The sequence below is a fragment of the Geobacillus sp. CX412 genome, assembly GCF_027942335.1.
GTDB lineage: Bacteria > Bacillota > Bacilli > Bacillales > Anoxybacillaceae > Parageobacillus_B > Parageobacillus_B toebii.
Genome location: NZ_CP103461.1, coordinates 1,787,069 through 1,902,411, shown reverse-complemented (window position 1 = coordinate 1,902,411; position 115,343 = coordinate 1,787,069). Strand labels below are relative to the sequence as shown.

The 115,343-nt window shown below is 43.2% G+C and carries 103 protein-coding genes, 1 tRNA gene, 11 pseudogenes and 1 riboswitch (2 of these 116 running past the window's edge); of the genes and pseudogenes, 94 read left to right on the top strand and 21 right to left on the bottom strand.

The window, feature by feature from the left end; genetic code table 11:
- Positions 1-221 carry the final stretch of an enoyl-CoA hydratase gene (locus NXM86_RS10110; protein WP_498957955.1) on the top strand. It extends 544 nt beyond the left edge of the window, so 221 of the gene's 765 nt are visible here — the last part of the coding sequence; the start codon falls outside the window, past its left edge; it ends in the stop codon at positions 219-221.
- A gap of 128 nt (positions 222-349) precedes the next feature.
- On the opposite strand, the gene NXM86_RS10105 is transcribed toward NXM86_RS10110, so the two are convergent.
- Entirely contained in the window at positions 350-1,504 is a 1,155-nt protein-coding gene (locus NXM86_RS10105; protein WP_081189556.1) for an amidohydrolase, read from the bottom strand.
- 191 nt (positions 1,505-1,695) lie between these two features.
- Here NXM86_RS10105 and NXM86_RS10100 point away from each other — a divergent pair, with 191 nt between their 5' ends.
- From NXM86_RS10100 to pcp, 9 genes are all read left to right on the top strand, one after another.
- Positions 1,696-2,142, top strand: coding sequence for an Lrp/AsnC family transcriptional regulator (locus tag NXM86_RS10100; protein ID WP_081189712.1), 447 nt, complete (start codon positions 1,696-1,698; stop codon positions 2,140-2,142).
- Between the two features lie 139 nt (positions 2,143-2,281).
- On the top strand, positions 2,282-3,130 hold the full coding sequence (locus tag NXM86_RS10095) for a M55 family metallopeptidase (protein ID WP_042409415.1): 849 nt from the start codon (positions 2,282-2,284) through the stop codon (positions 3,128-3,130).
- 40 nt (positions 3,131-3,170) lie between these two features.
- Positions 3,171-4,097: an ABC transporter permease gene (locus NXM86_RS10090; RefSeq protein ID WP_498957954.1), complete on the top strand. Its 927-nt coding sequence runs from the start codon at positions 3,171-3,173 to the stop codon at positions 4,095-4,097.
- A 2-nt stretch (positions 4,098-4,099) separates the two neighbouring features.
- Complete coding sequence (locus NXM86_RS10085; RefSeq protein WP_498957952.1) at positions 4,100-5,041, top strand: ABC transporter permease; 942 nt, start codon at positions 4,100-4,102, stop codon at positions 5,039-5,041.
- A 15-nt stretch (positions 5,042-5,056) separates the two neighbouring features.
- Positions 5,057-6,064, top strand: a complete 1,008-nt coding sequence (locus NXM86_RS10080) for an ABC transporter ATP-binding protein (RefSeq protein WP_498957951.1) — start codon at positions 5,057-5,059, stop codon at positions 6,062-6,064.
- 3 nt (positions 6,065-6,067) lie between these two features.
- A complete protein-coding gene (locus NXM86_RS10075) occupies positions 6,068-7,027 on the top strand; it encodes an ABC transporter ATP-binding protein (protein ID WP_498957950.1) in 960 nt (319 codons plus the stop codon).
- Positions 7,028-7,050: 23 nt separating this feature from the next.
- Positions 7,051-8,670, top strand: coding sequence for a peptide ABC transporter substrate-binding protein (locus NXM86_RS10070; protein ID WP_498957949.1), 1,620 nt, complete (start codon positions 7,051-7,053; stop codon positions 8,668-8,670).
- A gap of 74 nt (positions 8,671-8,744) precedes the next feature.
- Positions 8,745-9,116, top strand: a complete 372-nt coding sequence (locus NXM86_RS10065) for a DUF3899 domain-containing protein (protein WP_061579722.1) — start codon at positions 8,745-8,747, stop codon at positions 9,114-9,116.
- Positions 9,117-9,142: 26 nt separating this feature from the next.
- Positions 9,143-9,745, top strand: a complete 603-nt coding sequence (gene pcp, locus NXM86_RS10060) for a pyroglutamyl-peptidase I (RefSeq protein ID WP_061579723.1) — start codon at positions 9,143-9,145, stop codon at positions 9,743-9,745.
- A 200-nt stretch (positions 9,746-9,945) separates the two neighbouring features.
- Here the strand turns inward: pcp and NXM86_RS10055 are convergent, their stop codons facing one another.
- Complete coding sequence (locus NXM86_RS10055; RefSeq protein WP_375217003.1) at positions 9,946-10,509, bottom strand: Uma2 family endonuclease; 564 nt, start codon at positions 10,507-10,509, stop codon at positions 9,946-9,948.
- A gap of 409 nt (positions 10,510-10,918) precedes the next feature.
- On the opposite strand from NXM86_RS10055, the pseudogene NXM86_RS10050 reads away from it, so the two are divergent.
- A pseudogene (locus tag NXM86_RS10050) lies at positions 10,919-11,969 on the top strand (nitronate monooxygenase).
- A gap of 275 nt (positions 11,970-12,244) precedes the next feature.
- Here the strand turns inward: NXM86_RS10050 and NXM86_RS10045 are convergent.
- Positions 12,245-13,576: an IS4 family transposase gene (locus NXM86_RS10045; protein ID WP_044899035.1), complete on the bottom strand. Its 1,332-nt coding sequence runs from the start codon at positions 13,574-13,576 to the stop codon at positions 12,245-12,247.
- A 190-nt stretch (positions 13,577-13,766) separates the two neighbouring features.
- On the opposite strand from NXM86_RS10045, the gene NXM86_RS10040 reads away from it, so the two are divergent.
- The 7 genes from NXM86_RS10040 (at position 13,767) to xylB (ending at position 23,091) form a co-directional block, all read left to right on the top strand.
- Positions 13,767-14,762: a Gfo/Idh/MocA family protein gene (locus NXM86_RS10040; RefSeq protein ID WP_375217005.1), complete on the top strand. Its 996-nt coding sequence runs from the start codon at positions 13,767-13,769 to the stop codon at positions 14,760-14,762.
- Positions 14,763-14,817: 55 nt separating this feature from the next.
- Positions 14,818-15,870 (top strand): aldose epimerase family protein, encoded by a 1,053-nt coding sequence (locus NXM86_RS10035; protein WP_498957948.1) that lies wholly within the window; start codon positions 14,818-14,820, stop codon positions 15,868-15,870.
- A 356-nt stretch (positions 15,871-16,226) separates the two neighbouring features.
- The gene (xylF, locus tag NXM86_RS10030) at positions 16,227-17,267 is read left to right on the top strand and encodes a D-xylose ABC transporter substrate-binding protein (protein WP_498959026.1); all 1,041 of its coding nucleotides are present in this window, start codon (positions 16,227-16,229) and stop codon (positions 17,265-17,267) included.
- Positions 17,268-17,427: 160 nt separating this feature from the next.
- A complete protein-coding gene (locus NXM86_RS10025; protein ID WP_375217007.1) occupies positions 17,428-18,948 on the top strand; it encodes a xylose ABC transporter ATP-binding protein in 1,521 nt (506 codons plus the stop codon).
- Positions 18,945-20,123, top strand: coding sequence for a sugar ABC transporter permease (locus tag NXM86_RS10020; RefSeq protein WP_375217008.1), 1,179 nt, complete (start codon positions 18,945-18,947; stop codon positions 20,121-20,123). Before NXM86_RS10025 ends, NXM86_RS10020 begins: the two co-directional genes overlap by 4 nt.
- Before the next feature lie 125 nt (positions 20,124-20,248).
- Positions 20,249-21,574, top strand: a complete 1,326-nt coding sequence (xylA, locus tag NXM86_RS10015) for a xylose isomerase (protein ID WP_498957947.1) — start codon at positions 20,249-20,251, stop codon at positions 21,572-21,574.
- A 17-nt stretch (positions 21,575-21,591) separates the two neighbouring features.
- Positions 21,592-23,091 carry a xylulokinase gene (gene xylB, locus NXM86_RS10010; protein ID WP_061579256.1) on the top strand — a complete coding sequence of 500 codons (1,500 nt, stop codon included), beginning with the start codon at positions 21,592-21,594 and terminating at the stop codon, positions 23,089-23,091.
- 22 nt (positions 23,092-23,113) lie between these two features.
- Here xylB and NXM86_RS10005 read toward each other — a convergent pair whose 3' ends face one another.
- Positions 23,114-24,823 carry a sigma-54 interaction domain-containing protein gene (locus tag NXM86_RS10005; RefSeq protein ID WP_498957946.1) on the bottom strand — a complete coding sequence of 570 codons (1,710 nt, stop codon included), beginning with the start codon at positions 24,821-24,823 and terminating at the stop codon, positions 23,114-23,116.
- Between the two features lie 231 nt (positions 24,824-25,054).
- On the opposite strand from NXM86_RS10005, the gene NXM86_RS10000 reads away from it, so the two are divergent.
- Genes NXM86_RS10000 through NXM86_RS09990 form a run of 3 tightly spaced genes read left to right on the top strand, consistent with a single transcriptional unit; the run spans position 25,055 to position 28,558 of the window.
- The gene (locus NXM86_RS10000; RefSeq protein WP_498957945.1) at positions 25,055-26,488 is read left to right on the top strand and encodes an aldehyde dehydrogenase family protein; all 1,434 of its coding nucleotides are present in this window, start codon (positions 25,055-25,057) and stop codon (positions 26,486-26,488) included.
- Positions 26,489-26,512: 24 nt separating this feature from the next.
- Positions 26,513-27,361, top strand: a complete 849-nt coding sequence (ahlS, locus tag NXM86_RS09995) for an AhlS family quorum-quenching N-acyl homoserine lactonase (protein WP_498957944.1) — start codon at positions 26,513-26,515, stop codon at positions 27,359-27,361.
- A gap of 15 nt (positions 27,362-27,376) precedes the next feature.
- Positions 27,377-28,558 (top strand): iron-containing alcohol dehydrogenase, encoded by a 1,182-nt coding sequence (locus NXM86_RS09990; RefSeq protein ID WP_498957943.1) that lies wholly within the window; start codon positions 27,377-27,379, stop codon positions 28,556-28,558.
- A 165-nt stretch (positions 28,559-28,723) separates the two neighbouring features.
- Here NXM86_RS09990 and ykzB read toward each other — a convergent pair whose 3' ends face one another.
- From ykzB to NXM86_RS09975, 3 genes are all read right to left on the bottom strand, one after another.
- The gene (gene ykzB, locus NXM86_RS09985) at positions 28,724-28,861 is read right to left on the bottom strand and encodes a protein YkzB (RefSeq protein WP_498957942.1); all 138 of its coding nucleotides are present in this window, start codon (positions 28,859-28,861) and stop codon (positions 28,724-28,726) included.
- A 2-nt stretch (positions 28,862-28,863) separates the two neighbouring features.
- Positions 28,864-29,022 carry a Fur-regulated basic protein FbpA gene (locus tag NXM86_RS09980; RefSeq protein WP_498957941.1) on the bottom strand — a complete coding sequence of 53 codons (159 nt, stop codon included), beginning with the start codon at positions 29,020-29,022 and terminating at the stop codon, positions 28,864-28,866.
- A gap of 212 nt (positions 29,023-29,234) precedes the next feature.
- On the bottom strand, positions 29,235-29,450 hold the full coding sequence (locus NXM86_RS09975; protein WP_498957940.1) for a hypothetical protein: 216 nt from the start codon (positions 29,448-29,450) through the stop codon (positions 29,235-29,237).
- A gap of 67 nt (positions 29,451-29,517) precedes the next feature.
- On the opposite strand from NXM86_RS09975, the gene NXM86_RS09970 reads away from it, so the two are divergent.
- Positions 29,518-30,018: a YkoP family protein gene (locus NXM86_RS09970; protein WP_233131692.1), complete on the top strand. Its 501-nt coding sequence runs from the start codon at positions 29,518-29,520 to the stop codon at positions 30,016-30,018.
- Positions 30,014-30,106: pseudogene (locus NXM86_RS09965) on the top strand (metallophosphoesterase); the annotation flags it as partial. The gene NXM86_RS09970 and the pseudogene NXM86_RS09965, both read left to right, overlap by 5 nt.
- On the opposite strand, the pseudogene NXM86_RS09960 reads toward NXM86_RS09965, so the two are convergent.
- A pseudogene (locus tag NXM86_RS09960) lies at positions 30,100-30,255 on the bottom strand (hotdog family protein); the annotation flags it as partial. The pseudogenes NXM86_RS09965 and NXM86_RS09960 overlap by 7 nt on opposite strands.
- 330 nt (positions 30,256-30,585) lie before the next feature.
- Between NXM86_RS09960 and NXM86_RS09955 the strand changes: the two are divergent.
- Positions 30,586-31,521 (top strand): endonuclease I family protein, encoded by a 936-nt coding sequence (locus NXM86_RS09955; protein WP_062754254.1) that lies wholly within the window; start codon positions 30,586-30,588, stop codon positions 31,519-31,521.
- Positions 31,522-31,549: 28 nt separating this feature from the next.
- On the opposite strand, the gene NXM86_RS09950 is transcribed toward NXM86_RS09955, so the two are convergent.
- The gene (locus tag NXM86_RS09950; RefSeq protein ID WP_498957939.1) at positions 31,550-32,509 is read right to left on the bottom strand and encodes a bile acid:sodium symporter family protein; all 960 of its coding nucleotides are present in this window, start codon (positions 32,507-32,509) and stop codon (positions 31,550-31,552) included.
- A 300-nt stretch (positions 32,510-32,809) separates the two neighbouring features.
- Here NXM86_RS09950 and NXM86_RS09945 point away from each other — a divergent pair, with 300 nt between their 5' ends.
- The 8 genes from NXM86_RS09945 (at position 32,810) to NXM86_RS09910 (ending at position 41,842) form a co-directional block, all read left to right on the top strand.
- Positions 32,810-33,031 (top strand): FeoA family protein, encoded by a 222-nt coding sequence (locus NXM86_RS09945; protein ID WP_309218025.1) that lies wholly within the window; start codon positions 32,810-32,812, stop codon positions 33,029-33,031.
- A gap of 3 nt (positions 33,032-33,034) precedes the next feature.
- Positions 33,035-35,032 (top strand): ferrous iron transport protein B, encoded by a 1,998-nt coding sequence (gene feoB / locus NXM86_RS09940; RefSeq protein WP_328267785.1) that lies wholly within the window; start codon positions 33,035-33,037, stop codon positions 35,030-35,032.
- Positions 35,033-35,083: 51 nt separating this feature from the next.
- Entirely contained in the window at positions 35,084-35,245 is a 162-nt protein-coding gene (locus NXM86_RS09935) for a FeoB-associated Cys-rich membrane protein (protein WP_073967954.1), read from the top strand.
- 249 nt (positions 35,246-35,494) lie between these two features.
- Complete coding sequence (locus NXM86_RS09930) at positions 35,495-36,070, top strand: DUF5317 domain-containing protein (RefSeq protein WP_498957937.1); 576 nt, start codon at positions 35,495-35,497, stop codon at positions 36,068-36,070.
- Positions 36,071-36,279: 209 nt separating this feature from the next.
- Positions 36,280-38,121, top strand: coding sequence for a bifunctional diguanylate cyclase/phosphohydrolase (locus NXM86_RS09925; protein WP_498957936.1), 1,842 nt, complete (start codon positions 36,280-36,282; stop codon positions 38,119-38,121).
- A 160-nt stretch (positions 38,122-38,281) separates the two neighbouring features.
- On the top strand, positions 38,282-39,034 hold the full coding sequence (locus NXM86_RS09920; protein ID WP_062754246.1) for a DeoR/GlpR family DNA-binding transcription regulator: 753 nt from the start codon (positions 38,282-38,284) through the stop codon (positions 39,032-39,034).
- Positions 39,031-39,942, top strand: a complete 912-nt coding sequence (gene pfkB / locus NXM86_RS09915) for a 1-phosphofructokinase (RefSeq protein ID WP_062754244.1) — start codon at positions 39,031-39,033, stop codon at positions 39,940-39,942. Before NXM86_RS09920 ends, pfkB begins: the two co-directional genes overlap by 4 nt.
- A gap of 28 nt (positions 39,943-39,970) precedes the next feature.
- Positions 39,971-41,842, top strand: coding sequence for a PTS fructose transporter subunit IIABC (locus NXM86_RS09910; protein ID WP_205423795.1), 1,872 nt, complete (start codon positions 39,971-39,973; stop codon positions 41,840-41,842).
- 400 nt (positions 41,843-42,242) lie between these two features.
- Here NXM86_RS09910 and NXM86_RS09905 read toward each other — a convergent pair whose 3' ends face one another.
- Entirely contained in the window at positions 42,243-43,169 is a 927-nt protein-coding gene (locus NXM86_RS09905; RefSeq protein WP_015863782.1) for an MBL fold metallo-hydrolase, read from the bottom strand.
- 91 nt (positions 43,170-43,260) lie between these two features.
- Here NXM86_RS09905 and NXM86_RS09900 point away from each other — a divergent pair, with 91 nt between their 5' ends.
- A complete protein-coding gene (locus NXM86_RS09900) occupies positions 43,261-43,662 on the top strand; it encodes a secondary thiamine-phosphate synthase enzyme YjbQ (protein ID WP_015863783.1) in 402 nt (133 codons plus the stop codon).
- A 203-nt stretch (positions 43,663-43,865) separates the two neighbouring features.
- On the opposite strand, the gene map is transcribed toward NXM86_RS09900, so the two are convergent.
- On the bottom strand, positions 43,866-44,615 hold the full coding sequence (map, locus tag NXM86_RS09895) for a type I methionyl aminopeptidase (protein ID WP_015863784.1): 750 nt from the start codon (positions 44,613-44,615) through the stop codon (positions 43,866-43,868).
- Between the two features lie 253 nt (positions 44,616-44,868).
- A complete protein-coding gene (locus NXM86_RS09890) occupies positions 44,869-46,182 on the bottom strand; it encodes a sensor histidine kinase (protein ID WP_015863785.1) in 1,314 nt (437 codons plus the stop codon).
- Positions 46,183-46,381: 199 nt separating this feature from the next.
- On the opposite strand from NXM86_RS09890, the gene NXM86_RS09885 reads away from it, so the two are divergent.
- From NXM86_RS09885 to NXM86_RS09860, 6 genes and pseudogenes are all read left to right on the top strand, one after another.
- Positions 46,382-46,657 carry a hypothetical protein gene (locus tag NXM86_RS09885; protein WP_062754235.1) on the top strand — a complete coding sequence of 92 codons (276 nt, stop codon included), beginning with the start codon at positions 46,382-46,384 and terminating at the stop codon, positions 46,655-46,657.
- Between the two features lie 195 nt (positions 46,658-46,852).
- Positions 46,853-47,098: a hypothetical protein gene (locus NXM86_RS09880; RefSeq protein ID WP_062754233.1), complete on the top strand. Its 246-nt coding sequence runs from the start codon at positions 46,853-46,855 to the stop codon at positions 47,096-47,098.
- Between the two features lie 117 nt (positions 47,099-47,215).
- Positions 47,216-48,009, top strand: a pseudogene (locus NXM86_RS09875) (uroporphyrinogen-III synthase).
- Positions 48,010-48,264: 255 nt separating this feature from the next.
- Positions 48,265-49,269 (top strand): annotated as a pseudogene (locus NXM86_RS09870) (2-oxoacid:acceptor oxidoreductase family protein); the annotation flags it as partial.
- Between the two features lie 9 nt (positions 49,270-49,278).
- Positions 49,279-51,573, top strand: coding sequence for a thiamine pyrophosphate-dependent enzyme (locus NXM86_RS09865; RefSeq protein ID WP_498959024.1), 2,295 nt, complete (start codon positions 49,279-49,281; stop codon positions 51,571-51,573).
- Positions 51,574-51,705: 132 nt separating this feature from the next.
- On the top strand, positions 51,706-52,239 hold the full coding sequence (locus NXM86_RS09860) for a hemerythrin domain-containing protein (protein ID WP_015863789.1): 534 nt from the start codon (positions 51,706-51,708) through the stop codon (positions 52,237-52,239).
- Positions 52,240-52,312: 73 nt separating this feature from the next.
- On the opposite strand, the gene narI is transcribed toward NXM86_RS09860, so the two are convergent.
- The 4 genes and pseudogenes from narI to NXM86_RS09840 all read right to left on the bottom strand — a co-directional run bounded on the left by narI (position 52,313) and on the right by NXM86_RS09840 (position 58,728).
- Complete coding sequence (narI, locus tag NXM86_RS09855) at positions 52,313-53,017, bottom strand: respiratory nitrate reductase subunit gamma (protein ID WP_015863790.1); 705 nt, start codon at positions 53,015-53,017, stop codon at positions 52,313-52,315.
- 1 nt (position 53,018) lies between these two features.
- Positions 53,019-53,567, bottom strand: coding sequence for a nitrate reductase molybdenum cofactor assembly chaperone (gene narJ, locus NXM86_RS09850; protein WP_041269648.1), 549 nt, complete (start codon positions 53,565-53,567; stop codon positions 53,019-53,021).
- 16 nt (positions 53,568-53,583) lie between these two features.
- Positions 53,584-55,056, bottom strand: coding sequence for a nitrate reductase subunit beta (gene narH / locus NXM86_RS09845; protein ID WP_089097555.1), 1,473 nt, complete (start codon positions 55,054-55,056; stop codon positions 53,584-53,586).
- Positions 55,046-58,728, bottom strand: a pseudogene (locus NXM86_RS09840) (nitrate reductase subunit alpha). Before NXM86_RS09840 ends, narH begins: the two are co-directional and overlap by 11 nt.
- Before the next feature lie 182 nt (positions 58,729-58,910).
- On the opposite strand from NXM86_RS09840, the gene NXM86_RS09835 reads away from it, so the two are divergent.
- The 10 genes and pseudogenes from NXM86_RS09835 to NXM86_RS09790 all read left to right on the top strand — a co-directional run bounded on the left by NXM86_RS09835 (position 58,911) and on the right by NXM86_RS09790 (position 71,589).
- On the top strand, positions 58,911-59,417 hold the full coding sequence (locus tag NXM86_RS09835) for a metal-dependent hydrolase (protein WP_081188719.1): 507 nt from the start codon (positions 58,911-58,913) through the stop codon (positions 59,415-59,417).
- Positions 59,418-59,687: 270 nt separating this feature from the next.
- Positions 59,688-63,869 (top strand): tetratricopeptide repeat protein, encoded by a 4,182-nt coding sequence (locus tag NXM86_RS09830; RefSeq protein ID WP_498957933.1) that lies wholly within the window; start codon positions 59,688-59,690, stop codon positions 63,867-63,869.
- 120 nt (positions 63,870-63,989) lie between these two features.
- On the top strand, positions 63,990-64,268 hold the full coding sequence (locus tag NXM86_RS09825) for a hypothetical protein (RefSeq protein WP_062678042.1): 279 nt from the start codon (positions 63,990-63,992) through the stop codon (positions 64,266-64,268).
- Between the two features lie 22 nt (positions 64,269-64,290).
- Positions 64,291-65,049 (top strand): membrane protein insertase YidC, encoded by a 759-nt coding sequence (gene yidC, locus NXM86_RS09820; RefSeq protein ID WP_498957932.1) that lies wholly within the window; start codon positions 64,291-64,293, stop codon positions 65,047-65,049.
- Between the two features lie 381 nt (positions 65,050-65,430).
- Positions 65,431-65,691 (top strand): annotated as a pseudogene (locus NXM86_RS09815) (pre-toxin TG domain-containing protein); the annotation flags it as partial.
- 114 nt (positions 65,692-65,805) lie between these two features.
- Positions 65,806-66,189 (top strand): hypothetical protein, encoded by a 384-nt coding sequence (locus tag NXM86_RS09810; RefSeq protein ID WP_089097558.1) that lies wholly within the window; start codon positions 65,806-65,808, stop codon positions 66,187-66,189.
- Positions 66,190-66,690: 501 nt separating this feature from the next.
- On the top strand, positions 66,691-67,242 hold the full coding sequence (locus tag NXM86_RS09805; protein WP_015863796.1) for a cysteine hydrolase family protein: 552 nt from the start codon (positions 66,691-66,693) through the stop codon (positions 67,240-67,242).
- 58 nt (positions 67,243-67,300) lie between these two features.
- The gene (locus NXM86_RS09800; protein WP_015863797.1) at positions 67,301-68,776 is read left to right on the top strand and encodes a nicotinate phosphoribosyltransferase; all 1,476 of its coding nucleotides are present in this window, start codon (positions 67,301-67,303) and stop codon (positions 68,774-68,776) included.
- Positions 68,777-69,002: 226 nt separating this feature from the next.
- Positions 69,003-70,676, top strand: coding sequence for an IS200/IS605 family accessory protein TnpB-related protein (locus tag NXM86_RS09795; RefSeq protein WP_498957930.1), 1,674 nt, complete (start codon positions 69,003-69,005; stop codon positions 70,674-70,676).
- A 472-nt stretch (positions 70,677-71,148) separates the two neighbouring features.
- Positions 71,149-71,589, top strand: coding sequence for a hypothetical protein (locus tag NXM86_RS09790; RefSeq protein ID WP_081188715.1), 441 nt, complete (start codon positions 71,149-71,151; stop codon positions 71,587-71,589).
- A gap of 81 nt (positions 71,590-71,670) precedes the next feature.
- On the opposite strand, the gene pepF is transcribed toward NXM86_RS09790, so the two are convergent.
- On the bottom strand, positions 71,671-73,542 hold the full coding sequence (gene pepF, locus NXM86_RS09785; protein WP_498957928.1) for an oligoendopeptidase F: 1,872 nt from the start codon (positions 73,540-73,542) through the stop codon (positions 71,671-71,673).
- Between the two features lie 135 nt (positions 73,543-73,677).
- Here pepF and NXM86_RS09780 point away from each other — a divergent pair.
- The 5 genes and pseudogenes from NXM86_RS09780 to NXM86_RS09760 all read left to right on the top strand — a co-directional run.
- Positions 73,678-73,830 (top strand): annotated as a pseudogene (locus NXM86_RS09780) (aldo/keto reductase); the annotation flags it as partial.
- A 112-nt stretch (positions 73,831-73,942) separates the two neighbouring features.
- Positions 73,943-76,099, top strand: coding sequence for a DNA topoisomerase III (locus NXM86_RS09775; RefSeq protein ID WP_498957926.1), 2,157 nt, complete (start codon positions 73,943-73,945; stop codon positions 76,097-76,099).
- Positions 76,100-76,257: 158 nt separating this feature from the next.
- Positions 76,258-76,719 carry a helix-turn-helix transcriptional regulator gene (locus NXM86_RS09770; protein WP_081188711.1) on the top strand — a complete coding sequence of 154 codons (462 nt, stop codon included), beginning with the start codon at positions 76,258-76,260 and terminating at the stop codon, positions 76,717-76,719.
- Between the two features lie 43 nt (positions 76,720-76,762).
- Positions 76,763-77,041 (top strand): annotated as a pseudogene (locus tag NXM86_RS09765) (hypothetical protein); the annotation flags it as partial.
- A 104-nt stretch (positions 77,042-77,145) separates the two neighbouring features.
- Positions 77,146-77,325: a hypothetical protein gene (locus NXM86_RS09760; protein ID WP_498959064.1), complete on the top strand. Its 180-nt coding sequence runs from the start codon at positions 77,146-77,148 to the stop codon at positions 77,323-77,325.
- Between the two features lie 300 nt (positions 77,326-77,625).
- Here the strand turns inward: NXM86_RS09760 and NXM86_RS09755 are convergent, their stop codons facing one another.
- Complete coding sequence (locus NXM86_RS09755; RefSeq protein ID WP_081188709.1) at positions 77,626-79,830, bottom strand: glycerophosphodiester phosphodiesterase family protein; 2,205 nt, start codon at positions 79,828-79,830, stop codon at positions 77,626-77,628.
- A 435-nt stretch (positions 79,831-80,265) separates the two neighbouring features.
- Here NXM86_RS09755 and NXM86_RS09750 point away from each other — a divergent pair.
- From NXM86_RS09750 to cobO, 21 genes and pseudogenes are all read left to right on the top strand, one after another.
- Positions 80,266-80,337: transfer RNA gene (locus NXM86_RS09750), tRNA-Gln, on the top strand.
- 102 nt (positions 80,338-80,439) lie between these two features.
- On the top strand, positions 80,440-80,925 hold the full coding sequence (rraA, locus tag NXM86_RS09745; RefSeq protein WP_015863800.1) for a ribonuclease E activity regulator RraA: 486 nt from the start codon (positions 80,440-80,442) through the stop codon (positions 80,923-80,925).
- Positions 80,926-80,984: 59 nt separating this feature from the next.
- A riboswitch (cobalamin riboswitch) is annotated at positions 80,985-81,176 on the top strand.
- Positions 81,177-81,301: 125 nt separating this feature from the next.
- A complete protein-coding gene (locus NXM86_RS09740; RefSeq protein WP_015863801.1) occupies positions 81,302-81,700 on the top strand; it encodes a (2Fe-2S) ferredoxin domain-containing protein in 399 nt (132 codons plus the stop codon).
- Positions 81,697-82,437, top strand: coding sequence for an energy-coupling factor ABC transporter permease (locus NXM86_RS09735; RefSeq protein ID WP_498957924.1), 741 nt, complete (start codon positions 81,697-81,699; stop codon positions 82,435-82,437). The genes NXM86_RS09740 and NXM86_RS09735 overlap by 4 nt, the downstream gene beginning before the upstream one ends.
- 1 nt (position 82,438) lies before the next feature.
- Entirely contained in the window at positions 82,439-82,723 is a 285-nt protein-coding gene (locus NXM86_RS09730; protein ID WP_097354463.1) for an energy-coupling factor ABC transporter substrate-binding protein, read from the top strand.
- Positions 82,720-83,436: a cobalt ECF transporter T component CbiQ gene (cbiQ, locus tag NXM86_RS09725; RefSeq protein ID WP_498957922.1), complete on the top strand. Its 717-nt coding sequence runs from the start codon at positions 82,720-82,722 to the stop codon at positions 83,434-83,436. Before NXM86_RS09730 ends, cbiQ begins: the two co-directional genes overlap by 4 nt.
- A gap of 17 nt (positions 83,437-83,453) precedes the next feature.
- Positions 83,454-84,295: pseudogene (locus NXM86_RS09720) on the top strand (energy-coupling factor ABC transporter ATP-binding protein).
- 68 nt (positions 84,296-84,363) lie between these two features.
- Complete coding sequence (cobJ, locus tag NXM86_RS09715; RefSeq protein ID WP_498957921.1) at positions 84,364-85,926, top strand: precorrin-3B C(17)-methyltransferase; 1,563 nt, start codon at positions 84,364-84,366, stop codon at positions 85,924-85,926.
- A gap of 15 nt (positions 85,927-85,941) precedes the next feature.
- Positions 85,942-86,775, top strand: a complete 834-nt coding sequence (locus NXM86_RS09710) for a sirohydrochlorin chelatase (RefSeq protein WP_062678675.1) — start codon at positions 85,942-85,944, stop codon at positions 86,773-86,775.
- A gap of 12 nt (positions 86,776-86,787) precedes the next feature.
- Complete coding sequence (gene cobK, locus NXM86_RS09705) at positions 86,788-87,567, top strand: precorrin-6A reductase (protein ID WP_015863808.1); 780 nt, start codon at positions 86,788-86,790, stop codon at positions 87,565-87,567.
- 17 nt (positions 87,568-87,584) lie between these two features.
- A complete protein-coding gene (locus tag NXM86_RS09700) occupies positions 87,585-88,232 on the top strand; it encodes a precorrin-8X methylmutase (RefSeq protein ID WP_015863809.1) in 648 nt (215 codons plus the stop codon).
- Between the two features lie 4 nt (positions 88,233-88,236).
- Positions 88,237-89,334, top strand: a complete 1,098-nt coding sequence (locus NXM86_RS09695; protein WP_062678672.1) for a cobalt-precorrin-5B (C(1))-methyltransferase — start codon at positions 88,237-88,239, stop codon at positions 89,332-89,334.
- The gene (gene cbiE / locus NXM86_RS09690; protein WP_498957920.1) at positions 89,321-90,526 is read left to right on the top strand and encodes a precorrin-6y C5,15-methyltransferase (decarboxylating) subunit CbiE; all 1,206 of its coding nucleotides are present in this window, start codon (positions 89,321-89,323) and stop codon (positions 90,524-90,526) included. Before NXM86_RS09695 ends, cbiE begins: the two co-directional genes overlap by 14 nt.
- Entirely contained in the window at positions 90,523-91,224 is a 702-nt protein-coding gene (cobI, locus tag NXM86_RS09685) for a precorrin-2 C(20)-methyltransferase (protein ID WP_015863812.1), read from the top strand. Before cbiE ends, cobI begins: the two co-directional genes overlap by 4 nt.
- Positions 91,221-91,991, top strand: a complete 771-nt coding sequence (gene cobM, locus NXM86_RS09680) for a precorrin-4 C(11)-methyltransferase (protein WP_015863813.1) — start codon at positions 91,221-91,223, stop codon at positions 91,989-91,991. Before cobI ends, cobM begins: the two co-directional genes overlap by 4 nt.
- 4 nt (positions 91,992-91,995) lie before the next feature.
- A complete protein-coding gene (locus NXM86_RS09675; RefSeq protein ID WP_498957919.1) occupies positions 91,996-93,069 on the top strand; it encodes a cobalt-precorrin 5A hydrolase in 1,074 nt (357 codons plus the stop codon).
- A gap of 13 nt (positions 93,070-93,082) precedes the next feature.
- Positions 93,083-94,447, top strand: a complete 1,365-nt coding sequence (locus NXM86_RS09670) for a cobyrinic acid a,c-diamide synthase CobB (RefSeq protein ID WP_089097576.1) — start codon at positions 93,083-93,085, stop codon at positions 94,445-94,447.
- Positions 94,440-95,952: pseudogene (locus tag NXM86_RS09665) on the top strand (cobyric acid synthase). Before NXM86_RS09670 ends, NXM86_RS09665 begins: the two are co-directional and overlap by 8 nt.
- Positions 95,952-97,007 (top strand): nicotinate-nucleotide--dimethylbenzimidazole phosphoribosyltransferase, encoded by a 1,056-nt coding sequence (gene cobT, locus NXM86_RS09660; RefSeq protein ID WP_062754152.1) that lies wholly within the window; start codon positions 95,952-95,954, stop codon positions 97,005-97,007. The pseudogene NXM86_RS09665 and the gene cobT overlap by 1 nt, the downstream one beginning before the upstream one ends.
- Positions 97,004-97,783, top strand: coding sequence for a uroporphyrinogen-III C-methyltransferase (gene cobA, locus NXM86_RS09655; protein ID WP_015863818.1), 780 nt, complete (start codon positions 97,004-97,006; stop codon positions 97,781-97,783). Before cobT ends, cobA begins: the two co-directional genes overlap by 4 nt.
- Complete coding sequence (gene cobO, locus NXM86_RS09650) at positions 97,770-98,315, top strand: cob(I)yrinic acid a,c-diamide adenosyltransferase (protein ID WP_041269653.1); 546 nt, start codon at positions 97,770-97,772, stop codon at positions 98,313-98,315. Before cobA ends, cobO begins: the two co-directional genes overlap by 14 nt.
- A gap of 17 nt (positions 98,316-98,332) precedes the next feature.
- On the opposite strand, the gene NXM86_RS09645 is transcribed toward cobO, so the two are convergent.
- Entirely contained in the window at positions 98,333-98,482 is a 150-nt protein-coding gene (locus tag NXM86_RS09645) for a hypothetical protein (protein ID WP_171699186.1), read from the bottom strand.
- 30 nt (positions 98,483-98,512) lie between these two features.
- Positions 98,513-98,746 carry a DUF3892 domain-containing protein gene (locus NXM86_RS09640; protein ID WP_062754150.1) on the bottom strand — a complete coding sequence of 78 codons (234 nt, stop codon included), beginning with the start codon at positions 98,744-98,746 and terminating at the stop codon, positions 98,513-98,515.
- 72 nt (positions 98,747-98,818) lie between these two features.
- Between NXM86_RS09640 and NXM86_RS09635 the strand changes: the two genes are divergently transcribed.
- Entirely contained in the window at positions 98,819-99,499 is a 681-nt protein-coding gene (locus NXM86_RS09635) for a class I SAM-dependent methyltransferase (protein WP_089097579.1), read from the top strand.
- 750 nt (positions 99,500-100,249) lie between these two features.
- Here NXM86_RS09635 and metA read toward each other — a convergent pair.
- Positions 100,250-101,158, bottom strand: a complete 909-nt coding sequence (metA, locus tag NXM86_RS09630) for a homoserine O-acetyltransferase MetA (protein WP_171699185.1) — start codon at positions 101,156-101,158, stop codon at positions 100,250-100,252.
- Positions 101,159-101,318: 160 nt separating this feature from the next.
- Here metA and NXM86_RS09625 point away from each other — a divergent pair, with 160 nt between their 5' ends.
- From NXM86_RS09625 to NXM86_RS09540, 18 genes are all read left to right on the top strand, one after another.
- Complete coding sequence (locus NXM86_RS09625; RefSeq protein WP_141103864.1) at positions 101,319-101,447, top strand: hypothetical protein; 129 nt, start codon at positions 101,319-101,321, stop codon at positions 101,445-101,447.
- Positions 101,417-101,938, top strand: coding sequence for a hypothetical protein (locus NXM86_RS09620; protein ID WP_171699184.1), 522 nt, complete (start codon positions 101,417-101,419; stop codon positions 101,936-101,938). Before NXM86_RS09625 ends, NXM86_RS09620 begins: the two co-directional genes overlap by 31 nt.
- Before the next feature lie 51 nt (positions 101,939-101,989).
- Entirely contained in the window at positions 101,990-102,466 is a 477-nt protein-coding gene (locus tag NXM86_RS09615; RefSeq protein WP_062754378.1) for a glutathione peroxidase, read from the top strand.
- Positions 102,467-102,708: 242 nt separating this feature from the next.
- Positions 102,709-104,595 (top strand): ABC-F family ATP-binding cassette domain-containing protein, encoded by a 1,887-nt coding sequence (locus tag NXM86_RS09610; protein WP_375217043.1) that lies wholly within the window; start codon positions 102,709-102,711, stop codon positions 104,593-104,595.
- 22 nt (positions 104,596-104,617) lie between these two features.
- Positions 104,618-105,748 (top strand): conserved virulence factor C family protein, encoded by a 1,131-nt coding sequence (locus tag NXM86_RS09605; RefSeq protein WP_498957918.1) that lies wholly within the window; start codon positions 104,618-104,620, stop codon positions 105,746-105,748.
- Between the two features lie 183 nt (positions 105,749-105,931).
- Positions 105,932-106,369 (top strand): BrxA/BrxB family bacilliredoxin, encoded by a 438-nt coding sequence (locus NXM86_RS09600; RefSeq protein ID WP_081188696.1) that lies wholly within the window; start codon positions 105,932-105,934, stop codon positions 106,367-106,369.
- Positions 106,370-106,516: 147 nt separating this feature from the next.
- Complete coding sequence (locus NXM86_RS09595; protein ID WP_073967943.1) at positions 106,517-106,648, top strand: YuzL family protein; 132 nt, start codon at positions 106,517-106,519, stop codon at positions 106,646-106,648.
- Between the two features lie 265 nt (positions 106,649-106,913).
- On the top strand, positions 106,914-108,083 hold the full coding sequence (locus NXM86_RS09590) for an LL-diaminopimelate aminotransferase (RefSeq protein WP_498957917.1): 1,170 nt from the start codon (positions 106,914-106,916) through the stop codon (positions 108,081-108,083).
- Between the two features lie 11 nt (positions 108,084-108,094).
- Positions 108,095-108,706: a YpjP family protein gene (locus NXM86_RS09585; protein ID WP_498957916.1), complete on the top strand. Its 612-nt coding sequence runs from the start codon at positions 108,095-108,097 to the stop codon at positions 108,704-108,706.
- A 147-nt stretch (positions 108,707-108,853) separates the two neighbouring features.
- Positions 108,854-109,561: an anthrax toxin lethal factor-related metalloendopeptidase gene (locus NXM86_RS09580; RefSeq protein WP_498957915.1), complete on the top strand. Its 708-nt coding sequence runs from the start codon at positions 108,854-108,856 to the stop codon at positions 109,559-109,561.
- A gap of 61 nt (positions 109,562-109,622) precedes the next feature.
- On the top strand, positions 109,623-110,417 hold the full coding sequence (thyA, locus tag NXM86_RS09575; RefSeq protein WP_062678654.1) for a thymidylate synthase: 795 nt from the start codon (positions 109,623-109,625) through the stop codon (positions 110,415-110,417).
- A gap of 12 nt (positions 110,418-110,429) precedes the next feature.
- Positions 110,430-110,918 carry a dihydrofolate reductase gene (locus NXM86_RS09570; RefSeq protein WP_015863834.1) on the top strand — a complete coding sequence of 163 codons (489 nt, stop codon included), beginning with the start codon at positions 110,430-110,432 and terminating at the stop codon, positions 110,916-110,918.
- A gap of 103 nt (positions 110,919-111,021) precedes the next feature.
- Entirely contained in the window at positions 111,022-111,462 is a 441-nt protein-coding gene (locus NXM86_RS09565) for a YndM family protein (RefSeq protein ID WP_081188692.1), read from the top strand.
- Positions 111,463-111,660: 198 nt separating this feature from the next.
- Positions 111,661-112,932: a threonine ammonia-lyase IlvA gene (gene ilvA, locus NXM86_RS09560; protein WP_062678652.1), complete on the top strand. Its 1,272-nt coding sequence runs from the start codon at positions 111,661-111,663 to the stop codon at positions 112,930-112,932.
- 106 nt (positions 112,933-113,038) lie between these two features.
- Positions 113,039-113,290, top strand: a complete 252-nt coding sequence (locus NXM86_RS09555) for a YpmP family protein (RefSeq protein WP_062754133.1) — start codon at positions 113,039-113,041, stop codon at positions 113,288-113,290.
- Between the two features lie 309 nt (positions 113,291-113,599).
- Positions 113,600-114,442, top strand: coding sequence for a DegV family protein (locus NXM86_RS09550; protein ID WP_081188691.1), 843 nt, complete (start codon positions 113,600-113,602; stop codon positions 114,440-114,442).
- 34 nt (positions 114,443-114,476) lie between these two features.
- Complete coding sequence (locus NXM86_RS09545; RefSeq protein WP_062754376.1) at positions 114,477-115,043, top strand: SCO family protein; 567 nt, start codon at positions 114,477-114,479, stop codon at positions 115,041-115,043.
- 78 nt (positions 115,044-115,121) lie between these two features.
- Positions 115,122-115,343, top strand: partial view of an SGNH/GDSL hydrolase family protein gene (locus tag NXM86_RS09540; RefSeq protein ID WP_062754128.1) — the beginning only. 573 nt of this gene lie beyond the right edge of the window; the window shows 222 of its 795 coding nt (coding positions 1-222); it begins with the start codon at positions 115,122-115,124; the stop codon falls past the right edge of the window.

Here is a 115,343-nt window from a genome sequence, read left to right as displayed (position 1 = left end):
ATGAAAAACAAATCGAACAAAAAATCGCTGAATGGCAAGCAAAACCGCTTCAGGCAATGATCGCCACGAAAACGTTGTACGCCAAGTTGACAAAAGATGAATTGTTAAAAGTGCTTCAGCTTGAAACAGAAGCACAGCAAAAAATGCGGCAAACCGAAGACCATCGCGAAGGCGTCCGCGCGTTTTTAGAAAAGAGGAAGCCGAAGTTTCAAGGGAAATAATAGGGCTTGCCCTTGTCTAAAATCTTTGGAAAGATTTTAGACAAGGGCTGTTTTCATGAAACGCAGGCTATCTCTTTTGTGAGATGCTAATGATGCAGAGGCTCAATATTACTTTTACATTCGTATGATTAGTCTTTTTGAAATACGACGTGACCATTAATCATGGTCATTTCTACGTTTTGCCGCAAATCGAATGGATCGCCGCTCCAAATGACAATGTCCGCATCTTTCCCGACTTCCACCGAGCCGACACGATCTTCTATACCTAGATGCTTTGCGGCATTTAATGTAATCGCCTGAAGGGCAAGAGACTCTTCTAATCCATGTTTGACCGCGAGAATCGCGCTCGTCATTAAATGTTCAATCCCGACAACAGGGTGATCAGTGGTAATCGAAAAAGACACTCCGGCGTCACGTAAAGCAAGCAGTGTATGCCAACCTTTATCGGCAAGCTCGACTTTTGAACGGGTAGACATGGTTGGACCGACAGATACCCGTATTTTGCTTTCGGCAATATACTTGGCAATATGATGTCCTTCTGTGCAATGCTCAATCGTATAATCAAATCCAAATTCCTTCGCCAGACGAATCACGGTCATAATGTCATCCGCACGGTGTGCATGAACGCGCATCGGTATTTCCTTTTTTAATACTTTTGCTAGATTTTCCAGTTTTAAATCCCGCTCTACTTCTTTTCCGCTCTCTATTTTTTGCAGATACGTTTGCGCTTGAATAAACTGCTCGCGAAACAGCGCGGCAATCCCCATTCTTGTCGTTGGGAGTTTTCCTTTGTCTCCATAGACCCGTTTTGGATTTTCCCCAAAAGCCGCTTTCATTCCTGATGGATTTCTTACGACCATTTCATCGACGGTTTGCCCCACTGTTTTGATAACTACCATTTCTCCGCCAATGACGTTAGCGCTTCCCGGCATCACTTGCACAGTGGTTACTCCTGCTCTTCTCGCATCATCAAATCCTTTATCTCTTGGACTAATTCCATCAATCGCTCTAACGTGGGGAGTAGCTGGAGAGCTGATTTCATTAAAGTCATGTCCTTCTTTTCCAATGCCTTCTTCATGGATGCCAAGATGGGTATGAACGTCAATCAATCCAGGTGTAATAAATTTTCCGGATGCATCAATAATCTCGGGATGATCAAACAGAGACGGATTTTGTAGTTGTGTCGTGACTTCCTTAATCTTCCCTTCTTCTACTACAATGCAAGCATTTTCGATTTTTTGCCCGTTCCCTACTAACAGGGTTCCGCCATGAATGACAATCATCGTCAATAATCTCTCCTTTTATAAAAAATTTTTTTAATAAGTATAAAAAAATATTATTGAATTTTTAAATAATTGTAATTATAATAAAAAATTAAAAAAATTTTTTTTGTATTGTAAATCGGTAGTTAAATTCAATTTTAATAACTTTTTAAAACACAAAAACAAAAAAATAGTATAGAAAAGGGGTAATTATGAAGTACGATATCGACGAGCTAGATAGACAGATTATTAAGTTACTCTCTAATGATGGAAGAATGTCGTTTACGGAAATTGCTAACAAATTGAATGTCACAGAAAAAACAGTCCGCACAAGATATAAAAATCTTATTGATCATGGCATTCTCGAAGTAGTCGGAGTAGTTAACCCGATTGCGTTAGGAATTCGAGCCGGAGCCATCATTCAATTAAAAGTGGAGTCACAAAAATTATTCGATGTCATTGATCGGTTAAAAGAAATGAAAGAGGTCCGCTATATTACGTTAACCTCTGGATGTTATCAGCTTTTAATCCAAATCGCTGTTCCGAGCCAAGATGAAATTACAGGTGTGGTGAAGACATTAAATAATATTCGCGGAATTATTGAAATGAATACCATTATACAACTAGAGGTGTATAAAAATACGTTTGATTACATTTAATATCGTGTTAGACATGGTCATTCTCTCACGAAAGTCATTGATTGAAGAGATTGGAAAACAACGATAGTAAACGTTTGTTCTAACGTTTAATGGGCATCCAACTTTTTAATTAAATATTAAGTAAAGAGGTGTGAATACTATGAAAATTTTTATCTCAGCGGATATGGAAGGAATTTCAGGAGTTGCGACTAACCAGCAGCTAAAAACAAATAGCGAGTACCAGCGGTTTCGTAAGCTTATGACGCAAGATGTGAATGCAGCCATTGAGGGAGCGTTTCTTGGAGGAGCAACGGAAGTGGTGGTTGCCGATGGGCATGGAAACATGTCTAACATTCTCATTGAAGAGTTGGATCCACGAGCCCGGCTTATTTCCGGGAGCAATCGAGTCATGTGCCAGCTTGAAGGTCTTGACGACAGTTTTGACGGCATTATGTTTGTCGGCCACCATGGGCGTGAGAATGGTTCGGAAAGAACGGTCATCAGCCACAGTTTAGCGGGAATTTGTGTGAACGAAATGAAGATCAACGGCCGTGTTGTGGGCGAAACGGAGATGAATGCGTTCGTAGCTGGTTATTACGACGTTCCTGCCATTTTTATTTCAGGAGACGATGCGTATGTCCATGAAGTCCGCAAAACGTTGCCGCATGTCGAAGCGGCGGTAGTAAAACGCGGGATTGATCGTTTTGCGGCAGAATTGCTCCATCCTGTCAAAGCTCATGAGCTGATTAAGGAAAAAGCAAAAAAGGCCGTACAAAAAGCAAAGCAATGCCCGCCATTGAAAATCGAGGGACCGGTCACATTCGAAATTGAATTTAAAGGGCCAAACCAAGCAACGATGACCACAACGCTTCCAACGGTTAAATTAATAGGGCCTCGGACTATCACTTTTACGTGTGATGATATTGTCACCGCTTATAAGCATATGTGGGGATGTGTCATCATTGCGATGACGGCGACGAATGGAGTATTAGGCCACGTAAACGCTTAGTGACCCATGATATGAATACTCATTAGAAGGAGGGATGGGCGTGTACATTGTCAAGCGCTTGTTGACGATGATTGTTACGATTTGGCTCATTGCTACGTTGACATTTATTATTATGAAATCTATTCCTGGCGATCCATTTGCTTCGGATGCCAACGTATTACCAGAAGAAGTATTACAAAATATTAGAGCGAAATATAACTTGGATAAACCGTTACCTGTTCAGTATGCATTATATATGAAAAATCTATTAACGTTTGATTTAGGCCCATCGATTCAATCGGAAACAAGAGATGTAAATACGTTGATTGCCGATGGATTCCCTGTTTCCGCTCTCCTCGGATTGCAATCGTTAGTTATTGCGCTTGTGCTCGGATTGCTGCTCGGCATTGTCGCTGCGTTAAATCATAATAAAGTGTTGGACTACATTGCCATGTTTATTGCCATTATTGGCATCTCGATTCCGAGCTTTATTTTAGCGCCGTTATTGATTAAATATTTTGCGGTGGGATGGAAACTACTACCTGTAGCATCTTGGGGAACATGGGCTCATTCGATCTTGCCATCCATCGCTTTAGCCACTACTCCAATGGCAGTCATCGCCCGTTTTATGCGCTCTAGTCTGCTAGAAGTAATGCAGCAAAATTATATCAAAACAGCGGAAGCAAAAGGCTTATCTCCTGTCGCCATTGTTATCAAACACGGTATACGAAATGCGATTTTGCCAGTCATTACATTTATTGGGCCATTGTTTGCCGTTTTGATTACAGGTACTTTCGTTATCGAGAAAATTTTCGCCATACCAGGACTTGGTAAATATTTTGTCGATAGCATTTTTAACCGTGACTATCCCGTTATTTTAGGAACGACGGTTTTCTTTAGTACGATTCTTGTAATTACCTTGTTCCTTGTCGATATTTCTTATCGTCTGATTGATCCGAGAATTAAGTTAACAAGTAAGGGGGAATAAGCATGATTCCGCAAAAAGAAGAGGATGCCTTATTTCGTCCCATTGATCGTAGTAGGCTCCAGCCTGATGTTATTCAAAGACCGAGTATTAGTTTCTGGAAAGAGGCCTTTATAAAGATTGTTAAAAATAAAATGGCGATGCTAGGAGCATTTCTCTTATTTGCGATTATCATCATGGCTATTATAGGACCTCATTTAGTTCCATACAGCTATGCAGATCAGGATTTAATGAATGGAAACCAGCCCCCTTCTAGCAAACATTGGTTTGGAACGGATGATTTAGGAAGAGATATGTGGTCACGTACTTGGTACGGTGCACGTATATCATTAACAGTCGGACTGGTTGCTGCTCTCATTGATTTAGTAATGGGGATTCTCGTTGGTGGAGTATCAGGATATATGGCTGGTCGAGGAAAACTAGGGGATCGCATTGACAACATTTTAATGAGGGTTGTGGAAATACTGTACGGCATTCCATATCTATTAGTCGTGATTTTACTCATGGTCATTATGGAACCAGGGTTATGGACGATTATTGTCGCGCTTTCGATTACAGGATGGGTAGGGATGGCCCGGATTATTAGAGGTCAAATTCTCCAATTAAAGCAACAAGAGTATGTAATGGCAGCACAAAAATTAGGAACGTCACATGCGAAAATTATTTTCCGTCATTTGTTACCTAATACATTAGGAATTATTATTGTCAATTTAACTTTTACGATTCCACAAGCCATCTTTGCTGAATCATTTTTAAGCTTTTTAGGATTAGGTGTACAAGCCCCGTTTGCGAGTTGGGGAACAATGGCGAACGATGCTTTAGGTGTTATTTTAAACGGTCAATGGTGGAGGCTGTTTTTCCCTGGTCTTATGATTTCCTTAACGATGTTTGCTTTTAATGTATTTGGAGACGGCTTACAAGATGCATTAGATCCAAGAAGAAAATAGGAGGTGATGGTCTCCATGAGCTATCTATTAGAAGTAGAGCATCTAAAAGTGACATTCCCTACGTATGGCGGCGAAGTTCAGGCGGTTCGGGATGTTTCGTTTTACATCGATCAAGGAGAGGTTGTCGCTATTGTTGGGGAAAGCGGAAGTGGTAAGACGGTAACCGTTCAAACGATTATGGGATTAATTCCTACGAAAAACATTAAAGATGGAAAAATTCACTTTAATGGAAAAGATATTATTCATTTGTCGAAAAAAGAAATGCGAAAATTAAAAGGTTCAGAAATAGGAATGGTTTTCCAAGATCCAATGACATCATTAAATCCAACAATGAAAGTCGGCAAACAGATTGCAGAAGGGATACGGAAGCATCAAAAACTATCAAAAGCCGAAGCGAAACAAAAAGCGATTGAATTGTTGCGTCTAGTAGGAATCCCTAACGCGGAAGAAAGGTATCATCAATATCCCCATGAATTTAGCGGGGGGATGAGACAGAGAGTGGTAATTGCCATTGCTTTAGCATGTAATCCAAAACTGCTCATTGCAGATGAGCCGACAACTGCGTTGGATGTTACGATTCAAGCGCAAATTCTTGATTTGATGAAAGAGTTGCAAAGAAAGATGGGGATGTCGATTATCTTAATTACGCATGACCTAGGTGTAGTAGCTGAAATGGCACAACGGGTCATTGTCATGTATGGTGGAACGGTTGTTGAAACGGGCACGGTTTTTGATATATTTGAAAATCCTAAGCATCCATATACGTGGGGGCTATTGCAGTCCATTCCAAATTTGCATGACAAGGAAAAGAAACGTCTAGTACCGATAGAGGGATCCCCTCCAGATCTTTTTTCACCACCAAAAGGATGTCCATTTGCACCGCGTTGTCGATATGCGATGGAAATTTGTGTAGAAAAAAGCCCGAAAGAATTCGATATTTCTAAAGGGCATACAGCAAGATGCTGGCTAAATGATCCGAGGGCTCCCAAAGTGGAAGAGTTCATTGCAGCAGGGAGGGAGTAATTGATGTCCGAGGAGATTCTTCAAGTAGAAAATATAAAGAAATATTTTAAAATCGGCCCTAATCAAACTGTCAAATCGGTAGACGGGATTTCCTTCTCTATTCGTAAAGGGGAAACGTTTGGATTAGTCGGTGAAAGCGGAAGCGGAAAATCGACATTAGGAAAGATGATTGTAGGTCTTTATCCTGCCACTTCGGGAAAGATCCGTTTTGACGGTCATGAATTAGGAAATTTAGATAGACAGACGCAAAGAAAATTAAATCGAGAAATGCAAATGATTTTCCAAGACCCGCATGCATCATTAAATCCTCGAATGAGAGTAGGTGACATCATTGCGGAAGGGATTGATGCCTATCATTTAGCAAAAGGAAAAGAAAGACAAGAATTAGTTTATCACCTTCTTGAAAGGGTAGGATTGCGGCCTGAACATGCGCAGCGATTCCCTCACGAATTTAGTGGAGGTCAAAGACAACGGATTGGTATTGCGCGCGCATTAGCGGTAAAACCGAAATTTATTGTTGCGGATGAGCCGATTTCCGCTTTAGACGTTTCCATTCAAGCGCAAGTAGTTAACTTGCTTGATGATTTAAAACGAGAAGAAGACTTAACCTATTTGTTTATTGCGCATGACCTTGGAATGGTAAAACATATAAGCGATCGGATTGGGGTAATGTATCTTGGAAAAATGATGGAAATCGCGGAAAGTTCTGATTTATTTGAAGAACCGTTGCATCCTTATACGCAAGCGCTTTTGTCGGCGATTCCGATTCCAAATCCAAGGCTAGCTAGGAAAAGGGAAAGAATCGTTCTTTCAGGAGATCCACCTAGTCCTGTTCATCCTCCAAGCGGCTGTAGATTTCGAACGAGATGCCCATATGCAATGGATATTTGCTCCAAAATGGAGCCAGCTTGGAGAGAAGTAAAGAAAGACCATTGGACAGCTTGCCATTTGTATAATCAATAAACATTTAAAGGGGGATAAAAAGCATGAAAAAAGTTTTCGCAAGTATATTTGCATTACTATTATTGGTTTCCACCGTGTTAGCTGGCTGCGGCAGCGAGGGAACTTCGGGAGATGGAGCAGCCAAAAATATTAAGCAAGAAATTACGTTAAATGCGATGAGCGAACCTCCAAGCTTAGACCCTGCTCTTGCATCGGATACAACATCAGGTTGGATTATCGATCACCTATTTGAAGGACTGTATACGAAAAATCAAAAAGGTGAACCTGTATTAGGGGCTGCAAGTGATGTAAAAGTATCAGACGATGGAAAAACTTATACGTTTACGATTCGCGATAATGCAAAATGGTCTGATGGCGATCCGGTGACCGCCCAAGATTTTGAATATGCTTGGAAACGTGTGATCGATCCGAAGACAGGAAGCCCATTTGCTTTTTACATGTACTATATTAAAGGTGCGGAAGAATATAACAAAGGAAAAGGAAGTGCCGATCAGGTAGGAGTTAAAGCCTTGGATGATAAAACGCTGCAAGTGGAACTAAAGGCACCATTAGGCTATTTTGACAAGCTATTAACGATGTGGACGTTTTATCCGGTAAAAAAATCGCTCGTCGAATCGAATCCAAAATGGGCTGCCGAAGCAAAAGGATATGTAAGCAACGGAGCTTACCGATTGACTGAATGGAAACATAACAGCGAAGTAGTGATTGAAAAGAACCAACACTACTGGAACAAAGACGCGATCAATATGGAAAAAGTAACATGGAAGATGGTCAATGATGCGACAACATATTATCAAATGTACAAAACAGGAGAGCTTGATTTAATTGCAACGTTGCCTACAGATGCGATTGCTCAAGAAAAAAATAATAAAGAATTCAAAGTCGTTCCGTACTTTGGAACTTATATGTTTATGTTTAACGTAAATAAAGAGCCGTTCAATAACGCAAAAATCCGTCGTGCATTTGCCATGGCCATCGATCGAAAAGCCATTGTAGAAAACATCACTAAATCAGGAGAAAAACCGGCATATGCATTTGTTCCATATGGGGTAAATACTCCAGATGGTGATTTCCGAGAAGTAGGAGGCGCGTATTTTGAAGAAAATGTAAAAGAAGCGAAAAAATTATTACAAGAAGGAATGAAAGAAGAAGGTTGGAATAAACTTCCGGAAGTTACTTTAATTTATAATACGGCCGAAAACCATAAAAAAATTGCTGAAGCAGTTCAAGAAATGCTGAAAAGAAATCTTGGCGTGAAAATTAAGCTGGCTAACCAAGAATGGAAAACCTATTTGGAAACAACTGATCAGTCGAATTTCCAAATGGCGCGTATGGGATGGATAGGAATTTTTGTTGATCCAACCGTTATTTTAGACTATTACTTAGGCGACAGCCCGAACAACCGTACAAACTGGGTAAACAAACAATTCGATGATCTAATGGCTAAGGCGAAAGTCGAGCAAGATGATAAAAAACGTTATGAACTTCTTCATGAAGCGGAAAAGGTCTTAATGACAGATATGCCATTTATACCTGTTTATTTCTATTCGCAAAACTACTTGACGTCATCGAAATTCAAAGGCATTGTGTATCCTGTCAACCGTTACCCGGATGTGCGCTGGGCGAAAAAAATAGCTGAATAATTGCTGAAAAAGGGAAGAATTATTTTCTTGGAAGATAATTCTTCCCTTTCACCTCATAAAGGGGAGATAGTAATATGCTGCTGTATTTCAGCGCCATTTTTTGCACTGCCGTTGTTTTGCTGCTGACGAAAATGATATATGGAGTAAATACGCTTACTTTCATTAATCAATGCTTTTTATATGGACTCACTATATTGGCGGTTGGGGCATGCATTTTTGTTTACCAAACAGGTTTTTTCCATTTTTTCTTCAAAGGATTTCGGCAAATGTATCAGTGGATTGTGCCTAAACCAAAAATGTTAATTCGTGAAGAAGAAAGGCTGGCTAATGATGATTGGTTGAAAGAATGGAGAAGCCGAACGCTCAATAATGTTAAAAAAATTTTGCTAGGCATTGGCACAGGTTCTATATGCATGTCTTTGACTTATTTATTTTTCTACTATTAAAAGAATTTTAGGAGGAAAAGGAGCAAATGAAAAAACTTTTATTAACGGGTTTTGTTCCGTTTTTAGAATTTCCTATTAATCCGACGGAACAAATTGCAAAAAATTTAGATGGAGCAAGTATAGGAAAATATCATATTTACGGGCGGGTTCTTCCCGTTGATTTTTCGCAATCGGCATTGACTTGTTTAGAATACTTGGAGCAAATACAACCCGATGTTGTTATTTCCCTTGGTCTTGCGGCGGGTCGTACAAAAATCACTCCGGAACGGGTCGCGATCAATTGTAAAGACGGCGGGCCGGATAACCGCGGAGTGCGGGCGCAAGACGAGCTGATTGTAGAGGATGGACCAACAGCCTATTTTTCGACATTGCCGATCCGCCGTTTTGTCAATGTCTTAAATGAAAAAGGATATCCTGCGCAAATTTCCAATACGGCGGGAACCTATTTATGCAACAATGTGATGTATTCCGTTTTGCATAAAGTGCAGAGTGAAAACATGCCTGTAAAAGCTGGATTTGTTCATCTTCCTGCTTCGCACGAGTTGGCCATCCAGAAACCGACTCTTCCAAGCTGGTCGCAAGAAGACTTGCAAAAAGCGGTGATGTGCATGATCGAAGCATTAGATTAGTTCACCATCTAAAAAACAGGAGCTTTTAAAGGGTCAAGTCCTGATTATTGTGTAAAATTTCGCTCTCGGTCCAGCGAATTTAGGCCTTAGGAAAATTAAACAGCTTTTTGCCGTTTCTTTTTACACAAAAACTCGGACTTCATCCTTTTTAAAGTGGATAGTAGCACAGAAAAAGCCGGCCAGATGTTAAGGTCGGTTTTTCATTTGAAAAGATCTTCTAAGTTGATGTGAAATCCCTTTAGCACTTCAGATCGAGCGATTCCTTTTTCCTTCAGCGCGTCCAGCTGTTGATATTGCCCTTCATCGTTTAGGGCATAAATTTGAACGATGTTTAACATTGGATTGACGATCCAGTATTCGTTTACGCCATATTGCATATATAAGTTCAGTTTAAAAACAAGGTCGTGGGATTGGTTAGAGGGACTTAATATTTCGATAATGAGTGTTGGCACTCCAACAAATTTATTTTCCGTCAATCCGTTTTTATCGCATATAACCGATAAATCAGGAACCACTATTTTCGTTCCTTCCATTTTGTTGTTTTTTAGTTCTATGTCAAAAGGCGCGTGGAACACTTCGCAATCTTTGCCTTCTAAAAAATTGAATAATTTGGCATGAAGTCTTCCTGAAACTCGTTGATGTTGAGTAGAAGGCGATGGTGACATAAAGACAATTCCGTCAATATATTCTAAGATCCTTTCTGTATTTTCTCTCATTTTGTAAAATTCTTCGAGAGAGACAAAATTTTCTTTGGGTAAGCTCACAACAACATCCTCCCTCTTTTGTTTTCACTTCTTGTTTATATTATAAACGACGATTATTCGTTTTCATTATGTTTCCGGAACTGGCGCTGATTTTTCAAAAATATGGCCGCAAAAACAATTCAGCATACATGGTTGAAACCAATGAAGTCGATCTAAGTTTGGATCACTAGAAAACTGCCGATTTTTTTACATAACTTCCGGAACTGAATCGATGAAGCTAGGGATTGATGGAAAAAGAAACGGTACAAAGCGGTTTTTATTTTCCGGACACATAAGCTCGCTGGGCTGGGAGTCTAGGGTTTAGCCTGTTGCATTAGACGCAACGAAGTTTGATTATTTTTTTGCAGGAATTTTGCGTGCATTTTTGGAAGATTTTATATGGAGCACTTTATGGAGAAAGGTGAGGAAAATGTTGCATACACTTTCTGTTCCCATTATTCAAGCGCCGATGGCTGGAGGTGTTTCCACTCCAGCGCTGGCTGCGGCTGTATCCGAAGCAGGCGGGCTCGGTTTTTTGGCAGGCGGTTATAAAACGGCGGAAGAAATGCGGAAGGAAATTGCTGCGGTTCGGGAGCTGACCGATAAGCCGTTTGGCGTTAACATTTTTGTCCCAAGCGAAGAAGACGTAGACGAGAAAGCGCTGCTTTGTTACCGGCAAGTGTTGGAGAAAGAAGCGGAACGATTCGGTGTGCCGCTAGGGGAGGCGAAATGGGATGATGATGATTGGGAAGCAAAGCTCGCTGTTTTGTATGAAGAAAAAGTTCCTGTAGTAAGCTTTACGTTTGGCTGTCCTTCGCCTGACATCATCGCAAAATTGAAAGAAAAAGGTTCGTTTGTCGTTGTGACTGTGACATCAACGGAAGAAGCGTTGATCGCCAAACAGGCAGGGGCGAACGCATTATGTGTGCAAGGGCCGGAGGCGGGGGGACATCGAGCGTCATTTCGCAATAACGCCGCTTCCCATGAAAACGCCAGCTTGCTTGTTTTATTGCAACAAATCCGTGAAGTGGTCGATATTCCGTTGATTGCCGCCGGAGGAATTATGAGCGGGCGAGATATCGCCGCGGTGCTTGCCGCGGGGGCGTGCGCCGCTCAGTTAGGCACGGCGTTTTTGCGCTGCCCGGAAAGCGGGGCCAATCCGCTGCATAAAAACGCATTAGTCGATCCGCAATTTCAAACTACCAATGTCACCCGTGCGTTTACAGGCCGTTCCTGCGCGCGGATTGGCAAACCGATTCCTGATCGAATATGATAATCTGGCTCCTGCGGCATATCCGCACATTCACCATATGACAAAGCAGCTTCGCAAAGCGGCTGCTCAGGCAAACGATCCGCAGGCGATGTCATTATGGGCCGGGCAAGGATACCGCTTGGCGAAAGACATGCCGGCGGGGGAGATTGTAAGGTTGTTGATGGAGCAAGTTAAGGAAGCGGTAGAGGAGATAAATAGGTTGTTATGATGAGCAACAATATAGGACATTTTTTATTATGGGTACAATTTAAAAATAAGTTTAAGTTAAGAAAAAGAATGTCATAATGCTTCATCAAAGATTGTAACTACTACAATTGAAAGGAGGGGTATCATCTCATACCCGTCAAGTTAGCTGTATAAAATTTTTTAGGATGATACGCATGTTCGAAAAATCAATCAAAGGATGAAGAGAAAACCAAATGCTGGGCATGCCAAATACCCCTCAAGAAGAGGGTTATTTGGCATTTATATCCATAACCCACACTACCATATCCCCAATTTCTTTAAAAGATCCGATACCGTTTCCTCTCCTTTCCTTCGGTCTTTCCTCGCGTGTTTCCTTAACAGAGACAGGAGAGATGGAAGGGCGGTTTCCATCGCTTGGGGATGCAAAAGAAACCGATGCCAATACGATTGGAGGATATTAAGCGCTTTCCATTCACTGATCTCGATTCCCTCCCGTTGATGCCAATACCTTCGGGCTTGGAACAGAAGAGTCTGCGTGACTAAAATGGCAATCAATGTCCCATATAAGTGGCATTCGAATCGTTCCTTCTTCATCTTTTTGACACGGTCAAGGTCAAATAAGGATTTCCAGCCCTTAAATAACAGCTCCACTTGCCAGCGCAGCGAATACAGCTCATAAACTTGTTGCGCATCAAACGATTCTTGTGGTAAATTGGTCAGTAAGATGTGATATTTCTTTTGTTCAAGGGTTTGGCGTGACAGCGCCTTCCCTTTCTTTTTTTCCTTTTTCCGCACATACGTCAGCCGTTTTTCCCATTCTTCCGCCGTGAGACGGCGAAAAATCAGACGCGGAACATACAGGCGTTGGTGTCCGATATACACGTGTTCCACTTCCACGGCTTCCCCCTCGCCCAATCGATTTCCTATCGATTCCCAATCCCATTCGTGCCACTCCCCGTCCTGTTTGATATAGACTTTGATATCGGAACGCAACCGGGTAATATAATAAGCACCTCGAGCATCGATCTCCGCCAGCGTGGCGAGTGAAAAAAACCCCAGATCCCGAATGCAAAGGTCATTCGGTAAAATCGTGTGCTGGGTATGATAAGCAAAGCGGGCATCGGAATCATTGGCCTGTTGGACGCACAGCTGAAGACAGGTGCCCGATAACAGCTCATACTCAAATTGGATTTTGGCGCCAGATGAAACCGAACCTTGATAGTCCTCACCATAGTCGGCCGGGAGTAAAAAACTGGTAGAGTCTAAGATCCGCAGACGGGTGAAACAAGCGCGATACGTCTCGGTGATGGAAGAGAGTGCCGGACGTTGATGCATCAGGAGAGTAAAAAAGACCTCTTTTAAAAACGCCACGGCACGAGGCGTAAACCGCTGATTCAGTCCTTCATTCGAGAGAGAGCAATCATGCCAGAGCGCCAAATCGGCACACAACCGCTGAAGCGACTGACAGGCGAGCGATCCGTCTCCCCAAGCACATAGCGTCAGAAAGGCTTCCGCTGTTAATGAACGCTGCCGCTGAATGAATCCGACTTTCCGTGCCAGACGGGTCAGTTCTTCAGAGGAGAAGAGTTGACGAATCGTTTTTATCCATGCCTTCATCTTTTTTGCCATCAAAAAACAATCCTTTCCAACGATGATTTTCGTTAGAAAGGATACCATGTTTTTGGCGCTGAAAAAAGATCAAATTCTTAACTTGATGGCTATGGGGTATCATCTCCCAATTGCAATAAATGTCGACAGATTAACGAAAAATAACTTATTATAATTGTTAAGATGTATCTAAAGAAAGGAGAAGGGAAATATGAACCGAAAAGTCCGCTGGGGAATATTAAGTACAGCAGCTATTGCTAGAGAAACGATTATTCCGGCTATTCAGCGTGCTAACAATGCGGAAGTGGTGGCGATTGCTAGTGGAAGTGGAAAAGCAAATAGCGTGGCTAAGAAACTAGGAATCCCTATTGCGTATGATAGTTACGACCAATTGCTAGATGATCCAAACGTTGACGCAGTTTACATACCACTTCCTAACAGCATGCACACGGAATGGACGGTGAAAACAGCAAATAAACAAAAACACGTCCTTTGCGAAAAGCCAGCTGCCTTGCGTGAAGCCGATGTAAGAAAAATGGTCGAAGTATGTGAAAAAAATAACGTATTTTTTATGGAAGCATTTATGTATCAGTTTCATCCACAGCATCAGAGAGTCAAAGGGATTATTTCCTCTGGAGAAATAGGAGATATAAAATGCATGCGCTCCAGTTTTTCGTTTTATCTTCGCGATCGGGAAACCAACATTAGAATGAACGCACAACTAGGCGGCGGAAGTTTATTTGATGTAGGGTGTTATTGTGTCCATTCAATTCGTAATCTGTTAGATTCAGAGCCTGCCGAACTGTTTGTTCAATCTAATTATGATGAACAACATTCTATTGATATGACAACTAGCGGATGGATGAAAATGAAAAATGGGGTTCATGCATTGTTCGATTGCAGTTTTGAAATGTTTTCTCAACAAAAATATGAGATAATTGGGACGAAAGGAAAAGTGGAAGTATCCCGAGCATATCGTCCAGATGCATATGGAGGAAACGGGATCATTACCGTTGCGACCGATAGTGGGGAAACGAGGGAAGAAGTCGTTTCTGGCGATCAGTACGTATTAGAGATTGAACACGCTTCTCGATGCATTCTTGAAGGGAAACAGCCGCTTTATTCAAGAAGCAATATGATACAACAAGCGCGGGTGCTTGAAGCGTGTTATACATCTATGCGGACTGGAAAGGTTATACAATTTTAAGCTGTTTAGAAAGTAAGATTTCCAGCTTCTATGAAAAAAAGGGAGGATTAACACGATGAAAGTGATTCAAGAAAAATGGGCAGAAATCGATCAACAGCCAGTCATATCTTTCACGATGATCAATGATCATGGGATGGAAGTTACTTGCATTAATTACGGTTGCATTATTACGAAAATCGTTACCCCTGATAAGGATGGAAACTACGAAAATGTTGTATTAGGATTTGATCAATTTGATCCATATGTAACGAATAGTCCTTATTTTGGCGCAGTAATTGGACGGGTTGCAGGAAGAATACAAAACGCGTGTTTTGAGTTGGATGGAAAAACGTATACATTATGTAAAAACGAAAACAACAACCACTTGCACGGTGGGGTAAAAGGGTTCCACCGTGTTCTTTGGAATGCGGTGGCGGTGGAAAAAGAAGAGGAAGTTGGCGTGCAATTTTCTTATACAAGTCCGGATGGGGAAGAAGGATATCCAGGTACTGTCCAGGTACAAGTAACTTACATGTTAAATAATCAAAATGAGTTAGTTATTTCTTATAACGCGCATTCTGACAAAAGCACGTTATTGAACTTAACGAATCATACGTATTTTAATTTAAGCGGGAACATAAAAAGAGATATTTTGAATCATGAATTAAAAATAAAGAGTGATCAATTTTTAGAGTTAAATGAAGAGTTGATTCCAACGGGTGTTTTCTTAGATGTAGCGAATACTCCATTTGATTTACGGGAAGGAAAAAAACTAAAAGACGGTATTACGGCAAATCATTCACAAATCGAACTAGTTGGACAAGGATACGATCATCCGTTTTTATTAAATGTTCATCATGATAAAGAAATCGTTCTTCAAGATCCCGAAAGCGGCCGCACGCTGACGGTCGAAACAGATGAAGTTGGAGTAGTAGTATATACAGGAAATCAGTTACAAGAGGGAATGGATATTTACGGTGTGCCGTCACGAAAATATTTAGGAATTTGTTTAGAAACGCAAGGATTACCAGATGCTATTCATCATCCTCATTTTCCATCCTGGGTATTGCAATCGGGAGAAAAATACTCATCGGTAACTAAATATAGATTTGGTGTTATAACAAAATGATAATCCTTGCTTTTTTGTTCTATGAACATCATTGTAAAAACATTTATTCCTTAAATCGCTCGCATTCCGCATTCATAAAGGTTTGAATATGAGATTATCTGTACCACATCCGATTCTGAAGAAGTTGTAAGTCAAAAGTTTGACTAGCAAAGGTGGAAGATAGAAAGGGGAATTAATTTTTGAAAGATAAATTTTTGTCATAAACTTTGTTTGTATACTAGACAAACAAATTTAGCAATATTATAATTTAGTTGTAAGTTATAAAAGTTTATGACTAATGTAAGAAGGGGGAGCTACGATTGAAAAAGGTAGTAAAAGTTCTTAGTTCTCTATTATTGTTATTTTTGGTTGTATTTATGATGACTGCTTGTGGACAAGATGTTGCAAACCAAAATGAAAGCGGTAACAAAAAGGACGAACAAGCAGGGCAAGATAAAACAATAAAGATAGGTTTTTCAGTATCGGATCTTACACTTGAAAGATGGCAACACGATCGTGACATTTTTGTAAAGCAGGCTGAAAAACTTGGGGCAGAGGTATTAGTACAATCGGCAAACGGGGATAGCGAAAAACAATTATCACAAATTCAAAATATGTTATCCCAGGGGATCGATGTCCTAGTAATTGTGGCAGTTAATACGGAAGCTTTATCTCCGGTTGTAGAACAAGCGAAAAGAGAAGGTGTAAAAGTACTCGCTTACGATCGACTAATTATGAATGCCGATGTGGATGCATATGTTTCATTTGATAACGTACGTGTGGGAGAGATGCAGGCGGAATATTTAGTGAAAAAAGTACCTAAAGGTAATTACTTCTTGTTAGGCGGTTCTCCTACAGATAATAACGCTAAAATGTTTAGAGAAGGACAAATGAATATTTTGCAACCTCTTATTGATAAAGGAGATATTAAAATAGTTGGGGATCAATGGGCAAAAGACTGGCAAGCCTCAGAGGCAATGAGAATCATGGAAAATGCGTTAACGGCTAATAAAAATAAGATTGATGCAGTTGTTGCTTCTAATGATAGTACTGCAGGTGGGGCTATTCAGGCACTAGAAGCACAAGGCTTAGCTGGAAAAGTAGCGATTTCCGGCCAGGATGCTGATTTAGCGGCGGTTCAACGTATCGTCGAGGGAACACAATCTATGACAGTATATAAACCTATTAAAAGTATTGCAACTAAGTCTGCAGAAGTCGCAGTTCAGCTTGCTAAAGGTGAAAAAATTCAAGCCGACGAAACGGTGAATAATGGAAAAGTAGATGTGCCGTTTATTAAATTAGATCCAATTATAGTGGATAAAGATAATGTAATTGATACTGTCATTAAAGATGGTTTTCATTCTTATGATGACGTGTATAAAAATGTACCAGAAGATAAGCGCCCGCTACGTCCGTAATAGATTTTCAAAATGTTAACCCTTTTGGTGGTATCCATGGTAAATGGTTTGATTCTATTTGCCGTGGATACTATACTAGACTGATTATTGTGCCTTATTATTCGCTAAATTCAATATTTTTTGATGATTAAGTTAAAAAATTCTAGGTAAGGTGGGGCGTATGCAACCATACATTTTAGAAATGAAGGGAATTACAAAAGAATTTCCGGGAGTTCGAGCATTAGATAATGTTACTTTTTCAGTACGGAAAGGAGAAATTCATGCACTTTGTGGCGAGAATGGTGCTGGAAAATCTACTTTAATGAAGATTTTAAGTGGAGTATATCCATACGGTTCATATGAAGGAAAAATTTATATAAATGGTAATGAAGTACAATTTAAGAATATAAAAGAATCTCAAGAAGCGGGTATTGCCATTATTTATCAAGAACTGGCGGTTGTAGAAGAAATGACTGTAGCTGAAAATATGTTTCTCGGTCATGAATTAATGAGAGGGAAGTATGTTGATTGGAACCTTCTATATGCCGAAGCGCAAAAATGGCTACAAAAAATAGGTTTACCTATTGATCCAGAAACAAAAGTTGGAGATTTAACTGTTGGTAAACAGCAATTAATTGAAATTGCGAAAGCACTAACGAAAGAAGCTAAGATTATTATTTTAGATGAACCAACAGCAGCATTGACAGAAAGTGATGTTTTTACTTTAAAGAACATTTTAAGAGATCTTCGCTCCCAAGGTGTTACATGTATTTATATATCCCATAAACTTAATGAAGTCATGGAATTAGCCGATACAGTAACTGTTTTAAGGGATGGAAAGACGGTGAGTACTGATCCAATAGATAAACTTACGGAAGATCGCATTATTGCTAAAATGGTAGGAAGGGAATTACATGAACTATATCCTTATGAACCACGTGAGTTGGGAGAAGAAATTCTTAAAGTAAACAATTATTCTGTTATAGATGAAAAGTCAGGGAAAAAAGTTATTGATAATGCTTCTTTTATTTTAAGAAGAGGAGAAATTCTTGGTGTTTCAGGTTTAATGGGATCAGGAAGAACGGAATTATTTACTAGCATATTTGGAGCGTATAAAGGAAAAAAACAAGGGACTATTTTTTTAAACGGAAAGGAAGTAATCATTGAAAGCCCTGCAGATGCTATTAGGCACGGAATCGCTTACGTTTCAGAAGATCGGAAGAAGTATGGTCTTATTCTTGAAATGGATATTATAAAAAATTCCACTCTTGTGGCTCTAAAAAGAGTAACCAATTGGAATATGATTGATCGTGCTTTAGAAGTAAAATATGCTGAGGAAATTACAAAGAAAATGAAATTAAAAGCACCTAACCTTGAGCTGAAAGTATCTCAGCTAAGCGGTGGAAATCAACAAAAAGTAGTTTTAAGTAAGTGGTTATTAAATAATCCACAAGTGCTTATTTTAGATGAACCAACTAGAGGGATAGACGTTGGTGCAAAACATGAAATCTATAAAATTATTAATGAATTAGCTAAGCAAGGTGTTGGTATAGTATTGATTTCATCAGAGTTACCGGAAGTTTTGGGAATGTCGGATCGTATTTTAGTCATGTCGGAAGGAAGAATTGTGGGGGAGTTTAGCCGAGAGGACGCCACGCAGGAAAAAATTATGACTTGTGCAACGGGAGGAAGACAAAAATGAAAAGTTTGGTTTCTTTTCAAGCACCTACGGATTCAGAAAAATTGAAAAGGACGCGTTCAAAATTTGATTTTCGCTCTTATACGCTTATCATTGCTCTCGTTCTTATAGCGCTTATTTTTGGAATATTAACAGATGGAGAGTTTCTATCTTCGCGTAATTTGTCCAATTTGTTTATGCAAATGTCTGTAATTTCGATTTTAGCTATTGGAATGACATTAGTTATTATAGCTGGACATATTGATTTATCTGTAGGTTCAATTGTTGGCTTAACAGGAGGAATTGCTGCTATTTTACAAGTATGGTATGGATGGGGAACTATTTCTGTCATTATTGTTGCAATTATTGTCGGTGCATTGATAGGACTTTGGCAAGGTTGGTGGGTTTCTTATCGTAATGTACCAGCATTTATTGTTACTTTAGGCGGCATGTTGATTTTTAGAGGAATTTTAATCGGGATTAGTAAGGGGCAGACTATTGCACCATTGAATAAAAGTTTTGAAGCGATTGGGAATAGTTATCTTCCTTATGTAATTGGTTATGTATTAGCAATAATCAGTATTATCATGCTATTTGTTTTTGTTAATAGAAAACGTAAAAAAAGGCAGTTATTAGGGTTAACTGTCAATACGAAGGTTAATGATTATGGAAAAGCGACGATTTACTCATTGTGCATTTTGGTATTAGTTTACATGTTAAACCGCTACTATGGTATTCCGATCCCAATGCTTGTCGTCGTTCTATTTGCGATCATCTTTGTTTTTATCGCGGTCAAAACTCCATTTGGAAGATACATTTACGCAATTGGCGGCAATATTGAGGCAGCAGCCCTCTCGGGGATAAATATCAAACGTATTGTACTTGCTATATTTATTTTAATGGGAGCGCTTTCCGGAGTGGCAGGTATTATTTTAACGAGCAGATTGAATGCGGCAACAGTAAGTAGCGGGGAAATGTATGAGTTAGATGCAATTGCTGCTTGTGTCATTGGGGGCACGAGCCTAATGGGCGGAAGAGGGAATATAATTGGAGCTATTATTGGCGCCCTCATTATGGCTAGCATCGATAATGGGATGAGCATGATGAACATTGAAACCTTTTGGCAATTTATTGTAAAAGGATTGATTCTTATTATTGCAGTCTGGATTGATATATCGAGTAAAAGTCGAACTAACTAATTTAATCGATATTGGAAATTAGTTAAAAATACACAACTGTATTTTGCATTTATGTGTGTTAATACCAATCACATGATTGGCCTATTTCATAATAGAAATATTATAAAACTAGGAGGAATTTTATCATGCCTTATTTCAACAATATCAACACCATATCCTATGAAGGACCAACGTCTAAAAACCCACTTGCGTTTAAATTTTACAATCCGGAAGAAAAAGTCGGAGATAAGACAATGGAAGAGCATTTGCGATTTTCGGTTGCGTATTGGCATACGTTTACAGGGGATGGATCGGATCCGTTTGGGGCAGGCAATATGATCCGCCCATGGAACAAATACAGCGGAATGGACTTAGCAAAAGCGCGTGTAGAGGCAGCTTTTGAGTTTTTTGAAAAATTAAATATCCCATTCTTCTGTTTCCATGATGTGGATATCGCTCCAGAAGGAGAAACATTAAAAGAAACATACAAAAATTTAGATATCATCGTAGACATGATTGAAGAATATATGAAAACAAGCAAAACGAAGCTGCTTTGGAATACGGCCAATTTGTTTACCCATCCTCGTTTTGTACACGGTGCAGCCACTTCTTGCAACGCCGATGTATTTGCGTATGCGGCGGCCAAAGTAAAAAAAGGTTTGGAAATTGCGAAACGATTAGGAGCGGAAAACTACGTATTTTGGGGCGGACGAGAAGGATATGAAACACTGTTAAATACCGATATGAAACTAGAACTTGACAATTTAGCGCGCTTCTTGCACATGGCGGTGGATTATGCGAAAGAAATTGGATTTGACGGTCAATTTTTAATCGAGCCGAAACCAAAAGAACCAACGAAACATCAGTATGATTTTGACGTTGCGACAGCATTGGCATTTTTACAAACATATGGATTAAAAGATTACTTCAAATTTAATATTGAAGCGAACCATGCGACTTTGGCGGGGCATACGTTTGAACATGAATTGAGAGTAGCCCGTATTCATGGAATGTTAGGTTCCGTTGATGCAAACCAAGGAGATATGTTGTTAGGATGGGATACGGATGAATTCCCGACAGATTTATATTCTACGACTCTTGCAATGTACGAAATTTTGCAAAACGGCGGACTTGGCCGTGGCGGATTGAATTTTGACGCTAAAGTAAGAAGAGGATCGTTCGAACCAGAAGATTTGTTCTACGCTCATATCGCTGGAATGGATAGTTTTGCAGTTGGATTAAAGGTCGCGCATCGATTAATTGAGGATCGTGTATTTGATGAATTTATTGAAGAACGATACAAAAGTTATACAGAAGGAATTGGACGTGAAATTGTGGAAGGAACAGCAGACTTTCATAAATTAGAAGCTTATGCTTTACAATTAGGGGAAATCCAAAATCAATCGGGCAGACAAGAACGATTGAAAACATTGCTTAACCAATACTTGCTTGAAGTTTGCGCAACCCGTTAATGAAAAGAGGGATGGTCTTGGATCACGTCATTGGTGTGGATTTAGGGACAAGTGCGGTAAAGGTGCTGCTTGTGGATCGGAATGGGAATGTAAAGGGAGAGTGGACAGAAACTTATCCCTTATATCAGCCCCATTCCGGATATAGTGAACAAAATCCCGAGGATTGGGTGAAAAAAACGATTGTTGCTTTAAGAAAGTTATTAGAGGTTTCCAATATTTCTCCTGACTCTGTTTGTGGATTGAGTTTTTCGGGCCAGATGCATGGGCTTGTGCTTTTAGATAAGGAACGGAACGTACTACGAAATGCCATTCTGTGGAATGATACGAGAACAACGGAAGAATGTCGGGAAATCGAGGAGAAAGTGGGAAAAGAAACGTTATTATCGATTACGAAAAACCGCGCGCTAGAAGGATTTACGCTACCAAAATTATTATGGGTGAAAAAGCATGAGCCACATCTTTACCAACAAGCATACACGTTTTTGTTGCCGAAAGATTATGTCCGGTTCCGTCTTACTGGACAAATTGCAATGGAGTATTCTGATGCGGCAGGGACGCTGTTGTTGGATATAGAAAAAAAGACGTGGAGCCAGCATATTTGTGATGTTCTCGGAATTGATATGCGCTTGTGCCCTCCTTTAGTCGAATCAACGGCATATGTCGGAACATTGCTTCCGGAAATCGCCGCAGAAACTGGATTATCTACAAATGTAAAAGTTTTTGCCGGCGGTGCCGACAATGCTTGCGGTGCAGTTGGCGCAGGAATTTTATCGGAAGGGCATATGATGTGCAGCATCGGTACATCCGGCGTCGTTTTGGCGTACGAGCAAACAGGAAATAAAGATTTTGCCGGGAAAGTCCACTATTTTAACCACGCCAAGCCGAACGCGTATTATATTATGGGTGTGACATTAGCCGCTGGATACAGCTTTGATTGGTGGAAACGTACGTTTATGACAGATGTATCGTTTGCCGATATTGTCAAACGGGCATATGAGTCGCCGATTGGCGCCAATGGATTGTTGTTTACTCCATATTTGGTAGGGGAACGAACTCCTTATGCCGATGCGGATATCCGTGCATCGTTTATCGGCATTGACTCGTCGCAAACGAAATGGGATTTTGCACGCGCGGTGATGGAAGGAATTACTTTTTCGTTAAATGAGTCTGTCGAGATTATTAAAGCAAGCGGGAAGTCAGTAAAGTCGGTCGTATCGATTGGCGGAGGAGCGAAAAGCATCGAATGGTTGCAATTGCAAGCGGATATATTCGCTACTCCGGTAGAAAAGTTAAAAAATGAGCAAGGTCCGGGAATGGGAGCGGCAATGATTGCCGCATATGGCTGCGGCTGGTTCAACTCGTTAGAGCAATGTTCGGACGTGTTTAAACAAGTAGAATTGGTTGTTGAACCAAGAAAAGAAGTCGTCGAACGTTATCAGGAGTTGTTTGCCATCTATCGAGAAATTTATCCGCAAACGAAAGAGATTACGAAAAAGTTAAAAGCATTTCGGAACTAATTTTTCTGTGCGCGCCGGTGCATTAGCACCGGCGCAACGTTTTTTCATCTTTCTTCCACTTTTTAAGTTTTTTCACGAGTGTGGAATGATCGATTCCTAATTGTTTCGCTGCTTTACGCAGCGATGTATGTTTTTCAATTGCTTCTTGGATGAGGCGTCTTTCAAACTGTTCGACGCGTTCTTTGAGCGTGAGTGGGGGCGTATCTGTCGTTTGGTCATAAATGTGCAATGGAAGGTCGTGAGGTTCGATGAGTTGGGATGGGATGGAAACGACCATATTTTCCATAAGGTTTTTCAGCTCTCTTACATTTCCAGGCCAGTGATAACGTTGCAAAATCTCTTTTGTTTTAGGAGATAAATGTTTATTGATGCGGTATAGCTTGCAATAAAATGAAAAATAATGGTCAATTAACGGCTCGATATCTTCAGGTCGTTCAGCCAATGGAGGAATATACATTTCGATGACCTGTAGCCGATAATATAAATCTTCACGAAATTTTCCTTGCGAAATAAGCTCTTTCAAATTTTGGTTTGTTGCGGCGATAATACGCACATCTAGTTTTTTTGTTTTATGGCTTCCGATTCGTTGAACTTGTTTTTCTTGCAATGCTCTCAGCAGCTTTACTTGCAAGGATAATGGCATTTCCCCGATTTCATCAAGCATAATGGTTCCTTTGTCTGCTAGTTCCAGCAGGCCGATTTTTCCGTCTTGTCGCGCTCCTGTAAATGCTCCCTTTTCATAACCGAATAATTCGGATTCGAGTAATGGTTCTGGTATAGCTCCACAGTTTACTTTAATAAACGGTTTATTTTTTCGCGGACTTAGATGATGAATCAAATTGGCGATGACTTCTTTCCCTACGCCAGACGGACCGGTTAGTAAAACAGTAGTAGGGTAAGGAGCAATTTGTTCGACTTTATCAAAAAGCTGTTTCATAGACGGGCTGCGAAAGACGATTTGTTCCTTTGAGCCATCGATGGAAAAGGTATAGCGGTGTTGGCTCATTTCCGAGAAACTTTTTGCTTTTTCTAGTTCTGTTTTCATTTGGATGAGATGCGAGATGTCCCGAACGCTTGTCACGACCATTTCAATATCTCCCTGTTCGTTGAAAACAGGGTTTCCAGTGACAATGACATCTTTTTTTCCACCTATTTTTTGCAAAATGGAAATTCGTTTTTTTTGTTGTAAAACAAGAAGAGAAACGGATTGATCAATATATCCTTTTTTCACTAGATCATACATATGCTTCCCGACAAGCTCTTCTCGACGGAAACCTGTAATGGCTTCATAAGCAGAGTTTACCATTGTCGTTATACCGTTTTGGTCGACAACATAAATGCCATCTGTAGAAAATTCAATAATTGTTTCCATTTGCTTAAAAAGAGTATGGTAGTGTTCCATTTGCGATATATCTTCGAGGACACCGATCGCTCCAATTAGTTCGCCATTTCGGTACAATGGAGTTCGATTGACGAGACATTGGCGTCCCGCGATGTTCATCTTTACTCCAATCGAACTTGTTCCGTTCTCTAACACATGAGGAAGCTGAGTAGTTGGAATAAGATCTCGAATATCTTTTCCTTCCCAATTTTCGTTTTCTATCTGGAGAAGTTTTTTGGCAGAAGCGTTGATTAATAAAATTTTCCCGTTTCGATCTACAACAATGACCCCGTTATGGATAGAGAAAAAAATGCTCTCCCATATATGCGGATCGATGATTGTTTGTTTCATACAGAGGACCTCCTTATTTTTTGTTAATGGTGAAAAAATTCAACATGTGGTGAAAAAAATCACTACTAATCCTATTCGATGTTTTTTCAAGCTTTTCCTTTTTTACGGTGATTTTTTTCACCATATTTATTGTTTATATGTTAAAAAATTTATTTATTTTATGGATATACTAAGTCTTGGCACGGTATTTGCATTATTATTGAATGAACAAAAACAAAGGAGGGGAAGCGAATGCTCGAAGAAACAAAAGGATTATTTATCGATGGAAAATGGGTAAAAAAGCAAAGAACGTATGAATTATGCGCTCCTTATGATGGACAATTATTAGCGCGCATCAGTATGGCAGATGCGGGCGATGTGGAAAAAGCGATTTCAGGGGCGCATCGAGCTTTTCAAACGATGAAGAATCTACCTGCCTATCAACGTTCGGAAATTTTATTCCGGGTTGCGCAGTTATTGAAAGAACGCAAGGAAGAGTTGGCGCGGATTGTTGCTAAGGAAGCAGGGAAGCCGATTCGTACTGCCCGAGGGGAACTGGAGAGAACGATTGTTACATACCAATTTGCGGCGGAAGAGGCAAAACGGATTTATGGGGAAACGATTCCAATGGATGCCGCTCCCGGTGGAGAAGGCAGGATAGGAATGACATGGCGTGAACCATTGGGGGTTGTCGTGGCCATTACTCCTTTCAACTTTCCTTTTAATCTAGTTGCCCATAAACTTGGTCCGGCGTTTGCCGCGGGGAATACGGTAGTATTAAAGCCGGCGGAACAAACCCCTTTAAGCGCGCTGGCGATCGCTGAAATTTCTCAAGAAGCAGGTCTCCCAGATGGGGCATTGCAGGTCATAACAGGCAGCGGTAGTGAACTTAGTGATGCCTTGTTAATGGATGAAAGAGTGAAAAAAATTACGTTTACCGGCAGTGCGTCAGTCGGAAAACTCATTAAACAAAAGGCAGGATTAAGAAAAGTGACGCTCGAACTTGGTTCGAACGCGGCGTTAATTGTCGAACCGGATGTTGTGCTGGACAAAGTCATTCCGCGATGTGTGGAAGGAGCGTTTTCTTACGCCGGCCAAGTGTGTATTTCGCTTCAGCGCGTTTATGTACATGAAACGATTTACGAAGAATTTTGCAAACGTTTTATTGAACGGGCCAAACAGCTCAAAGTCGGCGATCCTTTAGATGAAGACACGGACATTAGCGCAATGATTCACCAAAGAGAGGCGGAGCGCATTGAATCATGGGTGGAAGAAGCGGTTCAATCCGGAGCGAAAATTGGATTAGGCGGCATACGAAATGGTTCAATCTATTCACCGACGGTGTTGCTTGACGTAAAAAAGGATATGGCAGTCTCGTGCCAGGAAGTTTTTGCGCCGGTTGTGTCGATCGTTCCGTATCGAGAATTGCAAGAGGCTATTGAAATGGTCAATGATTCTGTATATGGACTGAATATCGGGATTTACACAACCAATATTCATCGCGCTTTATATGCAGCGCGGCAGATTGAATCTGGTGCCGTGATTATCAATGACATCCCTACGTTCCGCGTCGACCATATGCCGTATGGCGGGGTGAAAGAGAGCAGTTACGGACGTGAGGGAGTTAAATATGCTGTACAAGAAATGACGGAATTAAAGTTTGTTTCGATTAAAACAGATTTTTAAATAAAAAAAGAGAGGAGAGTTCCTATGTCCAACATGATAAAATCGCGCCCAAAACTTTATGTAATGGATAACGGGAGAATGAGAATGGATAAAAACTGGATGATTGCTATGCATAATCCAGCGACGGTTCATAACCCGAATGCGCAAACGGAGTTTGTGGAGTTTCCGATTTATACAGTTTTAATTGATCATCCAGAAGGAAAAATCTTGTTTGATACAGCTTGTAATCCAAATTCGATGGGACCTCAAGGGAGATGGGCGGAAGCGACTCAACAAATGTTTCCGTGGACGGCAAGCGAAGAATGCTATCTTCACAATCGGCTAGAGCAGTTAAAAGTAAGACCGGAAGATATTAAATATGTCGTTGCTTCGCATTTACATTTGGATCATGCAGGATGCCTAGAAATGTTTACAAACGCGACGATCATTGTACATGAAGACGAATTCAATGGCGCTCTTCAATGTTATGCTCGTAACCAAAAGGAAGGCGCATATATTTGGGCCGACATTGATGCATGGATTAAAAATAACCTCCAATGGCGCACAGTGAAACGTCATGAAGATAATATTATTCTCGCTGAGGGGGTCAAAATTTTAAACTTTGGAAGCGGCCATGCGTGGGGAATGCTTGGATTGCATGTGGAGCTTCCAGAGACGGGCGGGATCATTCTCGCTTCGGATGCGATTTATACGGCAGAAAGCTACGGGCCGCCAATTAAGCCGCCAGGCATTATTTATGACTCCCTTGGTTATATGAATACGGTCGAACGAATTCGGAGAATTGCACGGGAAACGAACTCGCAAGTATGGTTCGGTCATGATTCTGAACAATTCAGAAAGTTCCGCAAATCTACGGAAGGCTATTACGAGTAAGAAAGGAGAAGTGAAATGAGTGTTTCGCGAATTGTATTTACACCGCTGAACTATGTCGGCTGGGGGGCATTGGATAACTTGCTTCCGGAAGTGGAGAGGTTTTCTCCGAAGAAAATACTAGTCGTGACAGATCCAGCGTTAGAGAAAATCGGCCTTGTTCAACGTGTGACAGATCCGCTTGCACAACGTGGGTATGACGTTCAGCTTTATACAGATGTAGTGCCGGAACCTCCGCTGGAGACGGGAGAGAAATTAGTTTCCTTTACGAAGGAAGGAAAGTTTGACCTCATTATCGGCGTCGGCGGCGGAAGTGCGATGGATTTGGCGAAACTGGCGGCGGTTTTGGCTGCACATGAAGGGAAAGTAGCCGATTACCTTAATTTAACGGGAACGAAAAAAGTTGAGAAAAAAGGCCTGCCGAAAATATTAATTCCGACTACATCAGGGACCGGGTCAGAAGTGACAAATATTTCTGTACTCTCTTTGGATACGACAAAAGATGTGGTGACACATGATTATTTATTAGCGGACGTAGCGATTGTCGACCCACAACTAACCATTTCTGTTCCACCGCGCGTCACAGCCGCGACAGGCATTGACGCACTGACTCATGCAGTAGAAGCATATGTGTCTGTCAACGCAAGCCCGACGTCAGACGGTTTAGCGCTACAGGCAATTCGTTTGATTGCGCGATCGCTGCGGAAAGCAGTGGAAAATGGCGCGGATAAACAAGCGCGGATCGATATGAGCAACGGCAGCTATTTGGCTGGATTGGCGTTTTTCAACGCGGGCGTCGCAGGAGTTCACGCGCTTGCCTATCCACTCGGTGGACAGTTTCATATCGCCCACGGCGAATCGAATGCGGTATTGCTTCCGTATGTGATGGGATATATCCGCAAAAGCTGCACGAAACGGATGGCTGATATTTTAAATGCGCTAGGGGGAAACTCAAGTTTTCTTTCCGAAGAAGAAGCTTCCTACCGGTGTGTCGAAGAGCTGGAGCGAATCGTCCGTGATGTCGGCATCCCGAGAACGCTTGGCGGATTTAACATTCCAGAGAGCGCATTGGAAAGCTTATCGAAAGATGCCGCTCAGCAGAAACGACTGCTTGCACGCAGTCCGCTTCCATTGCTTGAGGACGATATACGGACGATTTACCAATCCGCTTTTCAGGGTGTGGTAACAGAACCGAAATAATAGGGTGCGTTTGGATTTGCGTAAATACATGAGTATTCCACGCTTGTGAGCAGGCAAAGAAAATTTTCTGCTCTATTTGGCGATTCGAATTGAGAAAAATAACTTGCTTGATATCGTTAAGCGGCGAAGGGAAGCAGACAGCTTCCCTTCGCTCTTATTTGAGCGTCATATGCGGTTTTGTATAAAACGCAACACTTCATAAGCGCGATCACCGATTAATTGAATCAGCTGCTCCAACATCGCGTCGCGCTGCAAATCAAGTTCTACGATCCGTCTGGCCAGTTCAAGAGCTTTTGGGTCCATGTTCATTCCCCTCGTTTCTTCATTCGTATCCCGTACTGTTCATATTCGCGCCGCAATTCACTCACCGTCCATTGTTTTAGTGCAGCAGAGTCGTGAAACAAGCCAGTTTGCAACAGCTTATCAATATAAAATCGCTTTTGTTTCGTAATTGCTGCGCGCATCAGTTTTCCCCTCTTTTTCCCTCCGCGTATTTATTTCTTTTAATATTACGATGTTTTTCTTCATACTACATTAATTTTGTTAAACCACTTTACAATAAAATTAAAAAATATGTTAATTTTCTTTACAAAAATAATTATGAATGGCGAAAAATCAGTATAATTTAGAAGATATAACATAGCGGGGTGGAGAGGGTGACGAATAAAGATGATTCCTATAAATTTAAAAAAGTGATCTCTATCGGCTCCTGACGCGACGAAATATAAGGAAGAGGGATGAGGCGCGGGTGGTTTTCATTTTGCAGTTGTTTGTATATTTGCTCATTTTTCCCGCAAAGAACGTAATAATCAATCGGATCGTTAGGAGAAATTTTTTTTAACAATTCGGTAAAAGCGCCAATTCCTATTTGCTGATCTCCTTTTTTATCCATTTATAAACAACGGGCAAATGTCTCACAATGTAAATGTAAATCAACAATAACCGGAAGAGGGGAGCATATGAAAGCGAAAGCGAGGCAGTATGCTTTGGCGGTTTGGGGCGCATTTGACCCAATTTATTATGCATGTTCAAGGCTTGAGTACGTTGAAGATACATGGAACGGCTTTCGGTCTATTTTTCGTGTTCGTGTAACGAAGTATAAAGGAAGAGAAGTTGTGCTATCAGATGGCACGAAAATTCAAAAAAACGACCTGCTATTAAAAATTCATTTGCATAATATTCGTTTAATCCGTGAACTTCTTCATTTAAACAGCGAAATTAAAAAAGGTCGTTACATTTATGAACAAGTGAAAGAAGGGCTTCCTTATATTGCAAATTACTTGCGCAATCATGAACAGTTTTCTGAAATTAAAGGAATTATTGGGATTACAATGTTAAACAAAGGGTGTGAGCGATTGGGTTTTGAAACATTTTCGATTGTGAATCCGTTTTACAAATGGTTTAAAACAATCGCATTTATTCCTATGATTGTCGTTTCACAGCTCCGTTTTTCCTCTTGACTTGATTGCCTTAACCGGAGATTTCCTTGATCGTAAACGAAGTATTCCAAAGTTAGTTCCGTACTTGAAGGTATTTCAAAAGCTAAAGGTAAATAACCCGTGAACCATAAGTTGCCCTTTCTCATCGCGTTCCATATGATGTCTTCCCTTGTCGCCAGATAATTGGGCGAATTGCAATATTTCTTCTTCTGTGAACGTACGCTGCCAAGTAAATACATCTCCAGGCTTCAAATTCATTTCTTATTCCCCTTTCATTTATTCATTGTTTTGGATTATATTTTACTTAATTCTCTAAATAATATAAATAATACAGTGGCCTTATGCACGATTTTGGGTTTGCAGGTAATGAAATATGCGCGTACAAAATTAGTCCCTGCGTTCATGCGGCAGGGATGGCTGCTGTTCTTTTTGGTGTCATGTTGTTTGTGATGTGCGGTAAGCTTCATTAAAAAAGTTCGCCGAAATAAAAAGGGAGAACTTTATTTTTTGGATAACCAAACGAAAGCGTCCATGGTAAACTGTATACAAAAAGAGAAAAGGAACAGGGAGAGGAAGTAGGGTGGAACGGTGGAAATACGGAAACAGTTGGAAGAACTCCAGCAATGGCAAGGAGATGACCGTAGTGAACAAATAGCGATATTGCAAGAAAACCAGCAATATATCGAAGTTAATGAGAATGTGTATTATGATGAACAAGAAGATCGCCAAGCGATGGAGCAATATTATCGTCGTGTACCTGTAGATGGGGATGGACTAACGTTATTTGTTATGTATCATAGGCTGGTGTCACGGACGCATAAGCGAAGGCTGCCTTACTTTTTCAGCAAAGATGAATATTTGTATACATGGGTTGATTTGTATCCAGATGGGTCAGTAAGAAGCATATATTCGGGGGAGAGAAAAGATCCGAAGATATTAATTATTCAAGATTACGACACGATGAAAAAACGACATGACGAATTTCGGAAATTACTGAAAAAAGCGAGAGAATGGGAACAAATAGAAATTAGGCGAATAAAAAAAATCGAACAGCAATGGAAGTTTAACGCTGAACATGTCGTTCCGCAATCGTGGTTTGGAGCAAGAGAGCCGATGAAAGGGGATTTGCACCATCTCTTTGTCTGCCATCCTAAATGCAATACGTTACGCTCTAACTTTCCGTACGCCGATTTTTCGTTTTACAAGCCGGAGTCACCGGAAGAAAAGATTCAAAACCGCTGTGGCGTTGCGGAAAACGGTTATTTCGAACCAGAATACGGAAAAGGAACGGTGGCGCGGGCAATGCTGTATTTTCTGCTTCGCTATCCGAACACAATCGCAAAAGCGTTTCGCCACAAAATTGACGTTCCCCTTCTTGTTCGCTGGCATCAGGAATTTCCCGTTACCATTTATGAGAAGCATCGCAACCGCGCTATTTTTCTCATTCAAGGAAATCGCAATCCGTTCATTGATATCCCATCGCTTGCGGAACGAATTGTGTTTCCGATCAAATTGGTGCCATAAAAAACGGTTCCCCGTGGGGAACCAGTTTTTATGCCGAAAACGTCGATTGTTCTGCTTCTTCCTTCTCGCTTTTTTTACGGAAATAGGTTGCGGCAATCGGACCGGAAATGTTATGCCAGACGCTGAAAATAGCGCTTGGAACAGCAGCAAGCGGTGAAAAATGAGCGGTTGCGAGCGCGGCCCCAAGCCCGGAATTTTGCATGCCGACTTCAATGGAAATCGCTTTTTGCTTTGGCGCTGACAAACGAAATAATTTTGCAAACCAATAGCCAAGCAATAATCCAAGCCCGTTATGAATGACGACGATTAAGAAGATGGCAAGCCCGCTTTTTGCAATTGCCTGCTGGTTTTGCCCGACGACAGCCGCGACAATGGCGACAATCGCAATGACAGAAACGAGCGGCAGGACTGGGATGAACGCTTTCACTTGCTTTTGGAAAAGGGCTTGCACAATCAACCCCAAAATAATCGGAATTAGGACAACTTTTACAATTGACCAAAACAATGCCGCGGCAGAAACGGACAGCCATTTTCCGGCAAGCAGCAACATCAGCGACGGCGTCAAAATCGGCGCCAGTATCGTAGAAACGGATGTCACGGCGACCGACCGCGCGGTATCTCCTTTGGCCAAATAGGTCATCACGTTAGATGCTGTTCCACCCGGACAACAGCCGACGAGAAGAATGCCAAGGGCGACTTCCCGCGAAACCGGCAAATAACGAGCAAGCAAAAAAGCGACAAGAGGCATAATGAGAAATTGGGCGACTACACCGATCAGCACCTCTGCCGGGCGTTTGAATACTTCTTTAAAATCATTGGGTGATAAGGTAAGACCCATGCCAAACATGACAACGCCAAGCAGCGGGACTATGTATGGAGCGATCCATGTAAAAGCGTTTGGATCATAAAAAGCAAGAGCGGCAAAAAGAAGCACCCAGACAGCAAAGGTGTTTCCAACAAAATTGCTGAATTTGGCTAATATTTCCATTATTTGTCCTCCTTTATGTAGTGAGTATAAAAATATTATATATATTATTCTGAAAAATTCAATTATACACAATTTTTTGTTTTAGTGTAATTAGCCTCCTCCTTCCTCTAGACAGGTACATACATCTCATTGTATTCGTGAATTTATTGTGACGAGTGTGAAAAAAATCACTTCTAAAATTTCAAATTGTGATATTATATCAATTGAGAAAAATAATCATTATTGTTCTATACAAAACACCACTTTATTAAATATTGCTGATTGAAAAAAAGAGTCATTGTTGTCTGGGGGACGGAAAAAATGGTTTTGACTGATCTTCAACAAGGGGAACAGGCCGTTATTACAAATCTGGCAGTAACCAATGAAGTAGTGAGACAACGTCTTATTCATATGGGGATGCGTGAAGGAGAAAAAGTTTGTGTCAAATGCATGATGCCGTTTGGCGGCCCAGTAATGGTAGAAGTAGATGGCCAGTATATTTGTCTTCGACGTAAAGAGGCGGCTTGTATTGGGGTGAAATAATCGATGTCATCATCTATTGCGTTATTTGGCAATCCAAATACAGGGAAAACTTCACTATTTAATAATTTAACAGGATCTTATGAATATGTCGGAAATTGGAGCGGGGTAACGGTAGAAAAAAAGGTTGGCATGCTTCGCCAGCATGGTGTTCCCGTCGTTGATCTCCCAGGGATATACTCGTTGCAACCGCTTTCACGAGATGAAGGCGTAGCGACCGAATTTTTATTAACAGAATCGTTCTCGGCGATTGTCAACATTGTGGACGCTTCCCAATTAAAGCGGAATTTGCATTTGACTGTTCAGCTGCTTGAGTTTGGCAAACCGCTGATTATGGCATTAAATATGATTGACGTCGCAGAAAAGCGCGGAATAAAAGTAGATGCAAAAAAGCTTTCACAATGCATCAATGCCCCGGTGATTCCGGTTATTGCGCGGACGGGAAAAGGGACAAAAGAGCTTGTTCGCGCTATTTTGTCTGCATCCGAACAAAACGAACACCAATTTTCTATTGATTACGGGGCCGATGTTGAGGTTGCTGTTCAAAAAATAGGCGAACAACTTCCTGATGATTTACCGGTTTCGAAGCGGTGGCTTGCGTTGCAATTTTTAGAAGGAAATAAGCGAGTTCATGCATATTTACAGACATATGTAGATATTGCTCCGCTTATATTGATTCGCGATAACGTACAACAAACGCTTGGCTGCACTTTAGCAGAGCATATTTATAAAGTGCGCGACAAATGGATTACGAATGTGATCAAAAAATCGACGGTTGCCATTAAACAAAATCCGCTTACATTAACGGAGAAAATCGATGCAATTGTAACGAATAAATATTTAGGTTTGCCGATTTTCTTATTATTTATGTATATCATGTTTATGCTAACGTTTGACTGGCTTGGCACACCGCTTGCCGATTTGCTTGATCAGTTTTTTTCCGGCCCATTAACCGATTGGCTGTCAAAACTGTTATCGCTTATAGGAGCATCGCCATTTATTAAAGAGCTTGTACTTAGCGGAATTGTCTCCGGTGTTGGCGGGGTGCTTGTATTTGTACCGCAAATTTTCATTTTATTCTTTTTCATTTCTCTATTAGAGGATTCCGGATATATGGCGCGTGTCGCAATGGTAATGGACCGCTTTATGGAAGCGATCGGCTTAAATGGAAAATCGTTTATTCCGATGATTATCGGTTTTGGCTGTAACGTTCCGGGCGTGATGGCAGCGCGGACGATTGAGCAGCCGAAAGAACGGTTGTTGACGATTTTATTATTGCCTTTTATGTCTTGCTCAGCGCGCCTGCCGGTATATGCGTTGTTTGCTGGTACATTTTTTGCGAAAAACCAAGCCATTGTCGTGTTTTCGCTATATGTATTAGGAATTGTTGTCGCACTCGGTCTTGCAAAAATATTTTCTTCCACCTTATTCAAAAATGAAAGTTCTATTTTCGTTATTGAACTGCCGCCATATCGAATGCCGCAAGCATTGACGTTGTGGCGAAGCACATGGGATAAAGGAAAAGGATTTATACGGAAAGCGGGGACGTTTATTTTCGGAGGATCGGTTGCGATTTGGTTATTGACCTATGTTGGGCCAAAAGGAATTGGTGTTTCCATGGATGATAGTTTTCTCGCGGTGATAGGCGGTGTGATTGCACCGATTTTAGCGCCGCTTGGTTTTGGAACATGGCAAGCCGGTTCATCGCTTATTACGGGATTTTTAGCAAAAGAAGTCGTTGTTTCGACGATGAATATTATTTATCATGCGAAAGATATGGACTTGTTACAAGGAGTAATGGCACAGCATTTTACGCCATTATCTGCGCTTAGCTTTATGACGTTTGTTCTTCTTTATGTTCCTTGTTTAGCAACTGTTGCGACCATTCGCAAAGAAACAGGGTCGCGAAAATGGACGTTTATTTCGATCGGTTGCGCGTTAAGCATTGCGTACGTGATTTCTTTCGTTATTTATCAAGGTGGAACGTTGCTTGGATTTTCATGAGTCTATAGTCTCGAAGACTAGTAATATTATTTGGGAAAAGAGGCGAGAACGATGATCGCAAATATTGTAATCGGTGGCGTTATTTTTAGTTATGCCGGTTGGATGCTTGTCCGCCACATTAAGAAAAGTTCAAAAGGAAAATGTGCTAGTTGCTCTCTTGCTGATAATTGTCAAGGTTCTTGCACGCCTTACCAACAAGAAAATCGTATATAAATAATATGAGGATTCTCTATTAATAGTATAGAGAATCCTCATTTTTGTGCTTGCAGATAAGAATGTCGAATTTAGTTGGAAAGAGCATCTAATAACCGTGAATTTTAGGGAAAATAGAAAAAAATTACTATAAATAGTCAAAAAGTACTATTTACATTGTCGAAAAAAATCGATATTAATGAAGTATAGAAGAAAATAGTTTTGAAAACATAGAATCTTCTGTGTATGTGATGATGAGGAGAAAACATAATGGTTTATGATGGCATTTTATTATCGCTTGTGATCGGTTTTTTTCGTGGAGGAAGTTTGAAAGGGCTTGCGCATATGAAGCTGCGCGGGGGATGGCTGTTTCCATTATTGTTGGTGGTGCAGTTCGTTATTTTTGCCTTGCAAGATAAAGTTGCGATTATTGCCAAACTAAGCAACACCTTATTTCTTCTCGTATATGTGATTGGCCTTCTTTTTCTTTGGCTTAACCGAAACCAGCCTGGATTTATTGTTATTTTTGCGGGAGTGCTGTTAAATTTTATCGTTATGGCTGTAAACGGCGGAAGGATGCCTGTGTCGGTTGAGGCTGCACAATTTCTCGGCCGTGAATACATAGATGCATTGCAAGCGGGAGTGTACGGCAAACATCAAGCGATTACGCAAGAGACGTTGTTGCCGTTTCTAGGTGATATTATTCCGCTTTCACCGCCATATCCGCGTCAGCAAGTCATCAGCATTGGCGATGTCGTAATGAACGTAGGGGCATTTTTATTTATTCAGCATCTAATGCTTAGCGCACCTAACAAAAACACATCTACCGCCCCTGCGAGTAGATAAATAAATTATAATATTATAAGGAGGGAAAAGCATGAGTGTGAAAGTAAAACAAGTACTTATTAATCTATTTATTATCGGCTCTGTTATAGTTGCGTTGACGTCTGGGTATAAAATTGGTAGCTAATATAATAACTAGGTTTATTGGATGCAGGAGAAGTTATTCAACAACTTCTCCTTGAAATTTTGTGAAAAATGAGAGTGATTATATAATGTATGTTAAAAAATATGCAAAAATATACTTAACGATTATTGCAATGATAGGATCAGGTATATTTTTAGTAGAAAGTGATTTTACTGCTCAATCCTTAGAGGATTGGGTTTTCATTTATATGTTATCCGGATCTATTATTTTACTAAACAAGTTTTTAATCCATCTTCCTCCAAAAGATAATTCGTTTTCGATGGATTCGGCGATTTATTTAGCAGTGGTGTTTTTACACGGCATTGATTTAGCGATGAATGTTTTACTTATTAGCAGCATTATTGAATTTCTCTATAAGCGTAAAATGTTATGGTGGAAGCACTTATTTAATTTTTCTATGTATTCCATTATGATTGTCGGTGCCTATTATTCATTTTTATTTTCCGGTGGGCATGTTGGTGAAATAAATACTCAAAATTTGCTTCCGTACATGATTAGTCTAGTTGTTTATTTTAGTTTAAACATTTGTTTAATGTTTTTATTTTTTGTTTTTTTTGATCGCATATTTAAAGGAACTTTTGATTTAGGAGTTTTGTTAGAATCAGCTATTAGCTATTGCGTTACGTTACTACTATCCCTTGTTTTAGCGATTTTATTAAATGAAAAACGGTATTTTGGTCTGTTTTTATTCACTGTTTTAGTCGTTATTTTATCGGCGGTGTTTCGAAAATTTCTTTATTTATATCAGGAAGTATCAGAGCGTGCCAATAAGGATCATTTAACAGGGCTTTATAATCATGGTTATTTTAAAGAGACATTGCAAGAACAGTTTGCCGACGCGAAAAAATTAAAACAACCATTTAGTTTAGCTTTATTGGATTTAGATGATTTTAAAAAATATAATGACCGCAATGGACATTTACAAGGAGATAAGCTGTTGCAGTTTTTTGGTGAGATGCTGAAAAAAGCGGTAGACGGAACAGACTTTATAGCAGCTCGTTACGGCGGCGAGGAGTTTGCCATTTTAATGCCCAGTACAACAAAGGAAGAAGCATTTTCGTTTTTAGACCGATTGCGGAAAGAAATAAATGATACATACTTTTCTGGGGTGGAGCATGTTCCTTACCGCTGTCTTTCGTTTTCTTGCGGAATTGCCGAGATGGAAAGAAGCATGTATGACAGCGGTGAACTAATTCATAAAGCAGACCAGGCGCTTTATTACGCAAAAGCACAAGGAAAAAATAATGTACAAGTATACGAAGAACATAACCTTTGCTTTGATGAAATAAAATTTAAAGAAAATCTGGATATGCTTGAGCAGCAAGTAAAGTTTTTTTTATCGAAAGATGTTTATACATATCGTCATAGTAAACGGGTATTCAAATATGCATCCGAATTCAGCCAAATGCTTGATTTAACCGACCATGAAAGACAAACGCTTGTTTTAGGAGCGTTAATTCATGATATTGGAAAAATCGAAGTGCCAAGGGATATTCTAAACAAAGAAGGAAAATTGGAACGGCATGAATGGGAGATTGTGAAGAAACATGTAACATGGGGAAAAGAAATTATCGCAGCGGAAAAACAGTTTGATGATTTAATTCCCCTTGTCGAACTTCACCATGAGCGCTATGACGGAAAAGGATATCCATATGGACTTAAAGGAGAAGAAATTCCAAAACTTGCTCGTATTTTATGTATTATAGATTCTTTCGATGCGATGACGACAGAACGGCCGTACCAACGCACGAAAACGTTTGAAGAGGCAGTATCCGAAATTATGCGTTGCGCAGGCACACAGTTCGATCCCTTTTACGCTAAATTATTTACAAAGTTTATTCAAGAAAAATATTTATCGCGTGTTCATGAACAACCGGAGAAATATCATGATAACAAAGCTGTCCAATGAGGCAGCTTTTCATTTTTGCGAAAATGATTGAATTTGAATGTTTTTTTGATTATACATGACTTAATTTGAAAGATTTTGATTGAAAATGATTGATTTTTAAACCGCTTTCGTTTATGATAAAAGTATAAAATGATCATTTCCATCCGAGGAGGTGGAATAGTTGCTCACAGAAGAACGTCACCGCATTATATTGGAGCTTCTCGCAGAAAAAGAAGTAGTGAAGCTGCAAGAGCTAGTCGAGGCGACTAATTCATCGGAGTCAACGATTCGCCGAGATTTAACGCAGTTGGAAAAAGAGAAAAAATTGCGGCGTATTCATGGTGGAGCAACACTTCTTCAAAAGAAGCGGGAAGAATTAAGCGTCTTAGAAAAATCAACAAAACATATACAAGAAAAGAAGCGGATTGCTGAGTATGCGGCAAGTCTTGTGCAAAACGGTGATTGCATTTATTTAGACGCTGGGACGACGACGTTCGAAATGATTCCGCATCTGCATGGCAAAGATATCGTTGTCGTGACGAATGGTATTATGCATTTGGATATGCTTTTGGAATATGACGTTCCGACATATTTACTTGGCGGTTTTATGAAAAAGAAAACGAAAGCGCTCATTGGCCGCGGCGCATTGCAATCATTAAAAAGCTATAGTTTTGACAAATGTTTTATCGGCGCCAACGGCGTTCACTACGAATATGGGTACACAACGCCTGATCCGGAAGAGGCGATGGTAAAATATACAGCAATGCAGCTATCCCAAAAAGCGTATGTGCTTGCCGATCATTCAAAACTTAATGAAAGCGCGTTTGCCAAAATCGCTGAACTGCATGAGGCGACGCTGATTACGAATGAATTAGCTGAAGAATGGCTAGAACCATATAAAGCAAAAACAGCAGTAGAGGTTGTGACAAAATGATCTATACATGTACATTAAATCCATCTGTTGATTATATTGTGCACGTGGACGAGCTTCGCATTGGCGAATTAAACCGTGCTGTGAAAACGTTGACATTCCCCGGTGGAAAAGGGATCAATGTCTCCCGTGTTCTTAAGAGGCTCGGTATAGAGAGCACGGCGTTAGGATTTATCGGCGGATTTACCGGTGCGTTCATTATCGAACAATTACAAAGCGAAAACATTACCTGTGATTTTGTCGAAGTGCCAGGGAATACGCGCATTAATGTGAAGCTAAAATCAGGAAAAGAAACGGAAATTAACGGTCAAGGGCCAATGATTCAGCCGGAACATGAAGCGGAATTCATGGAAAAAATTCGCGCATTAACGGAAAATGATATCGTCGTTTTGGCAGGAAGCATACCGTCTTCTTTGTCTCCGGACGTTTATGGGAAAATCATTGACGAAGCAAAAAAAGTGAAAGCAAAAGTCGTCGTAGATACAAGCGGCCCGGCATTAAAATCATTGCTCATGCGGAAAGCATTTTTGGCAAAGCCAAATCATAAAGAATTAGCCGAGCTGTTTGATACGACTTTTCACTCGAAAGACGAGATCATGGTCTATGGCCGCCGGTTAGTGGAATTAGGTGTAGAAAATGTCATCGTTTCGATGGCAGGAAATGGCGCTTTCTACTTTAATAGAGAAATGACATTATTTGCTGAGGCACCGAAGGGAACAGTAAAAAATTCCGTTGGTGCCGGTGATTCGATGGTGGCGGGGTTTCTTGCGGCGTATACAAGCGGAAAAAGTTTGGAAGAAGCGTTTGCTTATAGTGTCGCATCTGGAAGTGCAACGGCATTTTCTGAAGATTTATGCACAAAAGACTGTGTCGAACAGCTAGTACATGAAGTAAATGTCATGCGTTTCTAAGGTCATATGAAAAAGGGGGACCATTTTGATGAAAATTACCGATTTGCTTACAAAGGAAACAATTATTCTCCAATTGAAAGCGAAAACAAAAGAAGAAGTAATTGATGAACTTGTCGCGAAACTGCAAGAAGCGGGAGTGTTGCGTGACGCACAAGCGTTCAAAGAAGCGATTTTTGCGCGTGAAGCGCAAAGCACGACCGGTGTCGGTGATGGAATTGCCATTCCTCATGCGAAAACAGCCGCGGTAAAGCGACCTGCCGTAGCGTTTGGCCGTTCTGAGAGCGGCATTGACTATGACGCGCTTGATGGAAAACCGAGCCGCTTGTTTTTTATGATTGCGGCGCCAGAAGGAGCGAATAATACACATTTAGAAGCGCTTGCCCGCTTGTCGTCCATGCTAATGGATTCCTCTTTCCGCGCGCGGATTGAAAGCGCTTCAAACGAAGAGGAATTTATTCGGTTGATTGCAGAAAAAGAGGCAGAGGAAACGAAAGAAGCAGAACATACGGCATCTTCACCTTCGAAGCGCAAAAAAGTCATTGCCGTTACTGCTTGCCCGACAGGAATCGCTCATACGTATATGGCGGCAGATGCTTTAAAAGCAAAAGCAGCGGAAATGGATGTGGATATAAAAGTAGAAACAAACGGTTCTAGCGGAGTGAAAAACGAATTAACCAAGCAAGATATTGAGGAAGCGGTTGCGGTCATCGTTGCGGCGGATAAGCAAGTGGAAATGGAGCGGTTCAAAGGAAAACATGTGATTCAAGTACCGGTTGCGCAAGCGATTCGTAAACCGAAAGAGCTAATCGAACAAGCTCTCAGACAGGATGCGCCGATTTATCAAGGAAGCGGCGCGAAAGAGGCGACAACGGTAGGAAAGCCGCGTACAGGATTTTATAAACATTTAATGAACGGAGTTTCCAACATGCTTCCATTCGTTGTCGGCGGAGGTATTTTGATTGCGATATCGTTTATCTTCGGTATTAAAGCGTTTGATCCAAAAGATCCGTCGTATCATCCGATAGCGAAAGCGCTTATGGATATCGGTGGAGGAAACGCCTTTGCGTTGATGATTCCAGTGCTTGCTGGTTTTATTGCCATGAGTATTGCGGACCGGCCTGGTTTTGCGCCAGGGATGGTAGGCGGTTTCATGGCGGCAAATGGCGGCGCCGGCTTTTTAGGCGGGTTAATCGCAGGCTTTCTTGCCGGGTATTTAGTGGTTGGGTTGAAAAAAGTATTTAGCCATCTGCCACAGTCGCTTGAGGGAATCAAACCAGTGTTGCTTTATCCGCTTTTTGGCATTTTCATTACGGGACTTATTATGATGTATGTTGTTATCGATCCAGTGAAGGCGTTAAATGAGGCAATGAAGCATTGGCTTGAAAATATGGGAACGGCAAACTTAATTTTACTTGGCGCGATTCTTGGCGGCATGATGGCGGTTGATATGGGCGGCCCGATCAACAAAGCGGCATTTACGTTTGGGATTGCTATGATTGATGCTGGAAATTATGCTCCGCACGCAGCGATCATGGCCGGAGGAATGGTGCCGCCGTTAGGGCTGGCTCTTGCGACGACATTCTTTAAAAAGAAATTTACAAAAGCGGAACGTGAAGCTGGAAAAACATGCTATATCATGGGAGCGACGTTCATTACAGAAGGGGCGATTCCGTTTGCGGCAGCCGACCCGGTACGCGTCATTCCATCCATCATTGTCGGCTCTGCGGTCAGCGGAGCGCTGACGATGTTGTTTCACATTGGCCTTCCAGCTCCGCATGGTGGAATTTTCGTTATTCCAATTGTAAAAGGAAGTTCTTTATTATACGTATTAGCGATTTTGATCGGTTCGATCATTACTGCTTTGATGGTTGGCTTGTGGAAAAAAGAAGTAGAGGAATAATAGAAAAAGCTGAGCGGGATTGTCGCTCAGCTTTTTTATAGAAGGATGATTCTCATGAATTTTTCATGAATAAAAGAGTAATTTATAGTACAATAAACAATTGCAATGTTGCAAAAGGAGAACTTATCGATATGATGAAGACATTTCTTCAACTTGCTTCTTCCAGCAGCAACGCTTGATTCGGACATGGTGAAAGCAAAAGTTTTTCACATACGGGGATTTACAACCAAAAGCGAGGATCCGTTTGTCCAACGGCAGCTTTTGCGGCCAGATACGAGCATTTATTACGGTAAAGATGACTATGATATGAGAAAGGAACTGAATAAATTTTCGAAAGCATCCCATCTTGTATTGAATATATCCTAGGAAAAGAAGGAGCCAATTGCAAGGCTCCTTTTCTTTATGAACGTATATCACAATCCAGCACTTCCCCAAGTTTTAGACATTTTAGCCTGCTCTCGTCCAGACCGCGCCGCTTCCATTCAGCAAGCAAACGGTCAAGCGCTTCCTTCGGAGTGTCATCGGCAAGACGAAACGCGCCATAATGCATTGGAATAAAGTAGTCTGCTTGACAGTCGACAAAGGCTTGTACCGCTTCTTCAGGAGTGACGTGCTGCGGACCCATAAACCATTCCGGCTCATACGCACCGATCGGAAGAAGCGCATAGTCAATCGAAAAGCGTTCGCCAATATCTCGGAATCCACGGAAATAGCCGCTATCGCCAGCAAAATATATCGTCGGTTTTTCCTTCGACCGCATGACCCAGCCACCCCAGTGGGACGTGTTCATATCCCATAACGTCCGCCTTGTCCAATGTTGCGCCGGAACAAACGTAAAGGTCACATCGCCAAACGATTGTTCTTCCCACCATTCGAATTCCGTCACTTGCTTATATCCTTTTCGCCGGAATAAACGGCCAAGCCCAACAGGAACGAATATGCGCGGCGTTCCTTTTAATTTTCGAATGCTCGGAAAATGCAAATGATCATAATGGCCATGAGAAATAAGCACGACATCGACTTTGGGCATGTTATTCAGTGAAATGCCGGGCTCCGTAAGCCGTTTTGCTGTTCCCATGCGCGTTGCCCATACGGGATCGGTGACGATGGTGATACCGTTTAGTTGGATCACAAACGTAGAATGCCCGACCCAAGAAAGCAATGTGCGAAAACGGTTCGTATGAAGAAGTGGATATTGCGGTGGGTCGGCATGAGGAACTTGATACGATAAATCTTTCTTTTTGTTTTTCCGTTCCTTTTGCCAGCGGCGAAAATCAGAAAACGTTTTTTTTGTCGAAACTCCATCTAAGTTTTCGTATCTCTTCATCTGCTTTTCACCCTTTTTATGTGCGCTATAATATAAGAGTAGCAAAATGATTTTTTCAGTAACAAATTTTTGCTTGGTGGTGAAGAAAAATATGTTGCAATCATTTACGATTCGAACAACAAAGCGGGATGAAATGGTTGACATCACTTCATTCGTCGAACAAACGGTTCGTCAAGCTGGAGTGAGAGAAGGATTCGCGATTGTTTATTGTCCGCATACAACCGCCGGAATTACGATTAACGAAAATGCCGACCCTGATGTGAAGCGGGATATGATCCGGCGTTTTGATGAAACGTATCCGTGGGAGCATCCGCTTGATCGTCATATGGAAGGGAATACAGCGGCACATATGAAGGCAAGCACGGTCGGTGCGTCACAACATGTCATTATTACGCATGGAAAGCTGCTTTTGGGAACATGGCAAGGAATTTATTTTTGCGAATATGACGGCCCGCGCCAACGGACGTTTTATGTGAAAGTGGTCGAAGGGTAAACAACTGGCATCCTTCGTCACTAATATTTTTTAGATGCATGTAAAGGCCTAAGATCGATCGTCACGATGAGATTTTGTTTTCAATGGCTGGTTCATCGTATTGATGAAACGAATATAACTATAATAATATTATGTAAACTTAAATACACCGATTAGAAAAAGGACTAACGAAACGAAACCGTTAGTCCTTTTCTGTTTGGTGATTAGGAAAGAGCCGTTAAAATGAGCGGACCGTTTTTCGTAATGGCAATCGTATGCTCATATTGTGCGGAATAAGAACCGTCAACCGTTCTTGCCGTCCAGCCGTTTTGATCCATTTTGCTTTGCCATGCGCCGATGTTTACCATCGGTTCAATCGTAATCACCATTCCTTCTTTTAGGCGCAATCCTTTTCCTTTTTCACCAAAGTGAGGAATGTATGGTTCTTCGTGAATCGTTGGCCCAATTCCGTGTCCAGTAAAATCACGGACGACAGAAAAGCCGTTTGCTTCGACATATGTTTGGATCGCATGGCCAATATCCCCGATGCGATTGCCGATAACAGCCTGTTCAATCCCTTTATATAGAGATTGTTCTGTTACATAAAGCAATTTTTTCACTTCTTCGCTTACATCCCCAACCGCATATGTCCATGCGGAATCGGCAAGCGCTCCGTGCAAATTAACAACAAAATCGATCGTCACAATATCCCCGTTTTTTAACGGCTCATTACGAGGAAAACCATGGCAAATTTCGTCGTTGATCGAAGCGCACGTTGCGTAAGGATAGCCTCGATATCCTTTTTGTTCCGGTTTTGCGCCATGCTTTGCTAAAAACGTTTCTACAAAGCGGTCGATTTCCATTGTGGTAATTCCTGGCTTAATTAACTGGGCAATTTCTTGATGGCAAGCTGCCAATAATTTTCCTGCTTCGTGCATCAATTTAATTTCTCTTTCTGTTTTTACATGAATCATGGAAAATCTCCTTTTCATTAATGATTTGGAAATGAATATCATAAAATTTATATATGCCGTAATGCAACAAAATCTATTGTGTATTGTAACAAAAAATAGTGTAGAGATAAACGAAAGGGAGTCTCAGCAAGGTGATTTTCCAATTTACGTAATTTTCCGAAAAAATAGCACGAACACTCTGTTTTTGATGAAAAAGAAAGTATGTAACAAATCGTACCGGCTGCTAGAAATAGAGCGTTCTTTAGGTCTTCGATCATGTTGACGTTTTATAATGCTGCAGAAACTTTTTTTCTTCGTTTGTGAGATCGTGAGAATTTGACGAAGAAAGTGGAAGATAAATCGATACTTCTGTTCCTTTATGTATTTCACTTTTAATATGAATCGTCCCATTCATGGATTCAATAATGCGGTATACTACCATCATGCCGAGGCCAGTGCCTTTAATTCCTTTTGCTGTAAAATACGGTTCTCCTAGCCGATCGATTTGTTCTTTTGTCATGCCGACTCCCGTGTCAGAAATTCGAATAAGCATGCGCTGTTTTTCAATAGAAACGTAAATTTGCAGCACACCGCCGTTTGGCATTGCCTCGATGGAGTTTTTCATAATATTGAGTAAACATTGGCGGAATTTTTCGCGCTCTCCAGTTATCGTAAACGGCGCTAATGTTGTTTTTACTTCCACACTGTTCATGTTAGCAAACGGGCGTAAAAGGTCAATCACGCGCTCAATTTCTGTTTTGACATTCAGCTTTTCTACCGATTCGGGGGCTGGTTTCGCAAAAGTTAAGTAATCGGTAATGATCGCTTCTGCACGATCCAACTCTTCAATTGCGATTTGTATGTATTGCTTCCGTTTTTCAGGAGAAAGATGGTGTTGCTCCAACAATTGCATAAACCCGCGCGCAGCGGTAAGCGGATTTCGTATTTCGTGGGAAATGGATGCTGCTAGATGACTCACTACTTCCATTTTTTCCGCACGGATAATTCGTTTCCGCAATTCCATATTTTTATATATCATTTCTTTTAATGAGCAGACAATCAGCATAAATATCGGTTGAACAAACAAATAGGTAAGTGACATGATAGAGGACGATGATGAAATACCTTGAAACATTTGGGCCAGTTCGAGGGATAAAGATCCCGAAAACGCGCATAGTGCAGTGGCAAGCAATATACGATGCTTAGATGATAGCTGCAAAAATTTTTTCGATAAAGTCATGCTTGTTATCATAATAAATATTGAGGTAATGACCGTAACGAGAAATCCGGCCCCTCCAAACAACAAGCGGCAACCAATGGTTACTAAACATAAAAACAAGCTTGTTGCTGGCCCTTTATATAGACTCCCTAACCAAAGAGGTATTTGCCTCAAATCGAAAATGAAATCTGGATCCGAACTGACAGGAATGGTGATACATAAAATAATGACGAGTGCCAAACAAACGGTGAACAAATGTTGTTTGATATGTCTAGGTATATTTCTTTCTTCCACCCATAAAGGAACGATAAAAATTGGAATAAGAATAAAGAACAAATTTAGTAAAAAATCTTTTAAAATAGCAAGCATAGCAGCACCTTCTTTCTCGTAATACGGTATATAGAAGCAAATTTAACGATTAAATATATTACATTGTAAACAATAAACATGTCGGATGTTAAGAGTGAATTTATAGTGTTTTTTTGACATAAATCTTTGTTTTTCAACAAAAAACAGATAGTTATTCTATACTATTTTTTAACTAAAAATATAACTTAAGAGGAATCGTTTGGAAAAAGAGGTCTATCTTTCAGCTGCACTGGCGTTGAAGAAGGGGATAGGGTTATGGAATGTGCTCAATGAAACAGCACCGAATGTGTGGACAAAAGAGCCAGCTGTACATACGGCAAAGAAAGGAGGAGCTGTCGATTTAGAGATTGCCGGCGAAGAAAAGTTAGTAGAAAGCTTAAAAAAGCGGGAAAACGTCTGTAAATGCATACCAGCTGAAGCTGAAAAAGCTGTATGCGCCTTTCTAAAAGAGAAAGTGCCACACTCCATCGAGTGAAACAGGAACAAACGTTAAACGGAAAAATTTATTATATCGTTAAAGGTTTAGGCATGAGCGCTTCTCATGTTTTTTTGTTGTCGACAAAATGTGATATGTAAAGATAACAAAAAGATAATAATTTGTTGATTTTTCTTTGTTCTTTCTCCCGCGGTTTATTTTTATAATTGGTAATGAAAGGGGGATTTTCCTAATATGCGGGAGTCATATAAGCAGTTAATGATTTGGATTGAGAAAAAACAGCCGGTAAAAATTAAAACTGATCAAGGAGAGGCTACGTTTTTGCCTGTCAAACTTTATAAAGATGTCCATAAGTTGTTTGCATATAATCGGAAAATGACGCTTATCAATATTTCTTTAGATAAGGTCATTTCCATTGAACCGACCCGAATTTATGGATCGTTTGATATAAGAGAAGAACAAGTTGTACATATCCATTAAGTGAAAAGAAAGGGAGCGGACTCATTAAAAAAGAGGACGCTCCCTTTTATGTATTGCAGAGCGGGAAGACGTTACCTTAAAATGAAGGTAATTCATATTGCGAGAGGGGGAGGAAACATGCGTGGCAAACGCATCGTCTTATGCGCGTCAAGAAAATTAGAAGAAATGACGACACTCATTGAAAAACAAGGTGGAATAGCGATCGTGCGCCCGGCGCAAGGGATATTATTTTCAAAGGAAGGGGAGCTGGAAGATGAAATTCGTGCTGTTATTGCAATGCGCCCGGACTGGTTTATTTTTACAACAGGCATAGGAGTGGAAACGTTACTAGAAGCGGCAGAGAGAGGGAAAGTGAAAGAGGAATGGGTGAAAACGATTCAGCATGCGAACGTAGCGGTTCGGGGTATAAGACGGCTGCGGCATTAAAGAAAATTGGAGTTGCTCCTGTTGCTGCCAGTGATGATGGAACAACAAAGGGACTTATTCGCTTACTTAATGAATATTCCTTTGCGGGAAAAAAAGTGATTGTCCAATTGCACGGAACCACGTCTCCGACATTAAAGGAGTTTTTGGAAGAAAATCATGCGATATATACCGAGCTGCTTCCGTATCGCCATGTTGCCCCAGATCCCGAAGTGCTCGAAAAGCTGTACGAGGAAGTGATTCACCGAAAAGTAGATGCTGTTTGTTTTACGACGGAGGTGCAAGTTCGTTTTTTATTTTCATTTGTAAAAGAACAAAAAGATATTGAGTGGTTCCGGCAATCATTTAACGAACATGTTATTGCGTGTGCGGTCGGAAAAGTTACAGCTGAAGCGCTTTATGAAGAGGGGATTGTCCGCGTTGTTGCTCCGGAACTAGAGCGGATGGGCGCAATGATTGTTACGTTATCGCAATATTTTGAACACTAATGTTAAAAACACTTAGGGATATTGTTCCCTAGGTGTTTTTATGTTTATCCTGTTATAATACATATAAATATCTGTTATATAATTGATAGATTTATTTTAATCCTAGTAATATAGGGGTTTATTGGGTTGCAACATATGTGTACTATTAATAAAAATTTGAATGTATGATTTCAATCACATCTCTTTTATTGTTCCTCTAGTAAAATAAATACAATGGGGATATAGGTTATTATTGTTAACTATGGGAGGGGTTACATGTCAATTTTACCAAAAACAAATGATTTGGGTTTTTTTGAAATACGTCTTGAGTCGATTGGAGGACTTGGCGCTAATTTAGCAGGAAAAATGCTCGCTGAAGCAGGAGTGCTGGGACATGGTTTAAATGGGTCGAACTTTTCGACATACGGCTCAGAGAAAAAAGGTACTCCTGTGAAAAGCTTTATACGTTTTTGTGAGCCAGATGTAGAGATTCGCGCCCATAGCCCGATTGAAGAACCGCATGTCATCGGGATATTTCATGAAGCGCTTTATAAAACGGTTGATGTTGTAAGTGGTTTAGTGCCCGATGGAATTGTTGTTGTTAATTCGACAAGAGATTTTGCAGATATTAGACGCGATTTACGATTGGAATATGGGACGCTCGCTGTCGTAGATGCACTTGGGATTGCTGTAGAGGAAAAAACAAGGGTAAACACAGCCATGCTCGGGGCCTTATTCCGTGTTTGTGATTTTCTTGATCCTAACGCGATGAAAGAAGTAATTCGAAAAACGTTTTCAAAAAAATATCCACATCTAGTAGAACAGAATATTCGTACATTTGAACGAGGATATCATGAAGTTCGTTTTCAAACATATGAAGTATCGGAAAATGTTCGTGGAAAAGCATTTTCTCGCCCTGAGCCGCTTTTAGGATATGAAACGCAAGAAATAGGTGGAATCATTGTTGCTAATGGAAATAGTATTTTCAAAGATTTAAGTGGGTCGCGTCAAGGATTTTTGCCGAAATGGGAAGCGGAAAAATGTATTCATTGTGTGGCCTGTGATAATGTTTGCCCTGATTTTTGTTTCGTTTGGGAAGAAGGCTTAGATAAAAAAGGCCGAAAACAAATGTTCTTAAAAGGTATCGATTACCAATATTGTAAAGGCTGTTTAAAATGCGTCGAAGCATGTCCGACAGATGCGTTAAGTGTTGTGAGAGAAACACTTGGGTTTGCTGATCAACATATGGTGAAACATAAATTCCCATTCGTAGCAGGGGGGGACAAACTGATGGCAATGTTAGAAGAAAAAGTAGGAATGACAACAAAAGCAGAACAAGTGACAGCGTTTGAATCGGGGAATGAAATGGCGGCGCTTGCGGCTGCGCAAATTAACTATCATATTATGGGGTATTTTCCAATTACACCGTCTACAGAAATTGCTCAGCTATTAGATCAGATGAAATTACGAGGAGAGCATGCGATTGAACTCATATCAGCCGATGGAGAACACGGTTCTGCCGGTATTTGTTATGGAGCGTCCATTATGGGGGCACGTGTGTTAAATGCAACGAGTGCAAACGGTTTAATGTATATGCTTGAGCAGTTGCCGGTACAGTCTGGGACGCGTTTTCCAATGGTGTTGAATTTAGTTACTCGCTCGATCAGCGGCCCGCTCGATATTCGTGGCGATCATTCTGATCTTTATTTTGCCTTAAATACTGGTTGGGTTATTTTGCTCGCCCGCACTCCACAGGCGGTATATGACATGAATATTATGGCGTTGAAAATTGCTGAGCATGCCGATGTCCGTCTGCCTGTCATCGTCGCGTATGACGGCTTTTTCACATCACATCAAAAACGAAAAGTACAATATTTTAAAGACCGAAGCGTCGTACAATCCTTTATTGGTGAGCGACCAACGAATTTCCCAAATGCGTCCGACCCGAAAAAGCCGATTACCATCGGAGCTCATATGAACGGGGATGATTTAATCAATAATAACTATCAGCAATCAGAAGCTTTATACCGTGCAGGAGAGGTGTTCAAGCAAGTAGCGCGCGAGTATGCTGTGTTATCAGGCCGCGAATATCCGGTACTCGATTTATATAAAATGGAAGACGCGGAAGTAGCGCTATTTTTACTAAACTCAGCGGCAGAAACGGCAAAAGATGTCGTTGACAAGTTGCGGGCAAAAGGCATTAAAGCGGGAGTCATCAGCCCGAATATTATTCGTCCATTTCCAGTCGAAGAAATTCGCAAAGCATTAAAACATGTTAAAGCACTTCTTATCGGAGAACGGGCGGATTCGTACGGAGCACATGGGCCGAACATGACACATGAAGTGAAATCAGCTTTAAAAGAGGATAAAGAAAATAAAACGATCGTGTTAAGCCGCGTGTTTGGCGTTGGTGGGAAAGATTTTTATGCGGAAGATGCGGAAGCGTTTTTCCAAATGGCGATCGAGGCAATGGAAAAAGGATACGCAGAAAAGCCGTTTGATTATTTTGGACATGTGCCGGGCCGCCCTGAAAAGCGGCAAAAGCCAGTAATCGAGCCAATGCATGGAGATTCGTTTAAAACGGGATTAATTCAAGTTACTCAAGATGAAGAAACGAAGCGGCTAAAAGTAAAAATCCCTCCACTTCGCGCATTAACGGCGAAACCGAAACGGCTTGCTCCGGGGCATGGCGCTTGTCCAGGATGTGGAATTTTCCCAGGGTTAGAGCTATTTTTTAAAGGAATTGAAGGCGATGTTGTCGTCTTATTCCAGACTGGGTGCGCTTACGTTGTAACGACTGCTTATCCATATAGCTCGCATAAACAAACGATGGTCCATAACTTATTCCAAAACGGGGCGGCAACCTTGTCAGGAATGGTGGAAGCATTTTTCGAAATGAAACGCCGCGGAGAACTCAATGTTTCCGATGATGTGACATTTGTGATGGTCACAGGCGACGGCGGCATGGACATCGGAATGGGATCCGCCATCGGAACTGCCCTGCGCAACCACAAATTAATTATTATCGAGTATGATAATGAAGGATATATGAACACCGGCTCCCAAATGTCCTATTCAACACCGATGGGACATATGACAAGCACGACGGGAGTTGGAAAAACGCAGCGCGGAAAGGCGTTTCATCATAAAGACACGCCGCAAATTATGGCGGCAACGAACATCCCTTATGTGTTTACGGGAGCAGAAGCGCTTCCGCAAGATTTAGTGAAAAAAGCGGCGAAAGCGCAATGGTATGCCCAGCATGAAGGAACGGTATACGGCAAGCTGCTTATTACATGCCCGCTAAACTGGAAATCGGAAGAACGATATGGAGAACAAATTTTGAAAGCGGCGGTAGATTCTTGTTTCTTCCCGCTATATGAAGTAGAGCGTGGAAAAACAACTATTACGTATGATCCGGAAGAAAAAAATCGGCGCATTCCGTTGAGCGAATGGCTAAAATATATGGGAAAAGCGAAACATTTATTAAAAGAAGAAAACCGCGATCTTTTGATGGAACTGGAAGAAGAAGTTGAGCGAAGATGGCGCATACTAAAAGCAAAGCATGAACATCCGTATTTATAAAAAATGCGGAACAATCACGCAGGAGGTTTTCTTGTGTGATTGTTTCTTTATCTTGGGGTGTGATATCGCTCACAACGTGTTTGCGAAAAACAAGGTACAATCATGACAAAGAAACAATAGGAGGAATAGATAATGCATTCATTTTGTCATATGGGCGGGCACGAAGAAGTGGAGCTATGTTCAGGTTTAGAGCGTTTAAAGCAGGAGCATGGGCCGTTGCGTGAGCAAATGCATGATTTTTTTGAACTGGCACAGACTATTGGCAACCATGATGAAGTGCAAGATTGGAAAGAACGCTTGCTTGCATTACGGAAAAATGTTCTAGCATTTATTTATGAGTTAGATCCGCACTCAGAGCGGGAAGAAGGTGTGTTGTTTCCAATGATGGCTCGATATATCGGAAGAACATCCGGTCCGATTGCGGTCATGGAGTATGAACACGAACAAGCGAAACAACGAATCGCATCTTTTTTAACAAAAACAGCGGAGCTTCCAGAAACGACCGATCGGGAAAGCGCCATGGAGCTTGCCGATATGGTTATCCAAGCATATCATATTTTGTCGGAACACTTTATGAAAGAAGAAAACGTGCTATTTCCGATGGCCGAACGCATGCTATCTGATAAAGAAAAAGAAGAATTGGCTGAAAAAATAAGCCAAATATAAGAAAAACGGGATGCCCCATATAGGGGTATCCCGTTTTTCCATATATATGAAAGGGGGATTTGAGCATATTATATTAATGAATGTTGTTTAGTTGCTCCGCTTGCTTAGGCATGCGTTTACGATAAACGACATAGTTTCGTCTAAGATAACGGAGCGGCAAGCTAAACACGTGCACCAATCTTGTAAATGGCCAAACGGCAAAAATGCCTAATGCTGCGATAATATGAATTTGAAACCAGATTGGCACCTGTTCCATATAAGCTGGGTTTGGCCGGAACATTAGGACGCCGCGGAACCATGGACCGATTGTTGTTCGATAGTCAAAGCCGTTGGAATCGATATTAAGCAGCGTAGAAAAAAGTCCGGTTAAGATGACAATCGCGAGGAAAAAGAGAGCGATCCAATCCCCACGGCTGCTTGTTACTCTAACGCGCTTTACCGCTATGCGGCGGCGGGTCAGAATGATTAGTCCGATCAGAGCAGCCAATCCTGCCGGAATACCACCAGCAAGGGCAATGAGGTGGTATGCTTCTTCCGAAATGCCCATCGTTTCGTAAACGGCTTCAGGAATCAGAATTCCCATGACATGTCCGATAAAAACGAATAAAATTCCCCAATGGAAAAGAAGGCTGCCGAGACGCAACTGCTTTTTTTCCAATACTTCGCTTGATTTGGACGTCCAGCCAAACTGATCGTATTGATAACGCCAAATATGGCCGCCGATAAAAATCGTTAGGACAACGTAAGGCAAAATGACCCAAAGAAATTGTTTCAACATATCACACACTTCCTTTCGGGATTGGCTTCACACCAAGTTCTTCGAACGCCAGGAAAATAGCGTCGAAAATAGCGGTATAAGGACTTTCAATGGCTGCGAGCTGTTTTCGGATTTCATCGATATTGTTCGCATATGTTTCAAAGAGCGGAACAACATATTGTTGTTCCGCGTAGGCGGCAAACTCAAGCATTAGCGGCAAATAATCGGGAAGTTCTTGGTCGGTCGTATCAAAACCGGCCGCTTTATAACGCTGTTTTAGTTGCAAAAGCTCCAAACCGCGCTCGCGCTGCTCGCCTGTATTCATATAGGTAACATACAAATTTGTTTTTTTGCCGAAATCGAACGTTTCGACATATTGTTCCATGCGCTGCTGAGTAGAGATTGTTTGTATGTGATGAATAAAAGTCGAGATATTATTGACGATTGCATCATTTTGTACAGTATGGATTGCTTCTAGGCAGTCGTCTAGCAAGTTTGCCCATTCTTCATCAGGATATGACAATAAATGGGATATGCATAAAAACACGGTTTGCATTTGTTCTTGATCCATCATTTATCACCTCGTATTAAGAGAGCGTGCCGCAAGCACCTGGACCGCCGGCAAATGATAAACCGCAGCTTCCTTGTTCCGCGTATAATTCGGCGACTTCTTCGCGATGGGATGCCGGAATCACGAAGCGGTCTTTATATTTGGCGATCGCTAATAAACGGTACATGTCTTCGATATCTTGTTCGCTTAAATCGAGCTCTTCTATCATGCTGATATCGGGTTGTTTGTTTGTTTGACGCGCGCGCATATAGGAACGCATCGCCGCCATTTTTTTCAACGTAATACGGATGTGTGTTTCATCTCCAGCTGTTAATAAATTTGCTAAATATTGAATTGGGATGCGCATTTCATCAATCGCTGGGAAAATGTCTTCCGCGTTCGCTTTGCTTCCTTTTCCTTCAAACATGTTCATAATCGGGCTAAGCGGAGGAATATACCATACCATTGGCAATGTGCGGTATTCCGGGTGAAGCGGAAGAGCGATTTTCCAGTCGACAATCATTTTATAAATCGGCGAACGCTGCGCTGCTTCAATCCATTCGTCCGGAATACCTTCTTCTTTCGCTTTCGCGATGACTTCTGGATCGTGCGGATCTAAGAAAATTTCAAGTTGAGAATGGTATAACGATTTTTCATCTTCCACGCTTGCCGCTTCTTTCACTTTGTCCGCATCATAAAGCATGACGCCGATGTAACGAATGCGGCCGACGCACGTTTCCGCGCAAATCGTCGGCATGCCCGCTTCAATTCGCGGAAAGCAAAGCGTACATTTTTCCGCTTTATTTGTTTGCCAGTTAAAATATACTTTTTTATACGGGCAGCTTGTCACGCAATGGCGCCATGCGCGGCATGCGTTTTGGTCAACGAGGACGATGCCGTCTTCATCGCGTTTGTACATCGCTCCCGATGGGCAGCTTGAAACGCAAGGCGGATTGATGCAATGCTCGCAAATACGCGGCAAATACATCATAAACACATTTTCAAATTCCGCTTGGATCGCTTGTTCCATTTTGACAACGTTCGGATCTTTTAGTCCGGTAATGTGAGCACCGGCAAGATCGTCTTCCCAGTTTGGCCCCCAAGATAGTTCCATGAACTCGCCGGTGATCGCCGATTTCGGGCGAGCAACCGGCTGATGGCGTTTTTCGGGGCTAGTGGTCAATGTTTCGTAATCATAATTCCATGGTTCATAATAGTCATCAATCGTTGGTTGATACGGATTATAAAACAAGTTGAGAAGGCGCGTTGTTTTTGAGCCGGATTTCAGCTGGAGCTCCCCGTTTTTGAGCTCCCAGCCGCCTTTATATTTGTCTTGATCTTCCCACTGTTTCGGATAACCGATCCCTGGTTTTGTTTCGACGTTGTTGAAATACATATATTCTGCACCGGGACGATTTGTCCACGTATTTTTGCAAGTGACGCTGCACGTATGGCAGCCGATGCATTTATCTAAATTCATGACCATGCCGACTTGCGCTTTAATCTTCAAGCCAATCGACCTCCTCTAATTTGCGAATAATGACATACAAGTCGCGTTGGTTTCCAGTTGGACCGTAATAGTTAAATCCGTAGCTTAATTGCGCATACCCGCCAATCATATGGGTCGGTTTCATATGAATGCGTGTCGGGCTGTTGTGCGTGCCTCCGCGGTTGTTTGTCAGTTTCGTACCAGGAACGTTAATGTGTCGGTCCTGGGCGTGGTGCATAAATGCCATACCGCGCGGCAAACGGTGAGAGACAACAGCGCGTGCGACAACGACGCCGTTGCGGTTGAAGCATTCAATCCAGTCGTTATCGCGAATGCCGGCTTCTTCGGCATCATCTTTGTTGATCCAGACGGTCGGACCGCCGCGGAACAGCGTAAGCATTGGCAACGCATCAAAGTACATGCTGTGAATCGACCATTTGTTATGTGGTGTTAAATAATTCAGAACGATTTCTTTTCCTTTGACGTCCGGACGTTTTTTCGAAAATGGGCGATGCTGCAAGGTTGGTTTAAACGTTGCCATTGCTTCGCCAAATTCATGCATTAATTCGTGATCCAAGTAATACGACTGCCGTCCTGTCAATGTCCGCCAAGGAATGAGCCGTTCGACGTTCGTCGTAAACGGTGAATAACGTCTTCCGCCTTTTTCTGAGCCGCTAAACGCCGGTGAAGTGATGACTGTTTTTGGCTGTGCGGTAATTTGCTCGAACGTAAAGCATTCTTCTTCACGTTCTTTCGCTAAATCGACAAGCGACAAGTTCGTCTTTTTCTCGAGCGCCTCCCACGCTTTTACAGCCACTTTTCCGTTTGTTGTCGATGATAGCGCGAGGATCGCTTCCGCCGCATTTTTCGCATCGCTAATATCTGGGCAGCCGGCGGCAATCGACGAGCGTTTGATCGTGCCTAACGTCTTTTTCAATTTTTCGTACTCGTCTTTGGCCGACCAGGCAATGCCTTTTGTGCCCATTGGTTGTTTGGCCACGTTCGGTCCAAGGGAGATCATTTTATCGTAAATAAGTGTATAGTCGCGCTCGACGACATGAATGTTCGGCATCGTTTTTCCTGGGATTGGTTCGCACTCGCCTTTACTCCAGTCACGTACTTTGCCGAAAGGCTGTGACAATTCTTGCGCCGTGTCATGAAGAAGAGGAGTCGCCACCACTTCTTTGACCGGCTTCATGCCGATTTGTTTTGCGACATCGGAAACGGCTTTTGCTAATGACTTGAAAATATCCCAGTCTGAGCGTGCTTCCCATGGCGAGGAAATCGCTGGATTAAATGGATGAACAAACGGATGCATATCCGTGCTGCTTAAGTCGTGTTTTTCGTACCATGTTGCAGCAGGAAGAACGATATCGGAATATAGCGCCGTTCCCGCCATGCGGAAATCTAAGTTGATTAATAAATCGAGCTTTCCTTCCGGTGCTTGTTCGCGCCATGTGATTTCTTGCGGACGCAAACTGTCTTGATCATCGTTCATCAATCCGTGTGTGGTGCCGAGCAAATGTTTTAAGAAATACTCATGGCCTTTGCCCGAGCTAGAAATTAAGTTTGCGCGCCAAACGATTAAATTTCTTGGAAAGTTGGCTTCATGATCCGGATCTTCAATCGCAAATCGCAGTGTTTTTTCTTTTAATTGTCGAGCGACATATTGCGCGATTTGTTCCGGTGTCGAAGCGCCGGCGGCAACGGCTTCTTCATACAAGTCAATTCCGTTTTTGTTAAATGTCGGATAAGAAGGCAGCCAGCCAAGCCGTGCTGCAAGAACGTTATAATCAGCATAATGTGAATAACGTGCTTTTTTCACAAGCGGAGAAACAAGTTCATCGACTGGTATTTCTTCATAGCGCCATTGGTCAGTCGCAAAGTAGAAGAACGATGTACCATTTTGCAATTTTGGCGGCATCGTCCAATCGCGCGCTGTCATAATCGTTTGCCATCCTTCTGCCGGACGCAGTTTTTCTTGTCCGACGTAGTGCGCCCATCCGCCGCCGTTGACTCCTTGCGCGCCGACGAACAAGACAAGATTTAATACGGCGCGGTAAATCGCATCGGAGTGGAACCAATGGTTAATGCCAGCGCCGACAATAATCATTGAGCGGCCGTTGGTGTCAATCGCGTTTTGCGCGAACTCGCGCGCGATTTTAATCGCTAGCTCGCGTTTGACGCCGGTAATCGTTTCTTGCCATGCTGGCGTGAATGGAACAAGATCATTGTACGTACGGGCGACGTTTCCACCAATCCCGCGGTCGACGCCGTAATTGGCAAGGACAAGATCATAGACGGTCGTTACATACGTTTCGCCATTTTCGGTTTGTATTTTTTTTGCCGGACGACGCGTTCAATCGTTTCCCTTCCTTCATTAGTAAAGTACGGAATATGAATCGTAACGAGCTCATCTTCGCTCCCTAAAAACGATAGACAAGGTTCAATCGGCTGTTCCGTTTCTTCATCCACCATATGTAAATTCCATTTTCCTTGATCGTCCCAGCGCGAACCGATTGTTCCATGCGGAATCGTAAATGTTTTTTTATTTTCATCGTAAACGACCGGCTTCCATTCGGCGTTGGTGACGTTGCGGCCGAGATCTTTTGCCTGCAGGAAGCGGTCGGCCACCCATTTGTTGCCATCTTTTTTCAAAGTGACAACGAACGGAAAATCGGTGTATGTTTTGGCATATTGCTGGAAGTAAGGAACTTGCCGATCGACGTAATATTCTTTTAAAATGACATGGCCCATGGCCATGGCGAGCGCGCCATCTGTTCCTGGTTTCACGCTGAGCCAATCATCGGCAAACTTTGTCGATTCGGCATAGTCTGGGCTGATTGACACGACTTTTGTACCGCGGTAGCGAACTTCCGCTAAAAAGTGGGCGTCTGGCGTCCGGGTGAGCGGTACATTGGACCCCCATGTAATAATGTAGCCGGAGTTATACCAGTCACTCGATTCCGGAACGTCGGTTTGGTCGCCCCAAATTTGCGGCGATGCAGGCGGCAGGTCCGCATACCAGTCGTAAAAGCTAAGCATCGGTCCGCCTATCAGCTGCATAAAGCGTGAACCGGCCGCATGGCTGACCATCGACATCGCTGGAATTGGCGAAAAACCAACATTGCGGTCCGGACCGTATTTGATGACAGTATATAATAGTGATGTAGCGACAAGCGTTAACGCTTCATCCCAGCTGACGCGGACAAATCCGCCCTTTCCGCGCGCTTGTTTATACCGTTTTGCTTTTTCCGGATTTTCGACGATGCTTTTCCAAGCGTCAAGCGGATTTTTATGTTCTTGTAGCGCTTCCCGCCACATATCCATCAACACGCCGCGCACGTATGGATATTTCACGCGGAGCGGGCTGTAAATGTACCAAGAAAAACTTGCGCCGCGAGGACAACCGCGTGGTTCAAAATCAGGCATATCCGGTCCGGTTGACGGATAATCAATTTGTTGTCCTTCCCATGTGACGATTCCGTCTTTTACGTAAATGTTCCAGCTGCATGAGCCAGTGCAGTTGACTCCATGGGTGGAACGGACGACTTTATCATGCTGCCAACGGCGGCGGTAAACATTTTCCCAATCGCGGTCGCCGTAGGTCACCTCACTATGGTCATTAGCATATCGTTCGATCGGTTTCATATATTTGAAACGATTCAATAACGGAGATCGCTTTCGTTTCATTTTGTTTCACTCCTTCATCAATTTGTGTAATTTTACTATAGCCATAATGAAAATAAAGGGATGTTAACTTTGTCACAGTTGGCTCGATTGTCACAAATCTGTCAAATGGTGAACGAAAACGAACAAACATTCTTTTTTTGTGTTATAATAGAGAAAAAGTTTTACATAATGAGGAGGTCGCATTGAGATATCATAGTCATATTGTTACGTCATTATGTTTTGGGGCAGCGGTCGCTGCGCATACATCACTTTCGTTTAGCGTAAGCTATACGGCGGGAATTGTCGTCGGCAGCTTACTTCCCGACATTGATGAACCGAAGTCGTACGTCGGACGGCGCTCAATGGGGGTATCCAATAAAGTAAAAGAAGCGTTTGGCCATCGCGGCATGACCCATTCGCTTGTTGTATGGGGAATCATCGCCCTTGTTATGATGTGGGAGTCGTCTTCGTTATTTGCCGTCGGCTTTGTGCTCGGCTATTTGTTTCATATTCTCGAAGACTTTTTCTCTGTCCAAGGTGTGCCGCTCTTTTGGCCGTTCACTTTAAAGCGATTTAAAATTCCCATCTATCGCACAGGCAATTTCATCGAAAAAGCGCTCTTTTACGCAGCGTTTGCCTTGCTTGTCTATATCGGCGCAAAAGAACAGCTGTTTTTCGAATGGTGGCGTTCTCTTGCTTTATTTCGATGAGAAAAAAAGGAAAAAAGTTTGTCTGCGGCGAATTACAAAAAATAATTGATCGAATGAAAAGATTTGTTTCGGCGAGTGCCGGGCAAATCTTTTTTGTTAAAAAATGGCCGTCATCATTTTTGTTCTTTTATCTATAAATCTATAGAGTTCAATTATAAATCCGTTTTACACTAGTGTTATATATCATGTTTGTCCACAAAGCGGGATTGTATGGCAAAACATTATGCTACGTAGATATTTTGAAAGAAGAAAAGTAAAGGGGTTTCGCACATGAATATAGAACGAATCGCCACATATATCAAAGAAAAACGTATCATGGAGGCATTGAATGAAATCAAGCCGGTGCTTGCGGAAACAGAAAAGCGCTTGCTTTTTTATTGGAGAACACAGCTGCGTTCGTTTGAAACGGTAGAACCGTTTTATCATTTAATTCGTCTATTTGATTACGCATTAATGTATCGCCATAGCGCGGTGCTTGCGCGCTACGCCCACCGCCGTTTTTCCACATTGCAAACGTTAACGTGGGTATGTGATGAGTGGCTCGAAGAACGAAGACCGCTCGATATCGAGGAAGCACTGCGGCCGCGGTTGGAAGCGATCGAAGTAAGTGAGGAAAACCGGGAATATGTGGCGCGCGCCGCTTTTACTCTTGTACGAGCGTTGCTCGAAATGAGACGGATCGAAGAAGCTCGCGAATGGATGCAAGTGGTCGAGCAGTATGAAACATTGCCGATGTACGATAAGTGGGGATACTTTTACATAGAAGCCGGCGATCGTGACAAAGCGGAAGAAGTGTTGCGAAAAGGGCTAGCGGAATGGGAACGCGGCGATATGTGCCATTTGCTGCTTGCGGATTTATACGCGTTAAACGGGCAGCATCAAAAAGCGCTTGAAATCGTGGAGCGCGGCATCGAACGGTTTCCACAAGTTCCCGCATTATATGTGGAAAAAGCGCGGCGTTTGCGAGATTTGCATGAGTACGAGGCAGCATTGGCAGCGATGGACGAGGTTGATCGGCTAGCTCCTTATCATGTACACCGCCGCTATTTTGCCCATGCGCGCGCGCAAATGTACTATAAGCTCGGCAAAATGGACGAGCTTGCAGCGCTCGTTCAGACGGAGAAATCATTGGCTTCTTCGCCATATGCTCGCGTGTTCGAACGCGCCTCCGGTGCCCAGGTGATGTTACCGATTGTGCCTGTTGTTCAAAAGCATAATTATTGCGTGCCTGCGAGTTTAGAAATGATGCTTCGTTTGTTGGGCAAACCGCTTACACAAGATGAAATCGCCAAGCATATTTTCGATGTGCGCGGCTCAAAATTATCGACGACCGTTCATTATTTGGAAACGCTTGGATTTTGGTGCCGCTTTTTCATCGGTTCTGCGGAGCGGTGGAAACGGTTGATCGATGAAGGGATTCCGGTGTTGTTAAGCGTCGATTACGAGCATTCGTCTCACGTGCAAGTATTATTTGGCTATGATGAGCGACTTGGTGCGTTTTACGTGCAAGACCCAAACATGCTCGAGCCATTGGTTGTTGCTTATGATGAAGTCGAAAAATGGTATGCGGGAACACATTATTTGTCGATTGTTGCGATTCCCCGGGAAAAAGAAGCGATCGCTATATCGCTGCCGGAAGCGGAAGATCAATATTTCCGTCAGCTTCATGCCTTCGCCGAAAAAATGGATGAAGATGAGCAAGCGTATATGGCGCCGTTTCTCGCGTTTTTGCGCGAACATGACCATATTCCGTATACATGGCTGTATGTCGTCAAACATTTTGGCACGGAAGAAGCGAAAGAGTTGCTTATCAACTATACCGAGCGGGTGCTTGCCCAATACGGCGATATCAATGATTTGCTGCTTGTAGCAGCGAAAGCGTATGTGTATGTGAAAGAAATCGAACGTGCCGAAGCGGTGCTGGCGCGGGTGAAAGGAAAAGACCACAGTCCGCTCTACCACTATTTGCGGGGACGGATTGCGTTTTACGAAAGCCGGTACGAAGAAGCAAGCAGACATTTCCGTTCTTCCCTTCAGCTTGACCCTGACCAGCCGGATGTATGGAGTTATATGGCACTTAGCGAAACGTATTACGGAAATGAAGCGAAAGGGGTTGAATTATCGAAAATCGCTTTATCCCTACAGCCTGATGGCCCGTTTGTTTGCACCAATCACGGCATCATTTTATTCCACACGGAACAGTTTCAGGAGGCGCGAGCCTTTTTTGATCAGCTGTTGCGCCGTCACAAACGCGAAGCGCATTTATGGTATGAACGGGCAAGATGCGACGAAAAGCTAGGAAAAATTCGCAAGGCAGAGCGCGGTTTTCTCGTTGCCAAAGCGCTCGAAGAACAGGAGCCGTATCCGTATTTGGCGTTAGCTGATTTATATGAGGGCCAATTGGATTGTCCGGAAAAAGTCGAATCCATTTTATTAGAAGGAATCAAAAAGGCCGGACATGCGTCCATCTTATACGTCCGTCTCGGCGACTGGTATATGGAACAAGAACAACCGGAAAAAGCGGAAACACAATATAAAAAGGCGATCGCACAGGACGAGACAGATGTATTTGCCCATCTCGGCATGGCGTACGTGTGGGTGCAAAACGGACAGGACGATAAAGCAAAGCAGTATTTGTTTGACAAAAAACAACTCTTTGCCCAAAATAGTGAGTTTTTATTAAACGCGGGGAAAATGCTCTTTACAAACGGGTTAGTAGCAGCATCGGAGGACCGTGACGTTGCGTTTTCGTTTCTGGAAGACGGGCTGCGGTTTGCGCAATTTGATGCGGCCGAAGCGTACGAATTTTATATCGAACGACTGATCGACCATTCCCTTGTCGAACGGGGAATTACCTTTCTTCAGAAGTTAGTAGTCGAACGGCCAACCGATATCAACGCGCTTTGTTATCTCGGTGTGCTCTATGAGCAGATGGGCCTGTTTGCCAACGCCATCCGTTTATATGAACGAGCGAGTGAGGTTCGCAAAAGCACGTTTCCACTCTATCGTCTCGCCGAAACGTATCGTACGTTGGAACGATTCGACGAGGCAAAACGATATTACGAAGCGTGTCTCGCGATAGACGAGACGTTTACAGTTGCTCATCTTCGGTTAGCTGTTCTTTATGAAATCGAAGAAAATGCGGACAAGCAGCGGTTTCATTTGAAAAAAGCGCTCGAGCACGATCCGCTTCACGTCCATGTAGAGAATGCCGTTCGATTGTTTGACAATCCCACTTCGCTAATAGAGACGATAGAAGCCGCACGCGCCCAAGCAGGCGATATTTGGTATTATGACAGCCTTGGCTATGTATACGGAATGCTCGGTGAGCTCAACAAAGAAAAAGAAGCAGTTGAACAAGCGCTTCGCATCGATTCCGATCATGCGGAGTTGCTGCACCATTATGCGAAAGTATTAATAAAGGAAGGAAAGATAAATGAAGCCATAGCCATTATCGAACGGCTCATCGAACAAGATGTCCGCAATGAAGAACTATATGACACGTATATTCAAGCATTTTTGCATACTATCAAAGGATTAGTACAGATTAGCGAACGGCTGCGTAAATGGAAGCTGGAAAACAACGATAAAAGTTTGGTGTACATGTATGTCGCTTCTTCTCTTTCCTCGTATGTCATGAGCGCACAGCGTCAGGAAGAGGAAGGTTCGCTCGCGAAACGAATATGGACGCGGGCAAAAGCATGGACGAAACAGTTTTTCTCGGCTGCTTCCGTCATCGATTTATATGAAACAGCGATTCGTCTAGACCGCGGCAATATGGAAGCGTATGAGCGCCTCGCTGAGTTTTACGAAGCGGGGGAGTTGTTCGATGATGCGATGAAAACGCTTCGTAAAGCGTTAAAATACGAATGGAATGCGGAGGTCGCGCGAAAGCTTGTCATGCTGCTAGTCAATGCGGACAGCAGTAAGTTAAGAAAAGAAGCAAAAGAGTGGATCGAGCGGCTTTTGGAGGAGCAACCAAACGATTTGTCGATGCTGGAGTTAAAGGCGTTATTGCTTCTCGATGATGGGCAGGAAGAGAAAGCGGAGCGTATCTTTCTTTCATTAATCGAAACCGATCCGCTGCTATATCGCAGTATTTTGGCGTTAGGAACACTGTATAATGACAAGCAGCGCTATGACGAAGCGATTCATGTGCTTGCGAACGGTCTTTGCCATCATCCGAACGATCCAGAGTTGATGAGTGAGTTGGCGCGGGCATATGATGAACGTGGACAAACAGAAAAGGCGCTTTCGGTAGTGGAAGAATGGCTTCGTTTCGATGAAGTGGATTTATCGGCGCATTACCAACGGGCGTGTTATTTGGCCAAGCTCGGACGAATGCAAGAAGCGGAAGCCGAACTAGCGTATATCCTTGACGAAGATGAAACTGGTTATTTTTCTAAATTGGCAAAAGAAGAGAAATTATTTGCATCCTTCATGCGGCCATAAATCGAGAAAACGCCTTGTGAAAAGTTGGCATCACTTGAACAAATATTTTTCTTTTCTTTCTCGGTGGAATTTGCTATGGTTAGTACGAGAAAGTTTTCCCGATAGAAAAGAGGTGGGAGAGTGGAAGCACCCTTCGATTTGCTGACGTATGTGTCGCTTGTCAGCGCACTGCTTGTTGTGATGCGATGTTATATCACCGAATACCGGCAAACGAAAGCTTTTTTATATGACGTTACACTTGCACGTGCAGAGCGGGAAAAAGATCACGTATATTTTACGCGTGCTATGATCCCTCTCCGCCGAATTTTCACGCCGCAAAAGCAGAAAATTCCTGTACGGGAACATTCCTATCAATCCGATGAAGAAGGAAGGAGACCTCTTTTATTCTTCGCACATTGATGAAACAATAAGGAGGTCTCTTATGAAAAAATGGATTTTTACATTACTAGGAATGGTTGTTTTATTAAGCGGATGCAATCGCAATGCGCCGATTGACGAACATAGCCAAGGTATTTGGGATCATTATTTTGTTTACCCAATGTCGAAATTGCTTTTAATGCTTGGGCATCTATTTGGAGATAACTATGGGATTGCCATCATTGTGTTAACGTTAATCGTTCGTTTTTGTTTGTTGCCGCTGATCTTAAAGCAATATAAAACAACGATTGCGATGCAAAAGCTTCGTCCGGAATTGCAAAAACTCCAAGAGAAATATAAAGGCAACGATATCGAGACACAACGAAAACTCCAGAAGGAAATGATGCAGCTATATCAAAAACATGGCATTCATCCTGCGAGCGGCTGCTTGCCGGTGTTTATTCAAATGCCGATTTTTATGGCACTCTATTACGCAATTTCACGCACCCAAGAAATTAAGCTCCATTCGTTTTTATGGGTGCAGCTCGGCCATCGCGATCCTTACTTCATTTTGCCGATTTTGGCAAGCCTCGCGACATTCATCTCGGTGCGGTTGTCGCCATCAATGACGGAACAACAAATGCCGCAAATGGCGATGATGTCATATATCATGCCGATTATGATTTTTATCGGGGCAAATTCCGTTCCGTCCGCACTATCTTTGTACTGGGTTGTCGGCGGCTGCTTCTCGATCATTCAATCATTGATTTTACGTACACAACTAAAAGCGGTCAAAGCCGCAGAAAATGGACAGACAAGATAAACAGCCCCGCCGCTTTCTATGTAAGGAAGGCGGCGGGTTTTTGTTTGGTCTATCGCCTTACACGTATTGATGCTATCTATATATTATTACCTTTTCTTCTGTATTTTTCTATTTTTTGTTTTGGTTTTCTGATCATCCTCTTTATCGCCATCGTTCCCAGCATGAAAAAGCTTGTTCCATAAACAAAGCAATTTTCGAAGGAACTTTGACATGTTTACCGTAGCAGAATAATAGATAAGGAAAAAGTCCCTATCGTCATCTGGAAAAATTGGTATACGGGGACTTGCGACAAATCGAGGCACATAATGTGACCGAAGACGATCTTCTTCATGAAATAATCAGGGAAACCGCCCGAATAGAGCGAAAGATAGAGGAAATACAATGACTGCGATTCGAGTTCAGCCGGAAGATCTGGAAGCAGTAGCAAAGCATGTTCCCGATGCGGAAGACGCCTGTCAGCGCGCGCGGACCACGCTTTCCTGGGAACTTCCCTCTTTAGTGATGGAGATTCCCGGAGTTGGCTCTGATGCCATCGATGAGCTCAAAGACGAACTTTTTCATTGGCTCCATCAATATGAAGAAAAGCTGAATGAAGAGGAGGAACTGCTTTATCGAACAGCCGCGGTAATGCGCCAGGCGGAATGAATATCGCTGGCAATACTGGGGATAAAGTAGTTGGAAAGGGGAGGGGAAAAAGTAGAAATAAACCGAAAGAATATGGCGTACCTAATTCAACAGAAATAGTAAGAGATAAGAATGGAAAATGTTAATGTTAAATCGGATTTAAAAACTGCACTTGCATTTGCGAAGTTTTTTTATCCGGACGTTCTTGAAGTAGAGGGATGTCTAATATTAAAGGATAAGTTTTCAAGAGAAATTTTTGAATTATGGAAAGAAGATTGTCAAAACGATAAAGTATGTATCGAAAAAATGATGAATCTGTACCAAGTTAGAGACTTTTTTCATATTAATGTTGACGAAAAGGAGGATATAGAAGAACAAATAAAGGTTTTAGGCAATGTTCTGAAAGTATTTTGGACACTTAGTTTGAAAGATCGATTCCCGGAACGGAATATAGTCGTGGAAGTGTTTGAAGAAGATGACGGAGAATTATTTATTACCGTATACGAAAAAAAGTGAGTGATAAACCTTAATTACCTTGATTGGTTACAAGCCTTTCGAGTTTTTTTATTTTAAGACTAATCGCTGTGCAAAATAAAGCGTGTTTATAAGAGGGTGTAAATTAGCATATTGTTTCGGGCCTACTTTTATTTCTGTCCATTCTCTGAAACAACGCTACGCATCCGTCGTCATATTGACATTGCACAGACACTCCTTTATGAAATGAGAGGGGAAATGGTCTGAACTTAGTGAAAGATAGACAAACTTCATCATAACAAAGCGATTTGTTCGAAAAAAATCCCTAAACTCGTGAACTCAAGGCAGAAATATCGATTTTTCTAAGAATATTGATATATAATTGTACTTGTATTGGTTGAAAATTTAAATCGTGTTTATTCGACACTAAGAATGATATACTGCTAAAGAAAGTGTCTCTGCGCCAACATATGCCGCGTCTCAGAGCATAATCTTGCGCATTATTCACACGACGTGAAAATTCGGATAATGGGGGAGCTGCGTATGAAAAAAGCATTGATAAACATCGATTATACGATTGATTTCATTGCCGATCACGGCGCGCTTACTTGCGGAAAGCCGGGGCAGCAAATCGAATCAGAGCTTGTGCGGATTACGAAAGAGTTTATCGAAAATGGCGATTATGTCGTATTTGCGATTGATCTCCACAAAGCCGGCGACACGTATCATCCAGAAGCGAAACTGTTTCCGCCGCATAATATCGAAGGCACAGAAGGCCGGAAGTTATATGGAGAGTTGGAAGCGGTTTATCAGGCGAATAAGCATAAAGATAACGTATATTGGATGGATAAAACGAGATATAGCGCATTTGCGGGCACGGATTTAGAAATTAAACTGAGGGAACGAGGAATTACAGAAGTTCATTTGGTAGGCTGCTGCACCGACATATGCGTGCTTCATACAGCGGTCGACGCGTATAACAAAGGATTTCGCATCGTCGTACATAAAAAAGCGGTTGCGAGCTTCAATCCTGTCGGGCACGAATGGGCGCTCGATCACTTCAAACATTCGTTAGGCGCGGAAGTAGTGGAATAAAATAAGTGTTGGTGTTGGACAAGCGGATTAAAACTGACTAGTTTTTGGAGGTAATGCAATGCATCAAAAATATACAGATGATAGTTTTACTCTTCATACGGATTTGTACCAAATCAACATGGCAGAAACGTACTGGGAAGACGGTATTCATCAGCGCAAAGCCGTATTTGAAGTGTTTTTTCGAAAACTTCCTTTTGGAAACGGATACGCGGTGTTCGCGGGCTTAGAAAGGGTTATTCAATATTTGCAAAATTTCCGGTTTACAGAAAGCGATATTGATTATTTGCGCTCGGAATTAGGGTATCGGGACGATTTTTTGGAATATTTGAAAACCGTTCGTTTTACAGGCACGTTGCGCTCGATGAGAGAAGGGGAGCTAGTCTTTGGCAATGAACCGATTCTTCGCGTCGAAGCTCCATTAATTGAAGCGCAATTAATCGAAACAGCGATTTTAAACATTATCAACTTCCAAACATTAATTGCGACGAAAGCTTCCCGCATTAAACAAATTCTTGGCGATCAAATGGCGATGGAGTTCGGCAGCCGCCGGGCGCACGAAATGGACGCTGCACTGTGGGGAGCGCGCGCCGCTTACATTGGCGGTTTTGAAGCGACTTCCAACGTGCGTGCAGGAAAACTTTTCGGCATCCCGGTTGTTGGCACGCACGCTCATGCGTTGGTTCAGGCATATCAAGACGAATATGTCGCATTCCATAAATATGCGCGCCGCCATAAAGATTGCGTGTTTCTCGTAGATACGTATGACACATTAAAATCAGGCGTGCCAAATGCTATTAGAGTGGCCAAAGAACTAGGCGATCAAATTAATTTTATTGGCATACGCATCGATAGCGGCGATTTAGCGTATTTATCAAAAGAAGCACGAAAAATGTTAGATGAAGCTGGGTTTAAAGATGCGAAAATTTTTGCTTCGAGCGACTTAGATGAGGAAACGATTCTTAATTTAAAATCCCAAGGGGCGAAAATCGATGCATGGGGAATCGGCACGAAATTAATTACCGCTTACGATCAGCCAGCTTTAGGAGCTGTCTACAAATTAGTCGCTATTGAGGATGAAAACGGGAATATGGTCGATACAATTAAAATCAGCGGCAACCCGGAAAAGGTGACAACTCCTGGGTTGAAACGGGTGTACCGCATTATTAATAAAATCAACAAAAAAGCGGAAGGAGACTATATTGCGCTTGAAAGCGAAAATCCGCAAAAAGAGGAACGGCTGAAAATGTTCCATCCTGTTTATACATTTATTAGTAAATTTGTGACAAATTTTGAAGCGCGAGATTTGCATCATACCATTTTCCAAGATGGAAAACTCGTATATACTTCTCCTCCGCTAAAAGAAATTCAACAATTCACGAAAGAAAATTTAAAATTGCTTTGGGACGAATACAAGCGGACGATGAATCCCGAGCAATATCCCGTCGATTTAAGCCAAGCATGTTGGGATAACAAAATGGAGAAAATTCGGAAAGTGAAAGAGAAGATTGAAAAGATGGGAGATACGGAGCATTAATTTTCGATAGGCATGATGAAAGGTCACCGCAAGACTATACGCGGTGGCCTTTTTTCGGTTTATCTTTTTTGCCGAGAAGACCCTCACCTCTTAGCGAAGCGTAGATGGGGGATGAATCGGTATTTTTTGTCTTTTTAGTAATCTTAATAGTTGAAAAATGTTCTTCTTCTGTCATAAAATATAAATAAATATACCGAACTTATGTTCTGTTATAGGTGAAGAAAAGATGAAAAAAGCTTATTTTTCGAGAAGATTGTATAAATCCAAAATGGATATTCTTCCTGTGGCGGAAACATCTTATGCATTAGAGTTATTCAACTGCGCAAAGCGTTTCGCTTTTCAAACGCTGGTCCGAGAAAAACGATGGGGACGAAAATTACATCAAGAAAGTCTGCATATCGCTGTGAAGAAAAAGTACGGACTGAACGATTATTTCGCCAACAGTGCGGTCCGAGAAGCAAATGCTCTTTTCTCCTCTCTAATGGAATTAAATAAAATACACGTTCAACAGACAGAAGAAAAAATAAAAGATGTGAAGAAAAAACTGAAAACAGAACGAACCAAACTGACAACATTACGCAAAATCAAAGAAAGTTGTATCAAAGGAAACTTGCGCTTTCCAAAAAATACAAACTTTGTTTTGCATAAGAGCGGAATCATTTCTCTTGCATTAAAAAACAGATCTTTGATTTGGATGAATTCCTATTTGTTTGAACATCGTTATTTAGATGTGGAATGGAAACGGACGAAAGCAAAAATCGGTCGTTTAACACATCGTTTAGATCGATTAGAACAAAAGAAAATGAAATTAAAAGAACATATTCCAAGTGCTGTTTTTGGTGGTAAAAAACTATTCAAACAACAATTTACGAAAGAAGAATTGATAAAGGACCACGAAGCTTGGAGAAAGCTCTTTTTAACTGCGCGAAATAAAGAAATGATCATCTCCGGGCGGAAAGATGCTGGTTCTGGAAACTTTGTATTCCATTACAATCCAGCAACCAATGAACTTCATATGACCTCCATAGGAGGCAGGGTGGTGATTTTTCCTAGAGTTGTGTTTCCATACGGACAAGAGATCGTAAATAAAGCGGTGACAGATCAAATCCGATGTAAAAACAAAAAAGAGTATGGAAAACCCATTTCTTGGTCGATCGAAGATCACGGGGAATACTATATCATCAAATGTTTGGTGGATGTAGAATCGAATCCATATATTCATTTTTCTACTTCCGATGGAGTTATTGGTGTGGATTGTAACTATAATCACATCGCTTGGACAAATGTTTCGAAAGATGGTAACTTTTTGGAAAGTGAAAAATTAACGTTTTCGATAGAAGGGAAAACTTCTGGTCAAATCACGAAAATTTTGGAAGCAGAAGCCATTGCTTTAGTGGATATTGCGGTTCGAAAGAAAAAACCCATTGTTTTGGAAAAATTGGATACTACTTTATCCAAAGTGGGAAATAAATACGGCAACAAAAAAGTAAATCGGATGAAGAGTATGTTCGCGTATCGAAAAATGATACAAGCGATCAAAAGCCGTGCTGATAAAATGGGAGTTGCTGTTATAGAAGTGAATCCGGCTTTTACTTCTGTCTCTGGGAAATTGAAGTATATGCGTAAATTTGGTATTTCTATTCACCAAGCAGCTGCATTTACGATTGGCCGTCGAGGATTAGGATATAAAGAAAAAACTCCAAAGGTGCTTAAAAAGTATGTCCCGAAAGATGCTTCTCATCATTGGAAGCATTGGTCTATTTTGGGTAAGAAGTTTTCTGTTCGTACACATACACTGTATTATATTTTTAATGTCAATCAACCATATCAAGGAATAGATGTATTTCATCCATCGTTGTTAGAAGAAGAAAAACGCCAATTAATAAAAACTTTAGCATAATAAACTATTAGAATATCATTATTTTTTGAAGTTTTAGAATAAAAGAACGCATTGTACCAGTCTTTTACTTTCGTCACCGGAGCAGATGGCGATTCTAGGAGCTGGGTGCATTGCAATGCGTTCTTTGGATGCCATACGAATGGAAGATGGTGTACCTTCTATATGTGCTTTCATAGGCATATAGCTGGTCGTCCTAGACACTTCGGACATCTTGTATGGCTACTCCTCTCGTTGAACGGAGGGGGTTCTTGGGACCTTTGAGCAGCTATGGCCAAAGGAAACAAGAATCCCCCACTTCAACCGGCTTTAGCCGGTAAGTGGGGGTAGTTCAATGGTAATGGTTGAAAGAAACAGCCACAACATCGTAGAGACGGATCAAGGGAAAGTTTCATGCGCTTCGCTTATGATATGTTGCAACAATCTTTTAGCGAACGCCGTCTAATAAGTAAAAGGTCTAAAAGGGAAGGTAGCCATGAAAAAATTTTTTGCTATATTGATGATCGCAGGTTTATGCAGTTTAGGAGCATACTTTTTTGCGACTGCCAGCTCCAAACCTCCGGTGCCAGACATATCGGCGTCGGGACAAAAAATTCCTGTTGCACAAGGTTCTTACTGCTGGAAAACATTTTTTACATCAAAGTGCGTCGATTGGGAATATGCGCCTCCAGCGAAAGTAGGAGACGTACACGAACCGGTTGAGGTCGCTCCCCATTCCAAAATAGCAATACATTTTGAAAAAGAACCTGTTTCTTTATCAGTAAAGCGAAGGATGAACGAAGGAAAAGAAATAAATGTAAAGATGATCGACAAAAAAATTACTGCGCCAAGTGAAAGCGGGATGTATGTTTATCATCTTATGGCGAGCTGGAAACAAGGAGACGGCAGCTATGTTTTCCGCATTAAAGTAAAATAAATGTTGTTTGTCGATTGGATCAAAAAGCGCTGGCTCGAAAAGGCTTGGAAAGTAACCTTTTGGAGCCAGACTTATTTCCGGTTACAGTCTTCCTTGTTTTTTCAACAGCTGTTCCATTTCGCGGACGAGCGAATCGAAATAAGAAAGCAGGTTCTCGAGCGGCTTCGGTGATGTCATATCCACTCCCGCTTTTTGTAAAAGGCGGATCGGGTCATCGGATGTTCCAGAGCGCAAAAACTGCAAATAGCGTTTAGTCGCCTCTCCGGTTTCATCCGCTTTCATTTGCTTGACAAGCTCAAAGGAAGCGGCGAGCGAGGTTGCGTATTTGTATACGTAAAACGCATCATAAAAATGCGGAATGCGCAGCCAGCCGCGCGCAGCTTCCGGATCGGCGGCGTAGGCAGGGCCGTAATATTTTTTCAACAGGCGAAGCCAAAGCTCGTTCAGTTCGGATGCGGTTAAGCTCCCGCCTTGCCGCACTTTGTCATGAATCGCTTGTTCGAATTCGGAATACATTACTTGCGTATATAATGTGCCGCGAATTTGATCGATTTGCTGGTTGAGCAAATACAGCTTTTCTTCGTCCGTTTTTGCTTGCTTTAAGAAATAATCCATCATCAGCCATTCGTTGGCGGTGGAAGCGACTTCCGCGGTAAAAATCGATTGCCTGGAATAATGGTATGGCTGCGTTTTGTTTGTATAGACGGAATTCATCGCGTGCCCGATTTCGTGGGCGGTCGTCAGCAAGCCATCGAGCGACCCGTCGTAGTTGAGCAAAATAAACGGATGGGTGTCGTACGCCCCCGTATTATAGCCGCCCGTATATTTTTTTGGGCGCGGATAGACGTCAATCCAGCGCTGTTCGAAAGCGCGCCGCACGTTTTGGATGTAGTCGTCTCCAAGCGGTTTCAGCCCTTCAAGGATGAGCGCTTGCGCCGTTTCGAACGGAAACTTCATTTTTTTCGCGATGGTCTCTTCAACGAGCGGCACAGACATATCGTAAGTGTGGACACGGTCGACGCCGAGCGCCTTTTTGCGCAGTTCGACATAGCGATGCAGTGACGGCAAGTGAGTATTGACGGTAGAAATGAGATTGGTAAACACTTGTTTTGGCACATCATCGGCCGATAGTGCCGCATCGAGCCCAGATTTGTATTTTCGCGCTTTCGCGTACAGTTCGTCCGCTTTCACAGATGCGTATAACGTGGCGGCGGATGTGTTTTCGATCGTTTCATAGCTTTGAAAACGCGTTTGAAACGCCCGCTTGCGATAGTTGCGATCCGGATGTTCAAGCGCTTTTGTATAGTTTTCATCCGTCAACGAAACCATTTTTCCGTCCGGTGTGCGCACAGAAGGCGGGTCATAATCGCCGCGCGCGGCATTGTTATAAATGTTTTCCGGATCACTCATGATGGGAGAGAGCTTGGCGAGCAGCTGTTCCTCTCTTTTGGAAAGAGTATGCTTTTTCCGTTCGCGCAATTCTTCAAAATAATAGCGGTATGGCTTAAGCGGCTTGCTTTTTTGCAGCTTGGCAAGCGTCCGTTCGTAACGCGACAGCAGTTCCGGCTCGATAAACGCCGTTTTTGCCGCATAGTCGGAAATCAGTGTTTCCACTTGCGCTTTTAGATGAGCGGCCGTCTTGTCTTCAATGTTAAGATCTTGTTTTAAGTGAGCATAAAGGGACAATTTTTCGAGCTTTCGTGCTATCCTTTCATTAAGGGCAAATAGTTTGGCGACGTTGACGGCGCGCTGAAGCTTGCCTTCATAGGAGGACAGTTTCGGCAACGCATCGGCGACTGCTTGATAGTCGCGTTTGAAATTGGCTTCCGACACGTAAATGTCGGCTAGATTCCATTGGTATTTTGCATTGATTTTTGTTTCTTCCGCATCCGTTCGAAGCGGAATAAGCAGCAGTATGACAATCAACCATACATACGATCGTTTTTTCATCATCGGCCTCTTCCTTTCCTGTTTTTTCCGTTGTTACGTAGTATGCGCAAAAACGAAAAGATTACTCGATACAAGGAAAGGAGTGGCGGAAACGATGTGGAATGTATATGTGTACGATAAAGAAGAGGAGGGGACTTTGTGGAGAGAATACGTTTAGCAGAAGATTTAACCTTCTCCCGCATTATTCACGGATCATGGAGACTAGCGGAGTGGAATTATTCCAAAGAACAGATACTTGATCTTATTGAATTTTGCCTCGAACAAGGAATTACGACGTTTGACCATGCTGACGGTGAGCGCACTTATGCTGCCGCTTCGCCGCGAGCAGTGGTTTGACATTTTGCAAAGCTCGATGGGACATGAAGTGCCGTAATCCACAACGAACAACAAGGAGTAATTCATCATGAAAGTGATTATCGCCGAAAAACCAGATCAAGGCGCCACATTGGCGTCGATTTTTCAGACGAAAAAACATCAAGGATATATTGAAATTTTTCCAAATGAATTGTTCCCAAAAGGAGCGTATATGACATGGGCGATCGGGCATCTTCTCCAGCTCGTTCCGCCCGAACGGTATCGTCCGGAATGGAAACAATGGAAGCTCGAGGCGCTGCCGATCATTCCGGAGAGTTTTCAATATGAGGTAGAAAAAGCGAAAGCAAAACAGTTTGCGATTGTGAAAGAACTGCTTCGCAAACCGGAAGTGACGGAAATTATCCATGCTGGTGACGCTGGAAGAGAAGGGGAACTGATCGTCCGCAATATTATTCAAATGAGCGGTGTGAAAAAGCCGATGAAGCGGCTTTGGCTTTCGTCGTTAACTCCAAAAGCGATTTACGAAGGATTCCGCCAGCTGTTAGATGAAGCCGAAACAAGAAATTTATATGAAGAAGCGTACGCGCGCGCCTGTGCCGATTGGCTTGTCGGGATGAACGCTTCTCGTGTTTACAGCATTTTGCTAAAGCAAAAAGGGATGAATGATGTCTTTTCTGTAGGAAGAGTGCAAACGCCGACACTCGCGTTCATCGTGAAACGGGAAAAGGAAATCGAGCAGTTTCGTCCCGAACCGTTTTGGGAAGTGGTGGCGAAGTTTCACATTGACGATAAGCAATACGAAGGGAAATGGGCGGACGAAAAAGGGGAAACGCGTATCAAGGAGGAGCTGCTGGCGAAAAAAATCGCGCAGTTTTGTCGAAACAAGCCGGCCGAAGTAAAAGAGGTTCAAACGGAAAGAAAAACGTTTCATCCGCCGTTGTTATTCAACTTGTCCTCCTTGCAGGCAGCGGCCAATAAGATGTACCAATTTTCCCCAAAAAAGACGCTCGATATTTTGCAGAAATTGTATCAAAAAGGAATCGTGTCGTATCCGCGTTCTGATTCGAACTATGTGACCAAAGGAGAAGCGGAAACATTTCCGGACATTTTGCAAAAATTGCGGGCGTTTCCGGAGTATCAACCGTTTTTTCCGTTGCCGAACACGTCCATTTTACATAATAAACGTTATGTTAATGAAAAAAAGGTGACCGACCACTATGCCATCATCCCGACGGAGCAAGTGGCCGATCCGGCGAAGTTATCGGCGGGTGAGCGGAAAATTTACGATTTGGTCGTGCGGCGTCTCATTGCCGCTCATTACGAAACGGCGGTGTTTGACTATACGACCGTTATCACGCTTGTTGATGGGCGCGCCCGGTTTATTTCGAAAGGAAAGCAGCAAATCCAGGAAGGATGGCGGAAAGTCATCAGCCAGCGGGAAGAGGGCGAGGAAGCAATTCTTCCCTCGCTCCGTGAAGGCGAACAAGGCGATGTGCTGGACGTCCGTATAAAAGAAGGAAAGACCCAGCCGCCAAAGCGGTATACGGAAGGTCAGCTGATTACGCTGATGAAAACGGCAGGGAAATTTTTAGATAACGAAGAATTGGAAAAAGTGCTTGCCAAAACGGAAGGTCTTGGCACGGAAGCGACGCGCGCCGCCATCATTACGACGCTGAAAGAGCGAAATTATATCGAAGTAAAGAAAAATCAAGTATATGCGACCGATAAAGCGAAAGTGCTCATCGAAGCGATTGGCGAAAAAATTTTAGCCTCTCCGGAAATGACGGCGAAATGGGAGCAGCGTCTAAGCGAAATCGGCGAAGGGAAGGCGTCAGCGGCCCATTTTATGGAGCAAGTAAAAAAATTATCGAAAAAAATCGTCGAAGACGCGCTTGCCTCGTCGCAGCACTGGAACTTTGCCGGATTCGATACGGCATCAATTCAGCGCACCACATCGAAAGCGACGTTAGGAAAACCAGTCGGCACATGCAAATTATGCGGCGGAACGGTCATTGACAAAGGCGAGTTTTATGGCTGCGCCAATTATGCCAAGACGAAATGCTCATTTACGATTTCAAAAAGAATTCTTGGCAAAACGATTTCGCAAGCCAATGTAAAAAAGCTTTTGCAGCATGGGAAAACGAACGTCATCAAAGGGTTTAAAAAAGGAGAGAAAACGTTTGATGCAGCGTTAATGTGGGATGAAAAGGAGAAAAAAATAGTGTTTTCGTTTCCGAAAAAATAATCTCCTTCCTCATGTTGAGGGGAGATTTTTTTTTTCATCACTAGAAAATGGCAATTAGCATATTTACGAATAGAGCTAAAAATTGTACGATTACACTTGTAAGGGAAATTTTTTTGAGTAACAGTAATTATATTACGTAAACAAAAGAAGGGATAACCATGGATAAACAAGAAGTAATCGATCTTCTCTCCAGCAAAATGAAGTTAATTCGCGTTGAAAAAGGATATACGCAAGATAAGATGGCGGAAGTGTTAGGGATTTCGAAAAAAACGCTCGTGCAAATTGAAAAAGGGCGGACACAGGCGAACTGGACGCAAGTCGTCGCGCTATGCGCGCTATTTCGTGATAGCGAAATTATCGAATCGGTGCTTGGCGATAGCCCGCTTGAAGTGATTGAAACGATCGCACATGAAGAAATTGATGCGCCAAAAGGAAAGACTCTCGGCGGAAAAGTATGGTGGAGAGAAATTAAGCGGATGGGCCCGTTTCGCCTTCAGCAAAATATTATCAGCAAGCATTACCGCATTTTAGATGTGTACAATGATCGATGGTACAGTTCTTTCGATAAGGAGGAAGCGTTAAAGCGGCTCGAGGAACTCGCGAAAGGGGCTAATGCGTAACCACCTGCCCTTTTGATGCGATTAATATAAAAAAGGTGGTTTAATGAAACGATGCTGGTGTTGGGTTCTTGGCATTGCTGTCCTTTTTTGCCTGTATGGGGGAGCGCGGACGTATGCGTGTGACTGCGTCCCGCCACGTTTTCCGTCGGAAGAGTTTACGAAAAGTGACGCGGTGTTTTCTGGGAAGGTCGTTCGTATTTATGAAACAACGAGAAAAGAACCAGAAATCAGAGAGCCAGTTTCGCAGCGCGCGGTTGTTTTTTCGATCGATCGTACGTGGAAAGGGATAAATGAAACACATGTTGTCGTGTACACCGGCTTCGGTGGGGGAGATTGCGGGTATCCGTTTGAAGTTGGAAAAGAGTATCTTGTTATGCGTACGACGATACGGACTGGGTCACAGGAATTTGTTCGCTCACAAAACCGTTGTCGCTCGCCCAGGCGGACATCGAAGCGTTTGGAAAAGAAAAGCCGCCGACGCAGCGCATGGCGGCGGAAGAGTTGCAGGAAGATGGATGGAATCAATTTTTTCTTTATATGACCGTCATTTTCGTGATTAGTTTTATCGTATTTCTCTATGTTGTCCAAACACGCCTGCAGAAATAAGGACATGATGATATCGTCCACAATAGGTGGTTTTCCAATCTTAATGGCGGCAATATCCTTTTGTTGAAATCTGAACTTTTGTATCGCCTTATGATTACGATGACGTCATCGGAGCGCTTAACGTTTGGTGGGGCGGGAGGGCATGTTTTCTTTCAAGATAGTTCACGATCGAGCAACAAATAAGCGAAGATGAAACGTGTTTTGGCAAGCATATCGGGGAGAGGCCAGCCGCGAAAAAAAGAGGCTGAAGCAAAAGTAAACGCACCCCTTTGCTTCACCCTTGTTTATATAATGTGATTATTACGGTTCAATTGGAAAGTCGATATGAAAATGGACGCGTCCATTTTCATCGCGAATTTCTGCAGTTATTTGTTTGCGTTCTGGATTAATTTTGATCACACCGAAATTAAAAAATCCTCCCTCGGCATACAATCGCTTCGGCCCAAATGTAGGATCAAGCGCTGACGGCTGGCCCATCGCGGCCCCAATCGGTCCACTTATCAGCTCTCGATAATCGATGGTTCCGTTATGGTCAGGATCGTATTCGATGATATCCGCAAAATGCACATCGGCTGTGACAAAATAGACGTTCTTTATCTTGTTGTCTGTAATAAATGTAGAAAGTTTAGCAAATTCATGCTCATATCCCGTTTTGTCATTTGGATCGATATGGTTGCCGTTTGCCCATCCATCACGCGCATGCGGTTTTCCTGTTGGAATCGAAATAGGAACGGAAGAAGCAATAAGCTTGACTTGAGCATCCGAATTGGCCAACTCCCGTTTTAACCATTCCAATTGCTCTTTACCAAGCATCGTTTTTTCATGGCTGTCCGGCTGTGTATTAGGATCACGGTAGCCGCGATTATTTAAGATGAACAAATCGAGCGTATTTCCCCATGAAAATTTATGATAAAGCTTGCCGGATGTACTCCGCTCTGTTAACATCGGCCAATAATCGGTGAACGCCCGAAATCCCGTCGAAGTGAGGGGCTCAATCGGTCCAGAAAAATCATTGGTGACCTCGTGATCATCCCAAATCGCATAAACACTTGTTGATTGAAGCAGCTTTCGCAAGTTGGGATCTGTGCGGTTTTCCTTATATTTTGCCCAGAAATCTTCGATGTTTTTTGACGGCGGGGCTGGAACCGCCGGAGTCGCATTATCCGCGTAAATCGTATCTCCACTGAATAAGAAGAAATCTGGTTTCAATTCTGCCATTGCCGCAAAAGAACGAAATGGAGGAATTTTCCCCTGGCCTCCTGTGTCACCACCCCAGACGATTGTGAGGGGCTTTATGTCATTGGACGTTGGGGCTGTTTTGAAACTTCCTGTTACTTGATAAGAGCCTGGAAGAGCCTGTACGCGGTAATAATAAGTGGTATTCGGTTTTAATCCTGTTACATTTACCTGTACGGTGAAATCGTGTTTCGAAACCGCTTTGGCCTTTTTTATTATTTTGTGTTGAATGGACGCATTTTCGGAAATTTCAAATTGTACGGTTGCAGGTTTGTTTGTCCGTGCCCATAATACGGCGGAAGTATCCGTTACTTCCCCGCTTGCTATTCCATGGGAAATATAAGGTTTTTTGTTTAATTCTACTAATTTATCGGGATAGTCTGTAAACACGCCGTCAACGCCCAGAGATAATTGTTCGATCATTTTGTCTTGTGTATCCACCGTATACGGATGGACGATCATGTTGCGTTCGTGGGCTTTCTGCATCAATGTTGGGGTAACGAGAGAGTAATCCGGCCCAACTCCTTCTGCGTATTCGGCCGTTCGGTTAAAGACATCGTCAAGATTTTTGCGTTGAATCATTTTGGGGCTAAAAAGCTGGATAAGCGGAATGTCCTCTGGAACGATTTCCTGCAGTTTTCTTAAGCTTGCTTCGCTGAATGATTGGAAAATTACTTTTCCTTTTTTTAAATATCCGTTCTTTTTTAATATATCGACCAGTTTTTCTTCCATTCCTGGATATACATCCGGGTCCTTCGTTTCTATGTACAGAGCTACTTTGCGATCTTTCTTTTTAATGAAGTCAATGACTTCTTGAAGGGTTGGAATTTTCTCTTGTGCATACTGTTTTTTGGCGTATTCAGGATGTGTCTGATTAAACCAAGATCCAGCATCCAGCCGTTTGATTTCGGCAAGCGTAAAGTCTTTTACCTTCCAAGGGGCACGGTTGGGATACACTTCTTCCACGTTCGTTGTTCTTGTTAATGTGGAATCATGAATCGCAACCAATTCCCCATCTTTCGTCATATGCAAATCTAACTCTACATAATCCGCTTTCATCTGAATGGCTTTTTCATACGCAACCAATGTATGTTCAGGTGCATAGCCGGAAGCGCCGCGGTGGGCGATGACTTCGACGTTCTCGACGATAGGCTGCAATGTGGATGGATGGCGGTTCTGTTCAGCAGCACTGGCTTCTGTCGAAAAATAGGTGGCCAGCAATCCTAACGACATAGAAAGAGACAAACCGATTTTTGTTGATTTTTTCACTGATTCTTCACTCTCCCGTTCTAAAATGGGTTTCTTTCGACATGGTTATTGTAAAAAATAAGGGTAAAGTGAATATGGAATTAAGTTTAAAAAACTGTAAAAATAAAAAAATTATGATTAAAAAACATACGCTATCAAGCGTTTTGATTGTACTTTATTGAGAGAAATGCCAGGATAATGTCCACGAACAAAGCACGGTTGTTTATTAAGGAAAAGTGTGGTCCTATTTTGTAACGGCCAAACGTTTTTAATGATCTGCCAACTACATCAAGATAAATATATTATTTGAAAAAAGGATTTTGCCCATACTGAAATGAGTAAAAAATGAAAAGCGGATGAAACTTAGATGTTTTTATACATAGAGACAAAAACTTCTGGATATACTACAAATGTACAAATCATCTCATAAACAGTTTGGCAAGAACATGATAATATTGGGCTATAGCCAAGCGGTAAGGCAACGGACTTTGACTCCGTGATGCGCTGGTTCGAATCCAGCTAGCCCAGTCTCTAACAGGCAAGCAATGTCGCTTGTCTGTTTTTTTGTTGAAAAAGAAGGAGTTTTGACAAAGGATGTCAAATATAAGACATGGCAAGGAGGAGATTGTGATGAAAACAGCTGATTTATGCGATGAATTTTTAAGTGAATTGCAAGTATGCCAGCTGCCGATGCAATCTTACGGCGGCAAAGCGGAATTTTCCGGACCGATCGCGACGGTCGATGTATTTGAAGATAATGTGCTCGTTCGTGAGGCGCTCGAAACTGTTCCAGCGGGCACCGTATTGGTCGTAGACGGAAAAGGTTCGCGAAATTGCGCGCTGCTCGGAGACCGTCTTGCCCAGATCGCTTGTGAGCGCGGGCTTGCCGGGGTGATTATTCACGGATGCATTCGCGATTCCGCAGAAATCGCCAATATGCCGCTTGGGGTGATGGCGATTGGCACTTGCCCGGTGAAAAGCAAAAAAGAAGGAAAGGGAAAACGGGACGTTGCGCTCGAATTTGGCGGCGTTCGTTGGGAGCCAGGCGCCTATGTGTACGCTGATCAAGACGGGATTGTATTGGCGAAAACGGACTTATTGAAAAAAAGTGGTTGACGATATTTGAAAATTTGTACTACTATGAATAACGGAAATGTTCTTTGAAAAATCGACATTATATGCCAAACAAATAAGGTGCCTTTCTCATTAGAGAATAGGCTTAAAAGGGAAGTACGGTGAAAATCCGTCACGGTACCCGCCACTGTGATGGGGAGCTTTGTTGCATCATGTCACTGAAGGAAACTTCGGGAAGGCGCAACAAAGCGATGATCCTAAGTCAGGAGACCTGCCTTATTTGTTCGGACGGATACCTACGGGATTATAGGTAGACGTGCGGGAGAATGGTATACTTTTTTTGCTATATTTGTATGCATTTTTCTGCACCTCTGCGTATAGAGGTGCTTTTTATTTTGCAAAAAAGGAGAGACTCAACATGACAACATGGAACTTAATCGGAATGAAACATCATGTGCTGATTTGCAATGGAGGCAGCTGCATGCGTAAAGGGGGAGAAGAAGTAACGCTTGCCATCCGCGAAGAAATCGCGATGCTGGAGTTAGATGGCATTGTACATACGACGCGGACTCGCTGCAATGGCCGTTGCCAAGACGCGTGTGTAGTCATCGTTTACCCTGAAGGCGTATGGTACAACGGTGTGACGCCGGAAAAAGCAAGGGAGCTTGTGCGAAGGCATTTGCGAGATGGGGAATGGTTGGAAGAAACGATAACGTACCGTTATGAAGAGAAGCAAGGATTGATGATGTCAAAACAATCAAACGCCCCTCTAGGAATCTCGAAATTATGTAAAGCAACGGGAGGAACGAAAGCATGAAAAAATGGAAAGTCGCCCTTTTCCTTTGCGGTTTAGTCGTCTATTTTACGTTTACCGGCAGCACATCGGCATTTGCGATGCATATTATGGAAGGATTTTTGCCAGTTGGATGGGTGATTTTTTGGTGGCTAGTGTTTTTGCCGTTTTTTATCATCGGTATGCGTTCACTAATTCGGATTACACGCGAGCATCCGGAACTAAAGCTGCTCATTGCGCTGTCCGGGGCATTTGCGTTTGTGCTGTCCGCCTTAAAAATTCCATCCGTTACTGGAAGTAGCTCACATCCAACGGGGGTAGGGCTCGGCGCGGTGCTGTTTGGTCCATGGACGATGGTGGTGATGGGAAGCATCGTATTGCTGTTTCAAGCGTTATTGCTGGCACATGGCGGATTGACGACATTAGGGGCGAATGCCATGTCCATGGCAGTCGTCGGCCCGCTCGTAGCGTACGGCATTTATCGTTTCGGGAAAAAGTGGAATATACCGAGGCGCTGGACGATATTTTTCGCTGCATTTTTCTCTGATTTGGCCACATATGTTGTCACCTCATTGCAATTAGCGCTGGCGTTCCCGGATGCGACAGGCGGGATTTTCGCTTCGTTTGCCAAATTTGCCGGCATTTTTGCTGTTACGCAAATACCACTGGCGATTACAGAAGGGCTGCTTACGGTCGTCGTTTGGAATTTCTTATCCACTTACAGCAGCCAGGAACTAAACCAGTTAGAGAGGGGAGTGTAATATGAAGAGAAGTCTTTTTCTTCTTGCTATTGCTGTTTTACTGGTAGTAGCGCCGTTATTGTTCATTCATCACTCTGATTTTGGCGGCACGGATGGCCAGGCGGAAAAAATGATTCAGAAGCTCGCTCCTCATTATCAACCTTGGATGGAAACCATATTTGAGCCGCCAGGCGGAGAGGTGGAAACGTTGCTGTTTTCTGTGCAGGCGGCAATCGGTGCCGGAATTATTGGCTATATTATCGGTGTCTATAAAGGCCGGGCGAACCGAAAAGAGGAAACAAAATGATCCGGCAGTTTGACACAATTGCTTACAATAACCGCCTGCGGACAATACGTCCCGAACAAAAAGTGATATTTGCGTTTCTATTATTAATGATGGCCATCACAGGAAACTGGAAAACGCAAGTAATGATGACGATTTGGCTTGCCATTTGGATTATCGGTTATGCGCGTGTTTCGTGGAAGGTGTACGCCAAAGCCCTCGGAGTCGTGGCATTGTTTCTGATGGTGAGTTTTCCAGCTTTGCTTGTTTCCATTGACAGTTCTTTTCATGTGTCTATTGATCGTTCGCAAATTTTCATCGCAATGTCTTTGCTCTCTCGTTCGGTTGCGGCATGGTCTTGTTTATTTTTCCTTCTAGTGACTACCCCGTTTCCAGAGATGTTGTATGTGCTCAAACGAATGAAAGTGCCATCCATCATCATTGATTTGTTATTTTTTACGTATCGGTTTGTATTTGTTTTCGTGAAAGCAGCAGAAGAGCTATACGTAGCGATGAAAGCAAGAAATGGAGGAAGCCATTGGCGGCATGGCGGGATGTTGGTGTTCCAGCTTTTTCAAAAAATATGGCATTCCTATGAAGCGTTGCGCCTTGCTTTATGGGCGCGCGGAGTTTCCAATGAAATGACCTATGTTCATGTGGAAACATATAACGAAAAAAACAAACGTTATCTGTGGGAAGCAGCCATCGGCATAAGTTTGCTTCTATGGCTTGGATGATAGGAGGGCGGCAGAAGATGCTGAAAATGGATGAAGTATATTATACGTATCCGAACGGACCATGTGTGTTGAAAGGATTAAGCCTTCATGTTCCCAGTGGAAAAAAATGCGCGCTTATCGGTCATAATGGATGCGGCAAGACAACGTTATTTTTACATGCGAACGGGCTGTTGCGGCCCGACTCTGGCGACATCTATTGGAATGGAGAGAAGATGGATTATCGGCGTCAAACCTTGCAAAAATGGCGGCGAGAGGTCGGCATCGTTTTTCAAAATCCGGAACACCAGCTTGTGGCGCCATTGGTACGTGATGAACTGGCGTTTGGCCTGCACCATTTAGGAATGAAAAAAAGTGAGATGGACGAGCTCATGAAAAAGCGCTGGACGAGTTTGGATTACGTTCATGGTTGGACAAGCCCGTTCATCATTTAAGTCTCGGTCAAAAAAAATGGCTGACGCTTGCCGCCGTAATGGTGATGAACCCGAAATTATTAGTTCTCGATGAGCCGACAGCGTATTTAGACCGCCTGCAAATCGAGAGGTTTGTCGAGAAGATCAACGATATTCATCGAGCTGGCACAACGGTTTTGATCGCTACTCATGATTTTGATTTTGTATTAGAGTGGGCAGATATCGTGTTTGTCATGCATGACGGACAAATTGTCATGCAAGGATCGCCGCAAGACGTATTTGCAAGGCAGCATCAATTGCAAAAATGGCGTCTTGGTGTTCCGTTGCTTGCTTCTGTATGGAAAACATTGTTTCCACACGAGATGCGCATCCCGCGGAATGTGGAAGAAATGAAACAATGGATGAGAATGGATGAGCGCACAACCCTCCATATTGAAAAAGTGATATAGTGTTCAAGTTTTTTCGACAAATGAGCTCAGTTAACATGGACAAGGAAGATGGAAATTGAGGTGAGACAATGAAAGGAAAATTGCTGATTGTCGGATTTGGCCCAGGCAGCAAGGAACATATGACAAAGCGAGCGCGGGAAGCGATTGAAGAAAGCGATATTATTATCGGTTATAAAACATACATTGACCTAGTTGCGGATTTAATTGGCAATAAACAAGTGATTAGTACTGGAATGACGGAAGAAGTAAGCCGCGCTCAAGAGGCGGTGAAATGGGCAGAACGCGGAAAAACGGTCGCCGTCATTTCAAGCGGGGACGCGGGCGTGTACGGGATGGCAGGGCTTGTGTATGAGGTGCTCATTGAAAAAGGCTGGACGCGAGAAAGCGATATCGAGGTGGAAGTCATCCCAGGCATTTCTGCCATTAACTCGTGTGCCGCTCTTTTAGGTGCGCCGATTATGCATGATGCGTGCACCATTAGCTTAAGCGATCACCTAACGCCGTGGGCGCTTATTGAAAAGCGCATTGAAGCGGCGGCCGCTGCCGATTTTGTCATCGCTCTATATAATCCAAAAAGCGGACGACGCACGCGTCAAATTGTCGAAGCTCAGCGTATTCTTTTGCGTTATCGCTCGCCAAATACTCCGGTCGGATTAGTGAAAAGCGCTTATCGCGCGCGGCAACATATCGTATTGACGGATTTAGCGCATATGCTCGATTACGATATCGGAATGTTAACGACTGTCATTATCGGCAATTCTTCAACGTTTGTATACGACGGGCTGATGATCACACCACGCGGATACCAACGAAAATATACATTAAGCGCCTCCGAACAGCCGCTGAAACCACATGAACGGCTTCGCAAAGAAGCGGAACCGTGGGCGCTTGATCAAACGAAACGAGAACCGGTAAGAGAAATGGCAGAAGAAGCGTTGCAAACATTGGCGATTGGCCACCAAGACACCACGACGTTTGCGCCGGCGATTTTCGAAATCGCGGTTAGCCCGGGAGTAGCGAACAAAAATTTTACGCCAAAACAGATGATGGTACTAGCTGACATCGTCGGTGAAGACGGAACGATGATGTATACCCCGGATCATTATTTGAAGCTGGAAGTGCCTGCTTCTGATCCAGACCGTATCATCGCTAGACTGAAAGAAGCGGGGCTTGACGTTGCCCCTGTTGGTGATGTACTGACGTTGAAAGCTTGCGATTTTTGCGACGGGGAGAAAAAAGACGCGATTCCATACGCGGAAGAGTTATACGATCAGCTTGGCGGAATGGCGCTTCCGAAAGAATTGAAGCTTGGTGTAAACGGATGCGGCATGGCATGTTACGGAGCGGTGCGGGAAGATATCGGAATCGTCTATCGGAAAGGAGCATTTGACTTATTTTTAGGAGGAAAAACGGTCGGAAGAAACGCACACCCTGGGCAACTTGTCGCTGAAGGAATTCCGCCTGGCGAGATTGTGTCCGTTGTCACCCGCATTATTCAAGAATATAAGGAACGCGCGCATCCGAACGAACGGTTTCATAAGTTTTTTAAGCGAGTGAAACAAGTCGGCGGGTTTGTGTATCAAGAAGCGAAGCAAGAGGCAAAAATCGAAGTGTCTGTCTGTGGTGAATAAGGGGGAAGAAAATGAATGAAAGCAGTATTATTTGTCGGGCACGGCAGTCGTGACCCGGAAGGAAACGACCAAGTCCGGCAGTTTGTTGAGCAGCTAAAACCGCACATTGCGGCATCCTTACATGTCGAAACGAGTTTTTTAGAATTTGGACTGCCAACGATTCGCGAAGGGATTGACCGTTGTGTCGATGCCGGGGCTCGCGAAATTATCATCATTCCGATTATTTTGCTGCCAGCGGGCCATTCGAAGCTGCATATTCCAGCGGAGATCGATGAAGCAAAGAAGCATTATCCGCATGTGGCTTTCATCTATGGCCGACCAATTGGCATTCATGAGCAAACGTTTTCGATCTTAAAAACGAGATTACAAGAAATCGGTGAAAATATAGAAAGCCCTGACCCAGAAACAGCGGTAGTGCTGCTTGGTCGCGGGGGAAGCGATCCGGATGCGAACAGCGATTTATATAAAATTTCCCGCTTATTTTGGGAACAAACGAACTATTTCCTTGTAGAACCAGCATTTATGGGAGTAACGACGCCATCGTTAGAAGATGGAGTGGAACGATGCGTGAAGCTAGGGGCGCGGAAAGTGGTGGTTTTGCCTTACTTTTTGTTTACCGGCGTGCTTATCAAGCGTCTTGGAGAAAAAGTAAAACAATTTCGTTTTCAGTATCCGCAAGTCGATTTTGCGCTAGCAGGCTACTTTGGATTTCATCCGAAGCTAAAAACGATTGTGCTTGACAGATTAGAAGAAGCGCTTGGCAAGGCGGTTATGATGAACTGTGATATGTGTCAATACCGGCTTCATGCTGCGGAGCATCATCACCATCATCACCACCATCATCATTAAGGAGGAACATGCATGATTATTGTATTAGCGGGAACGAGCGATGCCCGAAAGCTGGCGCTTTGTATCCAACAAGCGGGCTATGATGTGTTAGCGACGGTTGTTACAGAACATGCGGCGGATCAGTTGCGTGCTTCCGGCTTAGCGGTGCACCTTGGACGGCTGACGTCGGAACAATTGGCGGAGTTGATCCGCGTAAAGAAAGCGAAAGCAGTGGTGGACGCGAGCCATCCGTTTGCCGAAGAAGCGTCGAAAAACGCGATGCAAGCTACCGCAGAGGCGGGGGTTCCGTATATCCGTTACGAGCGGCAAGCGGCTCACGTTGCTTATGAGCGTGTCACGTTTGTTGACAGTTATGAAGAAGCAGCTGAGCTCGCTGCGAAAAAACAAGGCGTCATTATGCTAACGACCGGAAGCAAAACGTTATCCATTTTCGCAAAAAAGCTGTTAGGGCTTCCGAATACGCGCGTGATTGCGCGCATGCTGCCGCGCAAAGACAATATGGAGAAATGTGAGGAGCTCAAGTTTCCGCAAGAAAATATCGTTGCGATGCAAGGTCCGTTTACGAAAGAACTCGATAAGGCGCTTTTCCAACATTTTGGCGTTACGTTGCTCATTACGAAAGAAAGCGGAAAAGTTGGGTTTGTCGATGAAAAAATCGCTGCCGCACAGGAGCTAGGGATTGAGACGATTGTCATCCGCCGTCCATCAATTCAGTATGGCACGGTGTATTCCCAGTTTTCCGATGTCGTTAAGGCACTACAACAAATAGTACCGTTATCCATTCATTCATGAAAGAAAGGGGTTTTACCATGGATTTTCGCACGGAATTTCGTCCGATTACAGTCCAACCGCAACAAATTGAAGAAAGAAGTTTTCAAATCATTGATGAAGAAATTGGTGAACATCATTTTACGAAAGAACAATATCCGATTGTACAGCGCGTCATTCATGCTTCTGCAGATTTTGAGCTTGGAAAAAGCTTGTTGTTTCACCCTGATGCCGTCCGTGCGGGAATCGAAGCAATACGCAGTGGCAAAACGGTCGTCGCTGATGTGCAAATGGTACAAGTCGGGGTAAATAAAGTGCGCATTGAAAAGTTTGGCGGCAAAGTGAAAGTGTATATTTCCGACGAAGATGTCATTGCGGAGGCGAAAAGGCTCAACACGACAAGAGCGATTGTCGCGATGCGAAAAGCGGCTAAAGAGGCAGAAGGCGGGATTTTTGCCATTGGCAACGCGCCAACGGCATTGCTGGAATTAATTCGTTTAATTAAAGAAGGAGAAGCACGTCCGGGATTAGTGATCGGCCTGCCGGTCGGTTTTGTGTCGGCGGCGGAATCAAAAGCGGAATTGGCGAAATTGGATGTTCCATTTATTACAAATATCGGCCGAAAAGGAGGAAGCACCATTACAGTGGCGGCGCTAAACGCGCTTTCACTGTTGGCAGAGCGAGGGTAAACGAATGGAAACGAAAAAAACGTTACGCGAGGGATATACGACAGGGGCGTGTGCCACAGCGGCAACGAAAGCGGCATTAACGGCGCTTATTACCGGCATCATACAAACGGAGGCAACCATTTATTTGCCAGTCGGACGATGGGCGACATTTGCGATCGAAGCGTGCGAGATTTATGGTGAGTCGGTGAAAGCAACGGTGATCAAAGATGGCGGGGATGACCCTGACGCGACGCATGGAGCGGCGATTGTATCAACCGTCTCATGGGCGGAGCAACCCGGCATTCACTTAGATGGCGGAAAAGGGGTAGGGCGCGTCACAAAACCGGGCTTGCCGGTGCCGGTTGGCGAAGCGGCAATTAATCCAATCCCGCGAAAAATGATTCACGAAACAGTGCGCGAGGTATTGGAACAATACGGCATTTCCCGTGGAGTGAACGTCATTATTTCCGTTCCTAACGGGGAAGAAATCGCCAAAAAAACGTTAAACGCGCGCCTTGGCATTATCGGCGGCATTTCGATTTTAGGGACGCGCGGCATTGTCATTCCTTTTTCGACGTCCGCCTACCGCGCAAGCATCATTCAGGCAATTCAAGTGGCAAAGGCAAACGGATGCGACCATGTTGTGATCACGACGGGAGGACGAAGCGAAAAATTTGCGATGCGACAATATCCTCATCTTCCTGAGGAAGCGTTTATTGAAATGGGGGATTTTGTCGGCTTTACGCTGAAACAATGCAAACGGCTCGGCATCCGAACCGTTTCCATGGTTGGGATGATGGGGAAATTTTCTAAAGTGGCGCAAGGCATTATGATGGTGCATTCGAAAAGCGCCCCCATTGATTTTTCGTTTTTAGCAGCCATTGCTGAACAAGCCGGAGCTTCGCCGGAACTCGTTGCCGCTGTTCGCGAAGCCAATACGGCATCACAAGTTGGCGAGATGATGCAAGAAGCAGGGAATGAGCGCTTTTTTGAAATATTATGTGACCATTGTTGTTTATCCGCGTTACGTGAAGTGGGCGGCGGCATGACCGTGGAAACGTCGCTATACACAATGGGCGGTCAATTATTAGGAAAGGCGGTACGAAACGATGCAGGCGATTAAACTAATTGGCATTGGCGCCGATGGGAAAGCGAGCCTCCCGCACCTTTATGAACGTTGGATTTATGAAAGTGAGTTATTGGTCGGAGGAGAGCGTCATTTAGCCTTTTTCCCTGATTATCAAGGCGAAACGCTCACGATTCGAGGAGGGCTATCACAGCTTGTCGAGCGGCTTCGCCATGAAACGAAACGCACCGTCATTGTCGCGTCTGGTGATCCGATGTTTTATGGAATCGGCAGCTATTTATCTAGCAAACTGCCAATCGAAGTATATCCAGCAGTCAGTTCGATTCAATGGGCGTTTGCGAAAATGGGAGAAAAATGGCAGGACGCCAAATTTATCAGCGTCCACGGCCGCAGCATGAAAGGACTTGCCCAGCGCATTGACGGATGCGACAAAGTAGCGATATTAACAGATGAAACGAATTCTCCTAATGCCATTGCGAAATATTTGCTTTCGTACGGAATGACCGAATACCGTGCGTTTGTCGGAGAAAATCTTGGCAGTCAAGATGAACGGTGCCGCTTTTTCGAATTAGAAGAGATGGCAGATGCCGAGTTTTTACCATTAAATGTGGTTATTTTACAAAAAACAAAAGAAGGTCCGATGTGGCCATTAGGAATTGACGATGACGAATTTTTGCAGCGTAAACCAGATAAAGGACTGATTACGAAAAAGGAGGTTCGGGTGTTAAGCATTAGCGCGCTCCGTCTTCATGCTAAGAGCGTCGTTTGGGACATCGGCACATGCACCGGTTCCGTCGCGATTGAAGCGGCGAAAATCGCACGCGAAGGCTCCGTGTTTGCGATTGAAAAAAATGCCCATGATATCGAAATTTGTAAAGAAAACTTAAAAAAATTCCGCGTTGACATTACGCTTGTACACGGCAAAGCACCTGAGCATTTAGACAAATTTGCCGATCCGGATGCGATTTTTATTGGCGGAACATCAGGAGAAATGGGACCGCTTCTTGATGTTTGCTGCCGGCGCTTGAAACGGAACGGACGCATCGTTGCGAATGCAGTTACGATTGAAACGCTGGCGCAGGCGGTGGAAGGATTAAAGCAGCGCGGCTTTCAAGTAGACGTTACGCTCGCGCAAATCTCAAGAAGTAAGCCGATTTTAGAGCTGACGCGGTTTTCGGCGCTTAATCCGATTTATATCATTACGGCAAAGAGGGAGGAAGACGAATGAGCGGAACATTGTATGGCATCGGCGTTGGTCCGGGCGACCCGGAGCTGTTGACGGTGAAGGCGTTTCGCCGCCTGAAAGAAGCGCATGTCATTACCTATCCGAAAAAACAGCGCGGCAGCAAAAGCTATGCCCAACAAATTATTGAAGCATATTTTTCTCCAGCGGAAAAAGAGATGATTGGTCTCGTCTTTCCAATGACGAAAAATATGGATGTGTTAACAGAAAAATGGAATGAGACAGCAGAAGCGATTTGGGAACAGCTAAGCGCAGGAAAAGATGTCGCGTTTGTGACGGAAGGAGATCCGCTTTTATATAGCACGTTCATCCATCTGATGAAAATCATGAAAGAGCGGTATCCAAATGTCACGATTGAAATTGTTCCGGGAGTTTCCTCCGTCAACGCAGCGGCAGCAAGACTGCAGATCCCGCTTGCTGACGGGGATGAACAGGTGGCGATTATTCCAGCGCGCGATGACTATGAAGCAATGAAAAAAGCGCTTGAAGACCATGATTGTGTCGTTTTTTTGAAAGTGGCGAAAGTGATGGGCATGATGATCCGTCTTCTTCGAGAACAAAATTTATTGCAAAACGCTGCCGTGGTGACAAAGGTGACGTCAAAGGAAGAAATCATTTGGAATATCGAACAGCTTGAAGGAGTAGAGTTGGAATATTTAACGTTATTGGTGGTGAGAAAGTGAAACTATATATTATTGGCGCGGGCCCGGGGGCTCCGGATTTGATTACGGTGAAAGGCGCGCAACTGCTTCAGGAAGCGGACGCAATTTTTTACACCGATTCGCTCGTTAATGGCGAACTGATCGAGCGCTATCGAAAGCCGGAAGCGGAAGTATTTCATACGGCAGGAATGCATTTAGAGCAAATGGTTGAAGCGATGTTAGAACAGCTTAAGCAAGGAAAAAAAGTCGTGCGCATTCATACGGGAGATCCATCTGTTTACGGAGCGACGCTTGAACAAATCGCGCTATTCAAAAAGCAAGGGGTGGAAGTGGAAATCGTCCCTGGCGTCAGTTCGGTATTTGCGGCGGCAGCGGCTGTTCAAGCGGAGCTAACCGTTCCGGATTTAACGCAGACGGTTATTTTAACGCGAGCGGAAGGACGAACACCAGTTCCAAATAGAGAAAAACTGGAAGATTTAGCAAAACATCGTTGCACATTAGCGTTATTTTTAAGCGCTACATTAACAAAAAAAGTAACAAAGGCACTAAGGGATGCGGGATGGAGCGATGATACCCCTGTTGTGATTGTGTATAAAGCGACATGGCCAGATCAAAAAATTGTCCGTTCGACGGTCGGCACGCTGGACGAGGATATGCGCGCAAACGGCATCCGAAAACACGCCCTCATTTTAGCAGGATGGGCGTTAGACCCTGCAATTATCGAGCGCGACTATCGCTCGAAGCTGTATGATAAAACGTTCACACACGGATATCGACAGGGGGTGTGAGGAGTTGTATGCGATTGTTGCGATTACGAAGCATGGTGTTGATATTGCCCGCTGCGTCGGCGAGGAGCTTCCAAACGCCCGTGTGTATTATACGAATAAGTTTGCGAGAGGAGACGAAGACGAAAAAGGCATTCGTTTGTTTGAAGGGAACGTGCGGTTATTATTGCCGTCGCTTTTTCAAACATACCGCGGGCTTATTCTCATTATTTCGCTTGGTGCGGTCGTGCGGATGATTGCACCGCTATTAAAAGATAAAAAAACCGATCCGGCGATCGTTGTTATTGATGATAAAGGGGAACATGTCATTAGCGTTCTTTCCGGACATCTTGGCGGAGCGAACGAACTGACGCGGCAAGTCGCGGAGATTTTACATGCCCATCCCGTCATTACGACTGCGTCTGACGTACAAAAAACGATTGCCGTTGATTTATTTGGCCGTTCCTTCGGCTGGGAGTGGGAATCTGACGAAAAGCTGACTCCCGTCAGCGCCGCCGTCGTCAATGAGCAACATGTTGCCATTGTACAGGAATCAGGGGAGCGAGAATGGTGGAACTATGATACCCCGCTGCCAAACAATATCCGTATTTATGATTCGATTGATGAAGCGCTAGCGGCGAAACCGGACGCCGCGCTTGTCGTTACCCATCGTTTATTAACGAAAGAGGAAGAAGCGATTTTGCAAAACGGCGTTTTGTATCGTCCAAAAGTAATCGTGCTCGGTATCGGCTGCAACCGCGGGACAACGGCGGAAGAAATTGACGCCGTCATTCGCGATACATTAGAGGAGCTGCGCTTTTCAATGAAAAGTGTGAAAGCGGTATGTACGATCGAATTAAAAAAAGACGAGCCAGGGTTGCTTGAAGTGGTGCGAAAATACGGATGGGAATTCGTCTATTATACCCCTGAACAACTGAATCAAGTAAACATCGAACAGCCTTCTGAAACCGTGTACCGCTATACAGGAGCTTATGGTGTGAGCGAGCCAGCAGCGAAGCTTTATAGCGGTGCAGAGAAATTGGAATTAGTGAAGAAAAAAGCAGGTAATGTCACGATTTCCGTGGCACTTTTACACCATTAAGGGGGAAAACAACATGAGAAGAATCGTAATCGCCGGGACGGGAAGCGGCGTTGGCAAGACGACCATAACGATTGGATTGATGGCGGCGTTAAAACAAAAAGGCTACATTGTACAAGGGTTTAAATGCGGCCCAGATTATATTGACCCAACCTATCATACCGCTGTCACGGGCAGACCGTCGCGCAATTTGGACAGCTGGATGGTTGGACACGAAGCGGTTCAAGCCATTTGCGCAAAAGGCTGTGAAGGGGCTGACATCGCCATTATCGAAGGAGTCATGGGGATGTTTGATGGGAAGCGGCCGACGACAAACGAAGGAACGACGGCGGAAATCAGCGTATTAACGAATAGCCCGGTGTTATTGGTCGTCGACTGCGCCGGCATGGCACGGAGCGCGGCGGCGGTTGTCCGCGGCTTTCAAACGTTTGATGAACGCGTGCGCATTGCGGGAGTGATTGCCAACCGCGTCGGCAGCGAAGGGCATTTTCGCCTTGTAAAAACGGCGATTGAACAAGAATGCGGCATTCCCGTGATCGGATTTTTAACCAAAGAGGATGCGCTCCACATTCCGGAGCGTCATTTAGGACTCATTCCATCGATTGAGCGTGGGGAATTAGATCACTTTTTTGCGGAATTAGGAGAGCGCATTGCCAAGACGGTGGATCTTAACGCGTTGCTAAAGCTGGCGGAAGCCCCAGCATTAAATGTTCCACAATCGTATTTCGATATAAGTAAATCGTATGATGTACGGATTGCGGTCGCAAAAGATGCGGCGTTTCATTTCTACTATCCGGAAAATTTAGAGCTGTTACAAGCGTATGGCGCCGAGTTAGTCTTTTTCTCCCCGCTTGCCGGTGAGCCGCTGCCAAATGGGGTGCATGGGTTATACATCGGCGGCGGATTTCCCGAAGAGTTCGCAAAACAGCTGTCCGAACAGCAAAGCGTCAAACAGTCGATCAAAACTGCGATCGAAAGCGGGCTTCCGACATTGGCGGAATGCGGGGGGTTTATGTTTTTAACCGAAGGCATTGAAACGACGGACGGTGCGCATTATGACATGGTTGGCGTCATTCCGGGACGGATCGTCATGCAGCCGAAGCTTGTCGCGCTTGGATATCGTGAGGTGAAAGGAGAACCAGGAAACTTTTTGCTTCCGGAAGGTCTGCGGGCGCGGGGGCATGAGTTTCATTATTCCACGTACGAAGCGCGCGGCGAGATTCCGTTTGCCTATGAAACAACGGGGCTTCGTGGTACGAAAAAAGATGGCTATCAGCATCAAAACTTAATTGCAGGATATGTCCATTTTCATTTTGCGTCTTGTCCGCAAATGGTCGAAAATTGGCTAACGAAATGCAAGAAGGTGAAAGACCATGGCTAAAGCGTTGCCGATTATGTTTCAAGGAACGCATTCCGACGCGGGAAAAAGCATTATTGCCACGGCGTTTTGCCGAATTTTCGCGAAAAACGGCTGGAAAACGGCGCCGTTTAAATCGCAAAACATGTCTCTTAACTCGTATGTGACGGTTGATGGAAAAGAAATCGGGCGGGCGCAAGGGATACAGGCGGAAGCGGCCGGAGTTGTCGCGACGACGGATATGAATCCGATTTTAATTAAACCGAGCCGCGAGCATGAATCGCAAATCGTTGTGCATGGAAAGCCGTATAAAAATATGCAGGCGTTCGCGTACCGCGGCGAATTTTTTGAAAAGGGGCTGGCGATTATCCGCGAGTCGCTCGATGTTTTAATGAATGAATACGACCGGCTTGTAATCGAAGGAGCGGGAAGTCCGGCAGAAATTAATTTAAAACGACCGCGAACTTGTCAACATGCGCGTCGCTCGGATGGCAAACGCACCGGTCGTGCTGATTGGCGATATTGAACGCGGTGGAGTGTTTGCCAGTTTAGTAGGAACATTGCAGTTGCTTGACAAAGAAGATCGCAAGCGGATCATCGGCGTGATCATTAATAAGTTTCGTGGCGATTTGGCACTATTGAAGCCGGGGCTCGATTGGTTCGAACAATATACCGGCGTTCCGGTGTTAGGCGTCGTTCCATATTTAGAAGATTTACATATTGACGCGGAAGACTCCGTTAGTTTAGAACAAATGTCCACAGCCGTAAATCCGGATAAAGACATTGATATTGCTGTTATTCGATATCCGAAAATATCTAATTTCACAGATGTGGATCCATTTTTGACCGAACCGGACTGCCACGTCCGCTTTGTGGCAACAGCCGCCCAGCTTGGCCAGCCAGATTTGTTGATTTTGCCGGGCAGTAAAAACACCATTGAAGACTTATTATATATGAAGAAAAACGGGATTGCGGAGCAAATTGCACAGCTCAACAAACATCACCGTGTGACGATTATCGGAATATGCGGCGGCTATCAAATGTTAGGTGCTCGTATCCGTGATCCATTTGGTGTGGAAACACCGCTAAGAGAAATTTCTGGATTGAATCTCCTTCCGATTGAAACGACGCTTGAGCGTAAAAAAACAACCGTTCTTTCGGAAGGAATATTGACATTTGCGGGTGAGCGTTTTTTCGTGAAAGGATACGAGATACATATGGGGCGTTCGCAGCCACTTGATGGAAATATCCCTTTCATCCATGTCCAAGGGCGAGCGGAAGGCGCTAAAAGCAAAGATGAACGGGTGATCGGTACCTATTTTCACGATCTTTTTCATAATGATGCGTTCCGTGAGGCGTTATTGAACAAAATTCGCCGCGAGAAAGGATTAGCGCCTATTTACGGGCGCCAGTCTTTCCGTACTATAAGAGAACAAGCTTTTGACCGCCTTGCCGATCATGTGAAGCGGCACGTCTGCATCGAAGAAATCGAAGAAAAAATGTATATGTTTCAAAGGAGGGATGTGTAATGTTATTTTCGATTCCAAAGCTTGATAAAAAAACAGGAAAAGAGGTATGCGCTTACGTCGACCAATTGACAAAACCGGTTGGCAGCCTTGGTCGTTTGGAACAGTTAGCGGTGGAGCTGGCGGAAATGACAGGGAACAAATTTCCTGATGTTTCGCCGCCGGGTATCCTTGTGTTTGCGGCTGATCATGGTGTTGCGAAAGAAGGGGTGTCAGCGTTTCCGCCAGAAGTGACGGCACAAATGGTGTGGAATTTTGTTCAAGGCGGTGCGGCGATTAACGTATTCAGCCGGCAAATTGGCGCAATATTTGCCGTTATTGATGTTGGGGTCGCTTCACCAATTGAACATGAAGCAGTAGTTTCCAAGAAAGTGCGGTACGGGACAAACAATTTTTGCGTAATGGAAGCGATGAGCAATGCGGAAGCGGAACAAGCGCTAATAGTTGGTTACGAACAAGCAAAGGAAATAATCGACCAAGGAGCGCGTACTCTCATTGTCGGTGAAATGGGCATCGGCAATACGACTACCGCGAGTGCGATTTTAGCGGCGGTGAGCGGCAAGCCAATTGAACAACTTGTCGGAAGAGGAACAGGCATTTCGGAAGAGAAGATTGCGCATAAAGTCAATGTCATTCGCCGCGCGTTGTCACTTCATCAGCCTGATCCGTCTAAACCGATTGATTTATTATCCAAAATCGGTGGCTTGGAAATCGCCGCGATGGTGGGGGCGATGCTAGCGGCAGCGGAGCGGCGCGTTCCGATTTTATTGGACGGATTTATTTGTACCGTTGCTGCACTTGTAGCTAAGCTTTTTGCTCCGAATGTTGCCGATTATATGATTGCCGGTCATCGTTCTCAAGAAATTGGCCATCAAATTGCTCTTGAATTATTAGGAAAAGAGCCGCTTATCGATTTAAGCATGCGACTTGGTGAAGGCAGCGGTGCGGCTGTTGCATTTCCGCTGCTGGCATTTGCGGCAACGATGATAAAAGAAATGGCGACATTTGCTTCTGCCCATATTTCAAATTCTGTAGAAGGAGCAGGAAAACAATCATGACAAATGGAAAAGTATATATCGTTGGTGCCGGTCCCGGTGATGAAAAGCTAATCACTGTCTATGGATTGGAATGTATTCAACAAGCTGACGTCATTATTTACGACCGGTTAATTAATAAAAAATTACTGAAATACGCCAAAATCGGCGCTGAGTTAATTTACTGCGGAAAAGAGCCGGGAAAGCACGCGCTCATTCAAGAGCGGATTCATGAACTGTTAGTCGAAAAAGCAAAACAAGGAAAAATCGTCACTCGTCTAAAAGGAGGCGATCCTTGCGTCTTTGGACGGGCTGGGGAAGAAGCAGAGGTGCTTGCGCAGCACAGCATTCCGTTTGAAATCGTTCCTGGCGTGACGGCGGGAATCGCAGCTGCCGCTTATGCCGGCATACCGGTTACACACCGGGAATATGCTGCTTCGTTTACCATTGTTACCGGCCACGGCCGTCAAGAAAAGGGAGATGACCGTCTTCATTGGGAAGGGTTGGCGAAAGGAAGCGATACGATTGCCTTTTATATGGGTGTCGGCAATTTGCCGTATATTTGCCAAAAACTAATCGAACATGGAAAGCCGTCGAATACTCCTGTGGCGGTGATCGAATGGGGAACGACACGGAGACAGCGAACGGCTGTCGGCACGCTGCAGACGATTGCCGATATCGTCAAGAAAGCGAATCTTTCCCACCCAGCGATTATTCTTGTCGGAGAGGTCGTTCGGCTTCGTGAAACGATTCAATGGTTCGCTGAGATGGACCGGGGTGAGACGGTTGCCACCATATAAAAAGAAAGGGCGCATCATCGTTTACACGGGGGATGGAAAAGGAAAAACGACCGCCGCTCTCGGATTGGCGATACGAGCGGTGGGAAGAGGGAAAAAAGTCGCCGTCATTCAGTTTATTAAGTCACCGGAACGAACGTATGGAGAGCATCTTATATTTCAAAAACTCGGGATCGAAATGTATCAAATGGGCGCCGGGTTTACGTGGACGAAAACGCCCGAAGTGCATCGTCAGGCATTGAAAGCGGCATGGGAATTTACGAAAGAAAAAGTGTTATCGGGTATGTACGACTTGATTGTTTTAGATGAACTGAACAATGCGCTTGCGATTGACCGGTTTCCGGTCGATGATATCGTCTCCGTTCAAGACGTACTTCGATTGATGGAAAAGCGTCCACCTGATCTTCATTTAGTTATTACCGGCCGTTCGGCGAATAGGAAATTAATCGAGGCAGCTGACATTGTTACGGAGATGAAACTGATCAAACACGATTATGAGAAAGGCGTTACCGCAATGAAAGGGATTGAGCTTTAGCTCATCCCTTCTCTAATTCATTCATAAAGATCTGTTTTGTCGTTTTGCGATTTATTACGTTTATTTCCTTTGCTGTTGTCGCCCGAGATCGGTCCATTTAGGAGCGACATTTCATCTTGTGTCGGTGCGTTCTGATTTTTGCTTCCTTTATTCGGTCTTTTTGTCATGTGCTAGCACGTCCTTTCCACAAATAAGTATTAGGAAAACGTAGGAAGTTGATCAAGATTGTTGGAGGCATCTCCGTCGGGATTGGAGCGTATATATTGTTCTCCATCGTGTTCGGTAACGACATGGACACCGGTAATCGCACCGTTTTCCACTTCCATTAATGCTTTGCGATACGATAATACGCTCCCTTTGGATGTTTTAAATCCAATGATGTCTCCTTGATGATTTTTTTGGACAGTGACAAATGTTTCTTGTCCGTTCATGAACAATCACTCCTTCTTTCAGCATTATTATTTTTTGTAAAAGGACAATTTTTATTCGAACGAGGTGTTACGATGGTCATTTTTGACTGGCATAAAGAAGCGGAAAAACAGTGGGACGAAAGAGCGGATTTTTGGCATCAAAGCAGTGAAGAGATGTGGGAGCGGGGAAGCCGGAAAACGATTATTCCGTTCCTTTCATCATATATTCCAAAAGGAAGCAATGTCATTGATTTAGGGTGTGGGGATGGTTATGGAGCGTGGAAGCTGCATCAAACAGGATACGATGTTATCGGCATCGATTTGTCGAGCGAAATGGTGGAAAAAGCGAAAGCGCGGGGAGAGAACGAAAGGCTGCGCTTTATTCAAGGCGACTTAATGAAATTGCCGTTTGCTGATGAAACGTTTTCTGGAGCGATGGCAATCAATTCGTTGGAGTGGACGGAACGGCCGCTTGAAGCGCTAAAAGAAGCAAAACGGGTGTTAAAGCGAGGCGGCTGTTTTTGTGTCGGCATTCTCGGGCCGACCGCTGCGCCGCGCGTCAACAGCTATCCTCGTTTATACGGAAAGCCGGTTATTTGCAATACAATGATGCCGTGGGAGTTTGAACAATTAGCGAGGGAAAACGGCTGGGATGTTGTCGATGGACAAGGTGTTTATAAACGGGGAGTTCCCGAAAAGCTGGTCCAGCAGTTATCCATCGAACTAAGACAAGCACTGACGTTTATGTGGTTATTTATGTTGCGTAAGAACTAAAAAAACAAAAAATGCCGATTCATCCCCCACCTATGCTTCGTTTAGAGGTGGGGAGCTTCTCGGCAAAAAAGATAAACAACACAACCATTCACGCAAAGCTGTTACTAATGCCGTTGCAACCTATTTTCCGTACATTTCTTATCAAAAGCTGCCGTATTGTATGAAAATGCATGGGACAATCGTAAGAAAGAAAGTGAAAAAACCTTGGTGTACTACCAAGGTTTTTTTAGCTCGCTGTATATTTTTCTTCCCATTTTTGTCGCCATTTATTGCGGCGTTCTACGCGGGCACCCTTATATAAATGTTTGTATTTGCGCCAATGCGTTTTCCATTGCTTTCTCCGTTCCGCTCTCACGTGCCACTCATTCCTTTCTAGATGTGTCTTATTCTATGTTGTTAACTTCGTTCCAGGGGCTGTCGAATCCTTTGACTAGTTTTGTCGAGGAATAGGAAGTTTCCGTGAACAATCGCGAACTAGGATAGTTCTTTTTTTTATATTTGTCAATAGGAAAAATCGATCATCTCCAATTTCCTGACGCACGATGCAATGGAAAAAGAGTATCATGAGCGGTTATTTACTTTATGCAAGGGAAAAGGAATGTGTCGACCATGCTGTTTTATCGTGAAAATGGCAGCACCATCGAGTGTAAGAATAAAAAAGAAGGCGGAGTCATCCTCCTGCCTTCTTGACCACATTTTGACCACGCAATTATTAGGAGAGATAAGTGAATTTTATTCAAAAGAATATACTTATTCCCACTCATATGGCGTTTCTTGATAAACGTAATAGTTCAGCCAGTTGACAAACAATAAATTCGCATGAGAGCGCCAAGTGTTAAGCGGCTCTTTCGTTGGATCGTCGTTTGGGAAGTACGATTCCGGAATGTGGATTGGAAGCCCCTTGGCTAAATCGCGTTCATATTCCTCTTTTAATGTCGTAGCATCGTATTCCGGATGGCCGGTTAAAAAGATTTGCTTGCCATCGTTGGAGGCGACTAAACATACGCCGGCTTTTTCGGAAACGGATAAAATCGTCAGTTCTGGCACTTTTTCAATATCTTCGCGTTTGACGTCGGTATGACGTGAATGCGGCATGCGAAACACATCGTCAAACCCGCGCAATAGTTTGACATTTTTTACTTCAAGCGAATGTTCGAAAATACCGAAGCATTTTTGTGGGAGCTGGTATTTCGGAATGCCGTAATGATAATAAAGCCCCGCCTGCGCTCCCCAGCAAATATGTAGCGTTGATGTCACATTTGTTTTCGTCCATTCCATAATTTCTGTCAGTTCGTTCCAATATGTTACTTTTTCAAACGGCATTTGTTCGACCGGAGCACCGGTAATAATCATTCCATCGAACTTCCGATGGCGGATATGTGGAAAGATGGTATAAAATTGATCGAGATGATGCTTGCTTGTCGTCTTTGATTCGTGTGTTGCCGGGCGCAAAAATGTCACATTCACTTGAAGCGGCGAATTGCCAAGAAGACGCAATAACTGTGTTTCCGCTTTTTCTTTTTCCGGCATTAAGTTTAAAATGACTATATTTAACGGACGAATGTCTTGAGAATACGCCCGTTCTTCATCCATTACAAAAATATTTTCTTGTTCTAGTATTTCTTTTGCCGGTAAATCTTTTGGAATATTGATTGGCAACAGTCTCACCCTCCATTCTTTGTTTTAAATAACTTAATTATAAAAACATTACAAATTTTATTCAACGAATTTTTTTCCATTTGTACAAGTGGTAAAATGTATATGTTTACATTCATTACGTATGTGGATTTAAGACGTCGACTGGCGTGGAGTTGAAAATGTGATGACGATGCCAGGCTTGCCGAAACAGCCAGCGGCGCTTCGCATGAACGTCGATGAAAACGGAATGCTGTCGGCTTATTTTAAAGGGGAGATTGGATGTTTGATCCAACTGCGTTTGATAATTTGAAAACAGTGCTCGAAGGAGCGGTATATGACCTTGATTTAGCGGGAGAAATCATTGTAATCGATCGTCACGATATGGTCGACTTGGCTCACTTTTCGCGTGCATATACGATTACGTTTTGTTTATCATCTGATCATAAACAAAATATATCATGTACGATTCGATTGGAAATGGACTTGGAACAAATTGCGCAAGAACTGCTTCAGCGCGCAGCCCGCCCAGGATGCAAGCTGATGATTGCGTTCTCTTTGCCGATCCGACGGCATACAACGTGCTCTCTTATTGAGGGCACGTTGCTTCGCATTTGGGGAGACAAGCGAATCATTCGACAAACGTTAAGTCATGATTTTCCTAATGAAGAGTCTGTGTATCATAACGAAGTAACGATCGAATTCGGCCGCCTTATTTATGAAGACAATGTCGATGATTTGCAGGAGATGATCCCGTATATGCTTGATTCGCTTGAACAGCTGCAGCCATTTTACAAGTCCTAGAAGTGGAAAAACGCCGGAAAATTCATTATGATGAAAAGAGAGGTGAAAACGATGAGCGTTTATGATTTTACTGTAAAAACGATTCGCGGGGAAGAACAGTCGCTGGCGGATTATAAAGGGAAAGTGTTGCTGATTGTCAATACGGCAAGCAAATGCGGCTTTACCCCGCAATATAAAGAGCTGCAGGAGCTATATGAGCAGTACCGCGACCGCGGTTTTGTCGTTCTTGGTTTTCCGTGCAATCAATTTGGCCATCAAGAGCCGGGCACGGAAGAAGAGATTGAACAGTTTTGCCAAGTCAATTACGGGGTAACTTTCCCGATGTTTGCCAAAGTCGATGTCAATGGTGAAAATGCTCATCCGCTTTTTCAGTATTTAAAGGAAAAAGCCCCAGGTGTGCTTGGAACGAAGGCGATTAAATGGAACTTTACGAAGTTTTTAGTGGATCGAAACGGAAATGTGGTCGCACGTTTTGCTTCACAAACGAAGCCGAGCGAGTTAAAAAACGAAATTGAAGAACTGTTGTAATAAAGGAAAAAATGTATTTCCGATGAGAAAGACGGCTTTTGGCCGATAGATATAGTTGTTTTATAGGTTTATAAAGCATGCAAATTTCTGTTATCATTCTAATATGTCTTAGCCGGATGGAGTTCTAAGAAACAATAGGTCATTTGCCGCTGATACTTAACGGAACGAAATGCACGCAGGTGCGGGTGCCTAACTGCTGACTTTCGTCGGCGAGAAGCTCAAACGAGAGTGGGATGGTTGCCATGAAAATGTTAACGGTGGAAAATATCGCAAAAAGCTACGGAGAAAAGGTGTTATTTCAACAACTGTCTTTTACGATTAAAGAAGGGGAGCGCATCGGCATTATCGGCGTCAATGGCGCTGGAAAATCAACATTATTGCGCATAATTGCCGGGGCGGATGCGCCTGATGAAGGACAAATTACTTATTCAAAAGATTTCACGATCGGTTATTTGCCGCAGGAGCCGGAGTTTCGTCATGATTTTACCGTTTTAGAACAAGTATTCCATCGGGATACCCCTCTTATTCGCCTTTTGCGTGAATATGAACTGGCGCTTGCCGAGCTGGAAGAACATCCCCTTGATGAAAAGCGTCAGGCTCGCTTGTATGCCTGCCAGCAACAAATGGATGCGCAAAATGCATGGGATGCGAATGCCAATGCAAAAGCGATTTTGACAAAGCTAGGCATTTCTGATATGACGAAACGAATCGGCGAGCTGTCGGGAGGGCAAAAACGGCGGGTAGCGCTGGCGCAGGCGCTCATTGAAGCACCAGATTTACTGATTCTTGATGAGCCGACGAACCATCTTGATTATGAAGCCATTCGTTGGTTAGAAGAATATTTATCACGTTATCAAGGAGCGGTATTGTTTGTCACGCACGATCGTTATTTTTTGGACCGCGTCACCAATCGCATTTTTGAACTGGACCGTGGCAAGTTATACACGTATGTAGGGAATTATGCCGCATTTTTGGAGGCAAAAGCCCTTCGGGAAGAACAAGAACGTACTGCCGCGGAAAAACGTTATCATTTATACCGCCGTGAGCTCGAATGGGTAAAACGCGGAGCAAAAGCGCGGACAACGAAACAAAAGGCGCGTCTGAAGCGGTTTGCCCAGCTCGAAGCGTCACTGCCGACGGAAAAAAGCGGGCAGCTGGAGATGAAGCTGGGCGGTAGCCGGCTTGGCAAAAAGGTGATCGAGCTGAAGCGAATCAGCCATTCGTTTGGCGGCAAGCAGCTCTTTCATTCCTTTAACCTGCTTGTCAAACCGGGTGACCGCATTGGCATTGTCGGGCCGAACGGCAGTGGCAAATCCACTTTGCTTAATATCATCGCCGGACGGCTGCAGCCGGAAGAAGGAGAGGTGGAAATCGGTCCGACTGTCAAAATTGCCTATTATACGCAAGAGCATGTGGAAATGGACGAGCAGAAACGAGTCATCGAATATATTCGCGAAGCGGGCGAGGCAATACGCACCATCGACGGAGAGACGATCTCCGCCGCGCAGTTGCTTGAGCAGTTTTTGTTTCCAATGCATATGCATGGAACGCCGATTCGCAAACTGTCCGGAGGGGAAAAACGCCGTTTATATTTATTGCGCTTGTTGATGACGGAACCGAACGTCTTATTGCTCGATGAGCCGACGAACGATTTCGATACGCAAACGTTGACCGTGCTTGAAGATTATTTGCAGTCATTTCCTGGCGTTGTCGTTACCGTATCACATGACCGCTACTTTTTAGATAAAGTCGCTGACCAGCTTTTGATTTTAGAAGGAAACGGACGAATATCCACTTACTTTGGCGAATATTCCGCATACTTAGAAGAGCAGCTGCTGAGGAAATCAATGCAAAAACAGGAAAAACAAGCACCAAAAGAAACGAAAACGCTAAAGAAACAAACGAAACGCCGTTTGACGTTTAAAGAACAAAAAGAATGGGAAGAAATCGAAGCCAACATCGCTGCACTTGAAACAAAATTGCAGCAAGTAGCCGAAGAGATGGAAACATTTGCGAGCAATTATGAAAAAATCCAGCAGCTCTCACAAGAATATGAAAATCTTTCAGCAAAGTTAGATTCGCTTTTGGAACGTTGGGCGGAGTTATCAGAGCTCGTAGAATCGTCATAAAAAGAAAAAGGAGGGAACGCTGTTGAAAATTAAATCGATTGAACCAACCCCGAGTCCAAACACGATGAAAGTATTGTTGGATGAGGAACTGCCGTCTGGCACCAGAAATAATTATAAACCGGACAACGTCGATACGGCACCTCCTCTTATTCAACAGCTAATGAAAATTGAAGGGGTAAAAGGAATTTATCATGTCGCTGACTTTTTGGCCATTGAGCGCAATCCGAAATACGACTGGAAAGAGATTTTAACGAAAGTACGCGAAGTGTTTGGAGAGGAGGTAGAAAACGAGCAAGGAGAAACGAAAAAGCCAAACGAACATTTTGGTGAAGTGAAAGTATATGTACAAATGTTATACGGTTTGCCGATGCAAGTGAAATTAATAGATGGCGAACGAGAGCATCGCGTTGGGCTTCCGAAACAGTTTATGGATGCGGTCATTGAAGCGCAGAAATATTCGGGCAATATCGTGTTAGAGCGAAAATGGGTGGAAAAAGGCGTGCGTTACGGCACCTTTGAGGAAATCGGCAATGAAATGGTTGAAGAACTTTCCGCTGCATACCCGCCGGAACGATTAGAGCGCATTGTTCAAATGTTTCGCCGCGGCGAGCAAGCAAAGACGCAAAAACGTATAAGCATCAAAGTGACGGAAGAAATGCTCGATGATCCGGATTGGACGAAACGATATGCGGCGCTAGAACAAATGGCGGAGCCGACAGAAGACGATATACCGGTGCTCGCAAAAGCGCTAAAAGATGAAAAAGTAGCGATTCGCCGCTTGGCTACTGCGTATTTAGGAATGATCGGCGGCAAAAAAGTATTGCCGTATTTATATGAAGCACTGAAAGATAAGGCGGTTTCCGTGCGGCGGACGGCGGGAGACTGCTTATCCGATATTGGAGATCCGGAAGCCATTCCAGTGATGATTGAGGCGCTGAAAGACCCAAGCAAGCTTGTCCGTTGGCGCGCTGCCATGTTTTTATACGAAGTCGGCGATGAATCGGCATTGCCGGCATTAAAGGCGGCGGAAAACGATCCGGAATTTGAAGTGAGCATGCAAGTGAAAATGGCGATCGAGCGCATTGAAGGCGGCGAGGAAGCGAAAGGATCGGTTTGGAAACAAATGACGGAAAGCAGAAGAAAAGGTCAATAGTAAAGAGTGATAAAAATTGGAAAAGGCACGCTACACTTGATTACACCTTTTCTTTTTACGTCTTTATGTGTAATGTTTGCATCATTTATAACGTAAGTACGATCGTATCAGTTATTTTTATTGATTTTTTGGAAATAAAATAGTATTCTGATGCCAGCAAAAATGGTTTGGAGGGATTGGGTTATGTCCATGGCTTATGAAGAATATATGCGCCAGCTTGTGCAGCCAATGCGCGACGAATTGGTGAACGCCGGATTCCGCGAACTTCGCACGAGCGAAGAAGTAGAACAATTTATGGAAAACGTCGAAGGCACGACGTTTGTGGTGGTCAACTCCGTTTGTGGATGCGCAGCGGGATTGGCACGGCCAGCGGCAACACAGGCTGTTTTAAACAGTGAGAAAAAACCAGATCATTTAGTGACGGTGTTTGCCGGTCAAGATAGAGAAGCGACGGCAAAAATGCGCGAGTATTTCGTTGGGATTGCACCATCTTCTCCATCGATGGCGCTCTTAAAGGGAAAAGAGGTCGTTCATTTTATTCCACGCGAGGAAATTGAATTTCAATCGATGGAAGCAGTAATGGAAAACATTATGAACGCATTTGAAAAATATTGCGAATAGGATGCTTATTTAGGCATCCTTTTTTTATGCGTCGTTATCAATCACTCACTTAAAGGAACCGAGCATCGACAAATGAAGAGCGAACGGTTAACGAAAAGGAATAGAAAGAAAGTTGCAAGGGAACGTTAAAGGCGGAGGTGACATGTGATGCCGAAACGGAAAAAAGATCCGTCCAAAGCGGGATTAGGCGCTCCAAACGTGAAAGGCCAAGGAACAACGCAAACAGAAACGGGCGCATACGAGCTTGACTCCGCCCGCAAGAAAACAAAAATCGATTAACAGAAAAACTCGCAGTCAACCTGCGAGTTTTTCTTATGCATTTGCAATACAGCTATAAATAAAATAAAGAATCGTAATAATGCTTGCCGCAAAAAAGATTGTGTTCATGCTGTTTCCCGCCTTTCTCTATATGTTTTCTATGGTAAAGTATGATACACTATTTATATAATTTAAATAATTTAATTCTTTATATATTCATAGTATATATCATTTAAAGCGGAAAAAGAAAGCGTTTTTCCATGCGTAAGCAGGGGGAGATGGAGCAATGAAGTTGGCAACGCGTATGAAAGCTTTTTCCACATCGATTTTTAGCGAACTATCAATCTATATAAAACAAAAATGCAGCGAAAAAAATGATATGATTGATTTAAGCATCGGCAGTCCAGATTTACCGCCGCCGCCATTTGTCATGGAAGCGCTTAGCCGTTATGCGAGCGATCCAAAAGCATATGGATATACGCTGAAAGGTACACGCGAATTTCATGAAGCAGTGGCGTTTTATTATCAAACAGCGCATCATGTATCGCTTCATCCGGAAACAGAAATCATGTATGCCATCGGTTCACAAGACGGGCTTGTTCACCTGCCAATGGCATTTGCGGACCCAGGGGATATTATTCTTGTTCCTGATCCCGGCTATCCGGCATATGCAACAGGCATTGCGATGGCCGAAGCTGTTCCTTATTTCATGCCGCTTCGAAAAGAAAACGATTTCCTGCCAAATCTGCGGGAAATTCCGCAAGAGATAGCAGAAAAAGCGGTGCTTATGTTTTTAAACTTTCCGGGGAATCCCGTTCCCGCGTTGGCAACGGAACCGTTTTTCCGGGAAGTGGTTGAATTTGCAAAACGATATAACATTATCGTTGTCTCCGATTTTGCTTATAGCGAACTGTATTACGACGGACAAAAGCCGATCAGCTTTTTATCGGTGCCTGGTGCGAAAGAGGTTGGCATTGAAATCAATTCGTTATCGAAAAGCTACAATATGGCCGGCTGCCGCATTGGTTATATTTGCGGAAATGAAGAAATCATCCGCATCCTTAGCAATTTTAAATCGAATTTGGATTACGGCATATTTTTGCCGATTCAGCAAGCCGCGATTGCGGCGTTAACAGAAGGTGCGTCATTTTGCGAACAAAACCGGGCTATTTATCAATCCCGCCGCGATTGCTTCGTAGACGGTCTTGCTTCGATTGGATGGCATGTCGACCGTCCGAAAGCGGGCATGTTTATATGGGCGGAAATTCCGAAAGGATGGAATTCCCTTGATTTTACCTATGCGTTAATCGATCGTGCCGGTGTCGTCGTTACACCCGGTCATGCGTTTGGACCGAGCGGAGAAGGGTATGTGCGTATCGCGCTTGTAGAAGGAGAAGACAAACTATTGCGGGCAGTAGAAAAGTTGAAACAAAGCGGAATTTTTTCAGCAAAGTGAGGTGAAGAGGTGTGAAGCTGCCAAAATGGTTAAGAAAAACGCTCGTTGTCGCGATCACGGTATGTACGTTTGGTCTTGTCACACCACCTTCTTCATTAATGGCTGCTGATGAACCAGCGTCAGATGATTCGCCGTCTTCTGATTGGCAAAATAATCATAGCGGATCGCCAATTACGTCCGTTACAGCTGAGCGGGAAATGCAAGCACCGGTTTTGACTCGGCAGCAATTTATTGAGCAGACGATGGAGAAAGCGGTCGTGCAATCGTACGAAAAATTTGGCAGCAAAATCGCTCCTGTTATTGAAGAAGAGTTTCGCGATGTGATTTTGCCGCGCATTGAGGAAGTGATTGCGTCGCTTGCTGAGCAATACCCGGAAGAACAGCTGCAGTATTTGGAGGTGACGGAAAACCCATCAGGCGGGATGGGAGAGCGCATTTTTCATATTTACCGCGTCGACACAGGAGAGGATATTATCCGTTTTCACGTCAGGCGCGAACATCCGCCGCAAGATGGGTATTGGTTTCAATTTCATTACCATACGTGCCACGACAATTTCCAAACCCATTACGAGCTAGGAAAAATTTATTGGGATAAAAATACGCCGCCGCAATGGCGGACGTGAACGGTTTTTTTGCTCCGTTTCCACATGAACGTTTCCCGCTGATCCCGCTTCCTTATTTTACACATTTGTCCTCGTTTTTTTGTGTGTTACAATTTAATAGAAAAAGAGATTTTCATATTTGTAGTAAAAGAAGCGGGGGAAAGGATCATGAAACGGATTCTTTTTTGGATCATGATAATGTTGGCGATCGTTCCGCTTCTTTCGCTTTCCCCGTATCCTGCCGCGCACGGCATTTTGCTTGTTGATAGCAATATAGACATTAAACATACAATGCCGCACGATATATTAAGAAAAATGATCATTGTTCCGGAAACGAACTTTTCCCATCATGAGGCGAAAAAAATGATTGATACGCTTGCCCATATCGCCCCATCCATATTGCAAAAAGCGGCGGATCATCATATTTACATTCAGCTGTTGACTGGAAAGATTACCGATGAACCGTCGGCGAGGCACTTACACGGAAAAACGCCGCGCGGATATTTGTCCTCTTCGACAACATGGGATGATGTTCCAGGGCTTGGCGGCTCACATTTAGTGCTCGTTAAAATCGGCCACAGCGAGAAGGGAAAAGGGCATGGTTCGGTCAATTTGGAATTGCATGAGTTTGCACATTCCATCGATTACATCGTGTTCGATCATATTCATGAGACGGCGGCTTTCCGTTCGATTTGGCAGGAAGAAGCAGCGAAACTGTTTCCAGATCACTATTATTTCCTTACGTATCCGGAAGAGTATTTTGCCGAATCGTTTGCGTACTATTACTATAGCGATGAGACACGCAGGCATTTGCAAATTGCTGCCCCAAAAACGTATCAGTTTATTCGCCATTTGGCTGAAAGAGCTCGTTTGTGAGCTCTTTTTTTGTTTCTGAATGAGATTCCTTTATGCTATGATAGAACGTGAGGTGATAACATTGCGTCAATACTTACAATTACTAGAAGATATTCTCGAAAACGGAGTAGAAAAAGACGACCGTACTGGGGTCGGGACGTTATCCGTGTTTGGTCGTCAGCTGCGTTTTAATTTGCAGGAAGGATTCCCACTCTTAACAACTAAAAAATTACATATCCGTTCGATCATTTACGAATTATTATGGTTTTTAAAAGGAGATACGAACGTTCGTTATTTGCAGGAAAACGGCGTGACGATCTGGGATGAGTGGGCGGATGAAAACGGCGAGTTAGGCCCGATATACGGCGCGCAGTGGCGTTCATGGAAAGGGGCCGATGGCAAAACGGTGGATCAAATCAGCTGGGTTATTGAAGAAATTAAACGAAACCCAAATTCCCGCCGCTTATTAGTAAGCGCGTGGAATGTGGCAGAGCTAGATAAAATGAAACTGCCGCCTTGCCATTATGCGTTTCAATTTTATGTGGCAGACGGGAAGCTTTCTTGCATGTGGCAGCAACGTTCCGTTGATACGTTTTTAGGTTTGCCGTTTAACATCGCCAGCTATGCGCTGTTGACGCATATGATCGCCCAGCAGTGCGATTTAGATGTCGGCGAATTGATTTTTAGCGGCGGCGATGTACATTTGTATAAAAATCATCTTGAGCAAGCCAAACTACAACTGACGAGAGAACCGCGACCGCTTCCGAAGCTGGTGATCAAGCGGAAGCCTGCTTCGATTTTTGAATATGAATTCGAGGATTTTGAAATTGTCGACTATGATCCTCATCCGCATATTAAAGCGCCGGTTGCCGTATAAAGGAGAGATAGAATGATTTCACATATTGTCGCCATGGACCAAAACCGTGTCATTGGCAAAGACAACCGCCTGCCATGGCATTTGCCTGCTGATTTAGCGTATTTTAAAAAAGTAACGATGGGCCATGCCATTATTATGGGGCGCAAAACGTTTGAATCCATCGGGCGGCCGCTTCCGGGAAGAGAAAATGTCATTGTGACGCGGAATCGGTCGTTTCAGGCAGAAGGATGTACGGTGATCCATTCGATCGAAGCGATTCGTCAGTTTGCCGCTAAGCGCGATGATGAAGTGTTTGTCATTGGCGGTGCGGAATTGTTTCAAGCGACATTGCCGTTTGCCGACCGTCTCTACATAACGAAAATTGAGGCGAATTTTCCGGGTGATACGTTTTATCCGGATTTTGAAGAGTCAGAGTGGCGGCTCGTTTCCTATACGAAGGGAATAAAAGATGAAAAAAATCCATATGATTATGCGTTTATCGTTTATGAACGCAAACGTTAACGTGTTTCGCTTTTCGGCGGAACACGTTTTTCTTTTCAATCGAATAGAAGCAGCATAAAAAAGGAACGATAACAGTAAAAGAGGATGGAAATGGAGGAATACGATGAAGCATATCGTTCCATTGGCGATTAAATTTATTGGGTGGAGTGTAGTGCTGCTTTCTATTTTTACGATTTTTAATGCTCCGTTGCTTCTCATACTCATCATAACGGCAGGAACCGCTGTAGTTTCTTATCTCATCGGTGATCTATTTATTCTGCCGCGCTTTGGCAATTTGGCAGCAGCGATTGCTGATGTTCCGCTTGCGTTTTTGCTTATTTGGCTCACTAGCTACGCACTGATTGAACCGACTGTCAATATGGCGTACGCTTCGTTTTATTGCGCGCTGGCAATCGGTGCGATCGAAGCGTTTTTTCATCTGTTTATGGAAAACCGTGTGCTTGATGAGGAAAGAAAAGAACAAGCGTATCGGTGGTATGACGAAGGAAGGTGGGCGACGGAGTTTGCCGAGGAATATGATCAGGAGAAAGACGACCGCACGTAAGAGGGTCGTCTTTTATGTTATACGTAAAAAAGCACGCCAAAGATTAATTCTATTCTACTTAAATGCATAATCATAAACAAGAAAAAAATGGGGAGAAATATTTTTTGTAAACTTTTTGAAAATTCCCTTTCCTTTTTAAAAATTTGTGCTATAATTTACAAATTAAAAAGACAACTTAGAAAGAAAGGGAACGAAAACATGGAACAACAACTTAAACGAAAACAAGGAACCGTTTATGTTGAAGATATTTTAATCGCTTATCATACGTTAAAAGATGTTGTACACCATACTCCGCTGCAAAAAAATCCGTTATTATCGGAACGTTACGAATGTAACGTGTATTTGAAGCGCGAAGATTTACAAGTCGTACGCTCATTCAAAATTCGTGGCGCATACAACCGGATGAAACATTTAAGCGAAGAAGAACGGAAAAACGGCATTGTCTGCGCTAGTGCAGGCAACCATGCGCAAGGAGTAGCGTATTCATGTCGGGCGCTAGGCGTGCATGGAAAGGTGTACATGCCGGCGACAACGCCGAGACAAAAAGTATCGCAAGTACAGCTGTTCGGAAAAGATATGGTCGACATTGTTTTAGTAGGCGATACGTTTGATGATTCATTTAACGAAGCAATGGAGTGTGCCAAAAAAGAAGGACGCACATTTATTCATCCGTTTGATGATGAATATGTCATTGCCGGACAAGGAACGATCGGTGTAGAAGTGTTGAACGACTGTGAAGAGCCGATTGATTTTGTGTTTGCGAGCATCGGCGGTGGCGGATTGATGTCTGGGATTGGTACATATGTGAAAAGCATTTCTCCAGCTACAAAAATTATTGGCGTGGAACCAGAAGGTGCACCATCGATGAAAGCTGCCCTCGAGCAAGGGCATGTTGTGACATTAGAAGAGATTGATAAATTTGTGGATGGAGCGGCAGTGAAAACGGTTGGCGAAAAAACGTATGCGCTTTGTAAAGAAATCATTGACGATATTGTTGTCGTACCGGAAGGAAAAGTATGCACAACGATCTTAGAGCTATATAACGAAAATGCAATTGTCGTTGAACCGGCGGGGGCGCTTCCGATTGCAGCACTTGATTTTTACAAAGACAAAATCCGTGGGAAAACGGTTGTCTGTATTGTCAGCGGAGGAAACAATGACATTGATCGAATGCAGGAAATTAAAGAGCGTTCGATGATTTATGAAGGACTGCAGCATTATTTTATCGTCAATTTTCCACAGCGTGCCGGCGCGCTTCGCGAATTTTTAGATGAAGTATTAGGGCCTACCGATGATATTACTCGTTTTGAATACACAAAGAAAAATAACAAAGAAAACGGTCCGGCGTTGGTCGGCATTGAATTAAAACGCCGCGAAGATTACGAGCCGCTCATTGAGCGCATGAAGAAAAAAGGGTTTCCGTTTCAAGAAGTGAATAAAAATCCAAACTTATTCCATTTACTCATTTAGTGAAAAAACACGAAAAAAGTCGTAAATATTTCGCACATTTCTGACATGCTTTTTTACCGATTTGGTGTATAATAAAAGTAAATCGGTGAAAAAGAGGATTGATATTTTGCTATTCAAAAGCCTAGAGTTCAAAAATGCTTATGGGCAGAAGGTGAAGATTATCGAAATTCCTGTATTGGAGGAAGATAACACGTACCGATTTATGATTCAATTGCGCTTAGAAACGTTTATTGCCAAAGTATATCGATCCCGTAATGCTCGTTCTGTTTACTCGTTTCGGGAATATTTGAAAAAAGTACTAAAATGGCCTGTTTATGAGCAAATTTTTAAGGCCGATGTTTTAAAAAACAATGCTTAAACCTAAAAAAGTTGTTTTGCTTCGGCAAAACAACTTTTTATTTAGTCATTGCCATTTTGTGACTGTCGCACATAAGTTCATATGTCTTTCGATATTTTTTCAAACTTTCCACACATATTGTTGATATGATAATAAAATGAATAGACGTGGAAAATTCCATCGCTTTTTTGGTTTTATCTCTTTTTATGCAGTTCACCCCCTTTATGAAAAAAAGATTCACTTTTCTTCAGGACATTCTAGATTTTTATAGGAATTTTCCTCTTTTCATTGTATAATTGTACATATGGCTTAAATATTGGGAGTGAATTTATGAAGAACGTGAAAGTTGTAACAGATTCAACGGTCGATTTGCCGAAAGAGGTGTTGCAAGAGCATGGGATTGAGGTAGTCCCACTCAGCTTTACGATTGGTGAGGAAGCGTTTATCGACCGCGTAACGATCACCCCGGATGAGTTTATGGAAAAAATGAAAGAAGCAGAGGAATTGCCAAAAAGCTCTCAACCTTCTGTCGGCGAGTTTCTCGAAATCTATAACCGCCTTGGTGAAGATGGAAGCGATATTATCTCGATCCATATGGCTGGTGAGCTAAGCGGCACTGTTCGCTCCGCGCAGTATGCCGCGACATTAGCGGAAGCAAATGTGACAGTGGTAGATTCGGAGTTTATTTCGCTTGCCCTGGGATTTCAAGTGTTGGAAGCAGCGCAACAGGCAAGACTGGGGAAAAGTGTGGAGGAAATTGTAAACCGTCTGCGCAACGTCCGTCGCTGTACGCGATTGTACGTCACAGTCGATACATTAGACAACCTCGTAAAAGGCGGTCGTATTGGCCGTGGAAGAGCATTGATCGGTTCGCTTTTAAACATTAAACCGATTGCAGCGCTTGTCGATGGAATGTATACACCGATTGCGAAAGCGCGCAGTTATTCACAAATCATCAAATATTTGACAAATCAATTTAAAGAAGATATATCGAATAAAACGATTCGGGCTGTTGGGATCGTCCATGCCGATGCGCTCGCATTAGCAGAACGGCTGAAACAATCGATCATGGAAGCGACTGGATATCATTCCATCGATATTGTCGCAACAACGCCGGTGATTTCGATCCATACCGGACCGGGCGCCATTGGCCTTATGTATTATGCAGAATAGAAGAAAACAGGTGAAGAGAAAGGTGAAAGGAAAGATGAAGCGATTCGTCGTTCTACTTGTCATCGTACTTCTTGCTGCATGCGGAAAAACCATTCCTGATGCAAAAAATTGGCCGGTTGATGATTTTACGTATACGGATCAAAATGGGAAGCCATTCGGTTTAAAAGATTTAAAAGGAAAAGTATGGGTTGCCGACTTTATTTTTACCAATTGTGAGACTGTTTGTCCGCCAATGACTGCCAATATGGCTAAGTTGCAAAAAAAGGCGAAAGAAAAAGGGCTTGATGTTGAATTTGTCTCATTTAGTGTCGATCCGGAAGTAGATACACCGGAAAAGTTAAAAGAGTATGTGAAAAAGTTTAACGGTGATTTATCAAATTGGCATTTGCTTACAGGATACAGCCAGCAAGAAATTGAGAAATTTGCCGAGAAAAACTTTAAAACGATTGTAAAAAAACCGAAAAATGAGGATCAAGTGATCCATGGAACAGAGTTTTATCTTGTTGACCAAAACGGTACGATTGTCCAAACTTATAGTGGGGTGCAAGATGTTCCGTATGAAAAAATTTTAGAGCATATTGAGATTTTGCAATCGTCATAAAAGGCAAAAATGTAGATACATTTTTGCCTTTTCGTGTTTTCTTCATGTGTGTTTACAAGGTAAGGCAGGTGTAGAATAATGAAAAAATGGGGATTGATTTTTTTATTGTTGCTCTATTGCGCGGGCTGTTCTTCCGAGCAGGCAATCAACGCTGCCAGCTTGCCTGAACGGCAAATAAAGCTGACACCGCGTACGGTTGCTAATGATTTTTTTCCAAAAGATATTCGCGTGCTCGCTCTTGGCGATTCGCTAACAGAGGGAGTAGGGGATCATGAACAAAAAGGCGGATATGTTTCTCGG

Coding starts and splice junctions, on each gene's coding strand:
- NXM86_RS10095 (WP_042409415.1), top strand. CDS start 2,282: ATGAAAATTTTTATCTCAGCGGATATGGAAGGAATTTCAGGAGTTGCG.
- NXM86_RS09865 (WP_498959024.1), top strand. CDS start 49,279: ATGGCAATGTTAGAAGAAAAAGTAGGAATGACAACAAAAGCAGAACAA.
- NXM86_RS09950 (WP_498957939.1), bottom strand. CDS start 32,509: ATGGAAATATTAGCCAAATTCAGCAATTTTGTTGGAAACACCTTTGCT.
- cbiE (WP_498957920.1), top strand. CDS start 89,321: ATGCAGGCGATTAAACTAATTGGCATTGGCGCCGATGGGAAAGCGAGC.
- NXM86_RS09775 (WP_498957926.1), top strand. CDS start 73,943: ATGAAAGTGATTATCGCCGAAAAACCAGATCAAGGCGCCACATTGGCG.
- NXM86_RS09880 (WP_062754233.1), top strand. CDS start 46,853: ATGCGGGAGTCATATAAGCAGTTAATGATTTGGATTGAGAAAAAACAG.
- rraA (WP_015863800.1), top strand. CDS start 80,440: ATGAAAACAGCTGATTTATGCGATGAATTTTTAAGTGAATTGCAAGTA.
- NXM86_RS10045 (WP_044899035.1), bottom strand. CDS start 13,576: ATGGCAAAAAAGATGAAGGCATGGATAAAAACGATTCGTCAACTCTTC.
- cobJ (WP_498957921.1), top strand. CDS start 84,364: ATGAAAGGAAAATTGCTGATTGTCGGATTTGGCCCAGGCAGCAAGGAA.
- NXM86_RS10040 (WP_375217005.1), top strand. CDS start 13,767: ATGAACCGAAAAGTCCGCTGGGGAATATTAAGTACAGCAGCTATTGCT.
- NXM86_RS10035 (WP_498957948.1), top strand. CDS start 14,818: ATGAAAGTGATTCAAGAAAAATGGGCAGAAATCGATCAACAGCCAGTC.
- NXM86_RS10105 (WP_081189556.1), bottom strand. CDS start 1,504: ATGATTGTCATTCATGGCGGAACCCTGTTAGTAGGGAACGGGCAAAAA.
- NXM86_RS09805 (WP_015863796.1), top strand. CDS start 66,691: ATGAAAAAAGCATTGATAAACATCGATTATACGATTGATTTCATTGCC.
- feoB (WP_328267785.1), top strand. CDS start 33,035: ATGTCATCATCTATTGCGTTATTTGGCAATCCAAATACAGGGAAAACT.
- NXM86_RS09790 (WP_081188715.1), top strand. CDS start 71,149: ATGAAAAAATTTTTTGCTATATTGATGATCGCAGGTTTATGCAGTTTA.
- NXM86_RS09710 (WP_062678675.1), top strand. CDS start 85,942: ATGAAAGCAGTATTATTTGTCGGGCACGGCAGTCGTGACCCGGAAGGA.
- NXM86_RS09890 (WP_015863785.1), bottom strand. CDS start 46,182: ATGCTTGCTATTTTAAAAGATTTTTTACTAAATTTGTTCTTTATTCTT.
- NXM86_RS09670 (WP_089097576.1), top strand. CDS start 93,083: ATGAGAAGAATCGTAATCGCCGGGACGGGAAGCGGCGTTGGCAAGACG.
- cbiQ (WP_498957922.1), top strand. CDS start 82,720: ATGATCCGGCAGTTTGACACAATTGCTTACAATAACCGCCTGCGGACA.
- NXM86_RS10020 (WP_375217008.1), top strand. CDS start 18,945: ATGAAAAGTTTGGTTTCTTTTCAAGCACCTACGGATTCAGAAAAATTG.
- NXM86_RS09735 (WP_498957924.1), top strand. CDS start 81,697: ATGAAAAAATGGAAAGTCGCCCTTTTCCTTTGCGGTTTAGTCGTCTAT.
- NXM86_RS09980 (WP_498957941.1), bottom strand. CDS start 29,022: ATGCGCGCAGCAATTACGAAACAAAAGCGATTTTATATTGATAAGCTG.
- NXM86_RS09800 (WP_015863797.1), top strand. CDS start 67,301: ATGCATCAAAAATATACAGATGATAGTTTTACTCTTCATACGGATTTG.
- NXM86_RS09930 (WP_498957937.1), top strand. CDS start 35,495: ATGGTTTATGATGGCATTTTATTATCGCTTGTGATCGGTTTTTTTCGT.
- NXM86_RS09570 (WP_015863834.1), top strand. CDS start 110,430: ATGATTTCACATATTGTCGCCATGGACCAAAACCGTGTCATTGGCAAA.
- NXM86_RS09910 (WP_205423795.1), top strand. CDS start 39,971: ATGAAAATTACCGATTTGCTTACAAAGGAAACAATTATTCTCCAATTG.
- NXM86_RS09600 (WP_081188696.1), top strand. CDS start 105,932: ATGTCCATGGCTTATGAAGAATATATGCGCCAGCTTGTGCAGCCAATG.
- NXM86_RS10075 (WP_498957950.1), top strand. CDS start 6,068: ATGTCCGAGGAGATTCTTCAAGTAGAAAATATAAAGAAATATTTTAAA.
- NXM86_RS09620 (WP_171699184.1), top strand. CDS start 101,417: ATGTTTGATCCAACTGCGTTTGATAATTTGAAAACAGTGCTCGAAGGA.
- NXM86_RS09590 (WP_498957917.1), top strand. CDS start 106,914: ATGAAGTTGGCAACGCGTATGAAAGCTTTTTCCACATCGATTTTTAGC.
- pepF (WP_498957928.1), bottom strand. CDS start 73,542: ATGATGAAAAAACGATCGTATGTATGGTTGATTGTCATACTGCTGCTT.
- NXM86_RS10070 (WP_498957949.1), top strand. CDS start 7,051: ATGAAAAAAGTTTTCGCAAGTATATTTGCATTACTATTATTGGTTTCC.
- NXM86_RS09610 (WP_375217043.1), top strand. CDS start 102,709: ATGAAAATGTTAACGGTGGAAAATATCGCAAAAAGCTACGGAGAAAAG.
- NXM86_RS09580 (WP_498957915.1), top strand. CDS start 108,854: ATGAAACGGATTCTTTTTTGGATCATGATAATGTTGGCGATCGTTCCG.
- NXM86_RS10000 (WP_498957945.1), top strand. CDS start 25,055: ATGCTCGAAGAAACAAAAGGATTATTTATCGATGGAAAATGGGTAAAA.
- cobI (WP_015863812.1), top strand. CDS start 90,523: ATGAGCGGAACATTGTATGGCATCGGCGTTGGTCCGGGCGACCCGGAG.
- NXM86_RS09970 (WP_233131692.1), top strand. CDS start 29,518: ATGAAAGCGAAAGCGAGGCAGTATGCTTTGGCGGTTTGGGGCGCATTT.
- NXM86_RS09935 (WP_073967954.1), top strand. CDS start 35,084: ATGATCGCAAATATTGTAATCGGTGGCGTTATTTTTAGTTATGCCGGT.
- NXM86_RS09975 (WP_498957940.1), bottom strand. CDS start 29,450: ATGGATAAAAAAGGAGATCAGCAAATAGGAATTGGCGCTTTTACCGAA.
- NXM86_RS09810 (WP_089097558.1), top strand. CDS start 65,806: ATGGAAAATGTTAATGTTAAATCGGATTTAAAAACTGCACTTGCATTT.
- NXM86_RS09640 (WP_062754150.1), bottom strand. CDS start 98,746: ATGAACGGACAAGAAACATTTGTCACTGTCCAAAAAAATCATCAAGGA.
- NXM86_RS09700 (WP_015863809.1), top strand. CDS start 87,585: ATGGATTTTCGCACGGAATTTCGTCCGATTACAGTCCAACCGCAACAA.
- NXM86_RS09645 (WP_171699186.1), bottom strand. CDS start 98,482: ATGACAAAAAGACCGAATAAAGGAAGCAAAAATCAGAACGCACCGACA.
- NXM86_RS09615 (WP_062754378.1), top strand. CDS start 101,990: ATGAGCGTTTATGATTTTACTGTAAAAACGATTCGCGGGGAAGAACAG.
- NXM86_RS09695 (WP_062678672.1), top strand. CDS start 88,237: ATGGAAACGAAAAAAACGTTACGCGAGGGATATACGACAGGGGCGTGT.
- NXM86_RS09565 (WP_081188692.1), top strand. CDS start 111,022: ATGAAGCATATCGTTCCATTGGCGATTAAATTTATTGGGTGGAGTGTA.
- NXM86_RS09795 (WP_498957930.1), top strand. CDS start 69,003: ATGAAAAAAGCTTATTTTTCGAGAAGATTGTATAAATCCAAAATGGAT.
- yidC (WP_498957932.1), top strand. CDS start 64,291: ATGAAAAAATGGATTTTTACATTACTAGGAATGGTTGTTTTATTAAGC.
- NXM86_RS09945 (WP_309218025.1), top strand. CDS start 32,810: ATGGTTTTGACTGATCTTCAACAAGGGGAACAGGCCGTTATTACAAAT.
- narJ (WP_041269648.1), bottom strand. CDS start 53,567: ATGGATCAAGAACAAATGCAAACCGTGTTTTTATGCATATCCCATTTA.
- cobT (WP_062754152.1), top strand. CDS start 95,952: ATGTTATTTTCGATTCCAAAGCTTGATAAAAAAACAGGAAAAGAGGTA.
- NXM86_RS09770 (WP_081188711.1), top strand. CDS start 76,258: ATGGATAAACAAGAAGTAATCGATCTTCTCTCCAGCAAAATGAAGTTA.
- NXM86_RS09635 (WP_089097579.1), top strand. CDS start 98,819: ATGGTCATTTTTGACTGGCATAAAGAAGCGGAAAAACAGTGGGACGAA.
- NXM86_RS09730 (WP_097354463.1), top strand. CDS start 82,439: ATGAAGAGAAGTCTTTTTCTTCTTGCTATTGCTGTTTTACTGGTAGTA.
- ilvA (WP_062678652.1), top strand. CDS start 111,661: ATGGAACAACAACTTAAACGAAAACAAGGAACCGTTTATGTTGAAGAT.
- NXM86_RS09905 (WP_015863782.1), bottom strand. CDS start 43,169: ATGAAGAGATACGAAAACTTAGATGGAGTTTCGACAAAAAAAACGTTT.
- NXM86_RS09830 (WP_498957933.1), top strand. CDS start 59,688: ATGAATATAGAACGAATCGCCACATATATCAAAGAAAAACGTATCATG.
- NXM86_RS09740 (WP_015863801.1), top strand. CDS start 81,302: ATGACAACATGGAACTTAATCGGAATGAAACATCATGTGCTGATTTGC.
- NXM86_RS10065 (WP_061579722.1), top strand. CDS start 8,745: ATGCTGCTGTATTTCAGCGCCATTTTTTGCACTGCCGTTGTTTTGCTG.
- xylA (WP_498957947.1), top strand. CDS start 20,249: ATGCCTTATTTCAACAATATCAACACCATATCCTATGAAGGACCAACG.
- NXM86_RS09545 (WP_062754376.1), top strand. CDS start 114,477: ATGAAGCGATTCGTCGTTCTACTTGTCATCGTACTTCTTGCTGCATGC.
- map (WP_015863784.1), bottom strand. CDS start 44,615: ATGATTCATGTAAAAACAGAAAGAGAAATTAAATTGATGCACGAAGCA.
- NXM86_RS09900 (WP_015863783.1), top strand. CDS start 43,261: ATGTTGCAATCATTTACGATTCGAACAACAAAGCGGGATGAAATGGTT.
- xylF (WP_498959026.1), top strand. CDS start 16,227: ATGATGACTGCTTGTGGACAAGATGTTGCAAACCAAAATGAAAGCGGT.
- pcp (WP_061579723.1), top strand. CDS start 9,143: ATGAAAAAACTTTTATTAACGGGTTTTGTTCCGTTTTTAGAATTTCCT.
- NXM86_RS10005 (WP_498957946.1), bottom strand. CDS start 24,823: ATGAAACAAACAATCATCGATCCGCATATATGGGAGAGCATTTTTTTC.
- NXM86_RS09990 (WP_498957943.1), top strand. CDS start 27,377: ATGAGTGTTTCGCGAATTGTATTTACACCGCTGAACTATGTCGGCTGG.
- ahlS (WP_498957944.1), top strand. CDS start 26,513: ATGTCCAACATGATAAAATCGCGCCCAAAACTTTATGTAATGGATAAC.
- cobA (WP_015863818.1), top strand. CDS start 97,004: ATGACAAATGGAAAAGTATATATCGTTGGTGCCGGTCCCGGTGATGAA.
- NXM86_RS10080 (WP_498957951.1), top strand. CDS start 5,057: ATGAGCTATCTATTAGAAGTAGAGCATCTAAAAGTGACATTCCCTACG.
- pfkB (WP_062754244.1), top strand. CDS start 39,031: ATGATCTATACATGTACATTAAATCCATCTGTTGATTATATTGTGCAC.
- NXM86_RS10025 (WP_375217007.1), top strand. CDS start 17,428: ATGCAACCATACATTTTAGAAATGAAGGGAATTACAAAAGAATTTCCG.
- narI (WP_015863790.1), bottom strand. CDS start 53,017: ATGTTGAAACAATTTCTTTGGGTCATTTTGCCTTACGTTGTCCTAACG.
- NXM86_RS09595 (WP_073967943.1), top strand. CDS start 106,517: ATGCCGAAACGGAAAAAAGATCCGTCCAAAGCGGGATTAGGCGCTCCA.
- NXM86_RS09550 (WP_081188691.1), top strand. CDS start 113,600: ATGAAGAACGTGAAAGTTGTAACAGATTCAACGGTCGATTTGCCGAAA.
- NXM86_RS10085 (WP_498957952.1), top strand. CDS start 4,100: ATGATTCCGCAAAAAGAAGAGGATGCCTTATTTCGTCCCATTGATCGT.
- ykzB (WP_498957942.1), bottom strand. CDS start 28,861: ATGGACCCAAAAGCTCTTGAACTGGCCAGACGGATCGTAGAACTTGAT.
- NXM86_RS09925 (WP_498957936.1), top strand. CDS start 36,280: ATGTATGTTAAAAAATATGCAAAAATATACTTAACGATTATTGCAATG.
- NXM86_RS09860 (WP_015863789.1), top strand. CDS start 51,706: ATGCATTCATTTTGTCATATGGGCGGGCACGAAGAAGTGGAGCTATGT.
- NXM86_RS10100 (WP_081189712.1), top strand. CDS start 1,696: ATGAAGTACGATATCGACGAGCTAGATAGACAGATTATTAAGTTACTC.
- cobK (WP_015863808.1), top strand. CDS start 86,788: ATGATTATTGTATTAGCGGGAACGAGCGATGCCCGAAAGCTGGCGCTT.